Annotated in this window: 78 protein-coding genes; 35 read left to right on the forward strand and 43 right to left on the reverse strand. The window is 62.0% G+C overall.

All coding sequences use genetic code 11. The annotated features are described in order from the left end of the window. The 9 genes from AC5RV1_RS11580 to AC5RV1_RS11620 all read left to right on the forward strand — a co-directional run. Nucleotides 1–1,058 (forward strand): MinD/ParA family ATP-binding protein (locus AC5RV1_RS11580; protein WP_493994624.1); only part of this gene is annotated, 1,058 nt, incomplete at its 5' end. A gap of 36 nt (nucleotides 1,059–1,094) precedes the next feature. After that, a complete protein-coding gene (locus AC5RV1_RS11585) occupies nucleotides 1,095–1,697 on the forward strand; it encodes a DUF6668 family protein (RefSeq protein WP_493994625.1) in 603 nt (200 codons plus the stop codon). Between the two features lie 11 nt (nucleotides 1,698–1,708). Next, the gene (locus AC5RV1_RS11590) at nucleotides 1,709–1,972 is read left to right on the forward strand and encodes a hypothetical protein (protein WP_120693024.1); all 264 of its coding nucleotides are present in this window, start codon (nucleotides 1,709–1,711) and stop codon (nucleotides 1,970–1,972) included. 27 nt (nucleotides 1,973–1,999) lie between these two features. Then, nucleotides 2,000–2,740, forward strand: coding sequence for a DUF8175 domain-containg protein (locus AC5RV1_RS11595; RefSeq protein ID WP_493994626.1), 741 nt, complete (start codon nucleotides 2,000–2,002; stop codon nucleotides 2,738–2,740). Further along, entirely contained in the window at nucleotides 2,737–3,987 is a 1,251-nt protein-coding gene (locus AC5RV1_RS11600) for a TrbL/VirB6 family protein (RefSeq protein ID WP_493994627.1), read from the forward strand. The genes AC5RV1_RS11595 and AC5RV1_RS11600 overlap by 4 nt, the downstream gene beginning before the upstream one ends. Further along, the gene (locus AC5RV1_RS11605; protein ID WP_493994628.1) at nucleotides 3,974–5,482 is read left to right on the forward strand and encodes an SCO6880 family protein; all 1,509 of its coding nucleotides are present in this window, start codon (nucleotides 3,974–3,976) and stop codon (nucleotides 5,480–5,482) included. Before AC5RV1_RS11600 ends, AC5RV1_RS11605 begins: the two co-directional genes overlap by 14 nt. A 44-nt stretch (nucleotides 5,483–5,526) precedes the next feature. Continuing rightward, nucleotides 5,527–7,077, forward strand: coding sequence for a helicase HerA domain-containing protein (locus AC5RV1_RS11610; RefSeq protein WP_493994629.1), 1,551 nt, complete (start codon nucleotides 5,527–5,529; stop codon nucleotides 7,075–7,077). Continuing rightward, the gene (locus AC5RV1_RS11615) at nucleotides 7,074–8,843 is read left to right on the forward strand and encodes a type IV secretory system conjugative DNA transfer family protein (protein WP_493994630.1); all 1,770 of its coding nucleotides are present in this window, start codon (nucleotides 7,074–7,076) and stop codon (nucleotides 8,841–8,843) included. The genes AC5RV1_RS11610 and AC5RV1_RS11615 overlap by 4 nt, the downstream gene beginning before the upstream one ends. 11 nt (nucleotides 8,844–8,854) lie before the next feature. After that, entirely contained in the window at nucleotides 8,855–9,295 is a 441-nt protein-coding gene (locus tag AC5RV1_RS11620; RefSeq protein WP_493994631.1) for a DUF4913 domain-containing protein, read from the forward strand. Nucleotides 9,296–9,328: 33 nt separating this feature from the next. On the opposite strand, the gene AC5RV1_RS11625 is transcribed toward AC5RV1_RS11620, so the two are convergent. From AC5RV1_RS11625 to AC5RV1_RS11640, 4 genes are all read right to left on the reverse strand, one after another. Then, nucleotides 9,329–10,126 carry a TIR domain-containing protein gene (locus AC5RV1_RS11625; protein WP_493994632.1) on the reverse strand — a complete coding sequence of 266 codons (798 nt, stop codon included), beginning with the start codon at nucleotides 10,124–10,126 and terminating at the stop codon, nucleotides 9,329–9,331. A 595-nt stretch (nucleotides 10,127–10,721) separates the two neighbouring features. Beyond that, complete coding sequence (locus AC5RV1_RS11630) at nucleotides 10,722–11,711, reverse strand: ornithine cyclodeaminase family protein (RefSeq protein WP_493994633.1); 990 nt, start codon at nucleotides 11,709–11,711, stop codon at nucleotides 10,722–10,724. Next, nucleotides 11,698–12,870, reverse strand: a complete 1,173-nt coding sequence (locus AC5RV1_RS11635) for a Glu/Leu/Phe/Val family dehydrogenase (RefSeq protein ID WP_493994634.1) — start codon at nucleotides 12,868–12,870, stop codon at nucleotides 11,698–11,700. Before AC5RV1_RS11635 ends, AC5RV1_RS11630 begins: the two co-directional genes overlap by 14 nt. A gap of 137 nt (nucleotides 12,871–13,007) precedes the next feature. After that, nucleotides 13,008–13,931, reverse strand: a complete 924-nt coding sequence (locus AC5RV1_RS11640) for a LysR family transcriptional regulator (protein WP_493994635.1) — start codon at nucleotides 13,929–13,931, stop codon at nucleotides 13,008–13,010. A 464-nt stretch (nucleotides 13,932–14,395) separates the two neighbouring features. Here AC5RV1_RS11640 and AC5RV1_RS11645 point away from each other — a divergent pair, with 464 nt between their 5' ends. Genes AC5RV1_RS11645 through AC5RV1_RS11660 form a run of 4 tightly spaced genes read left to right on the forward strand, consistent with a single transcriptional unit; the run spans nucleotide 14,396 to nucleotide 17,319 of the window. Next, nucleotides 14,396–15,166, forward strand: a complete 771-nt coding sequence (locus tag AC5RV1_RS11645; RefSeq protein WP_493994636.1) for an amino acid ABC transporter ATP-binding protein — start codon at nucleotides 14,396–14,398, stop codon at nucleotides 15,164–15,166. A gap of 6 nt (nucleotides 15,167–15,172) precedes the next feature. Beyond that, nucleotides 15,173–15,811 carry an amino acid ABC transporter permease gene (locus AC5RV1_RS11650; RefSeq protein WP_493994637.1) on the forward strand — a complete coding sequence of 213 codons (639 nt, stop codon included), beginning with the start codon at nucleotides 15,173–15,175 and terminating at the stop codon, nucleotides 15,809–15,811. Continuing rightward, nucleotides 15,808–16,461, forward strand: coding sequence for an amino acid ABC transporter permease (locus tag AC5RV1_RS11655; RefSeq protein ID WP_493994638.1), 654 nt, complete (start codon nucleotides 15,808–15,810; stop codon nucleotides 16,459–16,461). The genes AC5RV1_RS11650 and AC5RV1_RS11655 overlap by 4 nt, the downstream gene beginning before the upstream one ends. Before the next feature lie 21 nt (nucleotides 16,462–16,482). After that, nucleotides 16,483–17,319 carry a substrate-binding periplasmic protein gene (locus AC5RV1_RS11660; protein WP_493994639.1) on the forward strand — a complete coding sequence of 279 codons (837 nt, stop codon included), beginning with the start codon at nucleotides 16,483–16,485 and terminating at the stop codon, nucleotides 17,317–17,319. A gap of 67 nt (nucleotides 17,320–17,386) precedes the next feature. On the opposite strand, the gene AC5RV1_RS11665 is transcribed toward AC5RV1_RS11660, so the two are convergent. From AC5RV1_RS11665 to AC5RV1_RS11680, 4 genes are all read right to left on the reverse strand, one after another. After that, complete coding sequence (locus AC5RV1_RS11665; protein WP_493994640.1) at nucleotides 17,387–18,736, reverse strand: FAD-binding oxidoreductase; 1,350 nt, start codon at nucleotides 18,734–18,736, stop codon at nucleotides 17,387–17,389. A 234-nt stretch (nucleotides 18,737–18,970) separates the two neighbouring features. Next, nucleotides 18,971–20,509 carry an L-piperidine-6-carboxylate dehydrogenase gene (amaB, locus tag AC5RV1_RS11670; RefSeq protein WP_493994641.1) on the reverse strand — a complete coding sequence of 513 codons (1,539 nt, stop codon included), beginning with the start codon at nucleotides 20,507–20,509 and terminating at the stop codon, nucleotides 18,971–18,973. 20 nt (nucleotides 20,510–20,529) lie between these two features. After that, nucleotides 20,530–21,957 (reverse strand): 2-oxoadipate dioxygenase/decarboxylase, encoded by a 1,428-nt coding sequence (gene hglS / locus AC5RV1_RS11675; protein WP_493994642.1) that lies wholly within the window; start codon nucleotides 21,955–21,957, stop codon nucleotides 20,530–20,532. A 60-nt stretch (nucleotides 21,958–22,017) separates the two neighbouring features. Beyond that, on the reverse strand, nucleotides 22,018–23,208 hold the full coding sequence (locus tag AC5RV1_RS11680) for an NAD(P)/FAD-dependent oxidoreductase (protein ID WP_493994643.1): 1,191 nt from the start codon (nucleotides 23,206–23,208) through the stop codon (nucleotides 22,018–22,020). A 112-nt stretch (nucleotides 23,209–23,320) separates the two neighbouring features. Here AC5RV1_RS11680 and AC5RV1_RS11685 point away from each other — a divergent pair, with 112 nt between their 5' ends. Next, on the forward strand, nucleotides 23,321–24,232 hold the full coding sequence (locus AC5RV1_RS11685; RefSeq protein WP_493994644.1) for a LysR family transcriptional regulator: 912 nt from the start codon (nucleotides 23,321–23,323) through the stop codon (nucleotides 24,230–24,232). Nucleotides 24,233–24,454: 222 nt separating this feature from the next. Here AC5RV1_RS11685 and AC5RV1_RS11690 read toward each other — a convergent pair whose 3' ends face one another. The 7 genes from AC5RV1_RS11690 to AC5RV1_RS11720 all read right to left on the reverse strand — a co-directional run bounded on the left by AC5RV1_RS11690 (nucleotide 24,455) and on the right by AC5RV1_RS11720 (nucleotide 32,827). Next, nucleotides 24,455–24,871, reverse strand: a complete 417-nt coding sequence (locus AC5RV1_RS11690; RefSeq protein ID WP_493994645.1) for a LacI family DNA-binding transcriptional regulator — start codon at nucleotides 24,869–24,871, stop codon at nucleotides 24,455–24,457. Further along, complete coding sequence (locus tag AC5RV1_RS11695; protein ID WP_493994646.1) at nucleotides 24,774–25,034, reverse strand: LacI family DNA-binding transcriptional regulator; 261 nt, start codon at nucleotides 25,032–25,034, stop codon at nucleotides 24,774–24,776. The genes AC5RV1_RS11690 and AC5RV1_RS11695 overlap by 98 nt, the downstream gene beginning before the upstream one ends. 158 nt (nucleotides 25,035–25,192) lie before the next feature. Beyond that, the gene (locus AC5RV1_RS11700; protein WP_493994647.1) at nucleotides 25,193–26,941 is read right to left on the reverse strand and encodes a glycoside hydrolase family 13 protein; all 1,749 of its coding nucleotides are present in this window, start codon (nucleotides 26,939–26,941) and stop codon (nucleotides 25,193–25,195) included. A 141-nt stretch (nucleotides 26,942–27,082) separates the two neighbouring features. After that, complete coding sequence (locus AC5RV1_RS11705) at nucleotides 27,083–28,831, reverse strand: glycoside hydrolase family 13 protein (protein ID WP_493994648.1); 1,749 nt, start codon at nucleotides 28,829–28,831, stop codon at nucleotides 27,083–27,085. An 89-nt stretch (nucleotides 28,832–28,920) separates the two neighbouring features. Then, nucleotides 28,921–29,814 carry a sugar ABC transporter permease gene (locus tag AC5RV1_RS11710; protein WP_493994649.1) on the reverse strand — a complete coding sequence of 298 codons (894 nt, stop codon included), beginning with the start codon at nucleotides 29,812–29,814 and terminating at the stop codon, nucleotides 28,921–28,923. A gap of 35 nt (nucleotides 29,815–29,849) precedes the next feature. Beyond that, nucleotides 29,850–31,466 carry an ABC transporter permease subunit gene (locus AC5RV1_RS11715; RefSeq protein WP_493994650.1) on the reverse strand — a complete coding sequence of 539 codons (1,617 nt, stop codon included), beginning with the start codon at nucleotides 31,464–31,466 and terminating at the stop codon, nucleotides 29,850–29,852. Between the two features lie 80 nt (nucleotides 31,467–31,546). Next, nucleotides 31,547–32,827 carry a sugar ABC transporter substrate-binding protein gene (locus tag AC5RV1_RS11720; protein ID WP_493994651.1) on the reverse strand — a complete coding sequence of 427 codons (1,281 nt, stop codon included), beginning with the start codon at nucleotides 32,825–32,827 and terminating at the stop codon, nucleotides 31,547–31,549. A 381-nt stretch (nucleotides 32,828–33,208) separates the two neighbouring features. Here AC5RV1_RS11720 and AC5RV1_RS11725 point away from each other — a divergent pair, with 381 nt between their 5' ends. Further along, nucleotides 33,209–34,312 (forward strand): LacI family DNA-binding transcriptional regulator, encoded by a 1,104-nt coding sequence (locus AC5RV1_RS11725; protein WP_493994652.1) that lies wholly within the window; start codon nucleotides 33,209–33,211, stop codon nucleotides 34,310–34,312. Nucleotides 34,313–35,020: 708 nt separating this feature from the next. On the opposite strand, the gene AC5RV1_RS11730 is transcribed toward AC5RV1_RS11725, so the two are convergent. From AC5RV1_RS11730 to AC5RV1_RS11795, 14 genes are all read right to left on the reverse strand, one after another. Next, nucleotides 35,021–35,281, reverse strand: coding sequence for a hypothetical protein (locus tag AC5RV1_RS11730; RefSeq protein ID WP_493994653.1), 261 nt, complete (start codon nucleotides 35,279–35,281; stop codon nucleotides 35,021–35,023). A 1-nt stretch (nucleotide 35,282) separates the two neighbouring features. Next, nucleotides 35,283–36,332 (reverse strand): proline racemase family protein, encoded by a 1,050-nt coding sequence (locus AC5RV1_RS11735; RefSeq protein WP_493994654.1) that lies wholly within the window; start codon nucleotides 36,330–36,332, stop codon nucleotides 35,283–35,285. A 40-nt stretch (nucleotides 36,333–36,372) separates the two neighbouring features. Next, complete coding sequence (locus AC5RV1_RS11740) at nucleotides 36,373–37,122, reverse strand: SDR family NAD(P)-dependent oxidoreductase (RefSeq protein ID WP_493994655.1); 750 nt, start codon at nucleotides 37,120–37,122, stop codon at nucleotides 36,373–36,375. After that, complete coding sequence (locus AC5RV1_RS11745; protein WP_493994656.1) at nucleotides 37,119–37,892, reverse strand: SDR family NAD(P)-dependent oxidoreductase; 774 nt, start codon at nucleotides 37,890–37,892, stop codon at nucleotides 37,119–37,121. The genes AC5RV1_RS11740 and AC5RV1_RS11745 overlap by 4 nt, the downstream gene beginning before the upstream one ends. Nucleotides 37,893–37,895: 3 nt before the next feature. Then, a complete protein-coding gene (locus AC5RV1_RS11750) occupies nucleotides 37,896–39,371 on the reverse strand; it encodes a gamma-aminobutyraldehyde dehydrogenase (RefSeq protein ID WP_493994657.1) in 1,476 nt (491 codons plus the stop codon). A gap of 44 nt (nucleotides 39,372–39,415) precedes the next feature. Further along, nucleotides 39,416–40,492, reverse strand: a complete 1,077-nt coding sequence (locus tag AC5RV1_RS11755) for a proline racemase family protein (RefSeq protein ID WP_493994658.1) — start codon at nucleotides 40,490–40,492, stop codon at nucleotides 39,416–39,418. Next, nucleotides 40,489–41,406 carry a dihydrodipicolinate synthase family protein gene (locus AC5RV1_RS11760; protein ID WP_493994659.1) on the reverse strand — a complete coding sequence of 306 codons (918 nt, stop codon included), beginning with the start codon at nucleotides 41,404–41,406 and terminating at the stop codon, nucleotides 40,489–40,491. The genes AC5RV1_RS11755 and AC5RV1_RS11760 overlap by 4 nt, the downstream gene beginning before the upstream one ends. A 27-nt stretch (nucleotides 41,407–41,433) precedes the next feature. Next, nucleotides 41,434–42,714 carry an NAD(P)/FAD-dependent oxidoreductase gene (locus AC5RV1_RS11765; protein WP_493994660.1) on the reverse strand — a complete coding sequence of 427 codons (1,281 nt, stop codon included), beginning with the start codon at nucleotides 42,712–42,714 and terminating at the stop codon, nucleotides 41,434–41,436. Between the two features lie 52 nt (nucleotides 42,715–42,766). Beyond that, on the reverse strand, nucleotides 42,767–43,636 hold the full coding sequence (locus AC5RV1_RS11770) for an amino acid ABC transporter ATP-binding protein (RefSeq protein WP_493994661.1): 870 nt from the start codon (nucleotides 43,634–43,636) through the stop codon (nucleotides 42,767–42,769). Beyond that, nucleotides 43,633–44,376, reverse strand: a complete 744-nt coding sequence (locus AC5RV1_RS11775) for an amino acid ABC transporter permease (RefSeq protein WP_493994662.1) — start codon at nucleotides 44,374–44,376, stop codon at nucleotides 43,633–43,635. The genes AC5RV1_RS11770 and AC5RV1_RS11775 overlap by 4 nt, the downstream gene beginning before the upstream one ends. 19 nt (nucleotides 44,377–44,395) lie before the next feature. Beyond that, nucleotides 44,396–45,244: a substrate-binding periplasmic protein gene (locus AC5RV1_RS11780; RefSeq protein WP_493994663.1), complete on the reverse strand. Its 849-nt coding sequence runs from the start codon at nucleotides 45,242–45,244 to the stop codon at nucleotides 44,396–44,398. A 451-nt stretch (nucleotides 45,245–45,695) separates the two neighbouring features. Then, complete coding sequence (locus tag AC5RV1_RS11785) at nucleotides 45,696–46,289, reverse strand: short chain dehydrogenase (RefSeq protein WP_493994664.1); 594 nt, start codon at nucleotides 46,287–46,289, stop codon at nucleotides 45,696–45,698. After that, on the reverse strand, nucleotides 46,286–46,963 hold the full coding sequence (locus AC5RV1_RS11790) for a GntR family transcriptional regulator (RefSeq protein ID WP_493994665.1): 678 nt from the start codon (nucleotides 46,961–46,963) through the stop codon (nucleotides 46,286–46,288). The genes AC5RV1_RS11785 and AC5RV1_RS11790 overlap by 4 nt, the downstream gene beginning before the upstream one ends. Nucleotides 46,964–47,094: 131 nt before the next feature. Then, entirely contained in the window at nucleotides 47,095–47,352 is a 258-nt protein-coding gene (locus AC5RV1_RS11795; RefSeq protein WP_493994666.1) for a hypothetical protein, read from the reverse strand. 205 nt (nucleotides 47,353–47,557) lie between these two features. Between AC5RV1_RS11795 and AC5RV1_RS11800 the strand changes: the two genes are divergently transcribed. Then, nucleotides 47,558–49,057 (forward strand): CoA-acylating methylmalonate-semialdehyde dehydrogenase, encoded by a 1,500-nt coding sequence (locus AC5RV1_RS11800; RefSeq protein WP_493994667.1) that lies wholly within the window; start codon nucleotides 47,558–47,560, stop codon nucleotides 49,055–49,057. 86 nt (nucleotides 49,058–49,143) lie between these two features. Here the strand turns inward: AC5RV1_RS11800 and AC5RV1_RS11805 are convergent, their stop codons facing one another. Next, nucleotides 49,144–50,664 carry a PucR family transcriptional regulator gene (locus tag AC5RV1_RS11805; RefSeq protein WP_493994668.1) on the reverse strand — a complete coding sequence of 507 codons (1,521 nt, stop codon included), beginning with the start codon at nucleotides 50,662–50,664 and terminating at the stop codon, nucleotides 49,144–49,146. A 186-nt stretch (nucleotides 50,665–50,850) separates the two neighbouring features. Between AC5RV1_RS11805 and AC5RV1_RS11810 the strand changes: the two genes are divergently transcribed. The 5 genes from AC5RV1_RS11810 (at nucleotide 50,851) to AC5RV1_RS11830 (ending at nucleotide 58,780) form a co-directional block, all read left to right on the forward strand. After that, the gene (locus AC5RV1_RS11810; RefSeq protein ID WP_493994669.1) at nucleotides 50,851–52,197 is read left to right on the forward strand and encodes an aspartate aminotransferase family protein; all 1,347 of its coding nucleotides are present in this window, start codon (nucleotides 50,851–50,853) and stop codon (nucleotides 52,195–52,197) included. A 311-nt stretch (nucleotides 52,198–52,508) separates the two neighbouring features. Next, nucleotides 52,509–53,327 (forward strand): pyruvate, water dikinase regulatory protein, encoded by an 819-nt coding sequence (locus AC5RV1_RS11815; protein WP_493994670.1) that lies wholly within the window; start codon nucleotides 52,509–52,511, stop codon nucleotides 53,325–53,327. A 137-nt stretch (nucleotides 53,328–53,464) separates the two neighbouring features. Beyond that, complete coding sequence (ppsA, locus tag AC5RV1_RS11820) at nucleotides 53,465–55,870, forward strand: phosphoenolpyruvate synthase (protein ID WP_493994671.1); 2,406 nt, start codon at nucleotides 53,465–53,467, stop codon at nucleotides 55,868–55,870. A gap of 806 nt (nucleotides 55,871–56,676) precedes the next feature. Beyond that, nucleotides 56,677–58,131: an alanine/glycine:cation symporter family protein gene (locus tag AC5RV1_RS11825; RefSeq protein WP_493994672.1), complete on the forward strand. Its 1,455-nt coding sequence runs from the start codon at nucleotides 56,677–56,679 to the stop codon at nucleotides 58,129–58,131. A gap of 220 nt (nucleotides 58,132–58,351) precedes the next feature. Continuing rightward, on the forward strand, nucleotides 58,352–58,780 hold the full coding sequence (locus AC5RV1_RS11830) for a universal stress protein (protein ID WP_493994673.1): 429 nt from the start codon (nucleotides 58,352–58,354) through the stop codon (nucleotides 58,778–58,780). A gap of 505 nt (nucleotides 58,781–59,285) precedes the next feature. Here the strand turns inward: AC5RV1_RS11830 and AC5RV1_RS11835 are convergent. The 9 genes from AC5RV1_RS11835 to AC5RV1_RS11875 all read right to left on the reverse strand — a co-directional run bounded on the left by AC5RV1_RS11835 (nucleotide 59,286) and on the right by AC5RV1_RS11875 (nucleotide 73,461). Beyond that, nucleotides 59,286–61,169, reverse strand: a complete 1,884-nt coding sequence (locus AC5RV1_RS11835; RefSeq protein WP_493994674.1) for a glycoside hydrolase family 3 protein — start codon at nucleotides 61,167–61,169, stop codon at nucleotides 59,286–59,288. Nucleotides 61,170–61,291: 122 nt separating this feature from the next. Next, nucleotides 61,292–62,863, reverse strand: coding sequence for a glycoside hydrolase family 43 protein (locus tag AC5RV1_RS11840; RefSeq protein WP_493994675.1), 1,572 nt, complete (start codon nucleotides 62,861–62,863; stop codon nucleotides 61,292–61,294). 119 nt (nucleotides 62,864–62,982) lie between these two features. Beyond that, nucleotides 62,983–65,256, reverse strand: coding sequence for a family 78 glycoside hydrolase catalytic domain (locus AC5RV1_RS11845; protein WP_493994676.1), 2,274 nt, complete (start codon nucleotides 65,254–65,256; stop codon nucleotides 62,983–62,985). 28 nt (nucleotides 65,257–65,284) lie between these two features. After that, nucleotides 65,285–66,481 carry an SGNH/GDSL hydrolase family protein gene (locus AC5RV1_RS11850; protein ID WP_493994677.1) on the reverse strand — a complete coding sequence of 399 codons (1,197 nt, stop codon included), beginning with the start codon at nucleotides 66,479–66,481 and terminating at the stop codon, nucleotides 65,285–65,287. Between the two features lie 5 nt (nucleotides 66,482–66,486). Then, a complete protein-coding gene (locus AC5RV1_RS11855; RefSeq protein ID WP_493994678.1) occupies nucleotides 66,487–68,259 on the reverse strand; it encodes a glycoside hydrolase family 3 protein in 1,773 nt (590 codons plus the stop codon). Further along, the gene (locus tag AC5RV1_RS11860) at nucleotides 68,256–69,158 is read right to left on the reverse strand and encodes an ATP-binding cassette domain-containing protein (RefSeq protein ID WP_493994679.1); all 903 of its coding nucleotides are present in this window, start codon (nucleotides 69,156–69,158) and stop codon (nucleotides 68,256–68,258) included. The genes AC5RV1_RS11855 and AC5RV1_RS11860 overlap by 4 nt, the downstream gene beginning before the upstream one ends. Next, nucleotides 69,155–70,939, reverse strand: a complete 1,785-nt coding sequence (locus AC5RV1_RS11865) for an ATP-binding cassette domain-containing protein (RefSeq protein ID WP_493994680.1) — start codon at nucleotides 70,937–70,939, stop codon at nucleotides 69,155–69,157. The genes AC5RV1_RS11860 and AC5RV1_RS11865 overlap by 4 nt, the downstream gene beginning before the upstream one ends. Beyond that, nucleotides 70,936–71,877, reverse strand: coding sequence for an ABC transporter permease (locus AC5RV1_RS11870; protein WP_493994681.1), 942 nt, complete (start codon nucleotides 71,875–71,877; stop codon nucleotides 70,936–70,938). Before AC5RV1_RS11870 ends, AC5RV1_RS11865 begins: the two co-directional genes overlap by 4 nt. A 54-nt stretch (nucleotides 71,878–71,931) precedes the next feature. After that, nucleotides 71,932–73,461, reverse strand: coding sequence for an ABC transporter substrate-binding protein (locus tag AC5RV1_RS11875; protein WP_493994682.1), 1,530 nt, complete (start codon nucleotides 73,459–73,461; stop codon nucleotides 71,932–71,934). A 160-nt stretch (nucleotides 73,462–73,621) separates the two neighbouring features. Here AC5RV1_RS11875 and AC5RV1_RS11880 point away from each other — a divergent pair, with 160 nt between their 5' ends. Continuing rightward, nucleotides 73,622–74,224 (forward strand): TetR/AcrR family transcriptional regulator, encoded by a 603-nt coding sequence (locus tag AC5RV1_RS11880; protein ID WP_493994683.1) that lies wholly within the window; start codon nucleotides 73,622–73,624, stop codon nucleotides 74,222–74,224. A gap of 58 nt (nucleotides 74,225–74,282) precedes the next feature. Here the strand turns inward: AC5RV1_RS11880 and AC5RV1_RS11885 are convergent, their stop codons facing one another. From AC5RV1_RS11885 to AC5RV1_RS11895, 3 genes are all read right to left on the reverse strand, one after another. After that, the gene (locus AC5RV1_RS11885; RefSeq protein WP_493994684.1) at nucleotides 74,283–74,921 is read right to left on the reverse strand and encodes a TetR/AcrR family transcriptional regulator; all 639 of its coding nucleotides are present in this window, start codon (nucleotides 74,919–74,921) and stop codon (nucleotides 74,283–74,285) included. Nucleotides 74,922–75,095: 174 nt separating this feature from the next. Then, the gene (locus AC5RV1_RS11890) at nucleotides 75,096–76,547 is read right to left on the reverse strand and encodes an MFS transporter (RefSeq protein WP_493994685.1); all 1,452 of its coding nucleotides are present in this window, start codon (nucleotides 76,545–76,547) and stop codon (nucleotides 75,096–75,098) included. Between the two features lie 162 nt (nucleotides 76,548–76,709). Next, on the reverse strand, nucleotides 76,710–77,666 hold the full coding sequence (locus tag AC5RV1_RS11895) for a LysR family transcriptional regulator (RefSeq protein WP_493994686.1): 957 nt from the start codon (nucleotides 77,664–77,666) through the stop codon (nucleotides 76,710–76,712). 131 nt (nucleotides 77,667–77,797) lie between these two features. On the opposite strand from AC5RV1_RS11895, the gene AC5RV1_RS11900 reads away from it, so the two are divergent. The 12 genes from AC5RV1_RS11900 (at nucleotide 77,798) to AC5RV1_RS11955 (ending at nucleotide 89,873) form a co-directional block, all read left to right on the forward strand. After that, a complete protein-coding gene (locus AC5RV1_RS11900) occupies nucleotides 77,798–78,817 on the forward strand; it encodes a VOC family protein (protein WP_493994700.1) in 1,020 nt (339 codons plus the stop codon). Between the two features lie 5 nt (nucleotides 78,818–78,822). Then, nucleotides 78,823–79,767, forward strand: coding sequence for a fumarylacetoacetate hydrolase family protein (locus AC5RV1_RS11905; protein WP_493994687.1), 945 nt, complete (start codon nucleotides 78,823–78,825; stop codon nucleotides 79,765–79,767). Continuing rightward, nucleotides 79,764–80,807, forward strand: a complete 1,044-nt coding sequence (locus tag AC5RV1_RS11910) for a cyclase family protein (RefSeq protein ID WP_493994688.1) — start codon at nucleotides 79,764–79,766, stop codon at nucleotides 80,805–80,807. The genes AC5RV1_RS11905 and AC5RV1_RS11910 overlap by 4 nt, the downstream gene beginning before the upstream one ends. Nucleotides 80,808–80,881: 74 nt before the next feature. Continuing rightward, nucleotides 80,882–82,006, forward strand: coding sequence for an FAD-dependent oxidoreductase (locus AC5RV1_RS11915; RefSeq protein ID WP_493994689.1), 1,125 nt, complete (start codon nucleotides 80,882–80,884; stop codon nucleotides 82,004–82,006). Next, the gene (locus AC5RV1_RS11920; RefSeq protein WP_493994690.1) at nucleotides 82,003–83,082 is read left to right on the forward strand and encodes an amidohydrolase family protein; all 1,080 of its coding nucleotides are present in this window, start codon (nucleotides 82,003–82,005) and stop codon (nucleotides 83,080–83,082) included. Before AC5RV1_RS11915 ends, AC5RV1_RS11920 begins: the two co-directional genes overlap by 4 nt. Nucleotides 83,083–83,093: 11 nt before the next feature. Next, entirely contained in the window at nucleotides 83,094–84,098 is a 1,005-nt protein-coding gene (locus AC5RV1_RS11925) for a fumarylacetoacetate hydrolase family protein (RefSeq protein WP_493994691.1), read from the forward strand. A gap of 47 nt (nucleotides 84,099–84,145) precedes the next feature. Further along, the gene (locus AC5RV1_RS11930) at nucleotides 84,146–84,910 is read left to right on the forward strand and encodes an IclR family transcriptional regulator (RefSeq protein ID WP_493994692.1); all 765 of its coding nucleotides are present in this window, start codon (nucleotides 84,146–84,148) and stop codon (nucleotides 84,908–84,910) included. A 98-nt stretch (nucleotides 84,911–85,008) separates the two neighbouring features. Continuing rightward, nucleotides 85,009–85,974 carry a PDR/VanB family oxidoreductase gene (locus AC5RV1_RS11935; RefSeq protein ID WP_493994693.1) on the forward strand — a complete coding sequence of 322 codons (966 nt, stop codon included), beginning with the start codon at nucleotides 85,009–85,011 and terminating at the stop codon, nucleotides 85,972–85,974. A gap of 26 nt (nucleotides 85,975–86,000) precedes the next feature. Beyond that, complete coding sequence (locus tag AC5RV1_RS11940) at nucleotides 86,001–87,209, forward strand: cytochrome P450 (RefSeq protein WP_493994694.1); 1,209 nt, start codon at nucleotides 86,001–86,003, stop codon at nucleotides 87,207–87,209. A gap of 115 nt (nucleotides 87,210–87,324) precedes the next feature. Beyond that, entirely contained in the window at nucleotides 87,325–88,659 is a 1,335-nt protein-coding gene (locus AC5RV1_RS11945) for an MFS transporter (RefSeq protein ID WP_493994695.1), read from the forward strand. 183 nt (nucleotides 88,660–88,842) lie between these two features. Further along, nucleotides 88,843–89,052: a dodecin gene (locus AC5RV1_RS11950; protein WP_493994696.1), complete on the forward strand. Its 210-nt coding sequence runs from the start codon at nucleotides 88,843–88,845 to the stop codon at nucleotides 89,050–89,052. A 425-nt stretch (nucleotides 89,053–89,477) separates the two neighbouring features. Continuing rightward, nucleotides 89,478–89,873, forward strand: coding sequence for an NUDIX domain-containing protein (locus tag AC5RV1_RS11955; protein WP_493994697.1), 396 nt, complete (start codon nucleotides 89,478–89,480; stop codon nucleotides 89,871–89,873). A gap of 42 nt (nucleotides 89,874–89,915) precedes the next feature. Here the strand turns inward: AC5RV1_RS11955 and AC5RV1_RS11960 are convergent, their stop codons facing one another. Then, nucleotides 89,916–90,836, reverse strand: a complete 921-nt coding sequence (locus AC5RV1_RS11960; protein ID WP_493994698.1) for a PaaX family transcriptional regulator — start codon at nucleotides 90,834–90,836, stop codon at nucleotides 89,916–89,918. A 441-nt stretch (nucleotides 90,837–91,277) separates the two neighbouring features. Between AC5RV1_RS11960 and AC5RV1_RS11965 the strand changes: the two genes are divergently transcribed. Then, on the forward strand, nucleotides 91,278–92,015 hold the full coding sequence (locus tag AC5RV1_RS11965) for an SDR family NAD(P)-dependent oxidoreductase (protein ID WP_493994699.1): 738 nt from the start codon (nucleotides 91,278–91,280) through the stop codon (nucleotides 92,013–92,015). Nucleotides 92,016–92,374: the final 359 nt, after the last annotated feature.

A 92,374-nucleotide genomic window follows, 5' to 3' on the forward strand; every position in this document is an offset into this window, starting at 1 on the left:
ACCGCCAGCCGTGGCCGCCGAACCCCGTCGCGTCAGAGACGGCGCCAGCGCTAGTCGCCTCGGAGCCGGAGACGGCAGTGGTCACGGAGGAAGCGCCGGCGACCCGGCGCAGCTTGAAGGAAACCTCATTCCTGGTCAGCGCCCCGGTCCTGGAGCCGGCCACGCAGGGCTGGCGGGGTGCGCTCACGCGCCTTGGCTTCCGGATGGACCCCTCCGCGGAAGAACTCTCCGAGCGGGAGGATATCCGCACGGTCAGCCAGCACTGGCCCGGTCCCCGGACCATTGCCGTGGTCAACCGCAAGGGCGGTGCTAACAAGACCCCCACTGTGGTCATGCTCTCGGCCATCCTGGCCCGCTACAGCGGGGCTGCGACCGTCGCCTGGGACAACAACGAGTCCCAAGGCACTTTGGGCTGGCGGACGGAAAAGGGCGCTCACGACCGGAGCGTCCTGGACCTGATCGATTCCTCGACCGAACTGCTCTCACCGTCAACGAACGCCGCCGAAATCGCCAAGTTCGTCCACCACCAAACCGCCGACAAGTTCGACGTCCTGCGCTCGGACGAGAACGAAGAAGGCGACCACGAAGTCACCGCCGAGGAAGTAGACATCGCCCACCAGGTCCTCACCCGCTACTACCGGCTGGTGGTAATGGACTCCGGCAACACCGCCCGGGCAGCGAACTGGCGACGGATGATCCACCACACCAACCAGCTCGTCGTGCCTGTAACGGCCATCGAGGACCGCGCAGAAGCCGCCCGGCTGACGCTGCAGACCCTCGAATCCCGTGGCGGCCACGACGCCGAACTGGCCCGCAACGCCGTCGTGATCGTCTCCGAGTCCACCGACGCCAAGCGCGCCATGTCAGGAGATGCCTTGAAGAGGGCCAAGGACGAGGCCCAGCGGATTGCGGACGGCTTCGAACCGTTCGTTCGGGCCGTCGTCAGGATTCCCTACGACCCGGCACTGGTCAACGGACCCATCCGCTACGAAGCCCTACAACCCGCCACCCAGCGGGCATGGCTGGCCGCCGCGGCCGCCGTCGCCAAGGGCTTCTAAACCCATCCACCATCCGGATTTTCGAAAGGAGGAACCATGCAACAGGCCCTGAACCCCTGGATTACCAGCCCCGCCACGGAAACTGCGAAAGAGGAAACACCGGATACGTACATGCCGCCGGCGGCAGTCATCAGTGCACCTCTGAAGGGAATGGTTGAACCCGATGCAGCGGACAGACTGGCCAGCCGCACCATGACCGGTTCCGCCGCGTTATGGATCATCGGCGCACATGGGGGAGCAGGCGAAAGCAGAATTGCTTACCTCCTAGGTGCACGTGCCACCGATCACTGTTGGCCCGTCCTCCAGGACGGAAGCAAGCCACGGGTGCTGCTGGTGTGCCGGACAGACATGCGCGGCCTCACAGCTGCCAGGAGCGCCCTGACCCAATGGGCGTCAGGAGCCACACCGAAAGTCGACCTGCTCGGCCTCGCGATCCTGGCGGACGCACCGGGGAAAACTCCAAAAGCCCTGAGGGACTTCACTTCAATCGTCGGCGGGGGAGCGCCCCGGCTCTGGACCCTGCCCTGGGTGGAAGCCTGGCGGCACGGGGACACCACGGCCCCGTCGTCCCGCGAATACCAACGCTTCACCACCGACATGGCCGCCCTGGCCACCGACACCACATCAACCACCCACTGAAAGGCCTCACCATGAACTACGCACTTCCCACCGGCGTCATCCCCAACCCCACTCCCACCATCCCTGCAGAAGCAGACGGGCTGCTCCTTGTCCTGAACTGGGCCTCCGGTATCGGCCTGGTTCTCGGCGTCCTGGGCGTGATCATCGTCGGCATCGGCATGGTCATCCAGCTCCAGCGCGGTGAAGGCGCACAAGCCATCGGCAAACTCGGCTGGGTCCTCCTGGGCTGCATCATCATCACCGGTGCCGCCGGTATTGTCCGCGCCTTCGTCTAAGCCAGCACCAACAACGGGAGGTTCACCATGAGCCAGTCAACAGAGAGCACCACCGAAAGCAATCCGTTCACCAAACCCGGTTTCATTATCGCGGCCGCGCTGGTGGTCGCGCTGATCGCAGCAGCCATCGTCATCTTTCTGCTTCCCAAAGGACAAGGCAACGCCCAGCCGGCGGCCTCGCCTGTGGAGTCCAGCAGTTCAGCCACGGTGTCCCCCAATGCCTCCGCTGGGGCTGACCAGAGCGTCTGCGGATTGCCTGCTGCGCCGGAAACGGCTTTGGGAACTGCGCCGGAGACGAAATGGGAACTCGTAGGAACGATGGCCGCCCCAACCGATCCCAAGATCGGCCCGGGCAAGACGGACGATCAGGGCATCAGGTCCTGCTTCGCCCATACACCTACAGGTGCACTGTACGCGGCGGTAAACCTATGGGCTTTGGGCAGCGATTCTTCCAAGGAGCGCGCCATCGCGGACCAGCTTGCGGTTAAGGGACCTGGCCGCGATGCAGGTATGAAAGCGCCACAAACTGCCGCTCCGGCTTCGTCTGTGAAAGTCCAAATAGCAGGCTTCAACGTTTCGTATACGGCGAACCAGGCTGTCGTTGAGTTGGCATTCAAGGCTGATACCGGTGCGCTTGCTTCTGTGCGGACGACGCTGCTCTGGCAGGACGGGGATTGGAAGGGCGTCGTGGCCGACAACGGGGCACCCTTGGAAGAGCCACGCCAGATCCGTGATCTTTCTGGCTTCGTCCCGTGGAGTGGGGCGTGAAGCCGACGTGGAACCCGGTAGGGGACTGGGTATCAGGGCTTGCCGATGACGCGATAGGCAACTTGGCCAAGGCAATCATGGAGGGCATGAGTCAGATGGTGACGACTCTATCTACCTTCTGGGTTTCGATGCCTACGGTGAACTTGATCAGCGAGGACAGGACTGGGCCAAGTTCCGTGGTCTCAATAGTCAACAGCGAGTTGATGACTTGGACGCTGACGCTGGCGGTCCTTGCCGTCATCATCGGCGGCATCCGGATGATCTGGGAACAGCGCGGTGCACCGCTGAAGGACCTGCTCCGTTCGCTGCTCACCCTCACTCTGGTGTCCGGTCTGGGCCTAGGAGTCATCTCTATTTTGGTCATTGCCGCAGATACTTTTTCGGCCGCCATCATCGACCGTTCCACGGACGGGAAGGGCTTTGCTCAGTCGATGAGCGTCCTCGTCATGACCGGCCAGACGGAGGTTGGGGTATTCATCCTCATCGTCCTGGGCCTCATCGGGCTGATTGCTTCACTGGTCCAGATCGTCCTGATGGTGGTCCGCAGCGGCATGCTGGTGATCTTGGCGGGCATTCTGCCCACCACTGCCGCGTTCACGAACACTGAGATGGGCCGGCAGTGGTTCCAGAAGGCAGTCGGCTGGACCATTGCGTTCATTCTCTACAAGCCCGCGGCAGCCATCGTGTACTCCGTCGCGTTCCTCCTGATGGGTAACACGAGCGGGCAGGATGCCCTGGTCGGTTCGATCACTGGCTTCACGTTGATGATTGTTGCCTTGTTCGCGCTTCCGGCGTTGATGCGCTTCGTAACGCCTATGGTTGGTGCTGTCGCCTCTGGCAGCGGGGCAGCGGCTGGGGCTGCCGTTGGTGCGATGGCCACCGGCGCTGTGTCCCTGGGCCGGGGCGGCAGTGGACGAGGCAATGCCGCACCCATTCCTGCGACCACAAGTAGTACGGCCAGTACGCAGAGCACTTCCGCCGGTGCTTCGCCGAAGGGCAGTGACGGAGCGTCCGGTCCTCGGGGCGGCGGAGGTCAGCCCACCCCCGGTGTTACGGGTCCGGGCGGAGCCGCTGGCGCTGCGGCCGCAGGCAAAGCAGGCACGGCGGGGGCAAATGGCGGGGCAGCAGCAGCTGGCCCGGCCGGCATGGCTCTAGCCGCCGGGGCCCAGGTGGCGACCAAGACGTCACAGGCAATCGAAAAGACCGCACTGGATTCAACCGGGGAGGGCCCCAGTGGCAGCAATTAACACCGAATACAAGGAACCGTCCTACGGCAACTGGCGCGTACCGCGCTCAGCCGGCCTGGGCAACCTCGGCGCAATCGGCACCGGAATTGTCATGGCCGGACTGTTGATGGGCATCACCACCTTCGCCATCTGGGGCCTGTTCCCGGGCCTCACTGTCCTCGCCCTTGCCGGGGCCAGCGCCCTGCTGCTCACGGTCAAGGACAAGCACGGCCAGTCCGTTGTAGACCGCTTCGGCACCCGCATGACCTTCCGGCTCTCCAAGTCCAATGGAACGAACCTCTACCGCTCCGGACCTCTGGGTGTGACCGAGTGGGGCATGTACCAGCTCCCCGGCCTGGCCGCGAAGTCGACCCTGTACGAGTTCGCCGACTCCTACAAGCGCCCTTTCGCCATGCTGCACATGCCGGCCACCAGCCACTTCACCGTCATTTTCTCCACCGAACCTGACGGGGCCTCCCTAGTGGACCCTGAGCAGGTCGACGCGTGGGTCGCTAACTGGGGCGGTTGGCTCGCCGGCCTTGCTGACGAAGCCGGACTGGATGCCGCGGCCGTCACGGTGGAGACCGCACCCGATTCCGGGTACCGGCTCCGGAACGAAGTCGAGATGAACATTGACCCGAACGCACCGGAATTTGCCCAGGCCATTCTGCGTGAGATTGTTGACACTTACCCGGAGGGATCGGCCACGGTCCGTGCCTGGGTGTCCCTGACCGTCAACGCCGCCCTGCGGTCCGGGTCAAAGAAGCGCACTCCCGAAGATGTTGCCCGTGACCTCGCCTCCCGGATCCCCGGGCTGTCAGCCCGTCTGCAGTCCACCGGTGCCGGTATTGCCCGGCCGATGTCGGCACAGGAACTCTGCGAGGTCGTCCGTATCGCCTACGACCCGCCTGCAGCGCTGATCATCGATGAGGCCCACGCTGCCGGTTCCCCCGTTGCCTTGGCCTGGGGTGAGGTCGGCCCCACCGCGACGCAGGCGAACTGGGAGGACTACCGCCACGATTCCGCGTTCTCGGTTTCCTGGACGATGACGGGTGCGCCTCGGGGTTCGGTGAACTCTTCGGTTCTGTCCCGGCTGCTGGCCCCGCACGGGGACATTGACCGCAAACGGGTATCCCTGCTCTACCGTCCGATGGATTCTGCGAAGGCCGCCACTGTGGTCGAGCGGGACCAGAACAACGCCAACGTCCGGATCACCTCCGGTACCCGGCCCAGTGCCCGGGCTTTGGTCGATGCCCGTTCGGCCGTGCAGACTGCCCAGGAAGAAGCCCGCGGCGCCGGCCTGGTGAACTTCGGCATGGTCGTCACCGCCACAGTGACCGACAAGGAACGGCTGCCTGATGCCGTGGCCGCCATCGAACAGACCTCCGGCACCGCCCGGGTGCTCCTGCGCCGCGCCTACGGCGCGCAGGACACCGCCTTCGCCGCCTCACTGCCGCTGGGACTGGTCCTGCCCAAGCACAGCATGGTCCCCTCCGGGATCAAGGATGCCCTGTGATGGCCCTCAAAGACCTTTTAACGTCAATGACAGTAAAGCCAGTAATGCCAGTAAAAGGGGCTCAAAAGGACAAAGCTGGGAAGCAGCCGCGCGAGGCCGGGCCGGGTGCCCGTGGCTGGTCCGGCCGTGGCGGCGGCATGGCCCAGCTCGTCCCGTCCGTAACGGAGTACCGGGGAACCACGGTCCAGGTCTGCGGCCTGTGGCCGTTTTCCTCCGGCGCGTCCTCGCCCATGATCGGCGTCCCACTGGGACGCCACGAGGAAACACAGGCCACGGTCTGCTGCGATCCGGTCAGCTGGTTCCAGCGTGCCCGCCTCATCTCCAACCCTTCCGCTTTCATCCTCGGCAAACCCGGGCTGGGCAAGTCCACCCTGGTTCGCCGCATGTTCCTGGGCCTCGCCGCACAGGGCGTCAACCCATTGGTTCTGGGTGATCTGAAAGGCGAGCATGTCAAAGCCGTCGAAGCTCTCGGCGGGCAGGTCATCAAGCTCGGCCGCGGCGTCGGGTACCTGAACATCCTCGATCCCGGCCAGGCCGTCGAAGTCGCCCAACTCCTCGAGGAACACGGCCACCACGAAGCAGCCACCCGGGTCCGCGCCGACGCGCACGGCCGCCGCCTGAACATGGTCGTCTCCCTCATCACCATCAGCCGGAACAACCCGCCCACCGACCAGGAACAAACCATCCTTGACCGGGCACTGCGGGTCCTCGATGACCGTTTCGACGGCATCCCGGTCCTGAAAGACCTCTTGGACGTCATCGTCTCCGCCCCCGACGAGCTGCGGCAGGTCGCGCTGGACCGTGGCGACATGAACGTCTACCTGCAGGAAACCCGGGCGCTGGAAGCAACCCTGCTGGGCCTGACCGGGGGAGGGAAGCTAGGCGAAATCTTCTCCCGGCAAACCACCAACCCAATGAAGCGGGACCGCGCCGTGGTCTTCGACGTCTCCAGCATCGACGAGACGGAAACCGACCTGCAGGCCGCCGTGCTGCTCGCGTGCTGGTCCTACGGCTTCGGAACGGTCAACGTTGCTAACGCCCTGGCCGACGCGGGCCTGGAACCACGGCGGAACTACTTCGTGGTCCTGGACGAGCTGTGGCGGGCGCTGCGCTCCGGCAAGGGCGTGGTCGACCGCGTGGACGCCCTCACCCGCCTGAACCGCTCCGTGGGCGTCGGGCAGATCATGATTTCCCACACCATGTCCGACCTGTTGGCCCTGCCGGCGGAAGAGGACCGGATGAAAGCCCGCGGCTTCGTCGAACGCTCCGGCATGGTCATCTGCGGTGGCCTGCCGGCCTCGGAGATGCCGCTGCTGACCTCCGCGATTCCCCTGTCCCGGCAGGAGCAGCAAAAGCTCATCTCCTGGCAGGACCCGCCTGCCTGGGACTCGCGCGGCCTTGAGGTCGAACCCCCGGGCAGGGGGAAGTTCCTCATCAAGGTCGGCGGCCGCCCGGGCATCCCCGTCCAGATCGGGCTGACCTCCATCGAGAAGAGTGACGGCCTGAATGACACCGACACCCGCTGGCACGCACCGGCAAAAACGCTCATGGACCCGGCATCACCAGCAATGCCGGCTGAAGGAGGCGCGCTGTGAGTGCACCGAACCGCAAAGGAATGGGCCTCGAAGATGCCCTGCTGGTCTGGCTGGCCATCGGCGCCATCGTCGTCTTCGGTGGCGGCACCTACGTCGCCGCGCACCTCGGGTCCTGGATGGCAGGCATCGACGCCCCGCCTGCCCATCCCATCGACCTGGTCGCCGGGCTCATCAAGGGCAAAGTGCCCTGGCCAACCCAGTCCACCGTCGCGGCGTGCCTTATGGCCGGCCTGATACTGGTTCTGGCTATCGTCGTGCTGGTGGCGTGGCGGAAGGGCGCATCCAAGCGCGCCCGTGTCGACAAGGCCGCCCGCTACCTGGGCCGCGGCAAGTCCCTCGCCGCATTCTCCGAAAAGGGAGCGCAGGCCAAGGCAGAGAGGCTGGGTGTAAAGGACGCGCCGGGGATCGTCGTGGGCAAGGTGGTCTCCACCGGTCAGAAGTTCGTCCAGTCCTGGGAAGACCTCAGCCTCGACATCTGGGGACCCCGAACGGGTAAGTCCACCTCCCGGGTGATGCCCGCCATCCTGGACGCACCCGGCGCCGTTGTCTCAACCTCGAACAAGCGCGACGTCGTGGACGGCACCCGTGGCGTCCGCGAGGCCACGGCCCCGGTGTGGGTGTTCGATCCGCAGAAGATCGCCCAGGAAGAACCGGACTGGTGGTGGAACCCGCTCTCTTACGTCACCGACGAAGAGAAGGCCTACAAGCTCACCCAGCACTTCTCGGTCGGTTCCCGGGTGCCGGGGTCAAATCCGGATGCCTACTTCGATCCCAAGGCCGAGGACATTCTCTCTTCCTACTTCCTCGCGGCCGCACTGGGCGATTTGCCGATCACGCAGGTCTACCTGTGGGTGACGGAGCAGGTCAGCCAGGAACCCATCGAAATCCTCCGGGAGCATGACTACGAGCTGCAGTACAAGGGCCTGGAGTCCACGCTGAAGCTGGCTGACAAGCAGCGCGACGGTATCTTCGGCACCGCCGAGAAGATGATCCAGTGCCTCAAGAGTCGGAACACGCTCCGCTGGGTCGCCCCGACCGGCGGCGCAAACGTGGCCAGTGATGCCCGCCGGCAGTTCGACCCGCACGCCTTCGCCGCGTCTCAGGAGACGATCTACATCCTCTCCAAGGAAGGAGCCGGCTCAGCTGCACCGCTCACAACGGCACTGACCGTGGCCATCGCTGAGGCGATGGAGGAACGGGCCGAGCGCAGCGGCGGCCGACTGCCCAAGCCTGCGCTGTTTGCCCTCGATGAGCTGGCGAACGTGGTCCGCTGGGCCGGCCTGCCGGACCAGTTCAGCCACTACGGCTCCAAGGGCCTGATCGTCATGGGCATCCTGCAGTCCTGGTCTCAGGGCGTCGAACTCTGGGGCGAAGCGAACATGCGGAAGATCTGGTCCGCAGCGAACGTCAAGGTCTATGGCGGCGGCGTCGCCGAAGAAGGGTTCCTCCGCGCACTCTCGGACCTGATCGGGGACTACAGCTACACCAACGTCTCCATCTCCTCCGGGAAGTCCGGGTCCAGCCGCTCCCGCCAGGAAGCCAAGGAACGCATCTTCGATGTCTCCAATCTGGCCGAGCTGGACCGCGGCCGCGCCGTTATCCTCGCCTCAGGTGCACCCGCCACCCTGGTCCGGACCATGCCCTGGTACACAGGGCCCCACAAGGACGCCGTGGAAGCATCCATCAAAAAGTACAGCCCACAACCAGAGGAAGAACCAGTACCGGTAGCAGCAGCGCCGACCGCAAATCCATGGGTGACAGGGTAGGGGAGTAGGGCATGACTATCGACATTGGCCGTTTCAGCGAAGCTCCCAGCTCGGACCTAGAGGACACCGGCGCTCAGGCGGGGCAACAGCAGAAGCCCCCGCAGCTGGTCTACGGCTCCGCCGAAGAGTTCCTGCACGAGCAGCTGCTCCCAACCTACGTCCGCGATGTCGACGGGCGCGCTGCGAAATGGTGCATCGAATGGTACTTCCACCCAGAAGCTGTCTCCCGGGTGGAAGCGCTGTGGCGGGCCTGGGAACACCTCAGGCTCGACGGAGCCACCGGCATCAGCGTCTGGTTCAAAGACCACGCAGATCACCACATGAGCGTGCTCCTCGACCCACGCGGACCGTTCTACAAATGCGACATGCAAAAGCACCGAGACCCCGAGCACCTTGAGCCCAAAAAGGCCCCTGACGGTTGGTTCCCGGACGTACGGACGCTACCTGCCTGAAGGCCAGTTCAAAAGCAGACATGTCTCGTAGGGCTAACGCAGCGCCGCCCAGTCAACAGAAATTCCGGCAGCTTCAATCTCCCTCGCGATGGTTGCCTTCCAAGCCCCGCCCTTGTCGAGGGGTGTATAAACGAGCCCCTTAATGTCCCCTGGTTCTTCGACGCCTTCGTCCAACAGCACGGCAACGTGTCCCCGATGAAGCGCGCCAAAAAAGAAGCCCATTTCAAATATCACATTCTGACGTCCGCGCGGTTTGTCTTCGGTGTCATTCTTCGCTCTGCCTAAGTCATCGGCAGTAAGCAGGACGACAGCGAAGCCTGTGGTGGCCGCACTGGTCTCTAGCTTCTCGATCAAAACTGCCCCCATGTTTGGTTGTTCATGGAGGATTACAGGCTCAAAACCCGTGAGTGTGCGTAGGAACCGGGCCAGTTCGTGCTTCCTTGCTTCGTCATGGCCGTGGACGATGAAGACACGGCCATTCGGCTCGCCAGCACCCTTATCGCTGACCTCGATAACCTGTTCAACCTCAGCAGCAAGTGCTTTGTTGCTGCTTTCGGCGGTGAGCTCTAGTTCACGCTTTGCGGCATTCAGTAGGGAAATGACCGACTGAACACCGCTTCGCTGAAAGGGTTCGAAATCCGTATTTTCCGTCCAAAAGGAAGGAGAGAAACGAACGTCTTGGAAGCGGTCATATATGGGGCTACCGTTGCCCATTACGGTGCGCAGCACAACCTCAGTTTGGTCATGCCACTCCTCGAAATTTGAGGGGTTTCCGCCGTTAGCGACCGTAATCTGCTCGTCCAAGAGCTCCAGCTTTCGAGATGTATCCATTGGATGAGAATATCCAAAATCCGATTCTTGCTTGATGAGTCCGACCCCGGTGTCCCTCGGTTGCAAGGTAGGAGACACGACGACATAGTCCAGGGGTGTTCGAACCCGGGCACACGCGTGATGACGAGCAGTCCACAGTTGGGGTCAATCCGGGTTATCCACGGCTGAAATCGGGGAGCCATTGGGGTAGCTCCCTCCGCAGCCGTAGCGGTGGATAACCCATCAGGATTGTCCCCGACTGTGGGCAGCGGAACCGACTGTCCAGACAGTCTCTGGACAATTGCGCAACGGGCTGTTGCACAATTGCCATGCCCCCGCCGACTCGAGCTCATCACCAGGGTCGGCTGTCAGGTTTGAATCTGAGACTGTTCGCTGGGGATGTGCAGGAACTGCTTTTCGAACCCTATTCTGACGCTTACTTCGCGGCCGCCTGACGTCAGGGTGGGGTGTAGGTTAGTCCGACCGATTACGTCCTGTGTTTTTCCCAGACGTCTGTCGCAGTTAACGTCTGCCGGAAGAAGAGAGGGTTTCCACGATGACACAATGTCATTAGAGCCTTGTCAGGCGCTAATCGCCGCTGCGGGGCTTTTTCGCTTCAATGCGGAGCCTGAGGTGCCTGCTCTGCTTGAGTTTCAGCCAGGTAGGCTTCATACACGCCGGCCGCGACCGCCAGGTCTTGCCAGGGCATGCCAGTTGTTTTGAATACGGCAGGCCGGTCTGATTGTGGATGAATACGGCCTTGGACCAGTTCAGTGAGCGTGTTCAGGCTGGCTAAGTTGGCTATCGCTCCGGATGCAAGGGCTAATATTATGTCGCCTGCTTCGCGCCGGGAATTTGCGAGTGATTCGACGTAGATAGCTGCTCGGGACATTAGGGTGTCATCGAGTTCGCGGCTGTTTGGCTCATGTGATCCGATGGCGATGACTACTGCGTTATCCTTCACGCTCGCACCGTTGAAAAGCGGAGTGGATGAGCCGGTGCAGCAAACAATCAAGTCAGCTTTCGCGATACTCTCCCTGCTGCCGACCTTGGCCTTTATGCCCTTTACTGCGGCGTGTGCTGCCAATTGTGCAGCAGCCTGTTGATTTCGTCCCACAATTTCGACATGAGTTAGCTCGAGGACAAGGTTAAGGGCCTTAATATGTTGCCAGGCCTGCTGCCCTGTCCCGAAAACCAGCAGATGCTTGCCCCCAGCGGAGGTGAGCTTCTGGGCGCCCAGAGCCGAGACAGCAGGAGTCCGTAGATTTGTCAGTGCGGTCCCGTCCAACACGGCCAGTGGACGTTGATCAGCGCCGCTGAAGAGCACGTAGAGACCCTGAATTACGGGTAGGCCGGCGGAGGCATTCGCGGGGCTGATGGTGAGCAGCTTCGTCCCGGTGTACTGGGCCGAGCTGGAGGGCATTAGGAGGAGTTGCCCTCGCTCGGTAGTGAGTCTTGAGCGGACCCCGTCCTTCTCGGGATCAAAGCCCTGCAGTAGGACGCGTTCCAGCTGCGCTATCGCTATCGGGATGGTGCTGAGCCTCTCGATGTCGGAGTGGCTGATGAAGAAGGGTGTTGATTGAGCCTGGACCTCAGATAAGAACATCGACTGTCTCGGTGATCGGTTTTGGGATCTGTCGGCGAAGCTGCATTGCTTCAAGGACACGTTTTTGGGCGAGGGCATAGGCGGCTTCATGCGGGGTTAAACTGTTCCGCCTGCTTTCCTCCAGGACAGCACTTGTGTTGGCCCTCAACTTTGTGGAGATCATCGTGAAGATCTCCGCGGGTTCCACCACAAAGGGGGAGTACCTGGCAGCCATCGAATGGGCTGCCGCCACGATGCCGCCGGCGTTGGCGATGAAGTCCGGCACGACGGTGATGCCTCGCTCATGGAGAATGCGGCGGGAGCTCGGGGAGGTCGGGAGGTTGGCCCCTTCAATCACGAGTTTCACGTTTGTTGACGCTGCGATGACGTCGTTGACGGTGTCCTCTCGGGCAGCGGGAATCAGGATGTCGGCGTCCACTGTCATCGCCGCGTCTGCTGGCTGAACCGCTCCGTAGTGGCGCACGCAGGCGTCCCCGGCCTCGGCGCGGAGGTCGACTAGCTTGGCGATGTCAAGGCCGTTTGGGTCATGGACGGCACCGGCCGCCGTGGATACGGCAACGACGGTAGCGCCCAATTCAACGAGGCGTACCGCTGCAGCTTGCCCTACGGCGCCAAACCCTTGAATAGAGACACGTGCTCCTTGGAGCGGAATGTTGCGGTTTTGGGCAGCTGCTTCCGCTGCTTCCGCTACTCCGTAACCTGTGACGCCAAGCTGGTCGTAGGGAAGCCCGCCCAGTGCCCGGGGGAGGCCGGTGGACGCGCCGCGGTCCCCAAGCTCGTCGAGGAAGATGGCAGCATCTTCCTCGGCCAACCCCATGTCGAGCCCGAAAACGTACTCGGACGGGACCTCGTTTGAAAGGGCACGGGCGAATGCCCGCAGTATCGCTTCCTTGTTGGGGTGGTTGGGATGGCCCAGGATGCCGGCTTTGGCCCCGCCGTGGAACAGGTCCACTGCAGCCCACTTCCAGGTCATGGTCCTAGCCAGCCGTGCCACTTCCTGGACTGAGAGGCTGGGGCCCATCCGGGTTCCGCCCTTGCCGGTTCCTCGGGCGGTGTTGTCCAGGACCAGGACGCCACGCATCCCCGTCTTCCGGTCGGAGACGACAACGATCTTTTCCGGGCCCCACTCGTCGATCATTGAAAATACGTCGTCAGTCATTGATTCATCCCCTGTCGCGAAGCATTAGTAACTACTAACCAGCTTGCGGGCAGGTCTGCGGCTCCGCCAGAGCCGCAGTGCCACTGTTGGTGCACCTGGCATAAGTAATCCTTGGCCTGCTACGCCAGGAACGCCTGCTAGACCACGTGGACACCCGGAGTGGCATCTGCGGATGCCGTGGCGGCGGCCTTCAACGCCTGGACAGCTCCCTCTACCGCAGGATTCACCGTGGTTGGCGGGTAAAGTGCCAGCACATGTCGGCGTACCTGAAAGTCCGTTATTTGCGCGGTGGAGATGTCGCCCGTTTCCTTGTGGCCCAGGGCCGGGATCAGAGCAATACCCAGTCCGGAACGGACGAATCCCCTGATGACGTCGTAGTCGTCACTGCGGAAATCAACATCCGGTTCAAAACCTGCGGTGGCGCATGCCCTCCGCAGGGACCGGGCTCCGGCGGTCCTTGCCCCGGATGAAACCCAGGTCTCCTCCCTGAGATCCGCCAGCGAGATGTCCCTGCCTTCCAGCCGGTGACCTCCCGGAAGGAGCAGCATCAGCTCTTCCGTCAGAAGTGGCGTTGACTTCAAGGCCTTGGGCCAGGCATGTGGTACCAGGTCATAGTGGTACACCAGCGCGAGGTCGAGCTCACGGTCCAGCAGCAAAGGAACGAGTTTGTCCGGTTCCCCTTCGTCGAGTTCGATGGTGACCTTCTGATGCGACTGGACAAAATCCGAGAGGGCGAGCGGCAGGAGCTTCTGGCTTGCCGTGGGGAAGCTTCCCAGCCGCACCCGGCCGACGCTGCCTTCGGACATAGCACGTACCTCGTCTTCAAAGACCCCAAAAGCCGCGAGCACTTCCTGCGCCTTCTCTGCGAGGAAACCGGCCGAAGGCGTAGGCCTGATCCCGTGGGCGTCCCGCTCAAACAGGGACATTCTCACAGCCCGTTCCAGAGTGGCCATCTGTTGCGACACCGCTGAGCCGGTGTAGCCGAGCTGGCGCGCCGCCTCAGCAAACGAACCGGTGCGGAGCACCACGACCAAGGTCCTCAGGTGCAGGGGATTGAGCATAAAGCCAGCTAACCCCATGCCGAAGACCACCGCAAAGACGGAGGGCAGCACCACTGGTTGGGAACCGGCATGTGTGGTTGCAGGGCAAGAACCGGAAACGGGCCCCACCAGTCATACGAGCCGGATCCAGCGCGTGCCGTCACAGTGGGGACTTGAAACACAACTGTCTCCACCGCCAGCCGGACCACCGTTCCAAGTATTCGAGGCCATGTCCGTGGACTGGCAAGGGTTGTGGCGCAGGTCTCAGGACGAGTGCAAGCACTGCTTGCCCTAGGGCCACAATCGATCATTCTGGATTGCTTCCAGGGGTCGGAAACGTCGGGCATAGTCAAGCAAATAGGTCGGGCATTACTCGCACAATGGAACGCAGAAAGGGCTGACTCCACGTCCTGCCCGGGCCTGATCTCCACGTCCATGTATCCCATGAGCCAGCCCCTAGGAGCACAGCCAGAATGCCGCCACATATGCAGGAAAAACCCTTGACCAAGCCCATGGCCATACAACTCGAATCCGTCGCCAAGACTTACGGGGACCACATCGTCCTTAACAATGTCTCCCTGTCCGTGCGTGAGGGGGAGGTCACCGCAATGATCGGGCCCAGCGGTGCGGGCAAAAGCACACTGCTGCGCTGCATCAACCTGCTGGAGCGGCCCGACACTGGTTGTATTACGGTCGAGGGCAGCCAGATTGACGCCAGCACCAACTTCACTGCAAAGGACCTGGCCGCCCTAAGGCGGAATGTCGGCATGGTGTTTCAGTCCTTCAACCTTTTCCCACACCTGAACGTGCTGCGGAACGTCAGCATCGCGCAGGAGCGTGTTCTGAAACGCTCGCGCAAGGAAGCAGACATCCGCTCCATGAAGCTCCTGGAGCGCGTCGGCCTAGCAGACAAGGCCAAGCAGTACCCCGCCCGCTGTTCCGGTGGGCAGCAGCAGCGCATCGCCATTGCACGGGCCTTGGCCCTTGATCCGAGAGTGATGCTCTTTGATGAACCCACCTCGGCCCTGGACCCCGAGGTCGGGCTGGAAGTCCTGGCCGTCATGAAGGAACTGGCGGCTGAAGGAATGACCATGGTCGTGGTGACGCACGAAATGCAGTTCGCCCGGGACGTGTCTGATCATTTGGTGGTGATGGCAAACGGGTCAATCCTTGAAGAAGGAGACCCTGAACAAATTTTCACCAACCCTGTCCAGGCCCGGACACGTGAGTTCCTCCGCGCCGTCCTGGAGCGCTGAGGCGCCATGGATATCTTCCTGACCATCCTGCAGGGCGTCCCGATGACTATTGGACTGACGGTCGGCGCGCTTGCCATCGGCGCTGTTGGCGGGATTCCGCTGGCTCTGGCCCGCCGCTCCAGCTTCGCGGCCGTTAGCCTCGCAGCCGTCTCCGTGATCGAGGTCCTGCGTGGGATCCCTCCGATCGTGTGGCTGTTCATCATCTACTTTGGACTCGGTACAGCCCTGCCGATGCTTGACCCGATCACATCGGCCATCATTGGTCTGGGCTTGATTTCCTGCGCCTACATGGCTGAAATCTATCGTGGCGGCCTTTCGGCCATTACCCGCGGCCAATGGGAGGCCAGCGAAGCGCTCGGCATGGGGCGGCAGTCCGTGCTGACCTTCATCATCGGCCCCCAGGTCTTGCGCGTCTCAGTACCCGCGGCAGCCAGCTATGCAATAGGGCTCCTCAAGGACTCCTCCGTGGCCTACACCATCGGCGTATCCGAAATTGTGTACTTCGCCAACGACCAGTCGCGCCAGACCTCGGACGCCCTCGGACCGTTCTTCCTTGCCGCACTGGTGTACGTCATGATGACCATTCCCTGCGCGTGGGCCACCCGCGCCCTTGATGCCCGACTCCGGATGCGAGTAGCCCGATGAATTTCTTTAGTGACTGGCCTGCTTTCCTTCCAGGGCTCCTGGCCGGCCTTGGAGTCAGCGCCCAGGTTGCCGTGTTGAGCCTGCTAATCGGCATTCCCGGCGGCCTCCTGCTGGCTGTCGGGGCCAGCAGCAGGAAAAAGGCTGTCCGGATGCTGATCATCGGCGTTGTCGAGATCGGCCGTGGAACTCCAGCCCTGGTGGTCCTGCAGATCTTCTACTTCGGGCTTCCCGCCAGTGGGCTCACCCTGTCGTCAATGGCGGCCAGCGTTGTTGCACTGGCTGCCACCACGGCGGCCTATACCAGTGAGATCCTGCGCGGCGGGCTCCAGGCCGTACCTCCGGGCGAGGTCGAAGCGGCCGGGGCATTGGGCATGAGCCGCCAGGATACGCTGCGGTTCATCGTCATACCGCAGGGACTGAGGATCGCGATTCCGTCCCTGATCGGCTTCGCCATCCTGATATTCCAGGCCACATCCCTCGCGTACACCGTCGCCCTGCCAGAACTGCTGAGCCAGGCGTACTCAATCGGCTCCTCGACCTTCAACTACCTCAGCGTGCTGGTTCTGGCAGGCCTGATGTACGCAGCCGTTACCATCCCGGCCAGCTGGCTCACCTCCCGGGCCGAAAAGCGCCTGGCCCGGCACCTCTAAATCCCCACCCCAAGGAGAAACATGAAAACCCAGAAAGCCGCACTCTTTACTGCTCTGGCTTTTGCCGCCGCTGCTCTTTCAGGCTGCGGGGGAGCTGCCAGCAGTGCCCCGAGCACTGACTGCAAGCCCGCCCACGACTTCCCGACCGTGGCCGAGGGGAAGCTGTCAGTGGTCCTGTATGACCTGCCCCCGTTCTCCAAGCTCGAGGGCAACAAGCTGGCAGGTGTCGACGGTGACATCGTCAATGCCATCGCCGAAATGGAGTGCCTGACAGTGTCAGCAAAGTCGGTCGCCACAGCAGCGAATATTCCTACCGTGCAGGCCGGCCGCGCAGACCTGTCCATTGCCGCGTGGTACCGCACTGCGTCCCGAGCCGAAATCGTCGGCCTCACTGAGCCGATTTACACTGACCAGATGGCCATCATCTCCAAGGACGGTCTCGACGATGCAGAGCTGCTCAAGGGCAAAACCGTTGGCACTGTGGACGGATACCTGTGGGTCGATGACATGAAGAAACTCCTCGGGGATTCGCTGAAGGTGTACCCGACCACGCTGAACATGAACCAGGACCTTGAGGCGGGCCGCATCGATATTGGCATCGACAGCTACGGCTCAGCCCAGTTCAACAAAAAGGGTGACTTCCAGGTCTCTGTGATCAAGCCCCACGCCGCCGTTGCCGCATCCAAGGAAGCGGCACAGATTGCTATCCCCGTACCGAAGCAGAACGCGGAACTGCTCGCGGCGTTGAACGCCGACCTTCAGACGCTCAGGGACAACGGCAAACTCGCGGAGATCCTGAAGGCCAACGGCCTGGACGTATCAGCGGCCGACACGGGCGAAGCACGTCTCATCAGCTAGGCCCGGAACAACAAAGTAGGCGGCGGTCCCCGAGGGGACCGCCGCTTTCGTCGTTGCCGCCGTCGGACTACACTCCGCGGCCCGGAGTCAGGATTCCGTGCGGGTCGAACGCGTTTTTGATTCGCTGGTGCGCTGCGCGGGTGGCCGGGTCGAGTTGCTTGCTGACGGAAGCGAATTTGAGGGATCCCACGCCGTGTTCCCCGCTGATGGTCCCGCCCAGTTGAAGTGCCTGATCTGTGATGAGGTCAAGGATCCGTTCTGCTTCCGCGTAGGCTCCAGCAGATTCGTTCTCGATCACAACGGACGGGTGGAGATTGCCGTCGCCTGCGTGGGCAAATGTCGGTATGGCCACGTTCTCGTCTGCGCTGATCTTCTCGAGTGCCTCGAACATGTCCGCCAGCCGGGCGATCGGGACGGCGACGTCGCAGGACGCGCGCAGGCCCCTGGCATCGAGTGCCTTACCGGAGACACGGCGCGCCTCCAAGAGCACGTCGCCCTCCGCCTGTTCCACGTCGCTCGCCCCTGCCTCCTTGCAGAGCCGTGAAGCCACCGTCGCGTCGGCTTCGGACGCCGGGGAGATGAACTGGCCCACCAGGATTGCAGCACCGTCTGTGGACATCCCCGTGGGGTGGTACTTCTCGACGATCTCCAGGCTGGCCCGGTCCATGAGCTCAAGGACATCGGGGACGATGGAGCTGTTCATGATTGCTGTGACTGCCCTGCCCGCGCTGGCCGCGGAAGGGAATGTGGCGCGGAAGGTGACGGCTGTGCCGGTGGGACGGGGTTTGAGCCTGAGGGTCGCCTCGGTGACGATCCCGAGGGTGCCTTCGGAGCCAACGAACAGGCTGGTCAGATCGTAGCCCACCACGTTTTTGCGGGTCTTGGAGCCCGTGCGGATGATTTCGCCTTCGGCGAGTACCACTTCCAGTCCTGCCACACTGTCGGTGGTGACACCGTACTTAACACAGCGCAGTCCGCCGGCGTTGGTGGCGATGTTCCCGCCGATCGTGGACTGGCGGTAGCTGGCAGGGTCCGGCGCGTACATCAGGCCGTATTCAGCGGCAGCAGCGTCGATGTCTGCAGTGACGACGCCGGCCTGGACCTCTATGAGCCTGTTGCCGGGATCGATGCTGAGGATGGCGTCCATTTCCGCGAGCGAAATGACCAAGCCTCCAGGGTAGGCGACGGCGCCACCGGCCAGGCCGGTCCCGGCGCCGCGGACGGACACCGGCACGTTGTTCCGTGCGGCCCACCGTACCCCGGCCGCCACCTCCTTGGTGGTCCGGGCCGCCAGGACGGCCAAGGGCAGTCCTTGGGGAATGGCTCGGGAGGCGTCGGAACTGTAGCGAAGCAGTTCGTCCGCGCCGGTAAGGATCCGGCCTTGCAGCCCTTCTGTCAGTTCCTGTGTTGTCATCATGGTGGTCTTCCTGTGGTTAGCGGGGATTGCCCCGGGGATTCTTGGGAAAGAGATGCGGCGGCCACCTGGAGGTGGCCGCCGCATGCCCGGGCTTAGTCGGTTTCCGGGCCTGTGCAGTAATAGCAGTCGTGGGTGCAGTCCGATGGGTCCCGCAACGCCTCCTGCTTGGAAGGCGGTTGTTGATCAGTGGGGCCGTTCATCGGCTCTCCCTTCCCGCCGCACCCGCGGCGTCCTTTAGAGGAACTTGACGCCCTGTGCGAGCGGCAGTTCGCCCGAGAAGTTGACCGTGTTGGTGGCTTGGCGCATGTAAACCTTCCAGGAATCGGAGCCGGATTCCCGGCCGCCGCCGGTTTCCTTTTCACCGCCAAAGGCACCGCCAATTTCCGCGCCGGACGTGCCGATGTTGACGTTGGCGATGCCGCAGTCGGAGCCGCTTGCCGAGAGGAACGTTTCGGCTTCGGTCTGGTCCTGGGTGAAGATTGCCGAGGACAGGCCCTGCGGGACGCTGTTGTGGATCTCGATGGCCTCTTCCAGGGTGTCGTAGGTCATGACGTAAAGGATCGGCGCGAAGGTCTCGTCGTGGACGACGGCGGTCTGGGCGGGCATGCGGACGACAGCCGGCTGGACGTAGTAGGCCTCCGGCGCGTCCTCGGCGAGCACGCGGTCACCGCCGTAGATGACCTCGCCGCCTTCCGCGACGGCCTGGATGAGCGCATTCTGCTGTGCCTGGAAGCTGTTGGCGTTGATTAGCGGCCCAACCAGGGTTCCCTCTTCGGTGGGGCTGCCGATGCTCAGGGTGCGGTAGGCATCCACAATCCGGCTGACCAGGGCATCGGCGATCGAGGAGTGAACAATGAGCCGCCGAAGGGACGTGCAGCGCTGGCCGGCGGTGCCCGCAGCGGCGAAGACGATGCCCCGGAGGGCAAGGTCCAGGTCTGCGGACGGGGCGACGATCGCGCCGTTGTTACCGCCGAGCTCCAGGAGTGCACGGCCGAAACGCTTGGCGATCACTGGCGCGATTTCCTGCCCCATGCGGACCGAGCCGGTGGCTGAGACCAAAGCAATCCGGGGGTCTTCGACCAGTTTCTGGCCGCCGACGCGGTCAGTCAGGAGCAGGTGGTGGATGCCTTCGGGCGCTCCAACGTCCTTGACGGCACGGGCGAGGAGGGTGTCGACTGCGAGGGCGGAGAGGCGGGTAGCGTCGGCAGGCTTCCAGACGACGGTATCGCCGGCAACCAGGGCAAGGGCGGTGTTCCAGGCATAAACGGCTACCGGGAAGTTGAAGGCTGAGATGATGCCGACGACGCCGAGCGGGTGCCAGGTTTCTGCCAGCCGGTGGCCGGGGCGTTCGGACGGCATGGTTTTGCCGTACAGCTGGCGGGACTGGCCGACGGCAAGGTCTGCGATGTCGATCATTTCCTGGACTTCGCCCAGCGCTTCGGAACGGATCTTGCCGACCTCGGCAGTGATGAGGGTGGCGACGTCTTCCTTGTGTTCGGTCAGCAGCTGGCCCCAGCGCTTCACCAGTGCGCCGCGGACCGGTGCGGGAACGTTGCGCCAGGTTTTGAAGGCTTCGGTGGCCTGCACAATCGCCGCTTCGATCTCTTCGTCGTTGTGGACCTTGGTGTGGAGGATTACTTCTCCGGTGACGGGTGTGCGGGTTTCACGTGTCCCGTCAAGCGATGCAGGATCGACGCCGATGGACCGGAGGCTGGTGAGAACCTCTTCAGTGATTTGTGCGGTTGCGGGGATGGTGGAGGTGATGGCGGTCATGATGGCCCTTCTTTCGAGGTTTAGGCTTTGGAAGTTGCGGCGGGAAGGTCGGTGATGGTGATGCCGAGCTGGCGACCGACTGCCTCGATTGAGGCGGTCTGCTGTGCTGAGTACAGTTCATTGGGATCGAAGATCCTGGTTCCGAGCACCTCGGAGAGCCGGTCGATGTCGTATGGAGTGCCCAGCTGCTGGTCGTCGCGTGAGCCGTCGTCTGTAAGGTTGGACTGGAAGATTCCTGCGGCCGACCGGGGCAGGAAGTCTTCGTAGACGATGGGTTCCGGAACAAGGACCCCGTTCTCCACCAGTTCGCGCAGCGAGGCTGTTTGCGTTTGAGGAACCTGTCCGGCGTTGGCCACCCTGTAGGTGAAATACGCCAGTCCCCGGAGGGCAAGTTCCTGTTCTGTTGCTGGAAGGTTTTTCCGCCAGACCTGTGTGGCCACTTCTACCCGCGTGGTGCCGGCCGGGCTTGCGGCCAACCAGTTATCGACTTCCGCGACCATCTTGTCGTAGAGGTCCCGACCGTGCTCAGTGAGGGCGATTCCGCGTTGTTCCACTTCCCCGAACCGGACGCGGAGGGTCCCCGGGCGGACCTCACCGTCCTGATGGCGGAAGCTACGTTCCTCGGCGAGGGCGCGGAAAGACGTCTGGCGGAGCAGGACGTCGGGGCCTTCCCAGTTCGGGGGTCCCTGGATTTCGTCGATCATCGCGATTCCGCGGGCCTCCATGCGGGCATACAGGTCATCGATGTCCAGCACGCGCGGGGTCAGATGGTTGATATGGGTAGACGGCACGCCGCCGATATCCGCAGCCACGGCCGAGATCCGTTCGAGCTTGAAGTACCAGTCGTGGTCAACCGGTTCCTGTGACAGTTCGAAGGCTGCGGTGGCCAGGTCCAGGAAGCGGGCAGCTTCGTCCGGTACCAGATCCTTTTCTTTGCTGGCCTTATCGGCTAGAGCGAGAAGTTCCTCGGTGAACAAAGTTCGTGCCCCGATGAAGGACTCGAGTTGCTTCTCTGTTTCTGCGTCGAAAAAACGGCGGTCGTCGTGGGCAAGCATGGAAGTGAAGACGCGGAACGGATTCCTGGCCAGTTCACCGGGATCGATCGGGCGGAAGGCGGTGGATACCACGGGAACTGAGCTCTTGGAAGCATCACGGAGGTCATAGAATCCCACCGGATACATGCCGAAGCCCGCGAAAACACGGGCAACCTGGGCCAGTTCCCGGGCTGAACCCACACGGATGGCCCCGTGGCGTTCAGCCGTAACGCGCTGGATGCTGCCGAGCCGCTCGGCGTCGTCCCCATTTTTGCGAATGAAATCCTCATTAACCTCCCGGGAAACGTCAACGAGGGTGTTGTAGGCGGGAACCTCGTTCCCATAAAGCGTGGCCAGGCGGAGGGCGAACTCGGCCCGCAGTTCCCATAGCTGAAGCTTCGTTGTCATTGGCATGGGTTTGTCCCTTTCTGGTGCGGTCTTTGTGACGGCGGAAGCGCTGCGCCCGCCCGTGGTTCAGATGATGTGGACTTCCCTGACCTGGGAAAGTTCACCAGCGAAACGCGTCGCGCTGAACTGTTCGGGGTCCATAAAGGACTCCCGGCCCAGATACATGTCCCTGACCAGTTCCCCTACAGCAGGTCCCTGGAGGAAACCGTGACCGGAAAATCCGGTGGCGTACATGAAACCCTCGACAGTGTCTGATGAGCCGATCATTGCGTTGTGGTCCGGGGTGTTTTCATAAAGTCCCGCCCAGCCGACGTCCAACTCCTGATTTGCCAGTGACGGCGCCACAATTTCCGCCGCTCGGTTGAAGGCCGGCAGCCACTGGTAGTCAAATTCCCGGCAAAAGCCCGGTTCCTGGTCCTGGTTTGAAATGCCCAGGAGCATCCCGTTCAGGTAATTGTGGAAGTACAGGGTTGTTGACAGGTCAAGCGTGAACGGCACCGTCGGCAAAGGCTTGGACATCTGTGGCGTCATGCCGATCTGGCGGCGGACAGGTTCGATCGGCAGATGGACACCGGCCATCGCCCCGAGCCTTGTTGACCAGGCGCCCGCCGTGCAGATAACAGTGGAGGTACGGATCGATCCCCGGTTGGTATGAACCGCCCGGACCGCACCGCCGGTAGCGTCGATGTCCAGGACTTCCGTTTCCTGGCAGATGGTGACGCCCAGTTCCTGCGCAGCTTCGGCGTAGGCCTGAACTACTTTGGAAGGCTGGGCGAAACCGTCCCGTGGTGAGTAGGACGCCGCCAGGAGTGGGGCCGGGTCGAGGAAAGGGTTGATCCGGTGTGCCTCCTCGGGTGAGACCATTCTGCTGGAGCCGCCAAGCCGGTTCTGGATCTGAGTGCTGTCCTCAACCTCCAAAAGCTCTCCTTCGTTCCGGCACAGGAAGAGATATCCCACCTGTCGCAGACCGATGTCAGTCCGGAACTTCTCATTGAACCGCTCATAGGCTTCCAGGCTGCGCTGCCCAAGCCTGATGTTTCCGGGATCAGAGAACGTGGCACGGACTCCGCCCAACGGCTTGGCAGAAGATCCAGAGCCAAGGACGTTCCGCTCAATCAGGACAATGTCCTTTACGCCGGCCTCGGCCAAATGATAGGCAATGCTGGCTCCCATGATGCCCCCACCGAGGATGACCACGTCCCCAGCGACAGGCAAAGCCCGGGCTGGCGTCGTCGCGAGCCTAACTACGTTATCCACATGTTTGGTTTGCAATGGGTTCCTTCCAACAAGTCCGTCTGGATCAAGCTTCGGACTACCCAAACCTTTAGGTCAATCGATAAATTCTCTCGAATTTATATAGAATTGCTATATGAAGTGGACTTTCGAGCAGCTCAAAACTTTTAAGGTGGTTGCGGACCGGGGGACGATGACTGCTGCCGCCGAAGCTTTAGGGTTTACCCCGGGTGCAGTGTCACAACAGATGGCGGCATTGCAGGCCGCACTTCCACGGCCAATCTTTGCCCGGGACGGACGTCGGGTCGCCCTTACCGATGCGGGCGTGACCCTGCTGCATCACGCCACAGCCCTTCTTGAGGACGAACGGAAGGCCGCAGCTGCCCTCAGCGGCCCTCAATCGGACCAAAGGTCCGTGGTCGCAGTGGGCGTCTTCGGATCTGCCGCCGCATCGGCTATGCAGCCTGCAATCGAGTACCTGCGTGCAGCCGCCCCACATGTCGCCATCCAGGCGGTGGAAGTGGACGTCGAACACATGCCGCAGGCGATCCTGTCCGATCAGATAGAGATCGCCCTGGGACTCAACTACGACGATGCCCCACAACCCCCGGTACGGGGAGTGGTTACAAAAGTGCTTTGTCGAGAGCCGTTCCTGATGGTGCTTCCGCCAGCCGCTGATCGATTCACGGATGATGAACGGGCCTTGGTGGAATACGCCAACGCAACCGACTGGGTCCTGCCACCGATTGAAACGTATTACGGCAGGGCCTGCCGCTTTGCATGCGCACGAGCAGGTATTGAGCCGCGGGTCCAGCACACGGTCACCGACACGGCCGTGTCCATTTCACTGGCCGAATCCGGAGTGGGCATCACCCTCGCAACCACCCTAATGATGGGCCTGCGACCCACGAAAAGCCCCATTGCGACACTTCCAGGCAACTCGCATCGCAGCATCGTAGCCATCGCTCGTTCTGCTGCGCTCGAAAAGGACAGCGTACGAGCCGTCCGCGACGCCCTCACACAGGCGTTCTCACCACTGGCCCTATAGACCACATATGCAGCCACGCCTTGGGGGGAGATCCTATTCAAAGAGGGCGTTGTCTGTTCGTGGGCTTAGGCAAAGGAGCTGGCGGGCTCTATGCCGGCGATGACAGCGTCCATGGTGGGCTCCAGACCCCTTTGCCTCGGCCGTGTTGTCCGCCCATGGGGTACAGGAACGTGTCGGGATGCGTTGATGCGTCAAATACAGCAAGGCGGGCGTTGGTCGTCCTTAGGCGACACGCACGCGGGCGAAGAGTTCGCGTATTGCTTCCGCAGCCAACCTGATTCCTTTAGCATCGGGACGGGTGTCTGAAACCGAGCCCTCCACCGTTGCTGAAGGAATTTGTAGTAACCGTAGCAATTGAGTTTCCTCTTCCTTGAACTTATCTCCTAGGGCGAGGAGGCCGTCGCAGCGGTTCTCGACCTTCGCTGTTTTCAGAAACAGTTCAAGGCTGTTATTGAAGTCATTCAGATTAAAGAGTGCGAGACCGTAGTCGCGTCTATTCAGTTCCCGGGAGGCTTCTTGGACCGCCTGCCAGTTGAATAGGTCATTTCCGGGGGTTGCGAGGATTCCGATAATCCCCGTTCGGCCAGTCGCAAGTCTCGATGCAGTTGGTGAAATCACGTATCCGAGCTGGCCGGCCACGGCAAGGACCTTTTTGGCGTGTTTCGAGGGAAACAGGGGGTAGGTTCCTCAGCGCCCGAGAGACCGTAGCGGTGGAGACGTTTGCAGCGTGAGCGACGTCGGAAATGCCGACCTTCACACTGTTGCGGCGTTGCTGGGCAAATTCTGAAGTACTGTCCTGCATCCTCTTATTGCCTCTTGCCCACCTTTAGGTTCATTACCGGCATCTCTGCTGAAGCCCTGCACGGCGTGGACTTCACTGGATAAATGCTCGATGGACGGATTTGGCAAGCTGAAGAGGCGACGATTGCATGATGGGCATCGCCGCCTCTTGAGCTCAAGCTATCGTCGTGGCGATTTTTGGCTAGTCATCCAGACGGTGGTGGCGGGCGGCAAGGTGCCGTCCTGGGGCAGAGGGTTATTTGACAGGATCACTTGCCCGGCGGGAAGTGGTGCTGGCGTATCGCCGAAGTTGGTGATGCTGTGCCATTCTCCGGGACGGACAAAGTGAAGGACCTGCGGGTTTGCTTCCTCGATCCAGCGCAGTTCCTCTGGGCCCTGCAGAATCCTGCGGAGCGAAAGAGCTTTCCGGTAGAGATTCAGGGTGGATTCCTGGTCTGCTTCCTGCAATTCTGCGGCGACCTCGGTGAACCACTGCGGTTGAGGCAGGTGCGGGTCCGTGGTGCTGAAGCCGAAGGAGGTGTCGTCGGCGCTCCACGGGAGTGGGACGCGGCAACCGTCCCGTCCGATATCCACTCCGGGGTTGCGGAAGAATGCGGGGTCCTGTCGGTGCGTGTCGGGGATTTCGGCAACTTCATGCAGCCCGAGTTCCTCGCCTTGGTAGAGGTAGGCGGAACCGGGAAGCGCCATCATCAGCAATGTGGCGGCTTTTGCGCGGGTGAGTCCAAGCTCCCGGTTTAGTTGGTGCTCGGGTGCGCCGGCCAGGAGCCAGGCTTTGCCATCTCGTGCCCCGCCTGCCATTGGCGCGCCGGTTTCCGTGACGGTGATTTCCGGACTTGCCGGTTCCTCCAGGAGCCCGTAACGAGTGGGGTGACGCACCACGTCGTGGTTGGAGAACACCCAGGTGGAGGAGGCCCCTGTTGCGCTGGATTCATCGAGGTTCTTAGTGATGGATGAGCGGAACTCGCTTGCGTTGAAGTCCGCCGTTAGAAGGTCGAAGTTGAAGGCTTGCCCGAGGCCTTCGGAACTGGCGTAGCGGGCTCTGCGGGAGGGGTGGACCCATGCTTCGGCTACGGCCATCCGCGGTGGGTCGTATTCGTTGAATACCTGCCGCCATTGGGCGTAGATGTCGTGGACCTCGTCGCGGTCCCAGAACAGGTGCTGCCCGTGTTCTGAGGCCATTCCCGGCATTTCTATTTCCGGGGGCAGGGTCTCGGGCAGGTGCTTGGTGAGGCCATGGGCCACGTCGACCCGGAAGCCATCGACGCCGCGGTCCGCCCAGAACCGGAGGGTGGTCAGGAAGTCCTTCCGGACTTCCTCGTTTTCCCAGTTGAAGTCGGGTTGCTCCTTGGCGAACAGGTGGAGGTACCACTGCCCGGGAGTCCCGTCCGGCTCGGTAATGCGTTCCCAGGCGGAGCCGCCGAAGATGGACTGCCAGTCCGAGGGCGGTTCGTTTCCGTCTTGCCCCAGCCCGTTCCGGAAGATGTAACGGTCCCGGGCTGGGGAACCGGCGGGGGAGGCCAGGGCCTCACGGAACCATTCGTGACGGTCAGAGGAATGGTTGGGGACGATGTCGACAATTAGTTTGATGCCGGCATCGTGCAGCGCCGCTGTCATCGCGTCAAAGTCAGCCAGCGTTCCCAGGCGGGGGTCCACGTTGCGGTAGTCGTCGACGTCGTAGCCTCCGTCGGCCAGCGCGGAGGGGTAGAAGGGGCTAAGCCATACTGCATCGATGCCCAGGTTCTTCAGGTAAGGGACCTTTGCCGTGATGCCGGGCAGGTCTCCGAGTCCGTCCCCGTTGGTGTCGTAGAAGCTGCGCGGGTATATCTGATAGACGGATGCCTGGCGCCACCAGTCATGGGCGGAGGAGGGTTCGAGGGTCTTCGAACGTGAATGGGAAGGGGCAGTCATTGGTGGTTCCTTTCGAATTCGTCAAAAAACTTTGGGTGGTAGTGCGGCGGGGCCGCCCGGCGTAGTTGTGCCGTATCGAGGTGCGGTCACTTGGTGGGCATGGAACTAGGCCGCCAGGCAGCCCTTTTGCGGGACCTACCGTCAGGATGAGGGGCTCGTGGCCGTGTCACAGCGCCATATGGCAATGGCGGGTCCCTCGTTGGGCAGGGTGATCATGTCGTGGGCATCTGCGTGGAGGTCGGAAGTTCCTGCGAGGCCGCGAAGATGAGTGCCGATGACACCGGGGGGCAGGGTGATGGCGGTGTGGTCGGCGCGGGCTGCGTGGACCAGGACCGTTTCGTTGGCTGACTCGCGAAGGAAGGTGAAGGCATTGTCGGCAATTGTCAGCCAGCGCAGTCCTCCCTCCCGTAGGGCTTCCGACTGGTTCCTGGTTTGGAAAAGAGCGCGTGTGATGGCCAGCCGGTCATGGTCCCATTCGTCGGGATTGTCCCAGGGGAAGGGGCGGCGGCCGTCTTCACCGTTCACGCCCTCTTGCCCGATCTCATCCCCCGCCCACAACATAGGGATCCCCGGCATGGTGGCCAACAGTCCAAAAGCCACCGTTACCAGGCGCGGGTCGCCGAGCATGGTGCTGATCCGGAAGGTGTCGTGGGAACCGACAAGGTTGAGGGCATGCTTGGTAGCGCGCCAGGGTACGGCTGCGGCGAAGTCCCGCATTGACCCGACGATGTCTGTCCCGGTGAGCCGCGGAATGGCAACAAACGGCCCCGGCTCGAACGGAACGGGCGCTGCTGGTTTCAGCCATTGCCACACCGGGCGGGTAAAGCCGGCGTAATTCATCACTCCGTGCCAGCCATCGACCTGTAAGTCCTGTGATGCGTCGTGGCTGTGTTCGGCCAGCAGCAGCGCTTCCGGATCGGCTTGGGCCATGGTTCGGCGCAGCGTGGTGGAGACCATGTGATTCAGGTCGGTAGTGCCGTGCCGTCCTGTCATATTGGCGACGTCGATGCGCCACCCGTCGAATCCGTCTGGCCCCAGCCAGCGGGCCACGACGGAGTCCTTGCCCTCGTAGAGACGTCGGCGCAATTCGGGATTAGCGTGGTTGAACTTGGGAAGGGACTTGTGCCCGAACCAGCACACATACTCATCAGGATGGCTGGTAAACAGGAAGAATCCGGCTTCGACGCTGTCCGGGTCTGCAATCGCGGTTTTGAACCATTCGTGGGCGTCCCCGCAGTGATTCGTCGTCAGGTCACCCAGCAGACGCATGCCACGGCCATGCAAGGCATCGGAGAGGCGGCGCAGAGCTGAATCTCCGCCAAGCAGCGGATCCACCTGCTCGAAACTGGACGCGTCGTAGCGGTGGTTTGAACAAGCCGGGAATATCGGTGTCAGATAGACGGTGTCGGCGCCCAAAGAGGCAATGTGCTCGAGGCGGGCGGTGATTCCGTCGAGGTCTCCGCCGAAGTACTGATAGGGGGTCTCGGGTCCTCGTCCTATTACCTTGTTTCCCCAGTCCTCCGGGATGGCCCAATCCGGTGCGGGCCGGTCGATCGATTTTGCAAACCGGTCAGGGAAAATTTGGTAGAGAACGGCGCCGCTTGCCCAGGGGGGTGGCGGGGAGTAGGCAGTGAGGCGAAAGTCGGAGGCGTCCGTGACGTCACGGGTGTGCAGGCCGGTCCCGTTGAACCACTGATAACCGCCCGGTAATCCGTCCAGCAGCCACCGGTAGTTCACCACCGGGTTCTCCATCGAGAAGCCAGCCTTGAGCCAAAACTCATGCTCATCTTGCCGGTCTATGCTCGTCTCGAGCAGGGCCTGTTCGCCGTCGATCCACACGCGCAGCAGCGCCTTCGTTACGCCACTGGCACGGGGAACCCGAAGAAACACGGTGACTGCTTCCCCCAATTCCGGATTGGGATTGGAAACATATATCGCGGAACCATCATGATGTGGCTGGTCCCATAGCTGCATGGCGCTCATCCCTTAACCGCCCCGGCGGTGAGTCCTCCGGTGATGTACTTTTGCAGGAACTGGAACAGCAGAACCACGGGCAGGCTGGTGAGCAGGGCACCTGCGGCGAAGACGCCGAGGTTGCCCGACCGGTCCGCATCGATGGTGGCGTACAGGCCGACAGCCAGGGTCTTGACGTCGTTATCGGTGAGGAAGATCGATGCCAGGACAAATTCGCCAAGCACACCGATGAACGACAACAGACCGGTGACTGCCAGGATCGGGGTTATCAGCGGAAAGATGACACGGAAGAACACGGTGGCGTGGCCCGCTCCGTCCATGATCGCTGCCTCGTCCAGTTCTTTCGGCACCGAGTCGAAGAATCCCTTGATTAGCCATACCTGCGAGAGCGCTCCGCCCATGAGCAGAAGTCCGTAGCCCAGGAGCGTGTTCAGGCCCAGCTGGGGAATGACCTCACCGATGGCGGTGAACATCAGGTACAGCGCCACGACTGCGAGGAACTGGGGGAACATCTGGATGAGGAGAAGGCTGAGCAGGCCAATGCGCCGGCCGTTGAAGCGGAAGCGTGAAAAGGCGTAGGCGGCCAGGGCGCTGCACAGAATCTGCCCAAGGGTGACGACTGTACTGATGATCAGTGTGTTGGCGAACCAGCGGAGGTACGGCCGGTTGGGGTCTGTGAAGAGGGCTTGGAAGTGCACAAAGCTCACTTCACGGGGGATCAGGCTGGTGGACGCCACCGTGCCCAGAGGGTTCAGTGCTGCCGAGACAATGAACAACACGGGGAACAGTGCGATGAACACCGCAGCGATGGCTACGAGGTGACGCCAGCCTACTTCGGCAAACCATCGGGTCCTGTTATGGCGTCGCCGGGATTGTGGGGTGCGCTGTGGCTCCTGCATTGGTACCTCAGCCAGACGTGTCGGAGTAGACGACATCAGTTCACCTCTTCCAGGGCGCGGGTAAAACGGAATTGAATTGCGGCGATGATGCCGGTTAGGACGAACAGCAGCACTGATACGGCCGCGGCGAAGCCGAGCTGTGCGCCCTGCCCGCCGAAGGCCAGGCGGTAGGTGTAGCTGATAAGGATGTCAGTTGCTCCCGCTGTCGGGTTCGCGGGGTCGAACGGTCCGCCTTCTGTCAACAGATAGATCGCATTGAAGTTGTTGAAATTGAACGCGAATGTTGACACGAGCAACGGGGCGACCGTGACCAGGAGCAGCGGGAAGGTGATCTTTCTAAAGCCCAGGAACCCGCTGGCGCCATCGATGCGTGATGCTTCCTTGAGATCAGCGGGGATGGCCTGCAGGGCTCCGGTGCAGACCAGGAACATATAAGGAAAACCCATCCAGAAGTTGGTCAGCAGGATTGCTGCCTTGGCCAGAATGGGGTCACCCAGCCAGTTCAGGTCCAAGCCCAGGGAGTTGTTGATCAGGCCGAAATCTTTGTTCCAGAAGCTGGACCAGACCAGCAGGGCGATAAATCCCGGGATTGCGTAGGGGAGGATGAGGATTGCCCGGTAGAAGCGCTGGCCCTTGATCCGTGGATCGTTCAGTGCGGTGGCCAGCCCCAGTCCCAGCAGGAAGGTTCCTGCCACCGAGACTGTTGCGAAGATGAAGGTCCAGGCGAATATCTGCAGGAAATCGGAGCTGATTCTGGTGTCTGTGAAGACGCGCTGATAGTTGGCGAATCCGACGTTAGCGAGCCAGGACTGATCCGAGAGGCGCTTTCCTTCCGGGTCGACGAAGTACTCCCTGTCGCCATGCTGGACGGGTGTGTAGTCGACGCCGGTTGCCGTGTTGGTGATCACGTCGCGCGTTTCGTCGTATTTTAGGGGTGAAGCGCCCTCGAACGCTTGGCGGATGCCAAGTTGCCGGATGGCGCCGTCATCAGTCGGCACCACAAAATCCTCGAGCGCGTCGCTGGCGTTGTTGACCTCTTGCGGAGTCAGGAGCTGGTATCCCTCGGCGTCGGTGACGAAACCGCCTGCAACGGTAACGTCTTCTTGTTCAAGCTCCCGAAGACCATCATCCGGGGTGCCAAGGAACACCTTTTCGCTTTCGGGCTCCACGAGCAGAAAAGCGAACGGCCCGGTCGTGGGGTTTCCTTCAGTTGCTACGGAGAGGTTGTAGCGCGGGGAGTCGGGGCTCTGGACAACTGAAGCGCCGATGATTTGGGAGATGGTTTCTTCTTTTGATGTCCTTGTTCCGTCGCCGAAGTTTGTTGTCGACATTTGGAACGTCATGACGATGGGGTACACCAGGAAGATCACCAGAAGGAGTGTGCCGGGCACCAGATACTTGGCCGGCACCCCACGACCAGTGATGTAGGTCAGCACCAGGACGCCGGCGATGACCCACATTGCCGTGAGAAATCCCCACCGGCCTGTAGCGACAAGTGCCGGGGTGAGGGCTGCCGCTGAGCCGACAACGGTACCCAGGGCCAGGATCTTGGCGAGAAGGGCCACCGGATTCGTTGTGCGTTGATGACGGGTGCCGGGTTCGTCTGTTGCAGGTGACGGAGGACGCTGCAGGCGCTTGAGGGTTTTGATCATGGGGTTCTCCTGGAGTTCAATCTGGGCAGCAGGGCCCCTGGGGGCCGAAGGCATGTGCAACGGCCCCCAAGGGCCGTTTCCTACTTGCCGATTGCAGCAGCGATGGTTTCCCCGGCTGCACGCATCGTGCCTTCGGGCTCAGCGCCGCCCACGATCGCCGCATAGGCCTGGCCGAGGGGGGCGAAGACGGCGGCCATTTCGGGAATGGCCGGCATGGGCTGGGCGGACCCTGCAGCGGAGGCAAACGTCTCGATGGCGGGGTACTGTCCTGCGATCTTCTCGCGAACGGTCGTCATCGTCGGCGGCAGCTTCGCGCCTTCAAACATCTGGGTCATTCCCTCTTCGGTGTTCATCGCGTTTTCCACGAACTCGTGAGCGAACGCTTCGTTTTTTCCGTTCGATGCGACGTAAAAGCCCTGAACGCCGGCGAAGGGCTGGGCAGCAGCCTGTCCTTCGAAACCGGGGATGGGTGTTACTTCGAAGGGGATTCCTGCCTTCTCAACCTGGTTGAGGGCCCAAGGACCGGCCACAAGGTAGGGCGCCTTGCCGTCTGCGAACAAGGAGATCGAGTTATCGACGCTGATGGAGCGCTTCAGGACGCCGCTGCCCGCCTCCCCCAGTGCGTGAATCTTTTTAGCAGCCGCGACCGAACCCTCACCGCCGACGCCGAGGTCAGCTGGATCAGGGTCGCCCTGGGCCGTTGCACCGAAGAGGTAGCCGCCCATTGAGGTGTACAAGGGCTGCATGTGATAGGCGTCTCCGCTGTTGCCTTGCGGCAGGCTGAAAGGAACTTCAACCTTCTGGGCGGCTACCGCCTCCTGTCCCTTGGCGAAGGCATCGTCCAAGGTCGCGGGGGCCTCAGGGACGATGCCGGTGTTGCGGAAGAGGCCCAAAGTTTCGATCCCATACGGCAGTGCGTATACCGAGTCGTTGTACGTCACAGCCTCAACAGCTGTTTCGGCGTAACCCTTGAGCTGATCCGGGGCGATCTGCAGTGGATCGATTGCACCGTTCTGGACGAGATTGCCGATCATGTCATGGGCGCCGGTAAACACATCGGGTCCATTGCCTGCAGCGTTTGCTGTCACCAGGGCAGTCTGGAACTCACCCGAGACGACCTGGACAGCTACGCTGATGCCATTGTCAGCGGCAAAATCTTCGGCGAACGCGCGAATCGAATCGGCCTTCAAGTTATCGGTCCAGATCACCAGGTCGGCATCCGCCCGCTCCGGGGCAGCAGTGGACCCCGCCGCAGCAGGCGCCGACGTGGCCGTTTGGTTTGCTTCGTTGGCGTTTCCGCACCCTGTAAGCAGCAGCATCGCGGTAGCAGTAACCGCGAGAGCGCCCTGAATCCTAAGCATCTGTTTCTCCTTTGAAAGAGGGGGCCGCAGCGCGCCTCCATAAGAGAGGGCGGCGGCGCTCGTGACGTGTGTCACCAAAAAGTGTAAGCGTTTCCAATCTCTACGTCTAGTAGCTGACCATGATGCTTCACGCGGGAGATCTCTGGCCCTGAAAAGCCCTTAAATCCGCCTTTTTATCTCGCATTTGTCGATAGAAACGCTTACAATATTTGTAGCTAGAAGTCGGGGACCACGATTTGCATGGGGCTCGTGCAGTTGCGGTGACGACCGAACTGCCTGCTTCCTTCTGTGTAGGAGTCGCAGTTCCACTACCGTGAAAACACACGGGGAGTCACACCGACGGCCCCAACGGCGGACCGTGCGGCTCCAAGATAAGGAAAGATGACCGTGACAGGCATAAAAGAAGTTGCTGCCCGCGCTGGCGTTTCCGTGGGAACCGCTTCCCGTGCGCTCAGTGGCAACGGCTCGGTGGCAGCCGGCACGCGTAAGCGGGTACTGGCTGCAGCCCAGGAGCTCAACTTCGTCCGTTCCTATAATGCGTCCAGCCTGGTGACAGGGCGGAGCCGCATCATTGGCGTTATCGTGCCGTCAGTCGACCGCTGGTATTTTGCCAAAGTGGTGGCAGGAATCGCCGAGGAACTTATCACCGTCGGATACGATCTGGCCCTGTACAACATTTTCGGTGACCGGGACCATCAAGATGCTGTACTCGAGGACTTCCTGATGCGACAGCGTCTGGACGCAGTGGTCCCGGTTTCGCTTGAACTGACGCCCGAAGAGTTGACGCGCATGCTCTCAATTCGCCGCCCCGTAGTGGGCATCGGCGGGCCGATGCCCGGCGTACCCACGATCGGGATGGACCATTTCGCTGCAGGGTCCCTTGCTACCGCACATCTTCTCGGACTAGGCCACGAGCGGATTGCCCATGTGAGTGGGGGTATTGATCCCTACCGGGATTTCAATCTCACCGACCAGCGCCAGGCAGGCTTCGAGAACGAGATGAAACAGGCGGGGGCACCTGTCCGACCAGAGTGGATCATGGCTTCCGACTTCACGCTGCAGGATGCCTACAACAAGGCGCGAAGCCTCCTTGCTATGCCAGAGCGTCCCACCGCTGTCTTTGCCGCCTCCGACGAAATGGCGATCGGCGTGATACTTGCTGCACGCGACCTCGGCTTACAGGTGCCACATGACCTTTCCGTCGTTGGCATAGACGGGCACGAGCTCGGCGAAACCTTCGGCTTGACCACCATCCAGCAGTTCCCCCGGCAACAAGGTCAACAAGCGGCGCAAAAGCTTTTGCAAAAGCTCTCTAAGACGGCAGCGCCCTTCGATGAGGGAAACGAAACCGGGGGCAGTGGCATGCCGACTACAGGGGAGTCCCTACCGCCAGATAACTTCCACGAGCTACTAGACACCAAGTTTCTTGTCCGTCACAGCACAGCCGTTCCACGTCCCAACGCCCGGACCGCTGAAAGATCGTAAAGAATCACGGCCCGAGGCCTCAAGACAAGAGGGCATAAATCAGTGGCAAGGACACCCGTGCCTCGTCCGGGAAAGCTATTCGTTCTTCAACGGCTCCTGCATAACACCGGCACTTCATGCTCACCTACACATCACCACGTGATTCCCCCAAGGATGTTCCTGCTGGTCCGTCCGGAAAGAGGCACAGTGACCACCCATTTTCCTACTGCTGCATTACGCCTGGAAATCACAGGAGCGGAAGCAAAGTCCGTCCGCGCTAGATTGGATGACGCGATCACTCTCGCTGAGAGTATGGCGCGCAAAGAGGGACGCTGCGGCGTCCTGGTTACCCGCCACGACTATGGGCGGTTCAGCGTGACAATTTCTCCGGAAGTCCCCCACGGAACCACCCAAGAAGCCGAGGATTGGGCCCCAGAGACAGGCAGAAGTTCCGTCTAACGGCGGTTCGTGCAAGCCTATTGTCCCCGTTTATGGGCGGCGGCTGCCTACGTTTTAGCGGTGGAGCGGAGAAAAAATTCCCACTGCGCTGCACATTTGTCAGGCTGGGGTGTGCCTTAAGCAGACGAGCTCCCCACCGAGGTGCCTTGCGGCAGTGCCCACTTGGGCCTTGGCATCACTCGTTCCTGCCAGAGCGAACAGACCCCAGCTACTGGGGGCACACGAGTGCCAAGGTCATCACGTCTGTCCTTCATACACGTGGAAAAGGCCTCAGGCCTGTGCGCCGCAGCTTGCTTTGTAATGAAAACCGGTGCGTTCTTCAGTCGCCCAGGCTTGGTAGAAGTCGGCTTTGTCGAAAAGCCGTCGGCCGTCTATGGGGGAGACAACCCAGAGGATTTGGCCGTCGTCAGTGACAGCGTCCACGATTCCGCTGCCCGCGATGGTTCCTTGTTGGCGGATTTCCACGTGGGCTCCACTCAGCGTGCACCAGTCTTCAATGCGTCGGTGTGACGTGTCTGTAATCGCGCTCATGTCAGTACTCGGCTTTCCATGGTTTGCCCACGACGAAGCCCTCGGGGAAGGGGTCGGATGGGTCGAGGACTAGTTGGTTGATGGAGGTAATCCACGCCCGGCCGGAGATGGCGGGAATTACCGCGTCGTAGGATCCCACGGTGGTGGTGGCCTCTATTCGTGCGTCGAACTGGCTGCCGATGATTGATTGGTGCCGGAAGAGTTGCCCGGGCTTGAGTTCACCGCGGGCGTGCAGGAGGGCCAGACGGGCTGATGTGCCGGTGCCGCAGGGGGATCGGTCCAGCCGGCCGGGCGAGACGATCACTGCGTTTGTAGAGCGAAGCATTTCCTCGCCGCCCGGGCCTTCCTCGTGGTTGATGGGCCCGGTAAATGAGGTGTTGGTGATGCCGGGGATCATCGGGTTCACGGGGTGCCGGATGTCCAGTTGCTCGGCCGCGGCCTTCTTGATGCGTTGCCCCAGATCGTAGAGTGCTGCTTCCTGACTCACGTCCAGTGCAACGCCCACCGATGCGGCGTCGACGATGGCGTAGGTCATGCCGCCGTAGGCAATGTCGACGCTGATCTTTCCCAGTCCCGGAACGTCGATTTTTGCGTCCTGATGGTAGACGAAAGCTGGTTGGTTGACGAGTTTTACCCGTTCGACCTTTCTATCGGCGCAGGTTGCTTCGATGCGGATGAGCCCGGCGGGGGATTCGAGAACCAGTCGGGTGACCGGCTCGGTCATCGGCAGCATTCCGGTTTCCAGGAGCACTGTGGCCACGCACATGGTGTTGGAGCCGGACATGGCGGGGTATTCGGTGGACTCGAGGATGATGTAGCCGAAGTCGGCGTCCGGGTTGTTGGAGGGCAGGACGACGTTCGCGTTATGCCACACGGCCCCACGCGGTTCGCAGAGCAGCAGTTTCCGCAGGTGATCAAGGTGCCTCGAGAAGTGGACCATCTTGTCGAACATCGTCTCGCCTGGGACTGGGCCGACACCACCGACGACCACTTTGCCGGACTCGCCTTCGGCGTGGGCGTCGACCACGTTGAGCATGCGGCTGAATCTCATGGTCTTCCTTTCAGAGTGTTCTACGGACAAACGAGGGTGGTCAGCGGACGTAGTCGGCACCGGTGATGTCGATGGTGGCGCCGGTGGTGTGCCTGGACCGGCCCGACGCCAGGAAAGCGATCATCTCGGCGATGTCCCCCGGTGGCGTGACCTCGCCCAGCGGGAGCGTTTGGAGCATAGGGTCGTCCGGGGAGATGTGCGCGGAGATATCAGTCGCTACCCATCCGGGAGCCACAGCGTACGCAAGGATATTTTCCTTACCGTAGCCCCGTGCGATGCCCTTGGTGAGGGCCAGCAGTCCACCCTTTGCGGCACCGTATGCGAGGTGTCCGGCGTCGTCACCCCGGTGCGCCGAGCGGCTGGTGACGTTGACGATGATCCCGCCGCCGCGCTCCCGGAATTCAAGGATCGCTTGCCGGCACAGGTCGGCCGGAGCCAACAGGTTCAGCTCGTAGTTGGCCTGCCAGCCGTGCTGCCACGCGCTGGTGTCGTCAATCTCGGACGCCAGCCAGGCGCCTGCGTTGTTAACCAGCGCATCGACGCCGCCGCACCAGTTGATGGCCTCGGTCCAGACCCGCAGGCGCTGTGCCGGATCCCGGAGGTCGCCCTGGACGAGCTTTATGCGTTCGCCTAGCCTGTCGGCCGTGGCCTGGGCGGAGTCTTTGTCGTTGCCGTAGTGCAGGATCACGTGCGCACCTTCGCGGTGCAGCACCTCCGTCGTCGCCCTGCCGATGCCGCGGGAGGCGCCGGTGACCAAGACCGTCTTCCCGGCCACCATTCCGGCGCTCATGCGACGGCCTGAGCGCCGGTAATTTCAATGACGGCCCCGCAGATGTAAGGCGCTTCGTCCGAGGCGAGGAACGCCACGAGTGCGGCGACTTCTTCCGGCTTGCCGATGCGCCCGAAGGGAACCAGCGCGTCGAGGTCGGCGACGGTGCGGCCGCTGCGTGCCAGCCCGGCTTCGAGCATGGGGGTGCGAACTTCGCCGGGTGCGACGGCGTTGACCCTGATGTTGTGCGGGGCGTAGTCGCGGGCCAGGTTCTTGGTGAAAGCGACGACGGCGGCCTTGGAGACGTTGTAGGCGATATGCCCTGGTGCCGGGTAGAGGCCCCATTGCGATGCTGTATTCACGATCGCGCCGCCACCCGCCTCAATCATGTGCGGCAGTGCCGCGCGGCAGAGATGGAAGAGCGAGTCCACGTTCACCTCGAAGGACAGCTTCCAGTCCTCATGGCTGAGGGCTAGCAGGTCCCCGCGTCGGTTGATGCCTGCGTTGTTGACCAGGACATCGAGGTGGCCGCTACTACCCACTATGTACCGGACTGCAGCCTCTGAAGCGTCTGAATCCAGCAGGTCGAAGACCAGCGGTTCAGCGGACCACCTCTCACCGAGGATGGAATCGGCCACTTCCTTCGCCGCAGTTTCATTGGCATCGGCCACAAAAACGTGTGCACCTTCAGCGGCCAGCCGGCGGCTGATGGCGGAACCAATTCCGCCACCAGCCCCGGTGACCAAGGCTGTTTTGCCGTGGAAGCGGGAGGTGAGTCCCGTGGTGGTCATTCCCTAGCTTTCCAGCGAGAAGATGGTCCGGTGCCAGGCTTTGGCCTTTTCTCCGGTGAGGTCGAACATGACGTGCTTGACCACGGTGTATTCGTCGAAGGAGTAGGTGGACATATCTTTGCCGAAGCCGGACTGCTTCATGCCGCCGTGGGGCATTTCGCTGATGATCGGGATGTGGTCGTTGACCCAGACGCATCCCGAGCGGATTTCACGGGTGGCGCGCAGGGCGCGGTAGACGTCCTTGGTCCAGGCGGAGGCGGCCAGGCCGTAGGGGGTGTCATTGGCCAGTTCGATGGCTTCATCGTCGGTGTCGAATGGGGTGACGGCCAGGACGGGGCCGAAGACCTCGTCACGGAAGATTTCGCTGTCCGGAGTGGCGTCGGCCACCAGGGTGGGCCGGTAGTAGGAGCCGCTGGCCAGGTCGCCGTCGGGGATGCCGCCCCCGAGGACCCGGGCGTAGCCGCGGGCACGTTCCACCATCTCTGCTACCTTGTCGCGGTGCACCTCGGACACGAGGGGCCCCATGTCGGTGGCAGGGTCGGAGGTGGCACCAAGCTTTACCTTGGCGTACAGGTCGGCGACGCCGGCGATGAAGTCCTCGTAGACGGAGCGGTGCACGATGGCCCGGGTCGCTGCGGTGCAGTCCTGTCCGCTGTTGATCAGGGACCCGGCGACGGCGCCGTGGATGGCGGCTTCGAGGTCGGCGTCGTCGAAGACCACGAACGGTGCTTTGCCGCCGAGTTCGAGGTGGACTCGCTTGGCTGTGGTCGCGGCGGCGTCCAGGACTGTGCGGCCCACCACTGTGGAGCCGGTGAAGGAGAGCATGTCCACATCGGGGTGGCGCAGCAGTTCCGCGCCCACGGTGGAGCCACGTCCGGTCAGGACGTTGATGACACCATCTGGCATGCCTGCCTCGGTGGCGACCTCGGCGAACAGCAGGGTGGTCAGCGGGGTGATTTCAGCGGGCTTGAGCACGATCGTGTTGCCGGCGGCGATGGCGGGGAGGATCTTCCACGCGGCCATCTGCAGCGGGTAGTTCCACGGTGAGATGGACCCGATTACGCCGATGGCTTCACGCCGGATGGAGGAGGTGTGGTCCGCGGAGTATTCGCCGGTGGCTTTGCCTTCGAGATTCCGGGCGGCGCCGGCGAAGAAGGCGATGTTGTCGATGGTGCCCGGGACGTCGAATTCGCGGGTCAGGCGGATGGGCTTGCCGGCCTGACGGGACTCGAGCTGGGCGAACTCTTCGGCCCGTTCTGCCATCCGTTCCGCGAATTTGGTCAGCACAGCCGATCGCTCGGCCGGGGTGGCCCGTGACCAGGCGGGGAACGCGTCCCGTGCTGCCTGGACTGCGAGCTTGACGTCGTCGCTGCCGGCGAGGCTGATGGTGGCTACAGTGCTTCCGTTGGACGGGTCGATGACGTCCACGGTCGCGCCGCTGGTGCCTTCGAGGATCTTGCCGTTGATGAACTGGCTCACAGCTCCTGCTTTCAGTCGTTCGTAAAGATGTGTGGTTGGCGCGCTTATGCGCCGGGTGCCCAGATGTCCCCCACGGTGTAGCCGGTGGGGAAGGGATCGGTGGGCTCGAGCACCCATTGGCTGCGTCCGGTGACCCAGCCCCGGCCCGTGACCGTGGGCAGGACCGCTTCGCGGTCCCCCGCCGTCGTCGTGCCGGTCAGTCGGCCGATGAATTCGCTGCCGATGATGCTCTGGTGCGAAAAGTCCTCGCCGACGGCGAGCTGGCCCCGGGCGTGCAGCGCCGCCATCCGGGCGCATGTCCCGGTACCGCAGGGGGAGCGGTCCAGCGCACCTGTCCAGGTGGACGGATCGCCGGGGACCAGTTTGCCGTTGGACAGCACGACGGTGTTCCGGTCCTGCCGGCCGGGCACCCTGTCGCCGGTGTGCAGCATGACCAGGTTTACCCCGGAAATCAGCGGGTTGTCCGGGTGGGTCACGTGGACCTGTTCCTGTGCCGCCATCTTGATCAGGGCCCCAGCCCGGGCCAGTTCCTTGCCGTTATCCGGGTGCAGCTCCAGCCCGAGGTCGGCCGCTTTGGCCTGGGCGAAGAACTGGCCGCCGAAGACAATGTCCACCGGCACGGTCCCGAATTCCGGCACTACGAGGGGGAAGTCCAGTTCGACGACGAACGCGGGGACGTTCACAACGGTGACGGACAGGACTTTGCCCTCGTGCACCTTTGCTACTGCCTGGACGGTACCGACGGCAGTGTCGATGGTGACGACGGTTTCCGGTCCGCGGACCGGAACGATGCCTTCTTCCAGTGCCGCGGTGACGGCGCAGATGGTGTTGGACCCGGACATGGGGGTAAAGCCGCCCTGTTCCAGGACGACGATGCCGAAGTCGGAACCTTCGTTTACGGCCGGCAGGAGGATCACTGAGCAGAGGCCCGGGTAGCCGCGCGGCTCATGGAGCATGAGCCGGCGCAGCCAATCCAGGTTGTCTTTGCAGTACTGCAGGCGCTCCGCCATCGTGACGCCCTGGACGAGCCCGGCGGCGGAGGTCAGGATCCTGCCGGGTTCGCCTTCTGCGTGCACCTCGATGGCGTCGAGGGCGATCTTGGTGGCGGAGCGCATGGTCATGCTGCTACTGCCGGGAGGACGCCGGCTTCACGCAGGATGCCGGCGAAGCGCTCACGCTCTTCGGCGGGCAGCGGCTGGATGGGCAGGCGGGCAGGACCGACCGGCTGGCCGATGAGTTCCAGGCCTGCCTTGATGCCGGCCACGTAGTTCACGGACTCCAGGAAGTCGCTGATGGCCCAGAGGTGCTTCCACAGTTCGCGGGCACGGACCAGGTCCTTCTGTTCGGCAAGGGTTTCCCAGAATTCGACGGCGAGTTCGGGCACGACGCCGGCGGTGCCCCAGACGGAGGCCTCGGCGCCGGATGCGATGCCGAAGAACGTCAAAGTGTCCCAGCCGTTGAAGGCCTTGATGCTGTCGGTGTGCACGGCGAGGAGTTCGGCCAGGGCGATGGCGTCATCGGAGGTGTTCTTGATGTAGTCGATGCCCTCGATCTGGCCCAGTTCGGCCAGTTCCGTGGCGGTCAGCCGGACTCCAGTGATGCCCGGGAGGTTGTAGTACATCACGGGGATCTTGATGGAACCGGCGACGGCGGAGAGGAACTCCTTCAGCGCGGTGAAGTCCAGGGGATCGTAGAACGGCGGGACCAGCATGATGGCGTCCGCGCCGACGGTTTCGGCGTGCTGGGCCAGGTCGATGGCGCCCTGGGTGGAGAGTGCGCCGATGCCGGCAACGACGGGGATGCGGCCGTCGGCGCCCTTGACGTAGAGCTCGATGACGCGGCGGTATTCGTCTGCTGAAAGTGTGGTGAATTCACCGGTGGAGCCGGTGGGGACCAGTCCGTGGATGCCGGCCGAGATCAGGCGTTCTACCTGCTGCTGCAGGGCGGCTTCGTCGACGGCGCTGCCGTCCTCGGTGAACGGGGTGGTGACTGCTGCGAGGATGCCGCGGAGTTCTTTTTTGGTGCGTGATGACATGTTGCGTTGGTTCCTTTCGGGAAGTTCTTAGTGGGAGGGTGACTTGGAGGCCCGGGACCGGTTGATGACGCTGACCCCACGAAAGCGGTCAGCCCTGAAGGGCCGGAGGGTCGGTGCTGTGCGCCCGTGGACGATCAGCTCTGTAAGAGCTGCGGCGGTGCCTGGTGCCAGGGTGATGCCCATCATGCCGTGGCCGGTGGATACATAGGTGTTTTGCAGGTGCCCGAGGTGGCCGATGACCGGCAGGCCGTCCGGTGTCATTGGCCGCATGCCGGCCATGGGCGTCGGCTTCGTGGCGGGCGGCTCCCAGTTGCGGAAGTACTTAGCGGGAGCACGCAGGATCGCATCGACGCGGACCTGGTTGACGTTCTCGTCCAGTCCGCCGAATTCCATCGTGCCGGCCAGGCGGAGGCGTTCGTTGAAGGGGGTCACCGCGACCTTCGCGTCCCAGAGATTGACCGCGCTGCGCAGGCCCAGGGCGGGAACCTCGACGCTGTATCCCTTGCCGGGACGCACGGGAAGCGGCACGCCGAACTGCTTGGACAGGTTCCCGCTCCAGGCGCCGGCAGCAAGGATGAAGTTGTCAGCGGTGTAGCTGTTTCCGCCGCTGTGCACTGTTGTGACCCGGTCCCCGTTGCGTTCAACGGCATCGATCGGGGAGTTCTCGATGATCTTGACGCCCATCGCCAGCAGCCTTTTGTGCAGCGCCGTTGCCATTGCTCCCGGATCGACGTGCCGTTCCTGCGGGAAGTAGATGCCGCCAAGGACTCCGTCGGTGAGCAGTGGTTCCTGCTCATGCACGGCGTCGCGGTCCAGCACCCGTGGCTGGCGTCCGTACTGGGAGGCGAGATCCAGGTTGTCGATGTGGTGGTCGAAGTTGTCCTGCTCCATGAACGCCATGAGCAGTCCGTCCGTGTGCATCTCGAAGTCCATGCCGTCGGCGCGGTAATCGTCAAAGATCTGGAGGGTGTCGGCGGCAAGGCGGAGGTGACCTTCAAACCCTGCACGCTGGTCGCGGGCGTTGGACTTGCGCCACATGCCGAACATGAACTTCAGGAAGTCCGGCTGGACCGAGGGTTTGATGTAGAGCGGGCTGTCCGGGCGGAGCATCCACTTCATGGATTTGAGGACGACGCCGGGTCCCGGCACCGGTGCCGATTCCGCCGGACAAATCCAGCCTGCGTTGACCTTCGAAGCGCCAAGGCCCGTGGCCCGGGCATCGATGACGGTGACGCTCTCACCCTCGCGGGCGAGATGGTAGGCCTGGGTGAGGCCGATAACGCCGCCGCCGATTACAACGGTATGCACTATGTTTCCTTTCTTGGTCCGTTCTGTGCCCGCCCCCTGAAGGGGGCTGGGCTCAGAAGCGGACGGCGTCGACGAACTTTTTGAGGTCGTCGTTGTCGCAGTTATCGAATGCTGCTTCGGGAGTGGCGTTGACGGCGATCTCGCCTTCGTGGAAGAAGACCACACGGTCTGCGGCTTTGGAGGCGAAGGCCATATCGTGCGTGACCAGGGCGACAGCGATGCCGTCCTCTTCCTTGAGGCGGCGCAGGACATCCAGCACTTCTGCTGCGACGGGCGGGTCCAGGGCCGAGGTGATCTCATCGCAGAGCAACAGTTTGGGTTTCATCATCAGCGCCCGGGCGATGGCAACGCGCTGCCGTTCACCGCCGGAGAGCTGGGTGGGCCTGCTGAGGATGTGGTGCGCCATGCCAACTTCGGCCAACGCGGCTTCGGCCCGGTCACGCCCTTCGGAGGCGCTGACGCCACGCGTTTTCCGCGGTGCGAGAACCAGGTTGTCCAGCACGTTCATGTGCGGCCACAGGGTATAGGCCTGGAAAACCATGCCGACCTCAGAACGGATGTTCTCCCATTCCTTGGTGCGCTTCTGCTCGGCGAACACCGTGTGTCCGTCGATGACGATCTCGCCCTCGTCCGGATCGGTGAGGCCTGCAAGCGCCCGCAGCAGTGTTGATTTGCCGGAGCCGCTCTTACCGATAATGACGGTGATGTCGCCTTTGTTCATCGTGAAGTCGACGTTGCGGAGGATCTTCCGGACTCCGAAGCTCTTCTGGAGGCCGCGGGCCTCCACGAGGACCTGCCCGTTTCCGGACTGGCCGGGTGTCTGCTGGGAAGCTATCACCTGCACGTCCTTTTGTTCGCTCACTTCATTGTCCTTCTGCGTGAAGTTGGTGGGAAGCTGTGGGGTGAGTGCAGAGTGGCTCATTTTGATGCCACCACGACCCGCGCACCAGGCATCATCCGGGCCCAGATGCTGGTCCGGGCGGCCCCTCCGAGTGCTGCGTTGTTTTGCATGCGGCGCTCGATGGAGCTGGTGATCAGCGAGACCGGGAATGCGATGGCGAAGTAGATGAACGCCGCCAGGGTGAAGATTTCCAGGGCCCGGTAGTTCTGGGCGGAAATCGTGTTGGAGATGAACATCAGGTCAGCCACGGCGATGGTCGAGACCAATGCGGTGTCCTTGAAGAGCGAGATGTTCAGGGACAGGATCACCGGCAGCTGCTGGCGCATGGCCTGCGGGACGATGATGTAGCGCAGCTGCTGGAACCGGCTCAGCTGCAGCATCCGGCCGGCTTCGACCTGTTCGACAGGAACGGACTGGAACCCGCTTCGGTAGGTCTCGGCCATGAAAGCTGTGAGATTGGCCGTCAGGGCGATGACTGCAGAGGCGTATCCCGGCAGGGTGACACCTGTGAGGGCCGGCAGTGCGTAGAAGATCCAGAAAAGCTGGACCAGAAGCGGTGTGCAGCGGAAGACCTCGATGTATCCCTGGGCGGCCCAGCGGATAACCTCGATCTTTGACATCCGGCCGACAGCAACCGGAATCGCCAGGATCATGCTGATCACGATGGTGATCACGGTGATCTGGAGCGTCAGCCCCAGGCCCTGCAACATGCTGGGCAGGGCCTGGGCAACGACGCCCCAGTCAAAGTTGTATCCGTTCATGTCATTCTCCTAACGGAGGTTACTTCTTGCGAAGGTCGCCGAGGTTGTCGATTTCGACGTAGCCGACCTTCTCGTACGCCTGCGTCAGCTCGCCGCTCTTCTGCGCACGTTCGATGGCGATGTTCACGATCTGGAGGGAGCGCGGGTCGATATCTGCCGGGACGCCGTAGGCGGCGGAAGCGGAGTAAAGCTCCGGTTCCGGAACCAGGATCTTCAGGCTGGCATCAGCCTGGGCCTGGGATTCAGCGGTGGGCAGATCGGTGAACTCTGCAATGGCCCGTCCGGACTGGACGGCTGAGATGGCGTTGGAGTAGCTGTCAACGGACATGATGTTCGATGTGTGGCCCTGAAGTGCCTTTTCGGGTGAAGATCCCTGGGCTGCCGTGATTTGGCCGCCGTTTGCCAGAAGATCCTCAACAGTCTTGAAGGGTGAATCGGCCTTGACCACGAAGACTCCCTGGTACTCGTAGACCGGGTCGGTGAAACCGATCGCCAGGGACCGCTCCACGGTGTAGTCCAGGTTCGCTGCGAAGTCATAGCGGTCGGCCTGGAGGCCGGCGACAATGTTCTTCCACTCAGCGGCAACAGGAACCAGTTTCACGTTCAGCTGCTTGGCCAGTTCCTGCAGCGGGATCAGGTTGGGGCCTCCCAGCGTTCCGTCAGGCTGCTGGACGGTCATGGGCGGGGCGATCGCAACACCAACACGGAGTTCACCGCGCTTCTTGATCTCCTCGATCATGTTGCCCTGCGCCGACCCGGAGGTGGCCGATGCGCTGTTGCCGCGGAAGCCGCTGCCGATGTAGCCGCCGGCGATGGCCACCAGGATGACAGCGAGGACGGCAAGGACGATCTTGCTTGTTTTGGTCATTTTAAACCTCTGTGAGGAATGGGGACCGGGATGACGAGGGCGACTGTGCACCCGCCAACCCGAACGGAGGGGTTGTATTAGGTCGGCTCGCGCTGCTCGCTTGCCGTGTTAGCAGCCAAAGGAGGGGTGGCAATGTGATGCTGCCTGCCTCGGTTTGGTTGTTTTATTGTCTTACAATCAGCGTCGTGATCCAACTGTATCCCTGTGACCAGCACCACGTCCAGTCCTTTTCCCAAAAAGACGCTGACACGACGAAATGTTCTTGTAATCTGTGTTCGGCAGCTTTCCGCACCCGAAGGAGTAAGTCGGTGAGGTGTGGGCTGGATGTAAATTCCGCGTTACTTCTCCTGCTCAAAACGGCTGGCGAGCACAAAAAAGCTGGCCCTCATCAGCATGAAGACCAGCTTTTTGGGACAGGCGGCTGCGCTAGGGTAGCCGCCGGCTGTAGTTTTTAGTCCAGGGTGAAGACCTGCCCGGTCTGAATGCCTTCTACGGATTTCACGTAGGCTCGTCCCACCGTTTCTGCGGGCACCTGCGAGAAGCCGGGGAAGAACTCGTGGTAGCCAGTTGCCTCCGCGAGCACGGTAGGGCTTACCGCATTGAGGCGGATGCGCCGCGGCAACTCCGCTGCTGCAGCCATAACGAAGGATTCCAGCGCACCGTTTGCCAGGGAGGCCGCTACACCGGTCAGGATGGGTTCCCGGGCCAGAACCCCGCTGGTGAGTGTAAAGGAGCCTCCGTCAGTGAGGTGGCCAAGGCCGGCCTGCACCAAGTTGACCTGGCCAAGAACCTTGTCTTCGAAGCCGGCCCGGAAATCTTTATCTGTGAGCTCGGCGAGCGGTTTAAAGGGGACCGATCCCGTGCAGGAAATAACGGCGTCCACCGTGCCAATCTGGTCGAACATGCGCTGAATCGAGTCCGGCTCGGTCAGATTCACCGTCACCTGCCCGGACCGGGAGGCTTCAATGACCTCGTGGCGTCCGCGCAGTGCTGAAGCTGCCGCGGAACCGAGCAGTCCGTTCGCGCCGACAATAAGAATTTTCAAGAGTCCTGCTCCTTTTTCGAAAGCTTGGTGTCCAGCAGCGGGATGAGTTCCACAGCGCTGCGCATCGTATGTTCGGTGAAGGCCTTCCGGATGACGTCAAGGTCCTTGGTTCTGATGGCTTCAACCAACTTCTCGTGCACCTGATGCGCGCGAACCGGATCGGCCCGTGCCGCCTGGTCCTGGGCAAGGATGATCGTCAGGTGGGCTTCGGTGACAGGCCAGAGGCGAAGCAACAAAGCGTTCTCCGATGCGGCCCAAAGGCTGCGGTGGAACGCAACATGACTCTCGTGCCGGATCACCGGATCGGGGTCCATCTCAACCTTGCTGTATTCGGCCCAGCTGTCCTCGACCATCGCCATACGCCGGCCTGAGGTGTCCTCAAGGATGGCAGCGACGGCCAGCATGTCCAGGGCCATACGCGTATTCGCCAGATCCATGATGGCCGCGGAATCGAGCGTTGCCACACGGAGGCCACGGTAGGGCTCCTGGACCAGAAGTCCCTCCTGGGCCATCTGGTTGAGCGCCTCACGGACGGTGGGACGGCTGACGTTCAGCCATTCAGATAGCTGCACTTCGGTGAGTTTTTCGCCGGGCTTGATGCTGCCCAGCACAACAGCACGGCGGATCTCATTAATGACTCCGTCCCGGCGCGAGACAGAGGCCACGGGGGACATCCTTAATGGCAGAGTCGCCGGATCTGGTGAAAGGCGCGTTTCCGCCATCGGGTTCCCCAATGCTTGAAGTAGGCTCTGCTATGCAGATTGTCAGACAAAGCCTACCAACATTTACGCGCGCGCGTAAATGGTCAGCGCGTCAGCTCCTCAAACATTTTCACGGTCAACTGCTCCTGGCCGCGTAGCCAAAGGCTTGGCTTGCCGCCGACAGCGGGCATAACGCTCCCCTCCCCAATGAACCTGGCTCCAGAAGTGTCAGCCGTAAGCACTTTAGCCACTTCGGGCTGGGCCGGGTACCACCACCCACTGTCCGGGCAGTGCTCTCCGGTGCGGACGGCGGTTTTCTCCATGGAAGAGGGGGCGAGATGCTCGGGGCGTCGGCGTTTCATCGGAACTCCTGATGGCGGGTGTACTGGCTGGCTGTGGTCCCACCGTATTCGCGTAGCTCCCGCCGACACAGCTATACACATGTCGAAAAGACGCAAGTCGCTGCGCCAAATGTAGTAACCCTTCCTCGTCCCGGGACTACTACCGTTAGTTGCAAGCCGCTCCGGCATCCCACCGTCATTACTGAAAGCGAGAAGAAGCGTGTCCGTGAACCAGGAACTGCCCGTGCTGTCCCACTGGATCGGCGGAGCCGAATCCCTCTCATCGGGAGACCGCACCGCTCCCGTCTTCGACCCGGCCCGCGGCATTGAGACCAAGCGCGTCGCGCTGGCCAACGCCAGCGACATCGAGGCCGCCATCTCCTCGGCGCAGAAGGCTTTCCCAGCCTGGCGTGATCTCTCCATCACCAAACGCCAGCAGATCCTTTTCCGCTTCCGGGAACTGCTCAACGAGCGCAAGGGCGAACTCGCCCAGATCATCACCGCCGAGCACGGCAAGGTCGTCTCCGACGCCCTGGGTGAAATCACCCGCGGCCAGGAAGTCGTCGAACTCGCCACCGGTTTCCCGCACCTGATCAAGGGCGAGCACTCAGAAAACGTCTCCAGCGGCGTGGATGTCTACTCCACCAAATCCCCGCTCGGGGTCGTGGGCATCATCAGCCCGTTCAACTTCCCGGCCATGGTGCCGCTGTGGTTCCTCCCGATCGCCATCGCTGCCGGCAACACCGTGGTACTCAAGCCCAGTGAAAAGGATCCAACGGCCGCAAACTGGCTCGCGGAACTGTTCACCGAGGCAGGCCTTCCGGATGGTGTCTTCAACGTCCTTCACGGTGACAAGGAAGCTGTCGACGGCCTCCTGGAACACCCTGATGTCAAAGCCATCTCCTTCGTGGGCTCCACCCCGATCGCCCAGTACATCTACGAGACGGCTGCGCGGAACGGCAAGCGTGTCCAGGCACTTGGCGGAGCCAAGAACCACATGCTCGTCCTGCCCGACGCAGACCTTGAGCTGACCGCCGACGCGGCCATCAACGCCGGCTTCGGTTCCGCCGGCGAACGCTGCATGGCCATCAGTGTCATCGTCGCCGTCGAACCCGTCGCCGACAAACTGATCGAAAAGATCACCTCCCGCATGGCCACGCTGAAAATCGGCGACGGCCGCCGCAACTGCGACATGGGACCGCTCGTCACCGAACAGCACCGGGACAAGGTCGCCTCCTACATCGATATCGCGACCGAGGACGGCGCCAAGGTAGTGGTGGACGGCCGCGGCATCAACGTTGACGGTGACGAAAACGGCTTCTGGCTTGGCCCCACCCTGATCGACGAAGTCCCCGTCAGCTCGCGCGCCTACACCGACGAGATTTTCGGCCCGGTCCTGTCCGTGGTCCGCGTCAGCAGCTACGAGGAGGGCCTGGACCTGATCAACTCCAGCGCCTACGGCAACGGCACGGCCATCTTCACCAACGACGGCGGCGCGGCACGGCGTTTCCAGAACGAGGTTGAGGTGGGCATGGTGGGGATCAACGTTCCCATCCCCGTCCCCGTGGCCTACTACTCCTTCGGCGGATTCAAAGACTCCATCTTCGGCAGCTCCAAGGCCTACGGGCTGCAGGGCTTCCAGTTCTTCACCCGCGAAAAGGCCATCACCTCCCGCTGGCTCGACCCGAGCCACGGCGGCATCAACCTGGGCTTCCCGCAGAACTAGGGTTAGCACCACAAAGATGCCAGGGCCCGGCACTGGCCCCTGACAACGAGGACCTCCGGCACGCCTGCCGAAGGTCCTCCTGTCGTTTATGCCTTTTCCAGGAATTGAACCGCCGCGTACAACTCCAGGCGGTCCCGCATGCCGTCCAGGTTCAGCCCGAGGATCCGCCCGACGGCGTCGATCCTGTTCCGGAGCGTATGCCGGTGCACACCCAGGCGGCGGGCGGTCCTGTCCCACACACAGTTATTGGCAAACCATTCCCGGACAGTCTCCAGCAGCTCTGTGTTCTCTGCCGCGTCGTAATCAATCAGCGGCTGCAGAAGTCCTCGGGCCACCGGTCCCGCCTTTTCCTCCCGCAGCAAACCCAGCATTCCGCCGTCGGCCAGCTCAGAAAATGCTACGACCGCGCATTCGAGTTCAACGGCGCGATGCAGGGCCCGCGTGGCCTCTTCGAGGGCATGAGGCAACCCGTCCATCCCGGCAGGGGAAGAAACCCCGGCCACAGCCCCATGGCGCTGCAGCAGTTCCAGCACCCTGTCCTGGTGCGCCGGCCCTGCCAGGACTATCAGCTGATCACCCCGCAGGGCATAGAACACCGCGCCGCGGTAATCGTCTGCGAGCAGCTCCAGTGCTTCGAGAAGATTTGGTGCAGGATTGTCCTGCCGTGAAACCGTCACCAGCACCGGTTCCCGGGGGAGTTGCCCCCAAACCTGCCGGGCCGTGCGGATGGCAACATCGGTACTTCCAGCCAGCAGCTGCTCGAAAACACCGGCACGAAGATGCCGACGGGCCGTATCCAGAGTGCGCGCCTGTTCCAAAGCCAGGCTGGCCAACCCGATCACACTATTCACAATGTCCGCCCTGGCCGGATCCAAAGGCTCGATGGCACCAAGAACCAGGGCGCCGCGAAGACTGCCCTTACGACCAAGGGTCTGCAGCGTCACCGACTGCCCGCCAACCTCCAGGTGCGAGGCAGACCGGGTCCCCAAATCCAAAGCATTGCGCACCCTCTCGCTTACTTCCGCGGCAAGATCAGAAGGGAGCGGACGGTTGCGAGGCATGCGAACGTAGTTCCCGGCCGCGTCATACAACGCGACCCAGCTGTGCAGCTGCCGTTCCAGCTCGCCCAGGATCGAGGTCAAACCGTCGGGCCGAAGGGCTGCACGCGAAATAGCCCGCTGCGCCTGAAGCGACCACTCCGCCCGGGCATGCTCCTCCCTGGCCAGATAGTCCGCCACCATGCGGATAATGGCGATGAACGGCGTCCGGTCCGGGACCTCCACCAGCGGCAGGCCCTGGTTCCGGCACGCTTCCTCCAGCCCTTTCGGCAGCACTCCGTGGATTACCTGCGTGGCGAAGCCAAGACCGGCGATCCCGTGATCAACCAACCGCCGCACATACTCCTCATAGCCCCTGGTGCTGGGCAACACTGAAGCGACGTGCCCGGCGGCGTGCGCCGTCGGCCCAGCCCCAGTCTCCACAGGAAACTGGGTACCGTCGGTCAGGAGCAGCTGCCCTGCATCCAGGAACGGGGTGGGATCCTCAAGGTCAGAGCTGTGAACCCAGCTGATCGGCTCTTCGAGCCGGGGGGCACCCAAATCAGGCACAACCAGCCGAAGCTTCAACGCGCGGCTACGGAGAAGGACATTAAGGCTTGGCGGCATAACTCGGCACCCTTTGATGTGAAAACGTCGAATCCGAATGACTACATTGTACAAACGTATACGGCACCGCGTGCTCACAAAACCGGATGATGGAGCAAGAGCCCAAACCATCTATCGAGAGGACCGGTCATGACCGTCAGCCCGGCAACCCTGGACGCTTCAGTCACCCACTCATCCCTCAGCAACGCCGAAGTCGTCGCCGAAGACAAAGCGAACGTATTCCATTCCTGGTCGGCCCAGAAGTCCCTGAACCCCATGGCAATCGCCGGTGGATCCGGCAGCACGGTGTGGGACCACGAGGGCAACACCTACCTGGACTTCTCCAGCCAGCTGGTCAACACCAACATCGGTCACCAGCACCCCAAGGTCATCGCGGCCATCGCCCAGCAGGCCACCAGCCTGGCAACGGTGGCACCCGGCGCGGCTAACCATGTCCGCGCTAAAGCAGCAGCCAAGATCTTGTCGCATGCCCCGTCCAACATGGAGAAAGTGTTTTTCACCAACGGCGGCGCTGACGCAAATGAGAACGCCATCCGCATGGCCCGCCTGCACACCGGGCGCGAAAAGGTCATTTCCCGCTACCGCAGTTACCACGGCAACACCGGCGCAGCCATCGCAGCCACCGGTGACTGGCGCCGCATCCCTAACGAATACTCCCGCGGCCACATCCACGTCTTCGGCCCGTACCTGTACCGCTCGGAGTTCTGGTCAGAAACCCCCGAGCAGGAAACCGAGCGTGCCCTTCAGCATCTGCGCCGTGTCATCCAGGCCGAAGGTCCCCAGTCGATCGCCGCGATCCTGCTCGAAACCGTCCCTGGCACCGCGGGTATCCTCGTCCCCACCCCTGGTTACCTTGAGGGAGTGCGGGCATTATGCGACGAGTACGGCATCGTGATGATCCTCGATGAAGTCATGGCCGGCTTTGGCCGCACCGGCGACTGGTTCGCCTTTGACGCCGTCAACGTAACCCCGGACCTGATCACCTTCGCCAAGGGCGTCAACTCCGGCTACATCCCTGTCGGCGGCGTCGTCATCTCCAGCGAGATCGCAGCCACCTTCGACGAACGAGTCTTCCCGGGCGGACTGACCTACTCCGGGCATCCCATTGCCGCAGCTTCCATCGTCGCCTCCATCGAAGCCTTTGAAGAAGAAGACATCGTCGGCAACGCCGCCAGGATCGGCCGCGACCACCTCGAACCAGGCCTCAACGTCCTGGCCGAAAAGCACAGTGTCATTGGCGAAGTCCGCGGCCGCGGCGTCTTCTGGGCACTCGAACTCGTTCAGGACCGGGCCACGCGCGTGCCTGTAACCCCGGAATACATGGGGCGCCTCAAAGCCGAACTCCTGCGCCTCGGCCTGCTTCCGTTCATCGTGGAAAACCGCATCCACGTCGTCCCTCCCGCCGTTGTCACCCCGGAAGAAGTAGCCAAAGCTCTGGACATCTATGACCAAGCGCTGACGACAACCACTCTCTAAGAGCGACACGCGCAGGCGAGGAGCGTCTGATCCTCGCCACCACGGGCACTCGGAACTCCTCGTCACCATGCCGCTCTGTGGTTTCCGCGTGTACGAACTTGCCGCTTCCTGCAGACGTACCCAGGGGATGATGCAGGACAGTTTTGGTACAGGTCCCACGTTCACTTCGCCGATGTTCGAGCAAACAACTGCCGGGATTCCTGTCTGCCGCCGTACGGGCAGGCAGGTGGTGGCCCGCCATGCGCCCTCTGTTCCGGGCCGGGCGGGCCTCCCGATCTCCGGTGCCGTTCAGATTTTTGGAGTATCCGTTCATGGTTGTTGACGACCGCCGGCCTGTTTACTTCCTTTCGGACAGTACCGGGATCACCGCGGAAACCCTCGGGAACACGTTGCTGACGCAGTTTCCCGCAAACAGTTTTGACCGCATCACAATCCCCTTCATCACCACGGCCGAACAAGCGAAATCGGTCGTAAAGACGGTCGACGGCGTCACCGCCAGTGGCCCGCCGCCGATCGTCTTTTCCACGGCGGTCAACAACGACATTAGGCAGATTCTGGCGACATGCAAGGGAATCGTCGTGGACCTCATCGGAACGCATGTCGGACAGCTGGAGAGGGCGCTCGGCACCCCGGCCAGTGGCGAACTGGGGCGCGCGCACGGCCTGGGGAATGCGGCGCGTTACCAGTCCCGGATGGCCGCCGTCGAATACGCCATGGAACATGACGACGGCCAGAGCCTCCGCGCGCTGGAAAAAGCCCAGGTCATTTTGGTGGCTCCGTCCCGCTGCGGCAAAACGCCCACCACCATGTATCTGGCGCTTCAGCACGGCATTTTCGCGGCGAACTTCCCGCTGGTGGAAGAAGACTTTGAACGGGAAGGGCTCCCTAAATCCCTCCGGCCGTTCGTCACAAAGTGTTTTGGCCTTTCATCCACCCCCCTGCGCTTGAGCCAGATCCGTACCGAGCGTCGCAGCGGCTCATCCTATTCATCGCTGCGGCAGTGCAGCTTCGAGCTGCGCAGTGCCGAACACCTGTACATGTCCCACAGAATTCCCTATCTGAATTCGGCCACGGTCTCGGTGGAGGAGATGGCCGCCACGATTCTGCAGCGGATGAATCTGAAGCACTAGGGAAACGCTTGATGGACGCCGTGGCGGACATCGTATGGAAATAGCGCTGACTTCCTGTCACACAGGAGCTTGCGCCCCAGCATGAGGCAGTGCCGTCAGCGGACGCCACTGCCATCACCGGTATAGGAGCAGTAGTAATGACAAAAGACGTACTTTGGTTTTCAGAACTCGGACTGAAGGACCTGGACCGGGTGGGCGGCAAGAACGCCTCCCTGGGTGAAATGGTCCAGAACCTGACTTCTGCCGGGGTTCATGTCCCCGACGGCTTCGCAACAACAGCGGATGCCTACCGCAGCTTTCTGGCAGATTCGGGCCTGGACCAGAAGATTGTCGACCGGCTCGTGGGCCTGGACGCTGACGACGTGACTGCCCTTGCCGCCGCTGGCCAGGAAATCCGCGACCTCATCCGGCAGACGCCCTTCCTGCCGGAGTTCGAAGCGCAGGTCCGTGACTTCTACCAACAATTGGTGCACAGGCACAGCGGCGCTGAGGACCTGTCCTGGGCCGTCCGCTCCAGCGCCACCGCCGAAGACCTTCCTGATGCGTCCTTCGCCGGCCAGCAGGAGACCTTCCTGAACGTGCGCGGCATCGAGAACATCCTGCTCGCCATCAAGGATGTGTTCGCGTCCCTCTACAACGACCGCGCCATCGCCTACCGCGTGCACCACAACTTTGAACACGCCGAGGTGGCGCTCTCGGCCGGGATTCAGCGTATGGTGCGCTCCGACATCGGTGCCTCCGGCGTCATGTTCACCATGGACACCGAGTCCGGGTTCCGCGATGCCGTTTTTGTCACATCCTCCTACGGCCTCGGCGAAGCCGTTGTCCAGGGCGCCGTCAACCCGGACGAGTTCTACGTCTACAAACCTGCGCTGGAAGCTGGCCGGCCCGCGATCCTCAAACGCGGGCTGGGTGAAAAGGCCCTGCAAATGACCTACACGACTAACACCGAGGTCGGCCGCACCATCGATTTCGTACCCGTTGAGGCTTCGCTGCGGAACCGCTTCAGCATCAGCGACGAGGACGTGGAGCAGCTCGCGCGGCACGCCCTTGCCATCGAGAACCACTACGGCCGCCCGATGGACATTGAGTGGGGCAAGGACGGAGTCGACGGGGGCCTGTACATTCTGCAGGCACGCCCTGAAACAGTGCAGTCCCGCCGGGGCTCGGGCAGCCTGACCCGGTTCCGCCTGAACGGCACAGGCAGGGTGCTGGCCGAGGGCCGCGCGATCGGACAGCGCATCGGTGCCGGCAAGGTCCGCATACTCAACGCGATCGACCAGATGGCGATTTTTCAGACCGGAGATGTCCTGGTCGCGGACATGACGGACCCGGACTGGGAACCGATCATGAAGCGGGCATCCGCCATCGTGACTAACCGCGGCGGACGCACCTGCCACGCAGCCATCATTGCCCGCGAACTCGGGATTCCCGCCGTTGTCGGCACCGGGGATGCTACCCACGTCCTCGCCGACGGCCTAGAAGTCACGGTCTCCTGCGCGGACGGGGAGACCGGCGTGATCTACGAAGGGCTGCTGGACTTCAGCGTCGAGCAAACTGAAGTCACCCACCTGCCCGAGGCCCCGGTCAAGGTCATGATGAATGTGGGCACCCCGGAACAGGCGTTCACCTTCGCCCAGCTGCCCAACCACGGGGTGGGCCTGGCCCGGCTGGAATTCATCATCAACCGCCAAATCGGAATCCACCCCAAGGCCCTCCTGAATTTGGACACCCAACCGGAGGGCATCGCGGCGGAAATCAGGGAACGGATTGCCGCTTACGGCAGCCCGCGGGAGTACTACATCAAGCGGCTGGCCGAAGGGGTGTCCACGATCGCTGCGGCGTTCGCGCCGGAGCCGGTCATTGTCCGGATGTCCGACTTCAAGTCCAACGAATACGCCAACCTGATTGGGGGGCCTGCGTACGAGCCCCACGAGGAAAACCCGATGCTCGGCTTCCGGGGTGCCTCACGCTACCTGGACCCATCATTCCGGGACTGTTTCGACCTTGAGTGCGAGGCCTTGTCCTTCGTCCGCAATGACATGGGCCTGACCAACGTCAAGTTGATGATCCCGTTCGTGCGGACCCTCGATGAGGCCCGCGGCGTCATCGAGTTGCTGGCGGAGAACGGGCTTGTCCGGGGGGAAAATGGCCTTGAGGTGATCATGATGTGCGAGATCCCGTCCAACGCGCTGCTGGCCGGTGATTTCCTGGAGTATTTCGACGGGTTCTCCATTGGCTCCAACGACATGACCCAGCTGACCTTGGGCCTGGACCGGGACTCCGCCACCGTCGCAGCAGGCTTCGACGAGCGGGATCCTGCCGTCAAGAAGCTCCTGAGCATGGCCATCAAGGCCTGCAAGGAACGCGGGAAATACGTGGGTATCTGCGGCCAAGGCCCGAGCGACCATGCCGACTTTGCTGAGTGGCTGGTGGCCGAAGGCGTCGACTCCGTCTCCTTGAACCCCGACACGGTAGTGGATACCTGGCTCCGGCTCGCCGGCGCAACGGTCGAAGACAGGGTCGGCACCCCGGTGAACTGACTTGCCTTGCCTCGGTCCCAGGTTTTGGCTTTCGGCCCGAGCCTGGGACCCAGTTGCCGTATGCGCTTGTCGGCGTCGGGCAGGTCTGTCCCCGTCCGAAATGCCGCCTCGGGCGGTGGCGTTTTTCGCTGGAGCTGGCCCCAATGCCGCAAACAGCATTCGGGAGCTGCGTAAGCAGCCGGATGCTGGCTCCTTTAGGCAGGTGCTCTATAGGTAAGGGGCTCACCCGTTGTCCTAGGGGGACAGGCAGGGCTCATGCGCGCCTCTTCGGCGGCCCCGGAGATTAAGAGCGCGGTCTGGCCTTCAAGTATCGGTTTTTCAGCGATGACTTGCCCACCCAAAGGTGTAGGCGCCGGGGTGAACCCCGGGTGGATCATCTGTGCGGCCGCCGCCGGATCTGGTGCGTTAGGCCAAGAAGCAGGACCCGCGACTAAAGAAGGGGAAACCCGTATCGACGCGCTCAAGGACGGTTGGCTCTGTCATGGATTCCTGATCGGAGGGCGCCCCTGACTGCCGCTACACGTCGTCAGGGCCCCTGCCCTCGGGTTCCGGAAGGGCACCAGCGCTGCACAAGTCCCGGTTCGGCCCGGTGCGCTTGATTTCTGTTTTATACGCTTCCGACATTGACATGGCCTAGATCACACGCCTAGGCTTTACGTAAGATTGCCTGACAATCTGGCAACGGCAATGAAGCTTCCGTAATGCCTCGCAGGGAGCTTTCGGCACCCCAGGTCTTCTAGGGATCGGGCTGATGCACCTCACCGTCCCTGCCAAAAGCGGGCCCCTCTAACGCAGACGGAGCACTTATGGAAACATTCCTCGCAACCATCTATGACTTGATCTGGAACCCCTTGGTGTACGTCACGCTCATCAGCGGGACTGCCTACACCATCGCTACCCGGGGGGTGCAGGTCCGGCACTTGCCGAGCATGATCAAGTGCCTGTTCGGGCGCGCTGCTTCAGACACGGGCACTTCCTCGTTCCAAGCCTTCGCGATGGCATTGGGAGGGCGGGTCGGCGTGGGTAACATCGCCGGCGTTGCCACTGCTATAGCTTTCGGCGGACCTGGCGCTTTGTTCTGGATGATCGCTACGGCCGTCCTTACTGCATCCAGCGCGTTTATCGAGGCCACCCTCGGCCAGATCTACAAGGTGAAGTCCGATGGTGAGTACCGCGGCGGCATTCCCTGGTATATCGAAAAAGGTCTTGGTCTGAAATGGCTTGCCGTGACGGCAGCTGTTGTAGCTGTGCTCTGTTACACGGTGCTGATTCCCGGTGTGCAGTCTTCGACCATCGTGACTTCGCTGGACTCAGCTTTCGGTGTTCCTACATGGATTTCAGGCCTGATTCTGGTGGCACTGACCGGACTCGTCGTCTTCGGCGGTACTCAGCGCATCGCCGCGTTCGCCGAAAAGGTTGTGCCAGCTATGGCCGTCGCGTATGTGCTGCTTGCTGTTGTGGTCCTGATAATGAACTTCCATGCCATTCCTGAAGTCATTCGGCTGGTGCTGGGCTCAGCGTTCGGGGCCGATGCTGTCTTCGGCGGTATGATCGGCGCCGCAGTCTCCTGGGGCGTCCGACGCTCGCTCTATTCGAACGTCGCAGGTGTCGGTGAGGGCGGCTTTGCCGGCGCCGCAGCCTCGGTCTCCCATCCCGTTAAGCAGGGACTGGTGCAGTCGTTCTCGGTATACGTTGACACTCTGCTGGTGTGCACGGCAACCGGCGTGATGATTTTGTCCACCGGTGCGTACAACATATTGCCAGAGGGCCGGGGAGCGCTCGTTGAGAACCTTCCTGGGGTGGAGCCGGGAGCAGGATTCACGCAAGTCGCCGTAGACACGATCGTCCCGGGGATAAACCTTGGTGCCGGCGTTGTGGCGGTCGCCATCTTCTTCTTCGCTTTCACCTCGATCCTGTCGTACTTCTACTACGCGGTAACGAACATCGTCTACCTAACAGGCAGTTCCCGAGGGATCCTTGCACGGATTGTCCAGGCCATGGTGCTGATATCGGTTTTCCTTGGCACGGTACGAACCACTGAACTTGTATGGACACTCGGCGACATCGGCTACGGTCTTATTGCATGGTTCAACATGGTCGCCATTGCCTTCCTATGCCCAGTAGCTGTCCGAGCCCTGCGGGACTACGAACGCCAGAGGAAACAGGGTCTCGATCCGGTTTTCAACCCCGCGGACGCCGACATCAAGGGGGCTACATTCTGGGAGTCCTCCGACGCACCTGCACGCGTGTCCTCGCCTTGACATCAGTTGCAGTTCGCTGAAGACAGCGCCCTCGCAATCACCCATACGCACATCCATGGATCGTCGGGCAAGCAAGGTTAAGGGAATCCACTCCGGCGCAGCGCGCTGTAACCACCATTCAGGATGCCCGGGCTGCCCGCTACTGCCCGAAGCCAGCGCCGAAAGCTGGAGCCTCCGTCCCAGTACTCAAACCGAACCAACTAAGAAAAGGGATGAACACATGAACGGCATCATCGTTGTAGGCGTTGACGGAAGCGCCACAGCAAGAAAGGCAGCGAAAGCCGCCTGGGACCTCGCAGCGGCTTTGGGCGCGTCGCTTCACGTAGTTTCGGCCTTCGACAGCGACCGCACCGAGGTCTTCGGCAGCGGCAGCGACCAGTGGATTGTGTCCGATGCCGATGCGGCCGAGCATGTGGCCCGCACCGTCGCAGATTCCCTCAGACGGGATATTAAGGTCACCTACTCACCGGCCCGCGGGCGCCCCGCAGACGCCCTCATCAAGGAAGCCTTGCGGATGGACGCCCGCCTCATAGTGGTGGGGAACCGGAGAATGCAGGGCATCGGTCGAGTCCTAGGCAGCGTGGCCAACAGCGTTGCCCACAACGCTCCCTGCGACGTATATATTGCCAACACCTATGATGCCGAATAGCCGATTAGAGTCGGCCAGCACATCGTCCAGGCGGTCCGCACCGAAAACTGCAGACCGGAGATCCGCTCCTAATTGCGGGTCGGCGCGCCCCTACTGCCCATAACGGGGCACAATCAGCGCCAGCGAGAATCAGTCCTCCATGGTTGCCGTTTCACTCGGAGCACGCGGTAGCGGCCTCGTTAACACCGGAACTGCGGCGTTGCTGCTGCGTCAAAGGTGCCTCACCACGTAGTAGAGAGGCTGCTGCGTATCAGCTATGTGAAAGGCAATTCGAGCTTGAGGCCCCCTGCCGATCGTTATGGAGTGAAGACTTGCCTTGTGATTCCAGCCGCCGCGATTGGGAAGACTTATAACCCGCAGTCTCCGACCACCCGCGGGTCGCTCCGCCACATGTGAACATGCTCTGGATATCGTTCAGGACCTCCATGAAGTTAGTGGCATGACCACCTAAACGTGATGGTCCCGCCTTGCGGCAGGACCATCACGTTGCCATACGGGCCAGAACTCAGCGTGCCAAGTCAGCCTTTACAACCTGCGGTTCCAGGGAAAGGCCGAAGTGGACCGGGTATATAGGGTTTCCCGTGTCGGAGGGAACGTCTTCACGCGATGCGCGTACGGCGTCCATAGACCGAGGAATTTCCACCGGGAGTTTACCCATCGGCAGGATGTCGCCGGAAAGAGCCGCGAGTACGGCACGGTCTGAGCTGCCGTAATCTACCGCGAGGGCGGTCACGAAGGGTACCAGCGGGGTGAGGATCGCCGGTCGGTCGAGGTTGACGATGACGATCAGTGGGCAGTGGTCGGCGATGCGGCGAAGCCTGTGAACCAACCCGGGCGGGAATTCCAAGGATCCCTGATGGAACCATGCTTCCAGAAACAAATCGCTTCGGGACTCAAATGGCGCGCCCAACCTGATGATGGCGAGGTCGGCGTTCTCCGGCGAATCCGCGGGTTGGCCCCAGTCCGAAATGACGTCATTTTTAATGTTTTCGGTGTAGATCGCGGAGCTCTTCAACGATGGAGCGAGAGGCAGGAGGGGTTTGCCCTGGTGTTCCTTATTCTCCAAGATCGTCAGTGATGCCGCTTGGGCATTGAAGCCGTGGGCCTGAAAATCCTTACGTCCGACAAGGGCTTCTGCAGCATCCTCGTCCACGAAAGGATTATCGAAGAGTCCTAGACGGAACTTGACGAGCAGGAGACGCCGGACGGATTTGTTGATACGGGCTTCCGTGACGCGGCCTTCGGCGAGGAGTTGGAGGAGAAGTTCAACGCATTCTTCTCCGCCAAACTGATCGGCTCCGGCGTCGAGAATCTTTTCCATGCGCTCTTTGGGCGTCAGATGCTCGACGCCCCATGCACGTGCGGGAAGGACCTGGTCTCCGACGTGGTTGTCATTGACGAGTTCCCAGTCCGTGACGACGACGCCGTCGTAGCCGAGTTCGCCTCGGAGCAGGTCGGTAATGATCTGCTTATTGAAGCCGAAGCCGACTTCCTCGATCGCTTCGCCGTTGCGTACCAGGCTCTGGGGCATGCCGTAGTACGGCATCATTCCCGCACTGCCGCATTCGATAGCTGTGATAAATGGGCGAAGGTGGTATTCGAACATCCCACCCGGGTAGACCTGTTCGCGGCCGTACGGGAAGTGCGCGTCTTCCCCGTCCTTTTGAGGACCCCCACCAGGAAAGTGCTTCGTCGTGCATGCAACACTGTCGGGCCCGAGCACGTCGCCCTGGAAACCCTGGATGTAGGCGGCGGTGAACTCTGCGACCCTGTCGGCATCATGGCCGAGGCTCTGCGCTTGGCGGCCCCACCGAGGTTCTGTCGCAAGGTCAATTTGAGGATGCAGCGCTGCGCGGATGCCTACCGCGCGGTATTCCTGGCGGGCCACCTCGGCAAAAGTGCGAATTGCGTCCACGTCATTCAGAGCGGCAAGTCCGAGCGCTTCCGGCCACTGTGAGAAAGGGCCAGCCGGGAATCCCACGCCGGCATTGTCGACGAAGGCGTGCCGCGGGTCCGTGCTGATGGTGACAGGGACACCATGTGGGGTCGTTTCGGCGAGCTTCTGCAACGCGTTGTTCCACCGGGCGGCTTCACGTGCTGTGCGGATCTGGTGCACGTTGAAATGCGTCATGTATTTGCCGGTGACGACGTCCGTTGTGGGGGATTTCGAAATAAATCCGGGCTTTTCAAGCAGGTCACCGTCGGGGCCGATTTCGATGACGGTCTGAAACATCAGCCCGACCTTCTCTTCCAGGGTGAGCCGGTTAAGGAGATCTTCGGTCCGCTCCTCGGGTGTAAGACGTGGATCCTCGTACGGTTCCATAACGCCGTTGTGGTTAAGGTCGCGGAAGCTGGTGCCGTCAGGGGCAGTGAGAGTGCGAAGGGACATTGGTTTCTTTCGAAGTAGGAATATTTGTGGTTAATCGATCCGGCAATCGCGGCAGCTTTTATCAAGCAACCAGGAGTCAGGAGAGGACTCAGGCTTCGGTGGCAATTATTGGGGTGCTCTGTTCATTCGCTGCTCGTTGTGTGGGCACGGTACTCGAACCTAGTGAGTCGCACTGCGCCGCGGTCAGCGCGGACACCGACCACGCGGCCAGTGAAACCACCGGCTACCTCCGATGACAGGTAGCGGCCATCCAACCGTGCCAGTTCGACTGGCTCTCCGTGTTCGATGTAGCCGAGCGCTACGAGGTCCGGTCCACTGGGGGCACCCGGGTGGGCGCGTTCTGCCTCGCATGTTCGAATGTAGAGCACCCCGCTGCCGGCGGCCGGTGCGGATGCTACTTCGGCGGCAAGGGGCCCGATACTCGCGGTGACCGTTACAGCTCCGTTGTCTGTCGAGACCGTGTACCGGTGCTCGTCATCGATTCCAAGAACGAGACTGGCTGCACCATTGTCGGCCAGGTCAAAGGAGGCAGTTGCTGTCCACTGCTCGTCGCGCGGACGGGCTGCGAGCATTGCGCGGGGGTCCGAGGCTGGTTCGAGAATGAGCCCCCCAGCCTTTGCACGTCGCGTGAACTCCGCGGCTGGCTCGCGTGGTGAGATCCAGCGCGGATCCAACACCTGCTGGTCAAAGGTGTCAGTAAAGGAGTGGTCCACGATAGGAACCTCGTAGTGCTCGTCCTGCACGACGGGCCAGTCATCTACCCATTCGATGCCGGCAAGGAAACTCTCCCGGCCATTGACATGAAATCCTGCCCCACCTCCACGTGGCCGCGTGCCCAAGTAAGCCATTGCCCATTGGCCGTCGGGAAGTTCGACGAAATCCGCGTGACCAGTGCTTTGCACCGGGTGATCAAGCCCGCTGTGAGTGAGGATCGGATTGTGTGGGCATCCTTCGAATGGACCCTCCACCGTGCGGGAGCGTGAAATGCTGACTGCGTGGCCGTGTTCAGTCCCTCCTTCCGCGATGACCATGTACCACCAGTCATTGCGACGGAAGATGTGAGGCGCCTCAGGACTTGCCAAACCCGTCCCGGACCACAGGTGGTTAATTGGCCCCGTGAACGTTCCGGTGTCCAGATCCACCGGCGCCTGAACGATACCGAAGCAGGACGGGTCGAACGAAGTCCAGGTGACGAAGGATCGTCCCTGATCGTCCCACACCAAGTCGGGATCGATGCCAATGGTGCCGCTGATATGGACAGGATCGGACCATGGGCCTTCGGGGGAATCGGCCGAGACGACGATGTGGCCGCGCAGCATCTCGGCTTGGTTCGTTGTGATCAGGTAAAACTTACCGTTGTGATGACGCAGCGTCGGCGCGCAAATTCCTGCCGAGGCGGGACTGGTGCGGACGTTCAGCTGGTTCTCGCGGGTGAGTGCGTTGCCGATCTGCCGCCACCTGAGCAAATCGGTGCTGTGGAAGAGCGGTACGCCCGGAAAATACTCGAACGAAGACGCCGCAAGGTAGTAGTCGGTGCCCACCCGGCACAGGGACGGGTCAGGAAAGAAGCCAGCGACGATGGGGGTGAAAGGGGATGCTGTGGAGCCCTCGACGGGTTCCGGCGGCGTCCTAACGTCACTTGAAGGCCCGGGCCTGTCCGCGGCGGGCCTGTCGATATCTGTCGTGGGTTTCATTGGTTCTCCTTGAATTCTGGTTCGTCATGACGGTGGGCTCGTGACCGCAGGACCGGCTGGCTCCAGCTATGGTGGAGGCCTTCGGTGGTGTTAGGGCGGGCAAGTTCCTGAGCCTGGCTTCATGACCGGACCGATGAGGAACGAAGCGTGTGACGTCCTGACGTTACGGACTGCCGCGGAGCGGATGGCAAATCGATATCTGCCGTCACACCTTCAGGGACGCTGACTGTGAGTTCTATTTCCCCGTCCGGGGCGAGCCGCCATTCGCTACTGATGGTTCCGTAGGTAGTTGTCAGGCTGGTCTTTGCCCAGTCAATTCCTGGTCCCGGCTTCGGGGCGAAGAGAATCCTTGCGTATCCCGGTTCCAAGGGGCGGATGCCTCCGACTACTTTGTGGAGCCAGTCTGCGACAGCACCGAGGGCGTAGTGGTTGAAGCTGGTCATCTCGCCGGGATTGATGGCGCCATCGGGCAGCATCGAGTCCCAGCGTTCCCACACCGTGGTCGCTCCCATGGTTACCGGGTACAGCCAGGACGGACATTGTTCCTCCAGGAGCAGCTTGTATGCGTCCTCGATGTGTCCGGATTCCGAAAGTGCCCATGTGATGAACGGTGTTCCTGCGAAACCGGTGGACACCTTGTAGCCGTTCTTGGCCACGAGCTCTGCCAAGCGGTCCCCTGCAAAGGCCCGTTTTTCTTCGCTGTCGAGGACCTTGAAGGCAAGGGCGAGAGCATAGACGGTGGTGCAGTCGCTGAGAATAGTTCCGTCGGCGGCGACATAGTGCTCATTGAACGCGGCTCGCGTCCGTTCGGCTAAACCGGTGAAATGCTTTGCGTCGCTGGTGCGGTCAAGGAGTGACGCGGTTTGGGCCATGATGTTGGCCGTCCTGTAGAGACAGGCTGTCGCTACAACGCCTTTGTCGGCCTTCGATATCCATGGCTGGTCGGCCGGTCCATCCGGGTCAAGCCAATCGCCGAACTGGAATCCCTGATCCCACAGATTGCTGGGGGAGAGGAGCCCTTCCACGCGGGTGATGTGCGTAGTCATTGATTCGTACTGCCGTTCCAGCACGGTTTTGTCCGCGTACGCTTCCCATAACGCCCACGGGACCCAAACCGCGGCATCTCCCCACACGGCAGCTGACTCCGGTGCCGGGAAGTACGGTGGTCGTTCTTCGTACTTCAGGACGTCCGGGACAGTGAAGGGTACGATGCCGTCCGCGGCCTTCTGTTCGGCGGCCACGTCCAGCAGCCAGTCCTGCAGGAAGTCCTTTACGTTGAAGAGGAACGCGGCCGTTGGCGCGAAGACGGAGATGTCTCCGGTCCAGCCGAGGCGTTCATTGCGTTGCGGGCAATCAGTGGGCAGGTCGAGGAAATTTCCTTTCAGTCCCCACACGACGTTCTGGTGCAGTTTGTTCACCAAGACGTTGGAGCACTCGAACCACCCTGTCCGGTCCAGTGCGGTGTGGACGACCACTGCCTCCAGCGAATCCTGCGTCAGCTCCCCGGGCCACCCGGTTACCTCGGCGTAGCGGAAGCCGTGGAACGTCTTGGTCGGTTCGAAGAAGTCGTGGCCTCCGGAGAGGGTCAACGTGTCGGTGGCAAGTGCTGACCGGAGTGGGCGTGTGCCCAACTCGCCGTGCTCCAGAACTTCCGCATGCCGCAGGGTGATGACGGAACCGGCCTCGCCCTGAACAGTGAAGCGGAGCCAGCCGACGATGTTCTGGCCAAAATCGATCAGCGTCTTGCCAGCGGGTGAGGTAAAGATGCGTTCCGGTTTCAGGACTTCGTGTCGCACCACGGGGGCACTGATCGGCTCGACCAGTCGGGAAAAGTCAAGGTCGACCACGTGCACTCCGGCCCAGGAAGATGTGTCGTGACCCGGTTCTGCCCATGCCTTATCAATGCTGCGGGCGTCGATGGCCTGACCGTTATACAGATCATTTGCTGATATGCCGGATGGTCCCGCTTTCCAGGAAGGATCGCTGTTGACCGTTTGGACGAAGCCGTCAGAGTACTCGATGTCCAGCTGGCCGAGGAAGGCCAGTTCTGAGCCGTAGAAGGCTGAGTTGCCGTTGAAGGACAGGTTGCCACGATACCACCCGTTCCCCAGGGAGACTCCCAGGACGTTGGCGGGCTGCAGCAGGTTGGTGATGTTGTAAGTGCTGTAACGCAGGCGCCACTCGTAGGAGGTCCAACCGGGGCTGAGGACGTCTTCGCCGACGGGGCGCCCGTTAATCGTGGCTTCAAAGATTCCGAATGATGTTGCCCTGAGGATCGCCCGAACAGGCGCACCATGGTCTTCGACCAGTGTGAATTCTGTGCGAAGCAGCGGTGCGCCATCGAAATCCTCATCGGGCGCGATCATCGATGCGGACCAAGTTAGTGCAGTCATGTGCTTCTTTCGATCTGGTGGAACGGTTTTATGATGCTCCGGCGCTCACGGGCGCTGGACCGGCGGATAGCGATTCTGATTGTGAACTTTGGAGCCATTCATTGGTGCGCTCGTTTACCACGAACCTTTCAGCCATGCGGAGGTAGCCGGCGGTATTTGGGTGTAGCCCGTCGGGGAGGTCGGAGGCATCGTTTGGTCCGAACAGTTCCAGGCCGTTGAGGTAGTAGAGCGCAGAATCTGTCACGGACCGGGCACCGACGATGTCGGTGAGGATTGAGCGGACGTCGGTGAGGTTCAGCGACCCGAAGTTCTGGTCGGGCATCGATGACGGAACGGTGCGAAGCTTCATTGCCTCCATATCCCAGGTGATCGGCCCCGGGTCGTGCTCCTGCATCGGGCAGGCGATGGGTGAGATGAGAAGGATCGGAACGTCGGGTTTCGATTCCCTGATGGTGTCCAGGAAGGCGTGGACGGCGGGGATGAAGGTTCGGCGCTTCATCGTGTCCCCGTTGACGATATTGATGCCAATCTTGAGGCTGATGAGGTCCGCGTCTAAGTCGCGGATGACGCGTGCGACGAAGTGGTCAAGGTGCGCACCCCCGCCGAATGCCATCGAGGTGAGATTCAGGCCTAGCTTCCGGGCTGCCACTGCTGGCCATGTTGAGAGCGGCGAATCTGCTTCCGCGCAGTGGCTGATGGAACTGCCGTAGTGCGTCCACCTAGGGATGTTGGAGGATGCCGCGGCACGAACAGGCGCGTCGGCCTGCAGATCAAGGATCTCGATTGCCGCGTTGTTCGGGAGCCAGATCTCAACATCGCGGGGAGTGCCGTTCCCTCCGATCTCGAATACCAGCGAGGCAGGCTTCCCCGCATGGTGCTGGGGGCGCCCGGAAATTTGGAGCAGATCGTAGGATCCTTCGGTTTCCCGTTGCTCGAGCGTTAGCTCGCCGCTGACGGCACCGTATGTGACCTTGACGGAGTCCGGGTCCATGCCTGGGAAGAAGCGCCGGGTCGAGAGCGCGGTCAGCGTCAGCTGCGTCGCCGCTGTCGTCAGGGCAAGTCGGACTCCAGAGGGTTGCTCAGCATTGATCCTGAGCGTTTCCTCGTCGTGGTAGGCGTCCACTGTTCGCGGAAGCCGGTGCGGAACCACACCTCTGGGGGTGTGTTCCAGGTCCAGGACTCCGCGGAGTGCGTGGACGATGAGCTCCCGGGTGGCTTTGCTCATGGTGTTCATGCCCGGACCGCGTTCAAGTCCAGGCCCCAACCGATGGGAAACAGCGGGTCCTTTGTATCAGAGGGCACATCGGGACAACTCGCGGCAACGGCGTCCATGCTGCGAGGCAGTTCGAAGGGCAGCTTGCCGTGGGGGCGGGCCCGGCCGGTGAGGACGCTGAGGACGGCATCGTCGGACGCCCCGTAGTCAGCGACGATGGCGGTGGCGACACCAGCGAGGGGTGTCAGTATTGCGGGCCTTGTCAGTGTGACAACGAAGACAAGGGGAACCTGCTGGGCAATTGCCCGCATCTCGTCGATGTAGTCCTCGGAAAAGTCGAGGGACCCCTGTTCCATCCCACTTTCGAGGAAATAGGTGTCGCGTTCCTCATAGGGAGCATGAGATCGCACGATGGCGACCGTCGCGTCTTCCAACGGTGACGGCGTCCATCCTGCCGGCAACGCCGATACTTCGATGTTGACGAGATAGGCCTTCTGCGGCTCGGCCACCGGGAGCAGCGGTCGTCCCTCTACGTCCTTGTTCGTGAGCACAGTGAGGGACGCTGCCTGCGTGGCCCTGCCCAAATCAATGTGTTCGGCGGACCCGATCTCCACGTTTCCGTCACCTGTGCCCGGCGTCATGATGCCCAGGTCACGCATCAATGCGACATTGCGGCGGACGGACTCGTCGAGACGGTCCTCGCTGAGGTCGCCGGACTCGATGAGACCGACAACCAGTTCGGTGTCGCTTTCACCGCCGAACTGGTCGACGCCGGCTTCGAGAAGCTTCTTGACACGCTGGTGGCGGTCCAGGTGCTCCACACCCCAGGCGCGGGCCGGGAACGGTTTGCCGAAAACGTTCGCGTCGGTGATCAGTCCGAAGTCGCTGAGGATGATCCCGTCGAATCCGAGTTCCTCGCGGAGCAGCGTGGTCAGGATCTGGCGGTTGAAGGCGAAGCCAACTTCCTCGACGGCTTCACCGTTTAGGGTCAGTCCTACCGGCATACCGTAGTAGGGCATGATCGCTGCCGTTCCGGCGTCGATCGCGGCCTCGAAGGGAATCAAGTGGTCGCGCAGTCGGCCTCCCGGGTAAACCTGCTCGCGCCCGTACGGGAAGTGCGGATCCTCGCCGTCGAGCTGGGGGCCGCCTCCCGGAAAGTGCTTTGTCGTCGCGGCGATGCTCGTTGGTCCCAGGGTAGGGCCCTGCAGGCCCTCGAGGTAGGCCCGGAGGAGGGTCGCGGTGAGCTGGGGGTCCGCGCCGAAGGATTGGGCCTGCCGGGCCCATCGCGGTTCCGTCGTGAGGTCCACCTGAGGGTGAAGCGCCATGCGCACACCCATGGCGAGGTAGTCCTGCCGAACGATGTCGGCGAAGGTCCGCACGGCGTCGGGGTCACGGAGGGCACCCAGTCCGATAGGTTCCGGCCATTGCGAGACGCCGCTTGCGCGGTGGCTTGCCCCTGCGTTTTGGATGAATGAGTGCCGTGGGTCGGTTGAGAAGATGATGGGGAGCCTTGACCCGGTGGACGTAGCGAGGTCCTGCAGGGTCTGGAGTACCTTGCCAGCCTTGGCCGGCTCGGGCATGCCTGCGAGGCAGAAGTAGCGGATGCCCTTGTCTACTATTTGATGCCGCAAAGAGCCGCCACCCAGTGGGGAGGGTGCGTCGAGGTCGAGATCCTCGCCGATCATCACTATGGGCTGGAAGAGCAGGCCAATCTTCTGCTCGATGGTGAGATCGCCGAGGATTTCGTCGACACTCCTGCTGTGCGCGGTTGATGTGCGAGTGGGATTCATGCGTGGGTCCGTCGTTTCTCGTCGAGGCCGGAAGTCATTGTGGCCGCCCGCGCCTGCCGGCGTTCGGCCTGGCGTTTTGGATCGGCTACAGGGGCTGCCAAAAGCAGGCGTTGGGTGTACGGGTGCTCGGGTGTGCTGGTGACTTTGGCCGCTTCACCGGTTTCGACTATTTGTCCGCCGTACATCACCGCGACCCTGTGGCTCAAGACCCTGACGACGCTGAGGTCGTGAGAGATGAACAGCAGGGCGACGTTTGTCTCTTTCTGTACGTCCAGGAGCAGTTCCATTACCTTGGCCTGGGTCGTCAGATCGAGGGCGGAAACAGGTTCGTCGCAGACGATGAGTTTTGGTGACAGCGCAAGTGCCCGCGCGATGGCAACGCGCTGTCGTTGTCCTCCACTGAACTCTCTGGGGTACCGCTGGAGTGCATCGGCGGGCAGGTGAACGACGTCGAGCAGTTCGCTGATGCGTTGTGCTGATTCTTTCCGTCCGATTCCTCGGGCCCTCAGCGGTTCCGACAGCGTGTCACCGATGGTCAGAGCGGGGCTGAGGGAGGAATACGGGTCCTGGAAGACAGCCTGCATCTCCGCTGCAAGTTCGCGACGCCGCTGTTTAGTGGCTTGGGTTATGTCCTCTTGGCGGTAGGTGATTGTCCCGCCGGTTATGGGTGCCAGGCCGAGCACGGCTCTTCCCAGTGTTGATTTACCGGACCCTGATTCGCCGACCAGGCCAACAGTTTCGCCCGGACGTATATCCAGGCTGACCCCACGAAGGACCTGGAAGCTTTTTTTGAGCAGTCCTTTGGAGCGGTATGTCACCTCCAGGTTCTTGACGTCGAGCAGGGGCTCGGCAGAGCTGGAAGCAGCGTGGTGTGCGGCTGTTGCATTAAGGGAAGTCATGCCCTCACCTCGGGGTTTGCCCAGGCGGGGCGTGCGGGTGCATCATCCAGCAGGGCGGCGAATAGTTTTTTGGTGTAGTCGTGTGCGGGGTTGCTGAACAATGCCTCGACGGGACCGGTTTCGACGATGGATCCGGAACGCATTACGGATACCCGGTCGGCGAGGTCGGCCACCACGCCGAAATTGTGGGTTACGAGGAGCATCGCCATTCCCTCTTCACGCTGCAGTGTCCGCAGGAGATCGAGGATTTCGGCTTGGACGGTGACGTCGAGGGCTGTGGTGGGTTCGTCGGCGATGATCAGCGCAGGTTTGCAGGAAATGGCGCCGGCTATGAGTACTCGCTGGGCCATTCCTCCGGAAATCTGGTGCGGGTATGCCGAGTAAACGCGTTGCGGATCGTTGATGCCGACCCGTTCAAGGAGGTGCATGACGTTGTCCCGCGCCGTTTTGCGGTCCATTTCCAGCAGGATCCGCAGTGGCTCGGAGAGCTGGTGTCCGATGGTGTAGGAAGGATCGAGATTTGAGAGGGGCTCCTGCGGCACGTATCCGATGCGGCGGCCGCGGATGGCGGCCAGTTCCTGGGGGCTGGCGGAGGTCAGCTCGGTACCATCCATCCGGATGGTGCCGGCCATGATTCTGCCACCCTCGGGCAAGAGACCGAGAATGGACCAGGCTGTCTGGGTTTTACCCGAGCCGGACTCGCCGACCAGGGCGTGGACTTCTGCCGGGGCGACCCTCAGGGATACGCCGTCCACTACTGTTTTCCAGCTGCCGTTGACCTGGTATGCAACGGAGAGGGAATCTACTTCCAGAAGCGCAGGAGCGTCGGGAATGTTGTCTTTGTGGCTGACGGGTGGGGCCGGGCGGGGGTTGGGTGGCGACCATACGAGCCTGCGGTCCTCGGACCTGTCACCTGTCATTTCGAGCTCGTCGCGCAGGGCCGTTCCCAGTAGGGTGAAGGCGATGCAAGCCAGCCCGATGGCAAGGCTGGGCCAGAGGATCAGTACGGGCCCGCGAAAGATGTTGTAGAAGCCTTCGGACAGCATGCCGCCCCATGTCGGGAGAGCTGGGTCACCGAGGCCGAGGAAGTCCAGTGCGGCCTGGATGGCTATGCCGACGCCCAGGAGGCCGGCGGTCAGGAGGATGGCGGGGGCGCGTACTGCGGTCAGGACGTGCCGTCCGATAATCCTCAGGTCGGTGAGCCCGGAAACCTTTGCGGCATCAATGTAGAGCTCCTCGCGTACACCGCGGACGGCGTTGAATACCACCCGGTAGTAAGAGGGGGCGAGGATGACACCGAAAATTCCCATGACGACCCACAGGGATGGGCCGACTACTGCTCGGACCGCCAGCAGCACCACGATGGCCGGCAGGGAAAGGATCAAACCTGACAGCCACGCCGCTACTGTATCGAACCATCCGCCTCGGTATCCGGCGATCAGACCGGCCGGAACTCCGATTACCGCGGCAACGGCGACGGCAACAGACGCGCCTGCGAGGCTGACGGACGTGGCGTGAATGAGTCGGGAGAATACATCGCGGCCGGCGCTGTCAGCACCAAGCAGGTGCTCAGGGCTCTGAGGGGCAAAGACCAGCTGCAGGGATGCTGCGTTCGGATCATGCGGTGCAATGAAGGGCCCAACCAGGGCCACCAGTGCCATTACAGCTATGTAGGCCGTGGCAGTGATTCCCAGGGGGTTGCGGAGCAGCCGGCCAAAGAGGTGCTGTCTGCCTGCCGCTGGGGGTACAGCGTCGGCGAGGGTTTGGATTTGCTGGGTCATGACTGCCGCATTTTCGGGTTGAGCCATCCCTGAAGCAGGTCGATGGCAAGGTTTACGAGGAAGACGACGATGGCTGTGATGATGACGAGTCCCATCACGATGGGTATATCCCCCTGGGCGGTCGCGGTGATGGCGGTTTGGCCAAGCCCTGGAAGGGAGAACACTTGTTCCACAACGACAGCTCCTCCGAAGAGGACGATGAACTGCAGTCCCAGGACGCTCAGGGCGGGTGCGGCTGCGTTCCTCAGGACGTGGGCGAACATCACCCGGCGTTCGGGTAAGCCGCGGGCGCGCAACGTGCGGACATAGTCGAGGCGGCTGGCATCGATCATTGAACCGCGGATTTGCTGTGCGACGCCGGCGGTGGCAGCAATGGAAAGTGCGATGACAGGCAGTGTGATCGTCGAAAGCCAGCCGATGATTGAGGCATCCGGCCGGGTATAGCCCGTGGCAGGGAACCAGCGCAGGGTTAGCGCGAAGACAAAGACCAAGACCAGTGCTACCAGGAAGCCAGGAACGGCGGCCAGGGTAACGGATCCGATCTGGATGAAGCGGTCCAGGGGTCCCCGTTTTCGGGCTGAAGCGACACCGAGACAAACAGCAACTACAGCGGAAAGCAGAACCGCTCCGATGGTGAGCGTGAGAGTAACGGGCAACCGGGTGGAGAGCGCCTCGGTTACGGACTGTCCAGTGAACCAGGACCGTCCGAGATCGCCTTGAACGGCCCCGCCGGCCCACTCCAGGAACTGCGCCGTCAGGGGGCGTTCAAGACCAAGCTGCTGCGTCTTGCGGTCCACGAGCTCCTGCGGGGCGTTCTGTCCGACGATGTTTCGTGCTGCATCACCGGCGCTGAGGTTGAGAAGGAAGAACGTGACGATGCACAGCGAAGCGATGGTCAGGATTCCGGCCAAGAGCCGCTGAAGGATGAATTTAGTCATGAGAATGGTTTTCGAGTGCCGGGGGCAGGGCTATCCCTGCCCCCGGCAACACGATCAGCTTTCGGGTTTGATGTTCCAGAGGTAAGGCATGCCGTTGTCGGACTGAATTTCGACCGAGATGCCGGGCTTGCTGAAGAAAGCGCTTTGGGCACGGTAGGACGGTGCGAACCACGCCTGTTCCACGACGTACCTGTTCAGGTCCTGGCTGGTCTTCTTTGCTTCCTCGCCCTCTGCAGTGCCGAGTTTCATCATGAATTCCATGATCTTGGGATCTTCAAACTTGAAGGCGTTGAACGGAGCCCATGGCGCCAGAGCAAACTGAATTCCAGCCCAGCCAGACTTGGGCGTCTCCAGAATCATCGGGAAAGCTGCCCAGGTTCCGCCGAGCATTTTGCCGAAGAGGTCATCGCCGGTGGTCTCCCACGTAACGTTGATGCCGGCCTTGCCGAGCTGCTCCTTGTAAACCGCGAACTCTGACTCGGGGACGAAGTTGTTGCTGGGCATGACCAGGTCAAGTCCGTTGGCGTAGCCTGCGTCAGACAGAAGCTTTTTGGCCTTTTCCACGTCATAGGGGTAGGCGTTATCCAGTTCGGGCAGGTACGCGTTAGAAGACTTGTCGAACGTTTGCGCCGTCGGTGATCCGTATCCTGAGGCCAGTCCCTTGACGAGTCCTTCGCGGTCCAGGGCGTGATTGATGGCCTGCCGAACGCGCACGTCCTTCAGCGCAGGGTTGAGCTTGCCGGCCCGGTCCGCGAGAACGAAACCGGCCCAGGTGCCTTCGGCTATCCGGGTCTCGTACCCTGCTGCCTCGGCCTCTGGAATCTGAGTCGGAGTCTGCGATGCCGTAGCGTCGACCTGCCCGCCCTTAACGGCGTTCATCAGCGCGGTCGCGTCGCTATAAAGCGTCATGGTGATGGTCTTGTAGTGTACGGATTCAGCGTCCCAGTAGTTCTCTTTGGCGTCGAACACGTAGCTGGACCCCACAACTGTTTCGTCCTTGTCCAGAACGTAAGGGCCGCTGCCGACGGGGTTGTTGGATGCGTCCGGGTCATTCCACATCGCCGGGCTTCCCACGAGCCCTGCAGCCTGGGACAGCGTAGTCAACAGTGAAGGGTCAGGGTTCTTCATTGTCACCAGGATGGTTTTTTCATCCGCAGCCTCTGCGTTGGCCATGTTGGACAGGTAAGTGGCGTTGGCCGCCGTGCCGTCACGGAACCGCTTCAGGCTTTCGGCTGCAACTTCAGCCGTGACTGGCGTTCCGTCACTGAACGTGACCCCATCGCGCAGCGTCAGGGTGAGTTTCGTCTTGGAGTCGTCCCATTCCCATTTATCAGCGAGTCCGGCGACGATTGTTCCGTCAGGCTTTGCCCGGAGGAGGGTATCGTACACGGCCTGGAGATATGGGGATTCCATTGCCCATGCCGCCTCCCAAGGAGCGAAGGAGGTATTGGGGGCGAGCACACCGAGCCGGAGTTCTTCGGACTGCGCCGCATCACCCCCGCTTGGTTGCCCGCCTACGCAGGCGGTTAGAGCAACGAGTGTGGCAACGCCGGCCGTCGCAAGCCTCAGGATGCGCTGGTGCATCTTTGCACGGTCCTTTCAAAAAACGGGAGTCTCTAGGTCCCGCTACAGCAGGACAATGTGAACCTATCATCAAAACCTTAGGTGTCAAAGGTTTTTGGGAAAGAAATTCTTAGGCCTCAAAGGTTTTCATCGTGACCCCTCCGCTGATACGGTCACTTGAGTGAGTACGACAACAACCAAACCCCGCGGGGAATACGCCAAGTCAGCCCGTCGACGGGATGAGATAGTAACGGCGGCCCTTACCGTTTTTTCATCTTCAGGGTTCCTCAACGCTTCAATGAGTGAGATTGCCAAGCGGGCCGGACTCACATTGCCTGGATTGCGGCACCATTTCGGGTCCAAGTTCGACCTGCTGCAGGAAGTGATGTTCCGACGCGATCTGGACGCGAATAAACACCTGGAAGGCCGGACGGGGATCGATTTGCTCAGGGGTCTCGTCGAAATCGCCGACCGGGATCAGGATGATGCCTCGCTGACACAAATGTTTGCCATGCTGGCCGCTGAAGCGACGGACCCGGAACACCCTGCCAATGCGTACTTCGGCAGCCGTTACGACATGATTGTCGACACCGTGCAGCGGGCTTTTCGGGAGGCCGCCGCGGAGGGCGCCTTGCGGCCAGGCCTGGATCCGGGCGGGCTGGCCAGAACCTACATTGCCCTATCTGACGGCCTGCAGTTGCAAGCCTTGTATCGGCCGCAGGCCTTCTCGCAGGCACAACTGACCCGCAACTTCCTTAACGAGTACCTGACGGTTTCACTCTGAACGCTGCCGGGGCAGCCACCCGGTGCGCACACTGGTCCCCAAGGGTACCCTTCCTTTGTTAGAGGTCCAGGTCAACGTGCAGCTTCAGGTTGTTTCGAATGGCCGCAACAAGGTCCATTGACTCCGGCTCCAAGAGCCACTGCACTTGAAGGCCATCACTGCCCGCTGCGATCAGTTCAGCCGTTTCTTCCGGGGACAAGCCCGTCTGCTTGAGCAGCCCCTTGCTATTAAGGTCCCTCAACGCCGCGGTCAGCGTCCTGCGGACAAGCCTGTAACGCCGCTGAAAGTAGTGATGGGCCGGGTGGTCGGGCGAAGTGGCCTCCGCCGCCAGCGTCGCGAAAAGCTGCACAAGCTGCGGCTGAGAGGCATTGTGCCGGGCAGACGTTATAAGGCTGCGCATCCACTCCTCACCGTCTGGGGCTGCAATGTTCAGGTGCAGGCGTCCAATGACTTCAAAATCCCTTCGGTCCAGCACCCCCTTTAGCAACGAGGCCTTCTCGGGGAAGTGACGAAGGAGGCCGGTCTGTGTGAGGCCGGCGGCGGCCGCTACTTCCCGCAGGGACGTAGCATGGTAGCCCTTCTCACCGAATAGCTGCACCGCTTTGTCGAGGATCTGTTGGCGTCCACTTTCAGAGGGGACAGCCCTCTCGCCCCTACTTGGTGTTCGACTGAGGGGCGGGTTTTGAACAATCGCCATATCATCCCTTCATATAAGCTTTCCGGCCCCCGGTGCTGATGCCGGCCGGCTTATCGTCGCAGGCTTTCTCGTGACCTCAGCATGCAGCAAGGTCTGCCTGGCTACCATCTGGTGGTTTCATCCTCCAGATAATCCTCGGCTTAGCGTCCCGGACACTGCCTCACCCAGTTCATCTCAGGGGAGATGGACGGGATGCGCGGGTGCGTCCTGTCCCTCCGCGGAATCGTGGTGTTGCTGCGGAACAGCAACCTTGATCATGAACGCGGCAATGATCACGGAGGCAAACAGCAGGCCTGTGGTCGCTAGAAACACCGCCCTATGCCCGGCTACTACTGCCTCCACGGTAACGATCTCGGCGGGCCCTACGGCATACAGGTACACGAGCGTGATTAGAGAAAGGCCGAGCGAGCCACCTATCTGACCGGAGGCACTGGACGCTGCAGCAGCCGCTCCAGAGTCCTCAACGGCCACGTTTTGGAGTGCAAGGTTTTGGACCGGGACAACCGAGAACGCGAATCCCATACCAAACAGGATCATCCCCGGAAGGATTTCCACCCAGTAGGAACCTCCGGCAGTCAGCTGGCTGAGCCAGAGCATACCCAAAATGCTGATCAGTGGGCCGATGACCAACTGCCGGCGGGGCCCGAACCTGGTCATCATGCGGATGGCGAACGGTACGCTGGCCATCAGTGAGGCCGTGATGGGGATTGTTGCAACCCCCGCCTGCAAGGGCTCCATCTGAAGAACTGTTTGCAGGTGAAACGTCAGATACAGCATCGCTCCGACCATGACGGCGCCCATTAATGCCTGCAGGAGGAATGCCGCCGCCCTGGTCCGGTCGCGAAGCACATACAGGGGGAGCAGGGGCGAGGACGCGCGCTGTTCCACCTTGACGAACAGCACCAGCAAGACGATTCCGAGGGCAATCGGAGCAAGGGCCTGAAACCCCACAGGGGACTCCTCAATGCGGGTGAGACCGTAGACCAGGAAACCAAACCCACTGGAAACTGTTAATGCTCCGATTAGATCGTGCCGACCGGCGCCGGCCGACTTGCTCTCTGCCAGCACCCACACTCCCATGATCAGTCCCAGCAGGACGATGGGAACGTTGATCAACAGGCACCAACGCCAGTTGGCAAATTCCGTGAGTACGCCGCCCAGAAGCAGACCCAAAACGGAGCCCACTCCCGAAAGGCTGCCAAACACGGCGAAAGCACTGTTCCGCTCCCTGCCGGCAGGGAAGGTGACGGTGAGGATTGCCAGCGCCGCCGGGGCCAGCAATGAGGCTGCAAGTCCTTGGCCTCCGCGGGCCAGAAAGAGGTTGAGGCCGTTTGGGGCAAGCCCACCCCATACCGATGCTGCCCCGAACATGGCCAGCCCGAGGAGAAATGTTCGCTTGTGCCCCCAGCCGTCAGCGATGCGGCCCCCCAGCAGGAGGAAGGCGCCAAAAGCAAGAACGTACGCTGTGATAACCCAGTGACGGTCTGAGTCCGCAAGAGATAGCTCTGCCTGGGCCCGCAGCAGGGCAACATTAACGATTGTTCCGTCCAGCACGACCACAAGCTGGGTTAACGCGACCGTACCAAGGATGAGCCAGCGGCGGGCCGGAAGTGCGAAAGTAAACAAAAGCGGGGTCCTTTCGAAGATGCTGAAAGGTCCTTGGGTTTCCAGCCCGGATCATGCGCTCGATGAAGGAGCAGCACAACCACGCCGACAGAGGTGCCGGCTAAGACGAATGCCCACGAAGCATAGGTCGAAAGAAGTTGCGCAGGCAAGTCCGATGAATCGCTAGTTCAACTTCACGGGCGGAACACTAACCTCCACAGAGTGCGCAGACAGCGGAAAAAGCCCCGGCAATTTAGCCCCCGCTCTCTGCAGGACTGAACGTAGCCACGCCGTGGATGCTTCGTTCGTCCGGGAGGGATGCCAAAACATGGCCTCAACCAAGTACGCCGGCCGGTCGAACAGCACTATCCGCAGGTCTGCACCCCGACAGGCGCGGACGGCCAGCATACGCGGTACCACTGCAACAAGATCTGTACCCTCTACCAGCGAAGGCAGCGGCAGGAATCCGGTCACCATTGCAGCTACTTGCCGCTCAATGCCACGGCTGTTGAATAGCTTGTCTGCCGGGGTGAGAATTCCTTCACCAAAATGGGCAACGGCGTGCGGCGCGTCCGCCAGGTCGCGAAGAATCAACTTCGGCCGTTGCAGGAGGGGATTATCTTTATCCGCCAGTACCACAAAGTCGTCCCTGAAGAGCTGCTTCGATTCTCCCGCCATGCTGTAACCCGTCGGTCCCACAAGCACATCCGTCTTGGTGTAGTCCGTGATGTCCCGGCGCAGCCCGGATGTGGGAATGAGGTCTACTGATGCATACGGCGCCTCGTCTCGGAGAATCCTCCGCAACGGCCCGACCAGAAGGGATGCTGCGTAATCGGAAGCAGCGATGACAAAGGAGCGTTCGCTGGTTGACGGTTCGAATGCCGACTCTGACCGGGCAGCTCTCTCCACATGAATCATTGCCTCATGCACTAACGGCATCAACGAGTTCCCGAAGGCGCTGAGTTCGTAACTCCTTCCAGTTCGAACCAGAAGCTCATCATTGAAGTGGCGCCGAAGCTTCGCCAGCGTAGCGCTCATTGCGGGCTGGCTCGTCCCGAGCCTTTCCGCAGCCTTGGAAACATTCCGGAGCTCAAGCAGAGCCTGGAGTTGGGGGAGCAGGTTGAGGTCCAGCTTTTTCATCAGCACACCGTATCAACTATTCGTGTTTCTTATACATGAGATAAGAAAACGACTCTTCATCGAATGAATTGGATTCGAGATAGTTGAGCAGCGAACCATCACCCGCAGAAACAAAGCAGAAGGACTTCAACGTGGAAACTCCGCTCTCCCATCTTGCCCACCTCGAGATCACCACCCCGGACGTCGAAGCCTCGGCACGGTTCTACGAGGAAAAGTTCGGCATGCGCATCATCGACCGCGTGGACGGCAACGTCTATCTGCGCTGCTGGGGCGACTACTACCGCTATAGCCTGGTCATCACCGAAGGACCGGAAGCGTCCCTGGGCCGGATGGCCTGGCGCACCAACTCCCAGGCAGCCCTTGAGGCAGCAGCCCAGCGCATCGAGGCGACCGGATTCCAGGGCACCTGGACCCCTGGTGGCCACGGCTTCGGCAAGGCCTACGAATTCACCGGCCCCTACGGCCACCCCATGCGCCTCTTCTATGAGGTGGAAAAGTTCGTTGCCGAACCCGGCTTCGAGTCCACCTACCCGGACCGGCCGGAGCGGCGCAGCAGCCACGCCGCAGCACCGCGTTTCCTGGACCACGTCACCGTCGCGGCTTCCGATGTCCGCGGCTTCGCCAAGTGGTACAACGAAGCTCTCGGTTTCCGCGTCATGGCCTTTGTGGACCTGGATGAAGCGCCCATCACGGTCTTCTCCGTGCTGACCACCAATGAAAAGTCCCATGACCTGGGCGTTGTCCTGGACACCTCCAGCCGGGCAGGCCGAGTCAACCACATCGCCTTCTGGGTGGACGCCACCGAGGACCTGCTTCGCACCGCGGACGTGCTGATGGAAAACGGCACCCCAATGGAATACGGCCCCTCCATCCACGGCGTGGGCGAACAGAACTTCCTCTACTTCCGTGACCCGTCAGGCCTGCGCGTGGAGCTCAACTCTGGCGGCTACCGCAACTACGTCCCGGACTGGGACGCCAACACCTGGAAGCCCTCACTCGGGTCCAACAACTTCTACAAGAACGGCGCCATGCCGCACTCCATGACCGAATCCTTCCCGCCGGCCGAAGGCTTCACCGCCACTGAAGAAGGCGCCTCCCCGGAAATGAAGGAAGCCCTCCTCAACCCATACGCGAAGCAGGGACGGGGCTAGAAGATATGCCTGAAGCTACCTATGCCCTCATCCGGTTCCAGGAAGCCGGTGACAGCAAGGCCCGCGCGGGCCTGCTCGCCGGCAACCGGGTCCTGCCGCTGGACGGGGACATCAACTCCCTCATCGAGCACTGGGACACCACCGAAGCCCAGCTGGACGCCCTCGCCGCCTCCGCAGGGGAAGACGCCGGCCTGGCACTGGCCGACGTCGAGGTCCTCGCCCCGGTGGAGCCGGCCCAGGTCCTGCAGACCGGCGCGAACTACCGCAAGCACGTCATCGACCTCGCCGCAGCCCACCGCGAACCGAGCGAAGACGAAGAGGAAGTGCGCGCCAAGACGGCCGCCATGATGGACAAGCGGGCAGGCCAGGGCACACCGTACTTCTTCATCGGCCTCCCGACGGCGATCGCCTCCGCCACGGACGACCTCACCCTTCCCTCCTACTCCAAGTCCCACGACTGGGAGCTGGAACTGGCAGCAGTCATCGGCAGGACCGCGTTCCGGGTCACCCCCGAAGAAGCCCTGGATTACGTCTTCGGTTACACCATGGTCAACGACATCACCACCCGTGAATACGTCTTCCGCAAGGACATGCCGGCCATCGGCTCGGACTGGTACCGCGCCAAGAACGCCCCCGGATTCCTGCCCACCGGCCCGCTGCTGGTACCGACGAAGTTCTTCGGCGACCCGCAGGACGTCCAGGTGACCCTGAAGCTCAACGGCAAGGCCATGCAGGACGAATCCACCTCCGACATGATCTTCGGGGTGGCCAAGCTCGTCAGCGAAGCCTCCCAGATCATGCCGCTGCGCCCGGGTGACCTGGTGCTCACCGGCAGCCCGGCAGGCAACGGCCAGCACTGGGGACGCCTGCTCCAGGACGGCGACGTCATGGAAGGCACCATCACGGGCCTTGGCACCCAGCTCATCCACTGCAAGGACGAGATCCAGTGACTACGCAGGACACCGCTCCGGCGGGCGCCGCCGGCACCGGGGAATCAACCGATTCTCCGGTGATCCGGCGTGACGACCCCCTCGGCAGCATCCGCGCCATGGCAGCAGCGCACAACAACTGGGGCCGCTGGGGCCAGGACGACGTCCTGGGCACCCTGAACTTCATCGACGCCGCCAAGCGGATCGAAGCCGCCGCCCTGGTACAGACGGGTGAGGCGTTCTCGCTATCCCAGCCGTTCGACACCAACGGCCCCCAGAAGGGGTGGCGCCGGCGCACCAACCCCGTCCACACCATGACGGACACCGGTGTGGACGCCGAACGCGGCAACCAGGGCTTCCCGCACGGTTTCGGCGGCGCGGATGACGTCATCGCCATGCCGCTGCAGTGCTCCACGCAGTGGGACGGCCTCGGCCACATCTTCGACCAGGGCAAGGCCTGGAACGGCCGCGCCGCGGGCGACGTGGTCACCTCCGAAGGTGACCTGGTGACCGGCATCGAGACCGCAGCGGCCAAGATCGTCACCCGTGGCGTCCTGCTGGACGTCGGCCGCGCGCTCGGCCCCGAGCTGGGAAGGACCGACGGTGAACTGCCGGACGGCTTCGCGATCACCCCCGAGCATCTGAAGCGGACCATCCAGCTGCAGGGCCCCAGTTCCAAGGTGGGCCGAGGCGACATCGTGGTGATCCGCACCGGGCAGCACACCCGCGTCCGCCGCGACGGCTGGGGCGACTACGCCGGCGGCTCAGCCCCCGGCCTGTCCTTCAGCACCGCGCCCTGGCTGCACCACACCGAAATTGCCGGGATCGCCACCGATACCTGGGGCTTCGAGGTCCGTCCCAACGAGTTCGACGCCGCCTTCCAGCCGCTCCACCAGATCGCGATCCCCAACCTCGGACTGTTTTTGGGGGAGATGTGGGACCCGGACGGCTTGGCGGAAGCGTGTGCAGCTGACGGCAAGTACGACTTCCTGCTCACCGCGGCGCCGCTTCCCATCACCGGTGCCGTCGGGTCGCCCGTGAACCCAATAGCCGTCCGATAACGGGCAACGTCCCGATATAGCTAGCAGCAACACAAACCACCAGCAGTTACGCCGTCAATACAAAGGAGTCAGCGATGGCAGCAGTACAGAACGTCGGAATCGTCGGGGCCGGAGCCGCGGGACTGACCGCAGCCATCCTCCTAGCCGACGCCGGAATCCAGGTGGAAATCCTCGAAAAGGCGGAAGCACCGCAGACCCTTGGATCCGGAATCACCCTGCAGGGCAACGCCCTCCGGGTCCTCCGCCAGCTCGGGGTGTGGGAGCAGGTCGAGGCGAAAGGCTACGCGTTCAGCACCCTCGGCCTGCGCGCCCCGAATCCCGAAGGCAGTGTCATCGCCGTAATGGACGACATGCGCACCGGTGGCGAGGACCTGCCCGCCACCCTGGGCATGTACCGCCCCGACCTCACAGCGATCCTCCGCGAACGCGCCGAGCAGGCAGGCGCCCGCATCAGCTACGGCAAGACGGTCACCGGCATAACGGACGACAGCGGATCAGTCACCGTCAGTACCGCCGACGGCGGCAGCGCCACCTACGACCTCCTCATCGGCGCCGACGGACTGCACTCCGCAGTCCGCCAGGCCATCGGCATCGAGGTTGAACCCCAGTCCACGGGCATGGGCATCTGGCGTGCCTTCGTGGAGCGCCCCGAGGAAGTGGTCCGCACGGACCTCACCTACGGCGGCCCCTGCTTCATCGCCGGCTACTGCCCCACCGGCCCTGACACCATATACGCCTACCTGGTGGAGAAGGCACAGGAGCGCAAGCACGAGGACGGCCCCCGCATTATGGCTGAACTCGCCGCGGCCTACGGCGGCCCCTGGAACGAGATCCGGGAGAACCTGGACCACAGTGCCCGCATCAACTACACCTGGTTCACCACGCACCTCGTGGACGAGCCTTGGAACCGCGGCCGCAGCGTCATCATCGGCGACGCCGCACACAGCTGCCCGCCCACGATTGCGCAGGGTGCTGCCATGGCCATGGAGGATGCGGCTGTGCTGGCCGAACTCCTGATCAGTGCCGACGACGTTACCGAGACGCTCTGGAAAGAATTCACCGACCGCCGCCTGGACAGGGCAAAGGCAGTTGTCGACGCGTCCGTGCAGTTGGGCCAGTGGATGCTCGACGGCGTCCGGGATGCCAACGTGCCCGGCCTCATGCATTCAATCTCCAGCCTGGTGAAGGAACCCGCATGAGCGCCCGCACGCCCGAACCGGGAAACCCCACCGTTGACGTCCACGCCCACATCCTGTTTCCGGCCCTTCAGCAGCTTGTGGCGGAGGCGGATCCTGCGGGCTTCAGTGCACAGCAGGCCTTGGAAGTGCAGCGCAACGGCCTGGAATCGATGGCGGCATCGGGCCGGATGATCAAGGAGCGCTGGCCGCAGCTGACGGACCTGGACCGCCGGCTTGCCGACATGGATGCGCAAGGCGTGGACGTGCAGCTGGTCTCCCCGTCGCCGTCGCACTTCTATTACTTTGCCGGCGAAGAGCTGGCCCTGCAGGTAGGGAAGGCCGCCAACCAGGCGGTCCGGGAGTTTGTGGACCGGGCCCCTGAGCGGCTCAACGGCCTGGGCCTGGTCCCGCTCCAACACCCCGCCCTGATGGTGGAAGCCCTGGAGCACGCTGTACTGGAGTGCGGGCTGCTCGGCGTCGAAATCGGCTCGTATGCCGCCACCCCGGATGATCCGGAACGCAGCACAGTCGAACTCTCCGACCCCCGGCTGGAACCGTTCTGGAACCGGGCCGAGGAGCTGGGCGCCCTGGTGTTCCTGCACCCCTTCGGCTGCTCACTGGATGAACGGCTGGACCGCTTCTACCTTGCAAACACGGTGTCACAGCCCGCGGAGAACGCGGTGGCACTGTCCCACCTGATCTTCAGCGGCGTCCTGGACCGGCACCCTGAGCTGAAAGTGCTGGCGGCGCACGGAGGCGGCTACCTGCCCACGAAGCTTGGCCGCTCCGATCACGCGTGGAAGGTCCGGCCTGAGGCACACGGCTGCGCCCAGCCGCCGTTGTCCTACCTGAAAAAGCTGTACTTCGATTCCCTGGTGCACAGCGCCGCGGAACTACGGTCGCTCGTCGCCGCGGCGGGTCCGGAGCAGGTGCTGCTCGGCTCGGACTACCCCTTCGATATGGGTTCCGACCTCCCGGTAAACGAGGTCCAGGCTGCCGGACTCCCGGCCGACGACGAGGCTCAGGTTTTGGGCGGCAACGCACGCAGCCTGGGGATCACCGCGGCGGCCGTTTTAGCCGCCCGACCCAACACTTAAGGAACACTCACATGGTGAAGATTGCCCGTTGGAATCACGACGGCGGGACGCAGTCCGGCTTTGTGGACGGCGGAAACTGCTACGCCCTACCCGCCGGCCATTCCGTGCAGACGCTGCTCGACGCCGGACTCGACGACACCCTGCGCGTTGCCCGGGAGACCCTAGGTTCAGCCCCTCCCGTTCCGTTGGCGGAGGTGCAGCTGCTCGCCCCACTGGAGCCCGCCACCATCCGGGACTTCGTCGCGTTCGAGGAACATGTCGAAGGGGTGCGGAAGAGCATCGACGGCGTGGCGGGTGTGGTTCCCGAATGGTACGAGGCGCCCACCTTCTACTTCACGAACCCGCACACGGTGACCGGCACCGGCGAGGTGATTAGTATTCCGGCGGGCTGCGAGGACCTGGACTTTGAAACGGAAGTGGCCGCCGTCGTCGGCCGCGTCCCCGGGAGTGACGGCCGGAACCTGACCGCCGAGGAGGCGCACCGGCACATCTTCGGCTACACCGTGCTCAACGACTGGTCCGCCAGGGACCTGCAGCGCCGCGAGATGAAAGTCAGCCTCGGCCCGTGCAAAGGCAAGGACTTCGCCAACACCCTGGGGCCCTGGATTGTCACCGCGGATAAGTTCGAAGACCGGCACGACGCCGAGGGGTTCCTGCCGATCTCCATGGCCGTGGAGGTCAACGGGGAGCCCATTGGGCAGGACCTGCTGTCCAATATGGGGTGGCCGTTCGCCGAACTCGTCGCCTACGCCTCACAGGACTCAGTGGTTCGCCCCGGCGACGTCCTGGGCTCCGGGACCTGTGGTAGCGGCTGCCTCGCAGAACTCTGGGGGCGCAATGGTTCAAAGACTCCTCCGCCGTTGAAAACCGGCGATGTGGTTCGGATGACAGTGGAAGGCATCGGGACCATCGAGAACACCGTGGGCGCCCGTCGCGAAGCCGTGACCCGCGTGGCGGCCCGCGTCCGCCCCAGGATCCGGGACCTCACCGAATCGAGCACGGGTTCCTATATTTAGATACCATCGCAGCGTGCTTCCCGCCCACCTTCGAAGATGGTACTGAAGTGACCCGCACACAAGGGGGAGAGTCGGTGCTCTCCCGCGCCGTCCGTATCATTGAGGCCTTCGGGCCTGGCGATACCTCCCTGACCGTGACCGAAATTTCGCGCCGGTCCGGGCTGCACATCGCGACCGCGTCACGCCTCGTGGAAGAGCTAAGAACCTTTGGCTGGCTTGAGCGGGACGAGGACCGCAAGGTGCGAATCGGGGTCCGCATGTGGGAGGCAGTCTCCCGCGCGTCACCTACCATGGGCCTGCGGGAAGCTGCCATGCCGGTTATGGAGGACCTGCACGCCATCATTGGCCAGCACATTCAGTTGGGCGTGATGGAGGGCGACGATGTTCTTTTCGTGGAGCGTCTGACCGCGCCTGGGGCTGTCGTAAACTACACCCGCGTTGCCGGCCGGCTTCCCCTTCATGCGTCCTCCTCCGGGCTGCTTCTCCTGGCCTACGCCCCGCCGGCGCAGCAGGAACGAATCATTGCGCAAACCCTCGAGATATTCACTAAGTGGACGATTAGTACCCCCTCACAGCTGCGGGCTGCCCTTGCCGAGGTCCGCCAGCAAGGGTATGCATTCCTGGCCGGCCACATACACCCCGATGCCACCGGCATTGCAGTGCCGGTCCGAAACCCCGCGGGCAAGGTAGAAGCTGCGTTGGGAATTGTTGTCCCAAATGATGTCAGCGCCCGCTCCCGGATCGCCGTTCTTCAAGCCGCATCCTCTGCTGTTTCCCGGGCAATGGCGTATCCGGTGCCCCGGATCCCATAGCTCGCAGAAAAACGTTCTCACTCATTGAGAGCGGCGTGGTGGCGTAAGTCACTTTCAAGCGAATCTTAGGGGAGAACAAAGCGAGCAAAGGAGCCGACATGTTCGAAAAGAAATCTGTTGCAGACTCCCATGTAAAACTGACAGTGACGGCAAAGACCCGTGTTTCGAGCGACGTAGTGTCACTGACCTTGGCCCATCCCGAAGGCCGCCGGTTGCCTGACTGGACACCTGGATCGCATGTTGATGTGGTCCTGCCCTCGGGCATCACCCGGCAGTACTCCCTCTGCGGCGACCGATGGGATGCCTACAGCTACCGCATCGCGGTTTTGCACGAGCGCTCGGGGCGCGGGGGATCGGCGTACATCCACGAACAACTCACCGTGGGAACGATGGTCGCTCTGGGGGGACCGAGGAACAATTTCCGGCTGGTACCTTCCGAAAAATACCTGTTCGTCGCTGGCGGCATCGGTATTACCCCGATGCTTCCCATGATCCAGCAGGCAGACATGCTGGGTGCGGACTGGAAACTCTTGTACCTAGGCAGGTCGCGGAGCAGCATGGCGTTCCTCGATGAGCTGTCCGGCTATGGGGACCGGGTCTTGGTCCTGCCCAAAGAGGAATCAGGCCCATGTCCGCTCGAAGACTTCATCAGCGGTCCCGCCACGGATACCAAGGTCTACGCATGCGGTCCACAACGGCTGCTCGCCGCCGTCGAACGGCACTGCGGTGACTGGCCCGCTGGGCTCTTGCGCCTGGAACACTTCGCCGCCAAAGCCCACGGCGCCCCTGCACGCGACACCCCATTCGAGGTGGAGCTTGCCCAAACCGGCCTGTCCGTGACAGTTCCGCCCTCGGTGAGCATCCTCGAAGCCCTCGGAGACGCAGGCGTCAGCGTTCTAACCTCCTGCCGCGAAGGAACGTGCGGAACGTGCGAGGTCAACGTACTGGCCGGGAAACCCGACCATCGTGACTCCATTCTCGACGACGCGGACCGGGCCGCCGGTCACTGCATGTTTCCCTGCGTCTCACGCTCCTGCACTGACCGCCTCGTTCTTGACCTCTAACCCGGCTTACACCCGAAGGACCGACAATGACCGTCCAACTCACCACATCCAATGCGCCTGTCAGTGACGGCGACCCGTTCAGTTACGACGTTCTTGAGGATCCGCTCCCATTCCAAGCTGATCTTCGGGCTGCCGGACCTGTGGTTTACCTGGAAAAATATGACGTCTACGCAATGGGCCGCTACAAGGAAGTGCACGCCGCGCTAACGGACTGGCAAACCTTCCAGTCCGCAGCAGGTGTCGGCCTAAGCAACTTCCGATACGAAAAGCCGTGGCGGCCACCGAGCCTGCTCCTGGAGGCAGACCCCCCGCACCACGACGCACCCCGGGCCGTACTGAGCAAGATCCTCGGCCCCCGCGAAATCCGCAAACTAGGGGACGCATGGGCCCACGACGCCGAAACCCTTGTGGAGGACCTGCTCTCGAGAGGCACCCAATTCGACGCCGTCACCGACCTGGCCACGGCGTTTCCGCTTCGCGTCTTTCCAGACGCAGTAGGCATACCCCGCAGCGGCCGGGAAAACCTCCTACCCTATGGGGACCACGTCTTTAACGCCTTCGGCCCGCCGAACGAGCTGGTTGCAAAAGGCGCACCGCGCGTCGCTGAGCTCACAGCCTCAATAGCAGCACAATGCGCCAGAAACGTACTAACCCCGGATGGATTCGGCGCCCAGATATGGGCGGCTGCGGACAGGGGAGACATCACCTCGGCCCAAGCGCCTCTGATTGTCCGGTCGCTTCTCACCGCCGGGGTGGACACGACCGTCAACGGTTTGGCCGCCGTCCTCTACGCGTTCGCGACCAACCCAGACCAGTGGAAGCGACTGCGTGACAACCCAGCCCTCTCGCGTACCGCCTTCGACGAGGCAGTTCGCCTTGAATCACCCGTTCAGACGTTCTTCCGGACCACCACCCGGGACATCGAAATGGGCGGCACACTCATCCCCGAGGGCAAAAAGATACTCATGTTCCTAGGCTCGGCAAACCGGGATCCGCGGCGGTGGGACAACCCTGACCATTTCGACCTTGGCCGGGACCCCTCCGGGCACGTCGGGTTCGGATTCGGCATCCACCAATGCGTGGGACAGCACATCGCCCGACTCGAGGCGTCCACCCTCCTCACAGCCCTCGCCAAGCGAATCTCAACCATCGAAATCAGTGGCGAAGCACGCAGGCACCACAACAACACTCTGCGGGCGTGGGAATCCTTGCCCGTCCGGGTCCAACTGGCCTGAACAACCTTCCGGCCATAGAAACCTTCGACCCCCACAAGTTCACTCAACGCCTTGACCAGGCAGCGGCGCCGTGGCAGCTGCCGGGTCAGTGCACCCAATTTACGAGGACGTAAAGATGGACATACTCAAGGAAGTCCGCACATCTCCGATGAGCCGACTCCAAATCCGCGCCGTCGCTGTTGCGATAGCGCTGATGCTCATCGATGGCATGGATGTCGCGGTCGCCGCATACGCCGCACCGGCGCTGTCAAAGAGCTGGAGCCTGGACCCCGTTACTTTAGGGTTCCTCCTAAGTTCAGGCCTCGTCGGAATGGCAGCCGGATCGCTTTTCCTCACACCTTTCTCGGACAAGATCGGTCGGCGCCCAATGATGCTGGTCGCACTGGTTCTGGTTAGCGCAGGAATGGTCCTATCGGTCTTCGCCGGCGACGTCGTGCAACTGATGGCCTTCCGGGTCCTGGCCGGACTCGGTATCGGAGGCATGATCGCGAACTTGAACGTCTTTGTCTCCGAGTACTCATCGGACAAGCGAAGGGGCAGTATCTTCGGGCTCTACACTGCCGGGTTCGCCATCGGTGCAACCCTCGGCGGTTTCATCGCAGGACCCCTAATTCCGCAGTTCGGCTGGCGATCGGTGTTCGCCATCGGTGCGGCCGCCAGCGTGCTGATGCTCGCCGTGACATGGCGGTACCTGCCAGAATCCCTCGATTACCTCATCACCAAACGACCACACAACGCATTGTCCAGGCTGAATGTCATCCTCGCCCAAATGGGCCGAAGCGCGCTGGAAAAACTTCCCGAGTTGTCCCAGAACCAGCAGACACAGCACGGCATCAAGACCCTACTGACCGGACGTATGGCAGCCCAGTCTCTCTTGCTTTGGCTAGGTTACGGCCTAATGATTGCCGCCTACTACTTCGCGAGCACCTGGACCCCGAAACTCATCGCCACCTCCTCGGGGGACGACAGCCTGGGCGTAACGATGGGCCTCGTCGTGAACTTCGGCGGCATCATAGGCTGCTTCATCTTCAGCGCCCTGGCTATCTTTCTTCGCAGCCGTCACCTGCTGCTTGGGTCACTCCTGGCCTCCGCGCTGATCTACGTCATCTTCGGGATGGCCTTCAACCAGACCTCAGTGGCCATCATCATCGGCGCCATTCTCGGCGTGGTTACATCAGCGAACGTCGCCGGGTTCTACGCCACCACACCGGCACTTTTCCCGGCCGAGCTCCGCGGAACAGGGATCGGCTGGATGGTCGGCATCGGGCGGCTGGTCTCAATCGTTTCACCCATTCTGGTGGGTTACCTCCTGGCCGGCGGCTGGAAGGCCGAAAACATCTTCATGCTCTTCGGCGTCCCCCTGATCGTGTCCGCGTTGGCCATGGCCGCAGTGTGGTCTCTCTATGCCAGGGAAAAGTCCTTTGGCCCCGCACTCGCCAAGGTCTCCTGACCTTCATAAGATCCGAAGCGACGCACAGCAGCTGCGTTGCCAGATAGGCGGCTGTCTTCCGTCGAGCACAATGCGGCAGGCCCTAGGTTCTCGTAACGGCCGTAAGGAAATTGTCATGCGTCAATGGTTCCACTAGTCTTCGAAGCAATCAGAGCCGTGGTTTAAGAAGTTAAAGGAGCGGGCATGTCCGATCACACGTACAGCATTTCCGAAATTGTTGGCACGTCCCCGGACGGTGTCGACGCAGCAGTCCGAAGTGGGATCAGTGAGGCTTCCAAGTCCTTGAGGAACCTCGATTGGTTCGAGGTCAAAGAGATCCGTGGTCACTTGAAGGATGGCGCTGTCGCAGACTGGCAGGTGACCATGAAGCTCGGGTTCCGGCTGGAACGCTAAACTGCGGCCGCCGTCGGCTGCTGGGCACCAAGCGGCAAACGGCGCCCGGCACGCCCTGTCAAGCCCCGAAGCAAGAAGATTGCGTCTTCTTGACCACCGGCGTACTAGTGATATATTTAACGTGATGTGACGCATACCACTGCCGCTCGGTGCTACCGAAGCCGGCCCCCGTGTCGTCAACCTCCGCAGCCTGAGCCGCTTCGGTACCATCGGGCCAAAAGATCTCGTTGGGGCAGGAAACATTTGTCCGTGGGCCGTGCAAGGGCCTATGCCTCTTGCGCGGCCCAGCGGACGACGCCGTCTCCCGGTATGTCTGCTGACGCCCACCGATGTGAGGTCCCCAATTGCCGAACGTTTCACCCACTCCTGACCCTGAACTCCGTCGAGCCGTAGCAGCGCGGACCCTAAAGGTGCCACGGATCGTCGTGGCTGTCGTTCTCGAGTGCCAGGGAGACATTGCGCTGTTCCGACGAAGCCAACAACTTAACCACGACAGGGGGCTGTGGCACTGCATAACAGGCTTTGTGGAGCAGGGAACTTCCCCGGAAAAGCAGGCTGCTCAGGAGGTACTTGAGGAAGCGGGGCTGGCTTCCTCACACCTGATCAACTTCCGCGCAGGACCGTCCCTCGAGCTCATGGACCAATTGGGCAACCCATGGCGAGTTCACACTTTCGCAGCAGAAGCATCAGATTCCGCACTGACAATCAACTGGGAACACGATGCATACCGCTGGCTCGCACCGTCCGATATAGCAGGACTGACACATCGTGTGAGCTGGCTGGACCGAGTGCTCGAAGCCACCGGGCACCGAAGCGGTTGACTCAGAGGTCTTCCGGCGTCGACGCCCTTGCCTGCCTGTGGCTCATGTCGCATCCTCCACTACGGTCACCACATCGGAGAAGGGCTTACCGGCAGACATCACGGAGTCAAAGTAGTTGAAAGCCCGCTGCGCTAGCGATCGAACGATCGCGAAGTAGGCGTCTACCGCTTCCGGTCGCGCGCCCGGATCGGGCATCATTGCGCTAGGCAGGTCTGGGCACTCGAGCAGCCGATAGTCGTGAATCAGCATCGTTCTTGCGACAAACACTTCTCTGTCACTCATCTTCTCGCAGGAATCAGCAACATCCCGATAGTGCTTTGCGAAGGCGCGGTAGCGTTGGCACAGTGCGTCCAGATCCCATGCTCGCCGAATGATGGCTGACAGCCCAGGGAGTTCTGCCATCCTGCCGATGAGAACGCTCGCGTGTTCCCGTACGTCGAATTCGTCAAACAACTGTTCAAGTTCCGCCTCGCGATCATGCTGCGAAATCCACAGACCGTCCTGGACCGGCCCAAATCCGAGGAATCGAAGCCGCCGGGCAAGGCGCGTGCGTTCCAATCGCTTCGTTAACGGGATGTCATGCCACAGCATGGTCCAGGTGTCGGGAGCTACCTTCGGAGTCTCGGCCCACTCCATACGCCGGTCACCTTCATCAAGAATGCTTCCGAGCGCATCGGTAATCCGGTAATGGATAAGGCGGCCGCTCCGTTCCCGTTCAAGCATGCCGTTTTGAACCATCCGGGATAGTGCGGCTCGGGCGGCACCAACTGTAAAGCCCGCGTCAACCAGAAGCCCGACAAAGCCTCCCGACCAGATTGTCTGGCGGCGGTTCCTTACGTAACCACCCAGTAGCGTCATGGCGAGCTGCTGCGGTTGAAGCACTTCTGAATGGAATCCCCCGTTGGTCGGCACGCTGAAATCTAGCTCACTCTGCTTCCCGACTCGCTGTGGATCGGTTTTCACCTTCGTCTTTATGATCTCCTCGCACCTCCTCTTTACTTTCTAGTGTCGCTCGGTGGAAGCACGGGCTCGTCGACGCCTATGTCCAAGCCGGCACAAACAGCCGAAAAAGTGGGACCATCCATAGTTGACACTGTTAGCGAGGTCATGCGTAGATTGTCTCATGCGGATGTCACCCGCGTTAGAGGATTGCGGTGAAAAGTTACTGAACATCCGGATGGCAGGGGACTTTACTTCTGCCGCTGACCACGCCCGTATCAGCGCAGGACTGGACGAGCAATTACTCCCAGCCCTTGAGTATCAAGATCGGCGCCCCGGTTGCAGTTAGGCGGGACGCTCGATCGCCGGCCTAACAGGGCCTGCCATTCGGCAGGAAACCCTGGGGAGGACGGGTCCTCACAAAATCATTGAGTTTCAGACGACAACACACGAAGGAAGTTAAACATGACGACGGGACCCACTATCGCTGTAACCGGCGCGGCCAATGGCATCGGAGCGGCAACTGCCCAACTTCTAGTCAAGGACGGCTACACCGTAGTCGGACTGGACCTCGAACCCATCGACCTGGACGGCGTGTACGGTTACAAGTTCGATGTCACGGACATTGATGGGCACAAGGCTTTGCTCGATGAAATTGAGGCGAAGCACGGGCACATCCAAGGGCTGGCGAACGTTGCCGGAGCCTACAGCTACACCTCACTTGCCGACCTCACCATCGAAAAATTCCGCAAACAGCTGGCAGTCTTCCTCGAAGGGGCGATATTCCTCGCCCGCGAAGCAGGTCTTCGCATGGCTGAACGGAAGTCAGGTCGCATCGTCAATGTCAGCTCTACAGGAGCCACTCAGGCGATGCCTGCTTCTTTCGCTTACGTAGCCGGAAAAGGCGGCCTGGATGCAGCAACTCGCGCCCTTGCGCTGGAGCTCGCCCCTAGTAATGTCCTGGTCAACATCGTTGCTCCCGGGTTCGTCAAAACCCGCATGTCCAACGACCCCGACACCGGCGTCAATGAAGCCGACACCCCCTACTTCCGCGACCTGGTGGAACACGGCCACCTGCCGATCGGCCGCACATCCAACCCGGATGAGATCGCTGGCCCCATTGCCTTCCTCCTATCAGATCGCAACACCTACATCAGCGGCACGACCCTGGTCGTTGACGGCGGCTTGACCACCGCCCTTTAGTCCGGGGGCCGATGCGTATTCTCACTCTGCTTTGTCGCATCGGCCTCCTGCTTTCATCCCGCGGACTGGGCCCCCGCCTTAATCCCCTGCCGCTAGTGAGGCGCACTACGTTGCGTACTCATGACGGACGTCACTAAAGTGATACACTTGCCAAGGGTGGCCACTCCATTGAGGCACAAGCTGAATTAGGAGCCTTGGTCTAACGCGAACTCGTCGCAGCTTGACGCTTTCCTGTCGCTGCATCAGCCAAAACCTAAACGACGTATTGCTTTTGGAAGGACATCTAGAATGACAAAGACCATCGATACCGGGGTGTTTATCCCTGTGGGCAAGAACGGGTGGATTCATTCGGTCAACAC

Source organism: Arthrobacter sp. Hb9-2 (assembly GCF_059091165.1).

Excerpts from the sequence above, each read along its gene's own strand:
- AC5RV1_RS11585 (WP_493994625.1), top strand. The coding sequence starts at position 1,095 with ATGCAACAGGCCCTGAACCCCTGGATTACCAGCCCCGCCACGGAAACT.
- AC5RV1_RS11590 (WP_120693024.1), top strand. The coding sequence starts at position 1,709 with ATGAACTACGCACTTCCCACCGGCGTCATCCCCAACCCCACTCCCACC.
- AC5RV1_RS11595 (WP_493994626.1), top strand. The coding sequence starts at position 2,000 with ATGAGCCAGTCAACAGAGAGCACCACCGAAAGCAATCCGTTCACCAAA.
- AC5RV1_RS11610 (WP_493994629.1), top strand. The coding sequence starts at position 5,527 with ATGCCAGTAAAAGGGGCTCAAAAGGACAAAGCTGGGAAGCAGCCGCGC.
- AC5RV1_RS11620 (WP_493994631.1), top strand. The coding sequence starts at position 8,855 with ATGACTATCGACATTGGCCGTTTCAGCGAAGCTCCCAGCTCGGACCTA.
- AC5RV1_RS11625 (WP_493994632.1), bottom strand. The coding sequence starts at position 10,126 with ATGGATACATCTCGAAAGCTGGAGCTCTTGGACGAGCAGATTACGGTC.
- AC5RV1_RS11630 (WP_493994633.1), bottom strand. The coding sequence starts at position 11,711 with ATGTTCTTATCTGAGGTCCAGGCTCAATCAACACCCTTCTTCATCAGC.
- AC5RV1_RS11635 (WP_493994634.1), bottom strand. The coding sequence starts at position 12,870 with ATGACTGACGACGTATTTTCAATGATCGACGAGTGGGGCCCGGAAAAG.
- AC5RV1_RS11640 (WP_493994635.1), bottom strand. The coding sequence starts at position 13,931 with ATGCTCAATCCCCTGCACCTGAGGACCTTGGTCGTGGTGCTCCGCACC.
- AC5RV1_RS11645 (WP_493994636.1), top strand. The coding sequence starts at position 14,396 with ATGCAGGAAAAACCCTTGACCAAGCCCATGGCCATACAACTCGAATCC.
- AC5RV1_RS11650 (WP_493994637.1), top strand. The coding sequence starts at position 15,173 with ATGGATATCTTCCTGACCATCCTGCAGGGCGTCCCGATGACTATTGGA.
- AC5RV1_RS11655 (WP_493994638.1), top strand. The coding sequence starts at position 15,808 with ATGAATTTCTTTAGTGACTGGCCTGCTTTCCTTCCAGGGCTCCTGGCC.
- AC5RV1_RS11660 (WP_493994639.1), top strand. The coding sequence starts at position 16,483 with ATGAAAACCCAGAAAGCCGCACTCTTTACTGCTCTGGCTTTTGCCGCC.
- AC5RV1_RS11665 (WP_493994640.1), bottom strand. The coding sequence starts at position 18,736 with ATGATGACAACACAGGAACTGACAGAAGGGCTGCAAGGCCGGATCCTT.
- amaB (WP_493994641.1), bottom strand. The coding sequence starts at position 20,509 with ATGACCGCCATCACCTCCACCATCCCCGCAACCGCACAAATCACTGAA.
- hglS (WP_493994642.1), bottom strand. The coding sequence starts at position 21,957 with ATGCCAATGACAACGAAGCTTCAGCTATGGGAACTGCGGGCCGAGTTC.
- AC5RV1_RS11685 (WP_493994644.1), top strand. The coding sequence starts at position 23,321 with ATGAAGTGGACTTTCGAGCAGCTCAAAACTTTTAAGGTGGTTGCGGAC.
- AC5RV1_RS11695 (WP_493994646.1), bottom strand. The coding sequence starts at position 25,034 with ATGCAGGACAGTACTTCAGAATTTGCCCAGCAACGCCGCAACAGTGTG.
- AC5RV1_RS11700 (WP_493994647.1), bottom strand. The coding sequence starts at position 26,941 with ATGACTGCCCCTTCCCATTCACGTTCGAAGACCCTCGAACCCTCCTCC.
- AC5RV1_RS11710 (WP_493994649.1), bottom strand. The coding sequence starts at position 29,814 with ATGCAGGAGCCACAGCGCACCCCACAATCCCGGCGACGCCATAACAGG.
- AC5RV1_RS11715 (WP_493994650.1), bottom strand. The coding sequence starts at position 31,466 with ATGATCAAAACCCTCAAGCGCCTGCAGCGTCCTCCGTCACCTGCAACA.
- AC5RV1_RS11720 (WP_493994651.1), bottom strand. The coding sequence starts at position 32,827 with ATGCTTAGGATTCAGGGCGCTCTCGCGGTTACTGCTACCGCGATGCTG.
- AC5RV1_RS11725 (WP_493994652.1), top strand. The coding sequence starts at position 33,209 with ATGACCGTGACAGGCATAAAAGAAGTTGCTGCCCGCGCTGGCGTTTCC.
- AC5RV1_RS11730 (WP_493994653.1), bottom strand. The coding sequence starts at position 35,281 with ATGAGCGCGATTACAGACACGTCACACCGACGCATTGAAGACTGGTGC.
- AC5RV1_RS11735 (WP_493994654.1), bottom strand. The coding sequence starts at position 36,332 with ATGAGATTCAGCCGCATGCTCAACGTGGTCGACGCCCACGCCGAAGGC.
- AC5RV1_RS11740 (WP_493994655.1), bottom strand. The coding sequence starts at position 37,122 with ATGAGCGCCGGAATGGTGGCCGGGAAGACGGTCTTGGTCACCGGCGCC.
- AC5RV1_RS11745 (WP_493994656.1), bottom strand. The coding sequence starts at position 37,892 with ATGACCACCACGGGACTCACCTCCCGCTTCCACGGCAAAACAGCCTTG.
- AC5RV1_RS11755 (WP_493994658.1), bottom strand. The coding sequence starts at position 40,492 with ATGACCATGCGCTCCGCCACCAAGATCGCCCTCGACGCCATCGAGGTG.
- AC5RV1_RS11760 (WP_493994659.1), bottom strand. The coding sequence starts at position 41,406 with ATGTCATCACGCACCAAAAAAGAACTCCGCGGCATCCTCGCAGCAGTC.
- AC5RV1_RS11770 (WP_493994661.1), bottom strand. The coding sequence starts at position 43,636 with ATGAGCCACTCTGCACTCACCCCACAGCTTCCCACCAACTTCACGCAG.
- AC5RV1_RS11775 (WP_493994662.1), bottom strand. The coding sequence starts at position 44,376 with ATGAACGGATACAACTTTGACTGGGGCGTCGTTGCCCAGGCCCTGCCC.
- AC5RV1_RS11780 (WP_493994663.1), bottom strand. The coding sequence starts at position 45,244 with ATGACCAAAACAAGCAAGATCGTCCTTGCCGTCCTCGCTGTCATCCTG.
- AC5RV1_RS11790 (WP_493994665.1), bottom strand. The coding sequence starts at position 46,963 with ATGTCCCCCGTGGCCTCTGTCTCGCGCCGGGACGGAGTCATTAATGAG.
- AC5RV1_RS11795 (WP_493994666.1), bottom strand. The coding sequence starts at position 47,352 with ATGAAACGCCGACGCCCCGAGCATCTCGCCCCCTCTTCCATGGAGAAA.
- AC5RV1_RS11810 (WP_493994669.1), top strand. The coding sequence starts at position 50,851 with ATGACCGTCAGCCCGGCAACCCTGGACGCTTCAGTCACCCACTCATCC.
- AC5RV1_RS11815 (WP_493994670.1), top strand. The coding sequence starts at position 52,509 with ATGGTTGTTGACGACCGCCGGCCTGTTTACTTCCTTTCGGACAGTACC.
- ppsA (WP_493994671.1), top strand. The coding sequence starts at position 53,465 with ATGACAAAAGACGTACTTTGGTTTTCAGAACTCGGACTGAAGGACCTG.
- AC5RV1_RS11825 (WP_493994672.1), top strand. The coding sequence starts at position 56,677 with ATGGAAACATTCCTCGCAACCATCTATGACTTGATCTGGAACCCCTTG.
- AC5RV1_RS11830 (WP_493994673.1), top strand. The coding sequence starts at position 58,352 with ATGAACGGCATCATCGTTGTAGGCGTTGACGGAAGCGCCACAGCAAGA.
- AC5RV1_RS11835 (WP_493994674.1), bottom strand. The coding sequence starts at position 61,169 with ATGTCCCTTCGCACTCTCACTGCCCCTGACGGCACCAGCTTCCGCGAC.
- AC5RV1_RS11840 (WP_493994675.1), bottom strand. The coding sequence starts at position 62,863 with ATGAAACCCACGACAGATATCGACAGGCCCGCCGCGGACAGGCCCGGG.
- AC5RV1_RS11845 (WP_493994676.1), bottom strand. The coding sequence starts at position 65,256 with ATGACTGCACTAACTTGGTCCGCATCGATGATCGCGCCCGATGAGGAT.
- AC5RV1_RS11850 (WP_493994677.1), bottom strand. The coding sequence starts at position 66,481 with ATGAGCAAAGCCACCCGGGAGCTCATCGTCCACGCACTCCGCGGAGTC.
- AC5RV1_RS11855 (WP_493994678.1), bottom strand. The coding sequence starts at position 68,259 with ATGAATCCCACTCGCACATCAACCGCGCACAGCAGGAGTGTCGACGAA.
- AC5RV1_RS11860 (WP_493994679.1), bottom strand. The coding sequence starts at position 69,158 with ATGACTTCCCTTAATGCAACAGCCGCACACCACGCTGCTTCCAGCTCT.
- AC5RV1_RS11865 (WP_493994680.1), bottom strand. The coding sequence starts at position 70,939 with ATGACCCAGCAAATCCAAACCCTCGCCGACGCTGTACCCCCAGCGGCA.
- AC5RV1_RS11870 (WP_493994681.1), bottom strand. The coding sequence starts at position 71,877 with ATGACTAAATTCATCCTTCAGCGGCTCTTGGCCGGAATCCTGACCATC.
- AC5RV1_RS11875 (WP_493994682.1), bottom strand. The coding sequence starts at position 73,461 with ATGCACCAGCGCATCCTGAGGCTTGCGACGGCCGGCGTTGCCACACTC.
- AC5RV1_RS11885 (WP_493994684.1), bottom strand. The coding sequence starts at position 74,921 with ATGGCGATTGTTCAAAACCCGCCCCTCAGTCGAACACCAAGTAGGGGC.
- AC5RV1_RS11895 (WP_493994686.1), bottom strand. The coding sequence starts at position 77,666 with ATGAAAAAGCTGGACCTCAACCTGCTCCCCCAACTCCAGGCTCTGCTT.
- AC5RV1_RS11905 (WP_493994687.1), top strand. The coding sequence starts at position 78,823 with ATGCCTGAAGCTACCTATGCCCTCATCCGGTTCCAGGAAGCCGGTGAC.
- AC5RV1_RS11915 (WP_493994689.1), top strand. The coding sequence starts at position 80,882 with ATGGCAGCAGTACAGAACGTCGGAATCGTCGGGGCCGGAGCCGCGGGA.
- AC5RV1_RS11920 (WP_493994690.1), top strand. The coding sequence starts at position 82,003 with ATGAGCGCCCGCACGCCCGAACCGGGAAACCCCACCGTTGACGTCCAC.
- AC5RV1_RS11925 (WP_493994691.1), top strand. The coding sequence starts at position 83,094 with ATGGTGAAGATTGCCCGTTGGAATCACGACGGCGGGACGCAGTCCGGC.
- AC5RV1_RS11935 (WP_493994693.1), top strand. The coding sequence starts at position 85,009 with ATGTTCGAAAAGAAATCTGTTGCAGACTCCCATGTAAAACTGACAGTG.
- AC5RV1_RS11940 (WP_493994694.1), top strand. The coding sequence starts at position 86,001 with ATGACCGTCCAACTCACCACATCCAATGCGCCTGTCAGTGACGGCGAC.
- AC5RV1_RS11945 (WP_493994695.1), top strand. The coding sequence starts at position 87,325 with ATGGACATACTCAAGGAAGTCCGCACATCTCCGATGAGCCGACTCCAA.
- AC5RV1_RS11950 (WP_493994696.1), top strand. The coding sequence starts at position 88,843 with ATGTCCGATCACACGTACAGCATTTCCGAAATTGTTGGCACGTCCCCG.
- AC5RV1_RS11965 (WP_493994699.1), top strand. The coding sequence starts at position 91,278 with ATGACGACGGGACCCACTATCGCTGTAACCGGCGCGGCCAATGGCATC.